This window comes from Acinetobacter sp. WA-87 (genome assembly GCF_039938935.1).
GTDB lineage: Bacteria > Pseudomonadota > Gammaproteobacteria > Pseudomonadales > Moraxellaceae > Acinetobacter > Acinetobacter seifertii.
Genome location: NZ_JBDUVF010000006.1, coordinates 115,343 through 203,711, shown reverse-complemented (window position 1 = coordinate 203,711; position 88,369 = coordinate 115,343). Strand labels below are relative to the sequence as shown.

Here is an 88,369-nt window from a genome sequence, read left to right as displayed (position 1 = left end):
GCCGTAAGTTTTTGCACAAATAGTTGCAATCGCAGCAGTTAAAGTTGTTTTACCATGGTCAACGTGACCGATTGTGCCCACGTTTACGTGTGGCTTATTACGTTCAAACTTGGCTTTAGCCATGATGATCTTCCTTTATTAACTACTCATGGAGGGTCACCCCATGAGCACTTGGTTTTCAACTAAGAATTAGTTAGGGCTTATAGTAATCGAAAGATTACTCGTCGTCACCTTTTTTACCGCCAGCTTGGAATTTAGCAATGATGCCTTCAGCCACGTTACGTGGAGTTTCAGCATACTTAGCAAATTCCATTGAGTAAGTCGCACGACCTTGAGACATAGAACGCATTTGAGTCGCGTAACCAAACATCTCAGCAAGAGGAACTTCTGCTTTAATTGCTTTTGTTCCACCAGGAAGATCGTCCATACCTTGAACCATACCACGACGACGGTTTAAGTCACCCATGATATCGCCCATGTAGTCTTCTGGAGTTTCTACTTCAACTTTCATGATAGGTTCAAGAAGGATAGGATCCGCTTTCATGAAACCATCACGGAAGGCATAAGAACCTGCCATTTTGAACGATAATTCGTCAGAGTCGACATCATGGTAAGAACCGTCGAATAATGTCGCTTTAATACCAACAACAGGGTAACCAGCTAATACACCATTCTTCATACGTTCTTGAATACCTTTGTCAACCGCGCCAAAGAATTCTTTAGGTACTACACCACCAACAACTTCTTCAACGAATTGGTATTCTTTACCAGACTCATCAACATCAAGCGGTTCAAGACGTACATATACGTGACCAAACTTACCTTTACCACCAGTTTGACGTACGAATTTACCTTCTTGTTCAACAGACTTTTTGATCGTTTCACGGTAAGCAACCATTGGTTTACCAATGTTAGCTTCAACACCGAATTCACGCTTCATACGGTCAACAATGATGTCAAGGTGAAGTTCACCCATACCAGCAATAATTGTTTGACCAGATTCTTCGTCTGTACGAACACGGAACGATGGATCTTCTTTAGCCAAACGACCTAAAGCGATAGACATTTTTTCTTGGTCTGCTTTAGTTTTTGGTTCAACAGCCAATGAAATTACTGGCTCTGGGAATTCCATACGCTCAAGAGTAATGATGTTTTTCTCATCACATAATGTATCACCAGTTGTAACGTCTTTAAGACCTACACACGCTGCGATATCACCTGCACGGATTTCATCAAGATCTTGACGTTCGTTCGCATGCATTTGCACGATACGACCGATACGTTCACGCTTAGCTTTAACTGGGTTATAAACCGGATCACCTTGTTTAAGAACACCAGAGTAAACACGTACGAATGTTAAGTTACCTACGAATTTGTCGTTCATGATTTTGAACGCAAGCGCAGAGAACGGAGCTTCGTCAGATGCTTCACGAGACGCTTTAGTTTCGTCTTTGTCGTCAAGGATACCTTCGATCGCTTTAACTTCTGTAGGTGATGGTAAGAATTCAATTACAGCATCCAACATACGTTGAACACCTTTGTTCTTGAACGCAGAACCACAAAGCATTACTTGAATTTCAGAAGCTAATGTACGAGCACGTAAACCTGCAATGATCTCTTCTTTAGAAAGATCACCTTCTTCAAGGTACTTGTCCATTAATTCTTCAGAAGCTTCAGCCGCAGCTTCAACCATTTTTGTACGCCATTCGTTAGACGTATCAACTAGGTCAGCTGGGATATCAGCATATTCAAACTTCATACCTTGAGATGCTTCATCCCAGATAATCGCTTTCATTTCGATAAGGTCAACAACACCCTGGAATGTATCTTCAGCACCAATTGGCACAACGATAGGAACAGGATTACCACCTAAACGAGTTTTAACTTGCTCAACAGCACGGAAGAAGTTTGCACCAGTACGGTCCATCTTGTTCACGAATGCTAAACGAGGCACTTTATATTTGTTCGCTTGACGCCATACAGTTTCAGACTGAGGTTGTACACCACCTACAGCACAGTAAACCATGCACGCACCGTCAAGAACACGCATAGAACGTTCAACTTCGATTGTGAAGTCTACGTGTCCCGGGGTGTCAATTACGTTGATACGGTGTTGTTCAAATTGGTTACCCATACCAGACCAGAAACAAGTCGTAGCAGCAGAGGTAATTGTAATACCACGCTCTTGTTCTTGTTCCATCCAGTCCATTGTTGCTGCACCGTCGTGTACTTCACCAATTTTGTGAGATACACCTGTGTAGAACAAAATACGTTCAGTTGTAGTTGTTTTACCTGCGTCAATGTGCGCAGAAATACCGATGTTACGGTAACGAGTAATTGGGGTTTGGCGAGCCATGATGTCTACATTCCTAAATGTTATATTTAAAACAGGACGCACCAATTAAATTGATGCGCGCGAATATCCAAACAGGCAACTTAAATACCTGCAAAGCCCCCACTTTGATAGAGAGCAATGTTGAATCGAGCTGCTGTACGCATGAATATTCTCCTGAATAAGGCCTGTTTTATCCGCTTAGAAACGGTAGTGAGAGAAGGCTTTGTTAGCTTCAGCCATACGGTGCACATCTTCACGTTTTTTGATTGCTGCACCTTTACCTTCAGCTGCATCAAGCAACTCACCAGCAAGACGTAAAGCCATCGTTTTTTCAGAACGCTTAGCAGCAGCATCTACTAACCAACGCATAGCTAAGGCAGTACGACGGGATGGGCGTACTTCCATAGGTACTTGATAAGTAGCACCACCAACACGGCGTGCTTTTACTTCGACCATAGGACGAACTTTCTCAAGAGTAGTCTCGAAAAATTCAACTGGGTCTACTTTGTTTTTTTCTTGAACGCGTTCTAAAGCACCGTAAACGATACTTTCAGCAATAGATTTTTTACCATCTTGCATTACGTGGTTCATGAATTTAGCGATTGTTTGGCTGCTAAATTTTGGATCTGGAAGGATCTCACGAGCAGCGACTACGCGACGTCTTGGCATTTTAATACACCTAATAATATGACACTTCAGGATAATCCAGCAGTTTGTACAAGTGTCATGTACACGACGCTGGCCTTACTATACGTCGCTTGAATTACAAATCTATGAAGAATTCAAACAAGCGAAACGCTAAAGGGCTTTTGGACTAGTTTCCTAGAATTACTTCTTAGGACGCTTAGTACCGTATTTAGAACGTGATTGATTACGATCTTTAACGCCGGCACAGTCTAAAGAACCACGAACGGTATGGTAACGTACACCTGGTAAGTCTTTAACACGACCACCACGGATAAGAACAACACTGTGCTCTTGTAAGTTATGACCTTCACCACCGATGTAGCTAGATACTTCAAAACCTGAAGTTAAGCGAACACGGCAAACCTTACGCATAGCTGAGTTAGGTTTTTTAGGTGTAGTTGTATAAACACGTGTACAAACACCACGACGTTGTGGACAAGCCTTCAACGCAGGAACTTTGGATTTTTCAACCAAAGTCGTACGACCCTTACGGATCAACTGATTCGTTGTTGCCATATGGCAATTCTCCCGTTATTAAAAAACCTCAAAAAGAAAATACCTCTTTTTAAGGGCACATAATTGTAAGCTAAGATGCAAAAATGGTCAACACGGCAATAATTACCAAATGTTGACCATATCAATGTTTGACAGGATGACTTACAAAATTAAATAGGGGCGAAATTTCGTTTTGAAACCCTATCTTTGTAATTGTATTGTTAAGAGTACTTTTGATCTTCTATAACATCATCATTTTCAATTTCTAATGCTGGTTTCTGTTCACTATGCTCGTGCTCGACCACATGTTTTTCTGCAAGCTGCTCAATACCTTGATGAACATTTTCTTGCACTTTTTCTTCACTTTTTTCAGAAGTATTCGATTTAACCACAACTGCCACTTTTGAAATTACATCATGATTTTCTATTTTATGATGTTGTGCCGCGTGAATACTGCCGTTTTCTCCAACGTTCAAAAGACGAGGACTTGCCTTTTGAATAAGAGTCACGGCAGCATAATAAGCTTGAAGTGGTGATAAATGCTCATTCGGATGTTCATTTAAATAGTGTCGTGCAGCACCAAAAATGGCTTGTGCCTTGTGGCCTACATCTTCTTGTAACTTCCAACTGTAAACAGCACTGAGCACTGCACCTACTGCAGGAGTAAATTTACCAACAGAAGCAAGTTGCGGAACTTTATTTAACCAGTTCCATTTAAACTCGCCATTTTCATCAACCAACCATTTTTTTAAGGTTTCAATATCATTTGAAGACCCCAGTAATTGCTGAAACTGTTGAACATCTTGTGTCTCTAACATATTACGTAATGCTTTTAATGCCAAAAGTACCGTCTGCTTTTCAGCAATCAAACTGATATCGACTTCTTTAAAAATAAACTCAACAACATCTTGATCACTTCCATCATTTAAATCGAAACCATGTGATCTTCCAGTTTGATAAATTGTTCTTAAAACCAAAACTAAAGATACAGGAATATCTACAGCCGCTCCCACCATACCAGATACACCAGTAATCGTACCTTGTATTGTTGCAATCAATTTATTTTGTTCAATCAGTGCCTGACTTAAACGTTGAGAGCGTGAAGTATCCTTAGTTAACTCAAATAGGTCTTTTGCACCTGCCTCTTCTAATATTTTTTCAGTAAGTGTACTTTTTGAACTAAAGTCATTCAGCGCATCAAATAAATAACTTGATATTTTCTCATTCCAATCAGGCGAAATAAATGTAGCAATACCATTGACCTTTCTAAAATGACGACCAAAAACTTGGCGAGTAACTTTAGGTAAATGTTCACGTAACATTTGTTGTGGACTTTCATATTGTTCCACTTCAAATGGGCTTTTGTTTCTAGCATTACCTTCTACTGTTTTGCCATTCGCAAGTGGCTCGACCAACTTACTGACCTCACCTATTTGGCTTTGCTGCAAGATGTTTAAGCCAGTAGAACTGAGCTTTTTAGCCACTCCGAAGACCTGAGAAAACAAATTGTCAGATTGATTATTATTAAATTTTGTCATCCAGTACCTCGATTTTTTAATTTATCTAATTAGAGATAAATACTAGGTGGAATGTAGATTTATCTCAACTTGAATGTGTGTATTTTAGTTAACCCTAAATGAAACATACTATGTATTTGGTTATTTTTTTAAATGCAAAATTGACATAAAGATTTGCCATAAGAAATAAAAAACCTTTCTGCTATCATGGTAACAACGAAAACATATGTCTAATGTTCTTCCAGCTATCTTCTCCTATCATTTAATAGCTGCTGATGTTCATAGACTTTAAATATCACCATAAAGGGACCTGTAGATGAAACGTGTCGTAATCACTGGTATGGGTATTAACTCATGTATCGGTAACTCTTTAGAAGCAGTTACTCACTCACTTCAAAATGGAATCTCGGGGACACGTTTTAACCCAACTTACGCTGAACTTAATTTTAAAAGCCATGTCAGCGCTGCTGCAGAACAAGATTTTGATCATATCGACCGTAAATTAAAACGCTTTATGGGCGTTTGTGCGATGTATGCTTACAACGCTGCTGTAGCTGCAGTTGAACATGCAGGACTCACACCTGAACAAATTGGCGGCAACCCACGTTATGGTATTGCAGGTGGTTCAGGTGGTGGTTCAACTGCATCTGTTGTTGAAATGACTGAGTTATTAGAAACTAAAGGTGCACGTAAAGTAGGTCCTTTCTTTGTACCACGTAATATGTCAAATACCATTACGGCAAACGTAGGTGTTGCATTTAAACTACAAGGTATTGCTCATACTATTACAAGTGCTTGCGCAACTTCTGCAGATGCAATTGGTTATGCATATAACCTTATTCAACTTGGCAAACAAGATCTTATGCTTGCTGGTGGTGGTGAAGAAGATCATTGGTCTCAAAGTTTATTGTTTGATGCAATGGGCGCACTTTGCTCAAAATATAACGATACTCCTGAAACAGCATCTCGCCCTTATTCAGCAGACCGTGACGGTTTCGTAATTGCTGGCGGTGGTGGTTTCGTAGTGCTTGAATCGCTTGAGCATGCGCAAGCACGTGGTGCGAACATTTTAGCTGAAGTTGTCGGTTACGCAGCAAACAGTGATGGTGCAGATATGGTTGCTCCAAGTGGTGAAGGCGCTACACGCTGTATTTTAATGGCACTTGAAGAAGCTAAACAGCATGGCGTAGAAACAATTGACTATGTAAATACACATGGTACTTCTACTCCAGCGGGTGATGTTACTGAACTTAAAGCAATGGAACGTGCTTTTGGTGAAGGTAAAGTACCACCGTTAAGCTCGACTAAATCTATGACTGGTCATAGCTTAGGAGCAGCTGGCGTTCAAGAAGCCATCTACTCTGTTCTTATGATGCAAAATGACTTTATTGCACCAAACATCAACGTAACTGAACTTGATGAAGGCGCAAAACCTTTTGATATCGTACTTGAAAAACGTGATGCAAAATTGAATACTGTAATGAGTAACAGTTTTGGTTTTGGCGGTGTAAACGCTTGCCTAATTTTCAAGAAGTGGGATGCATAATCCCACCTAGGATTAACGATGGATGCACCTTCTGATGCTTTTTTGTGGGTAAAAGCATTACATATTATTGCCGTGGTTTGTTGGTTCGCTGCTTTGTTCTACTTACCACGTTTATATGTTTATCATGCTATGAGTGAAGATGCTGCAAGTCATCAACGCTTTGAGGTAATGGAACGTAAGTTGTATCGAGGAATTATGTGGCCTTCTATGATTGCCACATTAATTACTGCACACTTTCTCGTTGAGTGGGGTGATGCAACTCGACATTACCATGAAGCCACATGGTTTTACTTAAAAGTTGGACTAGTGGCTTTATTAGTGGTTTACCATTTAGTGTGTGGTTACTATCGCAAAAAGCTTATCGGAAATGCTCACTATAAATCACATAAGTTCTGGCGTTTCTTCAATGAAATGCCAACCTTAATTTTATTTGCGGTTGTGATTTTAGTTGTTGTAAAACCTCAGTTTTAACTGGGGTTTTTTATTATCTAAGACTTCTTATTTAATTTTTTAATTCATTTCAGTCAGTTAACTATTTTCAATTAAGCTTATTAATGGTCACGGCGCCTTTATAATCAATAATTAGAATAAGATTTTACAAGCCTCTGATCAGATTCAAAGTGGACATTTTGTCAATAAGGTACCCAAATCATCAAGTAAGAAATAAATATCATTCATTGTGTCTGTCTTTCCACATAGTTGATGTATGTTATGCTGCTAAACAAATAGATGAACTTATTTAATAGCAAAACTATGTTCACTCTCAGCGCTTTTAAATTCACCCTAGATCGACAATTTATTATTTTTACTCTTTTTATTCTTCGTCACTTAAAAAGCTATCCAATTCGATTTCTTGCACCTGAAGAAAAAGCTTTAGCGCAAAGGGTTTTTGGTGATCTGCTAGATTGTGAACGTCCTAAAATTATTGCTACTCGTTACTTACCTTGGCAAGCTCATGGAATTTTGATGGCTCCAAATGGAAATATCTATGTAAATTTTTCTGACTATAGTAGCAATTACGCTTTAGAGTCTAAGTTCATACAAGGTATTTTTATTCATGAACTCACCCATGTTATGCAATATCAGCGAGGTATTCATGTATTACTAAAAGGCGCATTTTTACAATCTGCCTATTACCTCACCTTTAAATATTACAATCCTTACAAATACACCTATCATCCGCAAAAAGCATTTAGTTCTTACAATATTGAACAGCAAGGAGAGATTGCGAGAGATATCTGTTCAGGGAAGCTACCCAATATTATTTGTTTACCTCAACTGGATTTGTAAGCAAATAATTGAGTTTGACTGCAACGTAACATTTTTACCAACTTACTCAACGCAAATTTTATAAACAAAAAAATATGAAAATAAAGTTGAGATTTGAGTTTATTACTGTCAAATTATTGAAAATAAGTATAAAAACTTATTCCAAATTTTGGAGTGTTAAGGCAGTATACAAACAATAAAAATAATGAAGCTTGTTTCTATTCTATACAGAAAATCTCGTTATTTTTACGCAGAAAATATGTGATTGGTATATATTATTGATCTTGACATTTTTGTTTACTATTTTACTTGTTTATTATCGTGTCATACACATCGTTGAAAAATTATATTCATAAAAATCAACACTATGTGTATTTATATTCGTTATGATCTAGGATTAGGTTTGAATGAAAAGTTTTAAAGTTGCCCTTGCTCAGTTTTCTCCGCATATTGGCAATATTGACTCAAACACCCAAAAGATGATTGAGCAAGCAAATCAGGCGAAAAAACAAGACGCTGACCTGATTATTTTTCCTGAGCTTTCTGTGATTGGTTATCCAGCTGAAGACTTATTGCTACGTCCAAATTTAAACAAACGTATGCAAAAGGCTTTTGCACAACTTAGCGAAGTTAAAGATATTGTGATGGTTTTCGGCTTCGTGAACCAGAGTGAAGATGGCCAACGTTATAACTCAGCTGCTGTCATGAAAGATGGTCAGGTTTTAGGTGTTTTCAATAAACACAACTTGCCAAACTATAGTGTTTTTGATGAAAAGCGCTATTTCGAAAAAGGTCATCAACATTTGGTATTTGAATACCTTGGTCATAAGTTTGGTGTCCTCATTTGCGAAGATATTTGGTCAATCAATACAGTTAAACAATTAAGCCAATTAAATGTTGATACTGTACTTGTACTTAATGCATCTCCATATGAAGTAGGTAAACCACAGCATCGCAAACAAACATTAAGCGAGCTTGCAAAACAACTTCACTTAAATATTGTTTATGTCAACCAAGTTGGTGGGCAAGATGATTTAATTTTTGATGGTTCAAGTTTTGTCAGCAATCAAAATGGTGAAATTGCTTTACAAGCACCAAGCTTTAAAGAAGATCTTTATATTGCTGAATTTGACCGTGATACCAAATTATATAAAGTCACTGAGTCTGCTCCGGCATTGGAAACTTTTGCAGAAATCTATCAAAGCTTAGTTATGGCAACGCGTGACTATGTAGAGCGTTCAGGTTTTCCTGGTGTAATCTTAGGTCTATCTGGTGGTATTGACTCTGCCCTTACACTTGCAATTGCTGTTGATGCAATTGGTGCAGAAAAAGTACAAGCTGTAATGATGCCATACACTTACACGTCTCAAATTAGTGTAGAAGATGCAGCAGAACAAGCTCGCCGTATGGGCGTGACTTTCGGTATTGCTGAAATACATTCAATCGTAAATAGCTTCATGCAAACGCTATATCCATTCTTTGGTAACTCACCAGCGGATGCAACTGAAGAAAATTTACAAGCGCGCGCTCGTGGCACATTGCTTATGGGCCTATCTAACAAGTTTGGTAATTTGGTGCTTTCTACAGGTAATAAATCTGAACTTTCAGTTGGCTACTGCACACTCTACGGCGACATGGTGGGTGGCTTTGCTGTTCTCAAAGATGTTTATAAAACAATCGTGTTTGAATTAGCAAAATACCGTAATAGCTTAAGTGAAACTCCGGTTATTCCTGAGCGTGTCATTACTCGTCCACCTTCTGCAGAACTCCGTCCAGATCAAAAAGACCAAGACTCTTTACCAGCGTATGATGTATTAGATGCCATTCTTTATGCGTATATTGAAGAAGATTTAGGTCAGGCTGATATTATTGCCAAAGGTTTTGATAAAGAAGTTGTTGAAAAAGTCATCCGTTTAGTTGATCGTAATGAATACAAACGTCGTCAAGGTGCGATTGGCCCGAGAATTACTTCTCGTGCATTTAGTCGCGAACGACGTTATCCGATTGTCAACGGTTGGACAGCGAATGACTGAGCAGAAAAACTCATCAAAAACCACAGCACTTGCTCAAGCACTTTTGCTTGAGCAGGTGGAATTTTTCAAAAAACAATTATCGATAGAAAACTCACCTATTTATTTCCAGCAGTTCATCCAACTATTTATGCAACATGCTGACGAAATTAAGCTTTGTGAAGTTGTAGATTTAGAACAATTACAAGCCGTTGTGAAACGCTATGCTTTTGAGATGCAGCTGGGTGCAGGCTTACTTGAGTTTATTGGGGAAATTGCACAGCGTATTTATTTATCTGCTATGAAATCTCCAATTCAGCTACAAGACTTGGTATCCGATCACCAGTTTGAAATGTGGCTTTCCAAATTTTTGGAAATGGAGCATATTCCTCATTATCTGAATGAGTTTTTAAGAACCAGCCCTTCTGTTCAACAGCTTTGCCAATATATTGCTACTTCAACCTTAGAACAAAAATTACCAAAATTTTTAACTGCCTCGACAGTAAATGACTACCATTTTGAATGGCAACATAAACTTAAAAAATTCTCGTTTTTACAGCAACAACGTCTCGAGCACAAACTTGAAACTTGGATTGCTAGTTTTATTCATGAACAGCTTACAGAATTAAGCCTTTTGTCGGCTGAAGATTTAGAAAGCTTAGTGCGTCATATCTGGGAAGATATTAGACATAAAAAAATGTATGAGTTTATGAAACAGCTCACTCCTCTCGATGTGGAAGAGTTCTTTGTTTTAATTTATGAATACTGGAAAGAGTTGCGCCAGTCGCAATTTATGCAAGATCTTATTTTGTATGGCGTCGAAGTTTTTTATGATTTTTATAAAGATCAAAGTTTATTTGAAGTGTTAAGTGAGATTGGTTTAACCGAAACTGACTTACAAACTGAAGCTTTACGCTTTTATCCGAAAGTTATGGATGCCTTTAATGAGCACGGTATTTTGGAACCGTTACTTCAAGCGCTCTTAGCTCCTTTTTATCAAAGCTCAAAAACACTCGATATGATTGAAAAACATTTTAATGAGTAAAAAATAGATAAAAAGAAACCACGCAGGAGCGTGGTTTTTAAAATGGTGGCTATGACGAGACTTGAACTTGTGACCCCCGCATTATGAGTGCGGTGCTCTAACCAACTGAGCTACATAGCCGTAAACTGTGTGCGCATTATCTATAGTTCTGTATAACAGGTCAATACTTCAAAACTCTTAATGTCCACCAAATGAACAAATAAGATTCAGATCACCATTATTTGTTCATTTTTTAACAAATTTACAATTTAAGCAATTGATCGGCCACAGAAATATATTAAAGATCTAATACGAGCTTTTTACCTTTTGCCCTTGATACACAAATCATCATGCTCTTTTGTGAAGCCTTTTCTGCATCACTTAAGTATTGATCGAAGTGCTCTGCCTCACCTTCTAAAATAGCAGTTTCACACGTACCACAAACGCCTTCTCGGCATAAACATTCCACATCGATATTTAATGTTTCGATAGCTTGTAAAATAGTCTGGTTACTTTGTACTTCAATTTCTTGATTAGACTTAGCAAGTACTACCGTAAAAGCTTCACCATCTTCAGGAACTGTTGAGGCAAATTGTTCCCAGTGAATGTACTCATCGCGGTAACGGTGTTTATTACAGCAATCAATCACTGCATCAATCATGGGTTTAGGACCACATACATAGACATGTGTGCCTTTTGGCTGCGATGAAATGAGTTGATCTAAATTTAATGCGCAACCTTCTGAATCAACATAACTAAACACATGCTCAGCATGTTTCTGCTTTAACTCATCTAACAAAGCCGCATGTTCAGGTGAACGATAAGCATAATGTAGCTCAAACTCAGCACCGCGTGCGGCTAGCTCATCCATTTGTGGCAAGAATGGTGTAATGCCAATACCACCTGCAATTAAAATATGTTTATTGCCTGTTTCAGCTAATGGAAATAAATTTTTTGGTTCTGAAATCTGAATTTCACAGCCTTCATTGCACTGATCATGCATGAAAACCGAACCACCCTTACCTTCAGCATCCTTACGAACACAGACTTGGTAAGTCGATAGATCTTGCGTACAACTCATCAATGAGTAAGCATTTGAAAGTTGCTCATTCATTTTGACAATAATATGGCTTCCCCCACTAAATCGAGGAAAGTTCTGCCCATCTTGACGTTTGAACGTAAACCGTTTGATTAAAGGGGTTAGCTGCTCCACATGAGTAACAACTGCCGGGAACATTTCATAATGACTAGCCATATTAGAATCCTTCTTTTACCGCATATTCTTGTTGTTAGGGCTTATCCTTAAAGCCCTAAACACATGTATTTAATGGTCATGAACTCTTCAAGACCATACTTTGAGCCTTCACGCCCAACACCTGACTGCTTCACACCGCCGAATGGTACAACTTCATTTGAAATTGCTGTGGCATTCATACCGACCATTCCATATTCAAGCTGTTCTGACACTCGCCATAAACATGAAATATTTTCGCTATAAACATACGCAGCCAAACCAAAGATAGTGTCATTTGCTTGAGCAACGACATCTGCTTCATCTGTAAAGCGAATGAGTGGTGCAACTGGACCAAAAATTTCTTCTTGGACAATTTCCATTGTACGGTCAACGTTCGTTAGAACCGATGGTTCATAAAAGGTTTGTCCTAAAGCATGCTGCTTACCACCACAGGCAATCTTAGCGCCTTTGCTTACTGCATCATCAATGAGTTGCTGTGCTTTTAACACTGCTTTTTCATTAATTAAGGGGCCAATTTGCACGCCATCTTCAAGTCCATTACCGACTTTAAACTTTTGTACTTCTTGAACAAATTTCTCGGCAAAAGCTTGATAAATATTATCGTGTACATAAATGCGGTTAGCACAAACACAGGTCTGGCCCGCATTACGGAACTTGGCAAAAATCGCCCCTTGTACAGCTTTATCTAAATCGGCATCATCAAACACAATCAGAGGTGCATTACCGCCTAACTCAAGCGCTAATTTTTTAATGGTGCTTGAACACTGCTGCATCAGTAGGCGTCCCACTGGAGTTGAGCCAGTGAAGGTCAATTTTTTCACTTTTTCATGTGAAGTAAATACCGAGCCAATTTCTTGAGACTTACCAGTAACAACATTAATCACGCCAGCCGGAACACCTGCTTTTTCGGCAAGCTTTGCAATCGCTAAAGCACAATAAGGCGTTTCATTCGCTGGCTTAATCACGACCGTACATCCAGCTGCTAAAGCTGGTGCTGCTTTACGAGTAATCATGGCAATTGGGAAATTCCACGGCGTAATCGCAGCCACGACACCCACAGGTTCTTTACTGATAATAAAACGCTGCTGATTATTTACGGTTGGAATCACATCACCATAGATACGCTTGCATTCTTCGGCAAACCATTGAATAAAGGATGCAGCATAACGCACCTCACCTTTCGCTTCTGCCAAAGGTTTTCCTTGTTCAATGGTCATGATTAAAGCAAGTTCATCGGTATGATCGAGAACCAGTTTATGCCAAGCCAATAAAATATCTGCACGGTTTTGAGCAGTTAAAGCTTTCCAACTCTGCAATGCAGTATAAGCAGCCTCAACCGCCTGTGTCGCCTCAGCCGCTCCCATATTTGGAATTGTGCCAATTTCTTCGCCTGTAGCTGGGTTAGTCACTGGAACTGTTGCATTTGACTGTGCAGCTAGCCATTGCCCGTTAATATAGGCTTGTTGCTGAAATAATTCAGTGCTTTGTAAACTCGACATATCATCTTCCTAACTGAAGAATCAGGTGTAAGTTATCTTTACACCTGAATAAATCCATTTGTTTTATTTGTGATGCTGCGCTACAAGATGTTGGAAGTAAGCAATACCATGCTCACTAATTCCTGAGCGTTGCTTGTCAGTCATAATACGACCTTGGCCACGATAACCACGTGATTTCAAACCACGTTGTACGCTTTCGACCAAGTTCAAATCTTCAGGACGGAATACATTGCGATACCACTCAATTAAGTCTTTCTGATCTTGAGTGAGTTCTTCGTTCGTGAAGTAAATATCGTAATGCTGCAAAGTCGTTTCTGCATCTACTGGAAACTCATAGATTACCGTCATGAAATTACTGCCCGGTGGTACGTTAAACATGGTACAAGGCCAAGTCCAGAACCCATGAAACTCAGGATCTGTTACTGATGGATCAAGTTTAAATGACTTCTCAGATGAACGCGCAAAGCCATATTGTAGTGTCCAGTTTTGATGTGTGGTGTGCCAATATTTATCGACTTGTACTGAGTCAGCAAAGCCCGGATGTGCAGGCCCACAGTGATAACATTCTAAGTAGTTATCGACAATAACTTTCCAGTTTGCTGGAGTTTCTGTCACAAAACGTGCCGCCAGTTTCAAATCTTTAATCACGCTACATGCTTGATTTAAACGTTCAGCAAATTCCGGAAGTTGGTCTTCTACACATGTCGCATTTTCATCCATATTAATGAAAACAAATCCTGCATATTCCTCAACTTTTAAAGGCACCATGCTTGAATTTTCTTTATCGAAAGATTCAACATGGTCACAGTTACGTGCCAAAGCTAAACTACCATCTAGCTTAAAAGTCCATGCATGGTATGGACAAGTAATTACATTTTTTGCTTTACCACTACCACTTAAAAGCTCATGACCACGGTGTGGGCATACATTATAAAACGCACGTAAAACGCTATCTTTACCGCGAATGATGACAATATTTTCACCAATTACTTTACGGGTAATATAGTCATTCGGTTGTGCCAATTCACTGCCATGTGCAACACAAATCCAGCTTTTAGCAAAGATTGCTTCTTTCTCATGCTCAAAAACTTGTGATGAAGTATAGAAAACTTTAGGGAAAGTCCATGCAACATCTGGGTTTGCGCAAAAATCTTCAGGTAATTTTTCAACTGCACTCATGTTTTTACTCCATTAAATTCTTTTCGTCCAAATGACTCGATATTAAATTGATGTCTTTTCGACAATGCCAAACATGCGACGTATAGCACTCAGCATGTTTTGATATAACTGTTGAACTTCTGGGCAGTCACGCATGAGACGCAAACTGCCATGTAATAAACCTTTGCCTAAATGAAACTCGCTCGGGATGCCTGCTTGTTCCAATTTTTGGGTAAGGAAATAACCGTCACCACTTAAAGGGTCATACTCTGCAACTGCCACAAAACTTGTAGGCATATCTGAAAAGTCCGTTGCCAATAAAGGCGCTAGACGTAAATCCTGCCAATCTTGTGAGTTAGGTGCATATTCCTTTAAATAAAAATGCATATCTTCGGTTGTTAATAACGGCGCATGTGCATACTTTTGTGCAGAGGATGTGTCAAATGCAGTACTCAAGCATGGATAAACCAAAGCCAGACCTTGAGCTTGCATACCACTATGCTGTAGATGCACTGCAAGGGCTGCTGCTAAATTACCGCCAGCACTATCCCCTGCTAGAACGATATTCTCGCTATCGATCTGCCAAGTTGAACCATGCTTTTTAAGCCATTGATAAACTGCTAAACAATCTTCATAAGCTGCTGGAAAGCGGTGCTCTGGTGCCATGCGGTAATCTACGCTAATGACAACTGCATTTAAGTCCTGACACAAATAACTAGTAATAAACTCATGTGAATCGAGCCCGCCAACCATCCAACCACCACCATGTAAATACAATACACATGGCCAACCTGACTCAGGTCGATCGGTTTTTGGTAAATACACACGAACAGGAACTTGATGCTCATCATTTGCAACAAAGCGATCTTCAACTTCAATCTTGCCATCACGTGGCAAAGTGTAGTGTCGGCACATCGCATCATAAGCCGCACGGACTGAGTCAATATCTGCATCTGCTGGTGAATAAATGCTGCTCCAATACACAAGGCTTTGCATTTCTTCACTTAAGGCATAAGTAGTCTGTTCATGTGTATCCATTACTGTTCCCTCTAGCTGGTTTTTCTGTCCAGTTTGATTGAGCTTGCAAGCTCAAGCTGCATCCGTTTTGCATGTTCATCTTGAGACTGGTTTAAACCAATTTCCGCTTCATCATAACCTTGTTGCTCAATTAAATGCGATGGGACTTTGGCATAATCCTGAATCAGCCATTTCACTAAGCCGTAGGTTTGAATCAGAATAATCACAATGAATGGTAAAGCCGTCACAATGGTCGCTGTTTTCATGGTGTCTAAAGGTGCTTTACTAAAGATCATGGCAATTGGAACTAAAGTCAGCATGACACACCAGAACAGACGAGCATTTGGCGATGGATCTTGTCCTTCACTTAAACCACGTGTACATGTTGCTGAAACCGCATACCCAACCGCATCCATATGTGCTGCTAAGAACACCACCATGATGCCGAGGAAAATCCACATCATGAGTTTTCCGGCAGGTAACAGACTGAGCAACTGACCTATTGCAACCTCACCACCTTGTTGGCTTAAGATTTGCGGTACGTTCACAGCTCCATGAATAAAGCTATAAACACTGTAGTTTTCAAACACACCAAAAATGAACCAAAGACCGACACTGCCACCAATTACCATGGCAAAGATCACTTCTTTAATGGTACGGCCCTTAGAAACACGCGTTACAAACAGTGCCACACCCGGTGCATATGAAATCCACCACAACCAGTAAAATACAGTCCATTCACGAGTAAACTTGCCATCGCCCATTGGGTCGGTAAACAAGCTCATATCAACAAAGTTGGTTGCCATTAACCCAAAACTCATTAGTGAATTATTCAAAATGAATTGCGTCGGACCAAAGCACAGTACATAAATCGCAAATAACACCACGCCCAAGCACACCATGTGACTTAAACGTTGCATGCCTTTATCCATACCCACATAAGAACTGAGTGCGAACAGAACCGAAACACCTAAAATAATGATGACCTTAGTCATAAAGGTGTTTGGGATACCTGTGAGCTGAGACAAAATATTGGTAAATGTCACGGCGGTGAGTACTAATGAAATCGTCAATGCACCAAACATGCAAAGCAAGAACATAAGGTCGACTAAACGCCCAACCACACCAGTTGATTTAAAACCTGTTACAGCCTCAATCACGGAAGCCAAACTTAATCCTTTGTTTTTTCGCACATGGTAGCTGTAGCACAAAGAAATTGATGCCAAAGCATAAATTGCCCACGCACTTAAACCAGAATGAAAAAACGAGTAAGCCACGCTATATTTCAATGCTTCTGCTGACTCAGGCGGTAAGCTCAAACCCGGCGTTTGATAATAGTAAGCCCAATCCAAGAAGCCCCAGTACAGTGTAGAAGACCCAATACCTGACAAGATGAACATAAAAATCCATGACATCGTGGTGTATTGAGGCTTTCCTTCACCTAGTTTGATTTTTCCGTATTTACTAAAAGCCAGACCAAAAGTAAAAATGATAGCTAAAAAAGCAAACAGTAATACTGGTGTTGTAAACATCGATGTTGTCCACTGCATCCATGTTGCAGCAATCTTGATCGACTCTTGCGAATAAATCGCCAAACCAGCAACTGAAATAAATACAAACAGTAAGCTGGTTACGGCAAGAACTTTATCCGTATAAATTTTTGTGTTTTGATTATCCATATCCATACATCCATTTTGGATGGCGTTATTCCATAGCGAACACGTCCATTTTAATTTGGGCTACACACGATGCAATTGCATCTCCTACCTCATAAGTTTTTGCCTGACCGCCGATATCGGCTGTCTTTGGTCCATTAATTAATACATGCTCAATCGCCTGCATAATGTCCTGACCTGCTTGGATGCAGCGCTCGTCTTCTTCACCAAAGAACTCGAACATCATGGCACCCGACCAAATCGCAGCAATTGGGTTAGCAATTTGTTTACCGTAAATATCTGGTGCCGAACCATGTACAGGTTCAAACAATGATGGAAATTTTCTTTCTGGGTTTAAATTTGCTGAAGCAGCCAAACCAATGGTTCCCGTACATGCAGGACCTAAATCGGAAAGAATGTCGCCAAATAAATTCGATGCTACAACCACATCAAAACGCTCAGGTTGCAATACAAAACGCGCCGCCAAAATATCAACATGCTGTTTATCAGCTTGAATTTGTGGATATTGTTTTGCCATCGCGTCAACGCGCTCATCCCAGTACGGCATGCTGACCGCAATACCATTTGATTTAGTCGCTGCAGTAATTTTTTTCGCATCACGCTGATTTGCAAACTCAAATGCATAACGCAAAATGCGATCTACACCATGGCGTGTAAATACTGCTTCTTGTAAAACAAACTCTCGGTCTGTCCCTTCAAAAGCTTTACCACCAATAGCTGAGTACTCACCTTCACTGTTTTCACGAACCACGTAAAAATCGATGTCGCCTGGTTTTTTACCCACTAATGGACATTTCACACCCGGCATTAAGCGCACTGGACGTAAATTCACATATTGGTCAAAGCGACGACGGAACTGAAGTAGCGAACCCCAAAGTGAAATATGGTCGGGCACTTTATCTGGCCAGCCTACAGCGCCAAAATAGATCGCATCGTAACCTTGCAAGGTTTCAAACCAGTCATCTGGCATCATTTTGCCGTGCTCAAGGTAATAATCGCAGCTTGCCCAATCAAAAGCATCGAGTTGAAGCTCAATACCATGCTTCTCTGCCGCTGCCTTTACAACCTTAATGCCTTCTGGTAGAACTTCTAAACCAATGCCATCGCCTGCAATCGTGGCAACTTTATATCTTTTTGCCATAAGCTTCCTTCGCACCTTCGACTAATATCCTTGTATGGCTTAAACATGATGTTTTAAGCAAAAATGATCAACAACGGAACTATCACTCCAATGGACACGGATCGTGAATAATCTACCTAACCTATCGGATTTAAAGGTTTTTTGCACAGTCGCCAAACTAAAAAGTTTTGTCGAATCTGCTGAAGAACTTGGGACATCGCCAGCTTTTATTAGCAAGCGAATTAATATTTTAGAAAACACATTAAGCTGCAAACTTTTTCATCGCAGTACACGTCACGTTAGCTTGACGGAAGATGGGAAACTTATTCTTGAGAGAGTTTCAAATATTCTTGAAGAATTTGATGAAGTTTGTGAACTGGTCAATAACCCGCTCAGTACACCTACGGGTCGTATGGATATTATTAGTAGCTTTGGTTTTGGTAGAAAACATATCGCCCCAATTCTGTCTAAATTAATGATGCTTTATCCAAAGCTTCAAATACATTTTGACACCATCGACAATACCAAAGACCTTATTCAGCACAGTATTGATTTAGACATCAGAATTGGTAATGAAATTGCGCCAAACATGATTGCGAAGAAGTTAGCTTCTAATTTTCGAATTTTATGTGCAGCGCCTAGTTATTTACTTAAACACGGCGTACCAGACAGTATTGAAGATTTGCAAACACATGATTGTTTAACGATTAGTGAGCGTGATCAATCATCTGTGCTATGGAAATTTAGGCATGCTTCTGAAGATGTCTCAGTGCATATCAAACCACGTTTTGTTTCGAATAACGGCGAAATTATTCATCAACTTGCTATAGAAGGTCACGGTATTATTTTCCGGTCAATTTGGGATGTTGCAGACGAATTGATTACTGGCCAACTTCAGCATATTTTGCCTGAATATTGGCAAGATGCAGACGTCTGGGCAGTCTATCCCTCTCGACTCAAAAGTTCTTCCAAACTGCAAACCTGTATTTTGTTTATTCAAAATGAATTACTTAATCGCTTGCAACATGTGCAAAACCTAAATCGTGGACAACTCATTTCACCAGCCGTCAAACGTGAACCTCCACCTGAAAAAGTCTTTCTATAAAAAAAGCCCTAAATGAACACCATTCACTTAGGGCAATAAATTACTCTTAAATTTTAGAAATAATATCCAATTGAAAGATAAAACAATTTATCCCAATCATTACTGCTACCTTGTGCAAGGCCATTTGCCCCACCTCCTACCATTGGATCATTTTTACTCATAATATATTCACCCTGAATACCAATGGCTTTGTAATTAAAATAAACGCCTGCTATTAAGCGTTCAGAGTCTTTATAGCCTTCCTCATCTTTGAAAAAGCGACTATGAGAAACATAAGGCTTAATATTGGTAAGTTGATGAAATGGCTGAGCGAAGGTGTAATTAATTTCATTAACCAAATACTTACCCTTATTCGCTACTTGATATGGATAGTCGAATGCACCAATAGTTGAACTATTTGGTAATAAATCATCCCCATTGGTCACATCTTGCTTACCTGCCAAGAACATCCATTGCCATGCTTGATATTGGGTTTGAGCAAAAACGTTCCAAGATTTACGGTGTCCATCTATATTTGTTCTTTTATTTTCTAAATCAGAATACCAAGCTGACCCACCTAGCTCAGTCGAAAAATTTTGAGTCTTATCAATTTCAAATTTTCTAGATGCTCGGCCAATCCACATATTTTTTTCTTCAATATTGGTGCCATTAGACAAATCATCTGCCTCAACAAAATTACCACTGTAACGGCTTGAGTTTTTTGACGTTCCCTTATAATTTCCTCCATCTGTTGGATAGAAACCTAAGGTCAAATTGTATTTGTCATCTGCAAATTTATATTTAATACCTAAATTATCAATATCTTCTAAACCAACGGTATTTAAAAGCGTCTCGTAATAACTACTTCCCCAAAATTCGCCAAAGCCAAAATCAACAGGCTGTAAACCTACCGTAATTCTTTGCTGGTCAGATAGCTTATAGCCTGCCCATGCTTTTTTTAGGAAAATTGCATCACACAAACGATTATATTGGTAACAACGGGCATCTAGACCTGCAATCCAATCTGGATTTTCATAACCCAAAACTAATTTAATATCTGTGAGTCGCCAGTCATCATTTTGAGAACCCTCATTCGCCCCAACCACATAGTCCTTATGTAAATAACGGGAACGTACCGCACCAGACACTTTAAACTGCCCCGAATCTAAAGTTGGATCACCCCAACTCAAATCAGCCGCAGAGACTTGTACTCCCGCAGATAAACTCAAAATTCCTAAAAATAATAATGACCTTTTCATGTCTTCAACATCCTTGTTAAGTGTTATAAGAACATGAAGAAATTGAGTTAGACAAACAATGCCAGAACTATAAAGTCGGTCTTTACAAACTGTGTTTAATCAAAAAATGAGCATAAAAAAAGACCACGCAGGAGCGTGGTCTGTAAAATGGTGGCTATGACGAGACTTGAACTTGTGACCCCCGCATTATGAGTGCGGTGCTCTAACCAACTGAGCTACATAGCCGTAAACTGTGCGCGCATTATCTTAGCTTCTTTACCGCGCGTCAAGAAAAATTTTAAATAAAATGAGGTGAAGTGAGCCTATAAGCCGGGTTCTGTCGAGGATGGTCATTCCTCTAGGCGTACAATCACTCATACGCTCAAGCGACCTACCCGAATCCAGTACGGGCCGCACCTAGGATTCCTATTTGGTCTTGCTTCTGGTGGGGTTTGCCATGCCGTGAACTGTTACCAGACACGCGGTGCGCTCTTACCGCACCCTTTCACCCTTACCTCACGAATGAGGCGGTCTACTCTCTGCTGCACTTTCCGTCGGCTTTCACCGCCCAGGCGTTACCTGGCACCCTGCCCTATGAAGCCCGGACTTTCCTCTCCTGCTTCAGTCACGAAGACCTCCACAGCAGCGACCATCCAGCTCACTTCAGGGGCGCATATTAACAAATTTATTCACTAATTGCTTGTGCTTTTTTGAGCAATTAATCTTTTATATTTGTCTAATAGCTGTTCTTCCGTCTCCTCATGCTGCGGATCTTTAGGAATACAGTCTACTGGACAAAATAATTGACACTGTGGTTGGTCATGGTGACCAACGCACTCTGTACATAAATCTGGATGAATTTCATAAATCACTTCACCCATAAAAATAGCTTCATTTGGGCAAACTGGTTCACAAACATCACAGTTTATGCACTCATCGGTGATATATAACGACACTTTACCAACCTTGTTGATGTTTCCGTTCAAAAGCTTCAACCACAGCTTGCGGAACAAACTTGGTTACATCACCTCTTAAGCGTGCAATTTCTCGAATCAACGTCGAAGAAATAAAAGAATACTGTTCAGAAGGTGTTAAGAACACTGCTTCGAAATGTGGGTCCAACTGGCGATTCATATTAGCCAATTGAAACTCATATTCAAAATCAGAAACTGCTCTTAAACCGCGAAGTACCGCTGTAGCCTTTTGTTCTTTGAAAAAATTAACCAGTAAGCCATCAAAACCTACAAACTCAACATTTGATAGATGACCTAATGATGATTGTGCCAGTGCAACTCTCTCTTCTAGACTGAACAAAGGGTTCTTATGATGTCCAATTGCAATAGCTACTACGACCTCATCAAACATTCTTGATGCTCTAGTAACTAAATCAACGTGCCCATTTGTGATAGGGTCAAATGTTCCAGGATAAATTACACGCGTTTTAGACATCCGCTAGTACTCTAATTGTATTGTGCGCCTATTTTAGCAAAAGTTATACATGAGGCGAAATATTGATATGTGGGAAAAAACTTCACCTTGGCATCAGTTTACGGCACAATAGAGGCAATTGTGGAAGTTTGAATTATGGCGAAAGCAACAGTAGTAAAGAAACATAATGGCGGAACCATCGCACAAAACAAACGTGCCCGTCATGATTATTTTATCGAAGAAAAATTTGAAGCAGGCATGTCACTTCAAGGTTGGGAAGTGAAATCCTTACGTGCTGGGCGTATGACTTTGACAGAAAGTTATGTCATTTTCAAAAATGGCGAAGCATTTTTACTTGGCTCACAAATTCAGCCTTTATTATCGGCTTCGACCCATGTTGTTCCTGAAGCAACACGTACTCGTAAGTTATTGCTCTCTCGACGTCAGCTTGAACACCTCATGGGTGCAGTTAACCAAAAAGGTTACTCATGCGTTCCTTTGGCGTGTTACTGGAAAGGTCATTTAGTTAAGCTGGAAATTGCGCTTGTGAAGGGTAAACAGCTTCACGACAAACGTGCGACTGAAAAAGACCGCGACTGGCAGCGTGATAAAGCCCGTATATTTCATAAATAATTTAGTAAAAAAGCCTCTTTTAGAGGCTTTTTTTATATCGCATGATTCACTTAATTTAATCTATATAAAAGACCAGCGATATATTCACCAAACCATTTAGCAGTATCTAAATCACCTTGTGGCGGGGTAATCTCAACAGGTGCGTTATCTGACTGTGTCATTAAGCCCAAACAACTTGATAAACGGTTTAAATCAGTTTCAGTATGACCAGTTGTCATTAAAGGCAAACCAGACCATAGCATGCCGTGCTGCATGGCAAAAATATTAAGCTGCTGCAAAACTGCAAGCTTATCACCACTCAAACCACCCGAATTTGCAAAACCAGCAGCCAACTTACCTTGCCATGACCGATTTTTCCAGCGTTTGGATGTGCTATCCATAAACTTTTTAAAATCAGCAGTTACACTGCCCATATAGGTTGGCGAGCCAAAAATAATTCCCTGTGAAGCGTCTAAAACATCCCAGTCAATGTGCTCAATATTCATCACATGTACTTTAATGCCCATCACTTCCGCTCCAGCACCAATAGCAGAAGCTACCTTTGCAGTGTGGCCATAAGGGCTGTGATAGACAATAGAGAGATGTTTTTCAGGCAAAGACATAAGTTTAATAATTTGAGCGATTTTTTGTATTTTAGCATTTTATTAAAACTTGCTAAACCACGATCTGTGAATATCAAAAATTAGCTTTTTAACGGCTTATTTGAGTCAATATTAAAATTCCAAAAATAAAAAAATCTCCTATATTATTTAAAAGTCTAAATAACATAAGAGATTGATATCACAACACAATCGCACTTTCTTAAAGTGAATTTTGATTTTTATAAACTACATAAATACAAAAGTTGCCATACGACCCGTTTTAGCATCACGGCGGTAAGAGAAATACTCATCTTGCTGTTGATACGAGCACTGGTCTCCACCTAAAACTTGTTTAACACCCAGTCTTTGCAAAATAAAGCTAGCAATCGCGTATAAATCTGCATGAAATTTATCTGGAGCTGCTCCATCAATAAATGCAGTTTCTAATTCAGGATATTTACTACAAAAAGCAGTTTTTACTTCGGCTCCAATTTCAAAACAAGGTTGACTAATCGCAGCTCCTAACCACGCCCAAGTTGGAGGGCTTTGCATTGCAGCAACTGTATTTTCAATAATGCCACCTGCCAAACCTCGCCATCCTGCATGTAAGTTAGCGACTTCAGTGCCCTCTGCATTGCCAAGTACCACAGGTAAACAATCTGCAGTCATCATCATTAATGCATGGCCTTTGGTTTGAGTAACCAAGCCATCACCTATTAATGCCGTAAAGGGAATTTGTTCATTTACCGTATGACAAATTGTGCTATGTGTTTGGGTCATCCATGTCATTTTCTTAACGCCAAACTGAGCAAACTCATCTAAAAGCATCATTCGATGCTGCTGAACGCGTCCAGCATCATCTTTAACATGCAAAGCAAGATTAAAACCCGTTAATTCAGTTTGGTTCGTTGGCAATGCCAAAGGATGTTGAATACGCGTCTGCCCTATAAAAACACCTTGTGGTAAACCTTGAACAAATTCCATAATTCAGTTCCTTAGTAGGCTGCGTTTTCTGAACGTAACACATTTACTAACTGAGTAAAATCTTCAGGCCACGGCGCTTCAAATTGCATCTCTTCACCAGTACGCGGATGTTTCAAACCTAATTTAGCTGCATGTAATGCTTGACGTTTAAAACCACGTAAAGTTTCAATGAGTAATTCAGATGCACCAGTAGGCACACGTACACGGTTCATATAAACCTGATCACCAATCAAGCCATAACCAATATAGCTAAAGTGCACACGAATCTGATGTGTTCGTCCTGTTTCTAGACGCGCTTGCACACGAGTGAAGTCTTTAAAACGTTCTTTTACATTGTAGTGAGTCACTGCATCGCGTCCGCCCGGTAAAATCGCCATTTTCACACGGTCTACCGGATGACGTTTAATCGGCTCATCAATCGTACCGCCAGCAATGATATTTCCATAAACAACTAAGTCATATAAACGGTAAACCGATTTATTTGCCAACTGCTTACTTAAAGAAAATTGGGCTTCTAACGTTTTTGCAACAACTAATAAACCACTCGTATCTTTATCAATACGATGTACTAAACCAGCACGTGAAAGCTCTGCCAGTTTTGGGAAATGGTAAAGTAATGCATTCACTAAAGTTCCTGAACTATTACCCGCTCCAGGATGTACCACCATACCGACTGGTTTATTAATAACTAAAATATCTTCATCTTCATAAACAATATCAAGTGGGATATTTTCAGGCTGACTGGTCGTCTGTGGTTCTAGCTCAACATTTAAAGTTAGGGTTTCAATACCCTCACAACGATATTTAGGTTTTACGATGTTACCATTTACCAACAGATGACCTTCCTTCATCCATTGTTTCAGTTTTTCGCGGGAGAACTCACTCCACACCATAGCTGCAACTTGGTCGATACGTTGCCCTAAGTAGCTTTCATCCAACTGAACTTGCAACGATAAACGTGTTGCAGTTGTATCAGAAGTATGGTTATCTGCATCCTCAGAATCTTCAAGTAAATTGAAGTCAGTTTCAGAGAAGTTTGTGTTTGAAGATTGTGCTGAAGTCATTTGATCATTGAGATAAAAGTGGTTTAATAGCGCAATTGTAGCTCATTGCCCAACATAACAGAGGAGTTTTTATGTCGCTACCACGTTATAAAATTACGATGCTTGCCCTATCTTTAGGTTTAGCGTCTGCATTTGTGGGCTGTAGCAGCAATCCAAGTAAAAAAGAAGTGGTCGATACTGGGCCTCAATCTAGTGAACAAGCGTATTTTGACAAAGCTCAAAAATCTCTTGATCGTGGGCAATATCTTGACGCTGCTAAATCTTTAGAAGCGATTGATACCTATTATCCAACTGGACAATACGCACAACAAGCACAACTTGAACTTCTCTATTCAAAATTTAAACAAAAAGATTATGAAGGCGCGATTGCTTTAGCTGAACGCTTTATTCGTTTAAATCCTCAACATCCAAATGTAGATTATGCTTACTACGTTCGTGGCGTATCTAACATGGAACTGAACTATGATAGCTTGTTGCGTTACACATCTTTGCAACAATCTCATCGTGACATCAGTTATTTAAAAGTTGCTTATCAAAACTTCGTTGACCTGATTCGCCGCTTCCCAAGCAGCCAATATTCTGTCGATGCAGCACAGCGTATGAAGTTTATTGGTCAAGAGCTTGCTGAAAGTGAAATGAATACTGCTCGCTTTAACGTTAAACGTAAAGCATGGGTTGCAGCGGCTGAGCGTTCGCAATGGGTAATTGAACACTACCCACAAACACCTCAAGTGCCAGAAGCCCTAGCAACTTTGGCATATAGCTATGACCAACTGGGTGATAAAGCAACTTCACAACAATACATCGAAGTGTTGAAGCTTAATTATCCTAGCCTTGTTAATAAAAATGGTACGGTAAATATGCGCGCTGCGCGTAAAGAAGGCAACTGGATTAACCGTGCTACCTTAGGTATTCTTGGTCGCGAATCTAAATCTGTAGCGGCTGAAACAGCTACTCCAGTTGAACCAAAACGCAGTCTACTTAACCGTGTAAGCTTTGGCTTAATGGGTAGTTCAGCTAAAGAAGAAACTCAAGAAACAACCCAAGCACCAGTTGAGACTCCAAAAACTGAACGCAGTTGGACTAACCGTTTAAGCTTCGGTTTACTTGATAAACCAGAAAAAGCAGCAGAAGGTGCAACAACTGCACCAGCAGAATCTTCGACTGAAGCTGGCGACGCTGCTCAATAAGCAATAACAGCTTAAAAATAACCAACAAACAGGCAAGTGATATGACTTGCCTGTTTGTTTTTATAAAATAGTAAAATATTTATCGGGCATATCTCGTTTCATCATGTCAGAATAATCTGACCTATCGCATCATTAGTTTAAACACGGTTATCTGAATTATGGCAATTCCACAGCATACGATTGATCAGATTCTAGATCGCACAGATATTGTCGATCTGATCGGTCAACGTGTGAAATTGAAAAAGACCGGACGAACATATTCTGGTTGTTGCCCTTTTCATCAAGAGAAAACTCCATCATTCCATGTTTATCGCGATAAACAGTACTATCACTGCTTCGGCTGCCAAGCAAACGGTAATGCCATTCGCTTCTTAATGGATATTGATAACCGAAACTTTATCGATGTGATGAAGGAATTATCGAGTAATGCGGGTATCGAATTACCCAAAGACAATACTGATAATAAAAAACTGTCTTATACACGCCAAGTTACCAAACCACCAGTTCCAGCAAAACCAGTTGTAGAACCAAATACTCAAGCCCCTATAGATGATCAGTACAATACGCTTGAACCAGTATATTTTGATGATCCTTTTGCACAGTTCGAACAGCCATTTAGTTTTGATGAACCTGTACAAGAGGGTAATTTATACGACCTTTTGGAAAATATTGCTCAATTTTACGAGCACCAACTACCTACAAGTCAAAAAGCTAAAAAGTACTTTAAACAACGCGGTCTAACCGACCAAACAATTCAATTCTGGCGTTTAGGTTATGCTCCAGAAGACTGGCAACATTTAGAAAAAGCTTTCCCTTACGACATTGAAGGCTTAAAGCAACTTGGACTCATTCGTTCCAGTGACAGTGGTCGTGATTTTGACCTTTTACGCGATCGTGTGATTTTCCCAATTCGAGACCCTAAAGGCCGTGTAGTTGGATTTGGTGGTCGTGCGCTCAATGACGAAATTAAACCCAAATACATTAACTCGCCAGACTCAGAAGTTTTCCATAAAAACCAATTACTTTATGGTTTATATGAAGGTAGAAAATTAAAGTCTAATGACTGGTTAATGGTTGAAGGATATATGGATGTCATTGCTTTACAGCAATATGGCATTACTGGTGCTGTCGCAACTTTAGGAACGGCGAGTAATACAGAACATCTTAATATTTTATTTAAACAAAATAATAGAATTACGATTGCCTTTGATGGTGATGCTGCTGGTCAAAAAGCAGCACGTCGAACTTTAGAAATTGCATTACCATTACTCAACGACGGTCGTGAGCTTAAATTCTTTGTATTACCAAATGACCACGATCCAGACTCCTTAATCCGACGTGAAGGGCTCGAAAACTTCCAAAAGCTATTAGACCAAGCTCCGTTACTATCGGACTTTGTTTTCGCTCATCTTACTGGTCAGCATAATATCAGTACGCCTGAAGGTAAGAGTCTTGTCATGGGTGAGTTAAGAGAACTCACAGAGTTATTACCAAAACAAGGTTCCTTCCGTTATCTATTAACCCAATCTTTCCGTGAAAAATTAGGTTTAGGCAAGCGCTCTACCCCACAAGTTAGTCACGATGCATCTTTGTCATTTAATATTCAAACGAAAGATGAAGACTTTGCTGTCGCAATTTTGATGCACCACCCTTTCCTTTATATTCATTTTGAAGGATTACGTGCCTATATTCCGCAAGATGAATTATTGGCTAAAATATTAGCAATTTTAAATAGTATATTTGATGAATTGCCTGATGACCAAGAGCTAGCGACTTATTATGTTTTAGGTGCATGTAGCAGTTATTGCCATGAAGTTGCAGATATTATGCAAAGAACCAATATTCAGGCATTAACTCAGGCACCTGAAGTAGCAGATAAACTTGCTAAAGAATATGCATTGGGTTTACAAGAAAGATATTTACGTCAAAAACTGAAATCTAAAATTTCATTAGTTGAGTCACGAAACTTAAGACAACAACTCAATGAGCTCACCAAACAAATTAGCTTAAGACTGCTCTCTTAGTTTTTAGGCTTTCGCTCATGGTCAAATACATCCTGTAAATGCTGTTGTAACCACTCAAAGTAATCAGGACTTTCTGCTTTAGCAGCTTCACGTAACAACATAGAGGTTGGATGCATTAACTTTTGTGTCAAACGGTGGGCAAATTCTTTGAGAACTTGCTCTGGATTGACACCATTGTGCAAAGTATTCAAGGCATGAGTAAGCTCTTGCTGACTAATTTCCTCACTATGTTGACGATAAGCATGGATTGTACCTCCCGCTTCTTTGACTTTTTGATGCGTAATCAATTGAGTTGCTAATTGATTCACCATGACTTCAGCTTCAACAGCCGCCTGACGACGTTGAGCCAAGTTTTCATCAATTACGCTTTGTAAGTCATCGACCCCGTATAAATAGACTCCATCAAGTGACTCAACTTTAGGGTCAATATCACGCGGTACTGCTAAATCCACCATCAACATTTGCTGATAACGACGTTTTTTCAATGCACTTTTGACATCCGCATAAGCAATCACTTGATGCAAACTGCCTGTACAACTTGAAACAACATCAGCACGATATAGATTTTCTGATAAAGCTGAAAAATCAATAATCTCAACTTCAACTTGATGTGTAATTTCTTGTGCTAACTGGTCAGCACGTTCCCGACTGCGATTACAAATAATAATCTTGGCAACACCCATTTCTGCTAAGTGCTTAGCCACCAGACTATTCATTTCGCCTGCCGCAACCACCATTACTGTGAGCTTTTCAGGTTTACTAAAGACTTGTAAAGCTAATTGTGCAACCGCATAACCCATTGAAACTGCATGACTACCTACAGCCGTTTCTGACCGAACACGTTTAGCTGCGTAGAAAGCATATTCAAACACGCTATTTAATTCAGGAGAAACCGTCTGCGCTTCTTTAGACAATGCTAGAGCACTTTTCACCTGCCCTAAAATTTGTGGCTCACCCAACATGAGGGAATCTAAACCACTTGCGACACGCATTAAATGTGTGATGGCTTGAGCATTTTCGTAACGATAAACATGATGAATTAAATGCTTTACATCAATATTATTGGCGTCGGCTAACCATTTCAGAAGGCTTTCGGCATCTTCCGCCATGGCGTAGACTTCTGTACGGTTACAGGTCGAGACAACCACTAAATCTTTTAAAGACTCGTGATAACGTTGCTCGGCAAGCAAAGTACTTAATCGCTCTGCATTGAAAGCAATTTGCTCGCGGAGTTCTACAGAAGCTGTTTGATGGTTGACACCCAATGCAAAGAAAGACATATCAGATCATCATTTCGCTAAATTTATGCTATTGTGCAACATCGGTGTCATAAAAAGCATTACTTTGGATCAATAAAAATTGCGTCAAATGAATAGCCGTATTAATTTTAACGGTGCTTCGATAAGACAGTATTCTACCACATTCTTATTGTTAGGTAGCATGTCCTCATATGTCTATGCACGTCCGTTGCAAGAGACCTATGCAGTGCATTCATTTGATCAGGCTCTACAACAGAGTATGGTCGCAGAGTTTGCTTTAGCTTACGACGATATTCCTACAGCACTGCACAACTACACTGTGCTTGCGATTAGAAGCAACTCAACAACTATTAAACAGCGTGCACTAGATGTCGCTCTTGAATATAACGATCTACAAGCCGCATTAAATGTTGCAACACATTGGGTGGTTCAAGAACCCAAAGATGTTCCTGCTTTATTTTATTTATCGCATATTGCATTAAAAACACATGAATACCAGCTTGCTGCCGAAACTTTAGATAAGATTTTAAAAATTGATCCAACTGCCGATCTTGAACAAATTCTGGCGAGTATTGCACCCGAAAATGCACAAGACCGAGATGTTTTATTAACGGCTTTACGTTCAAGTGCAGAAAAGGAAAATCCTTCTATTTTAGCGCTTATTGCTAATCTAGAGGCACAAAATGGTCAATTAGAACCTGCTCTAAATACCATTAACCGTGCGCTACGCCGTCGTCCAAAAGTAACCAGCTTTATCTTGATGAAAGCGAACCTATTAATTGCTCTAAATGATCAAGAAGGTGCTTTAAAATGGTATGCAAAATCAAGCCGTAAATATAAGAAAAATCTAGATATTCGCTTAGCTGAGGTCCGTTATCTCATTCAGATTAATCAGCCTCAACTTGCTCTTGAAAAATTAGAAAAAATTATTGAGAGTAATCCTCGTGCTGAAGAAGCATTATTTATTGCAGGTCTAACCAGTATTGACCTCAAGCAATATGATAAAGCTGAACAATATTTAGTTGATTTACGAAACTCTGCAAAATATCAAAACGAAGCATATTACTACTTAGCCATTAATGCTGAACGAAAACAGCACTATGAGACAGCTAAAGCTTATTACCGTTTAGTTGATGGTAGCCTCTACATTGTTTCAAGACGAAATCTAATTGCGATCTATGATAAACAAGAAAATTTACATGATGCATTACGGTTTTTAACTCAAGAACGAGTTAATTATCCACAGCATGCAAGCTTTCTCTATCAGGCACAAGCCGAAATTTTAAAGAAAATGGGCAATAAAAAAGCTGCATTAAATTTATTAGATGAAGCAATCAAAAACTTACCGGATGACCCGGAACTCATCTATGCAGAAGTTTTATTATTAGACCCTTATACCGACCGCGATAAACTTGATAAAACACTTAAGCAATTATTGCAGTTAGAACCAAATAGTCCGACCTATCTGAATGCCTATGCATATACGCTGGCTTTACAAAACCGTAGATTAAAAGAAGCACGACAATATGCTGAACAAGCATTGGAATATGCACCAGAACAAGCTTCGATTTTGGATACACTGGGCTATATCGCATTTTTACAAAATGATTATGAGGGCGCAGCGGAAGCTTTAGGCAAAGCTTACGAGCTTAGTCATAACATAAATATTGGGATTCGTTACGCTAAAGCACTGTATATGCAAGGATCATTAACTGAATTTAGTGCAGTGTTACAACAACTGAAACAAAAGCACGCGAATGATCCACAATTACACCAGCTTGATGCGTTAATTTTACCTACATCAGCAAAAAAGAGTTAAATATATGAGCAAATTTGCCCAACTGTGCACAGCGATCTGTGGATCAAGTGTGTTATTTTTAACCGGTTGTCAGCATTTTACTCAGCCTAAACCCGCAGTTACCCACCAAGTGCAAGATGAAAAACATTTCAACTTACAAGGTAAAATTGGGGTGCGTACCCCACAGCAAAGTGGTAGTGCATTCTTCACATGGGTTCAGCAACAAGATAATTTTGATATCGAATTAAGCGGTATTTTAGGTGTCGGAAAGACACAAATTCAGGGTAAACCAGGTGAGGTTACTTTAAACAGTGCTAAGACAGGGCTTATTACAGCCGCATCACCTGAAGAACTTTTAGAACGTGCTACTGGTTGGCAAGCACCAATTACCCATTTAACCAGTTGGATTTTAGCAAAGCCAGCAACTTTAAATGCCCAAATTAGCAAAGATAATGCAAATCGTGTGAGCCAACTCATCGAAGATGGCTGGACAGTCAATTTTAGTTATGATGGCGAACAAACTTTGCCTAATAAACTGGTTTTGAAGCAGGCACTTGCTGAAGATAAAGAAAACCGTATTACAATGGTCATCCAAAACCGTTAAATCTAATTATTTAAATCTATGATTCGAGTTCCTTCTCCAGCTAAGCTCAACCTGTTTTTACATATCACAGGACGTCGTGAAAATGGTTATCATGAACTGCAAACCATTTTCCAACTCATTGATTTATATGACTGGATGACTTTTTCTCTTATTGATAAAGATGAAATCCAGATTGAAGGTTTAGGAGAAGTTCAACTTGAACAAAATCTGATTTATAAAGCTGCTCAAATACTTAAACCACATGCAAAAAAACTCTCTGGTCTGCACATCAAAATTGAGAAGAATATTCCAATGGGCGCAGGTTTAGGCGGAGGTTCCTCTAATGCAGCTACAACCCTCATTGTTTTAAATCAATTATGGCAATGTGGACTAAGTCAGGATGAACTTGCTGACTATGGCGTAAAGCTCGGTGCCGATGTTCCTATTTTTATTTATGGTAAAAATGCATGGGCTGAAGGCATAGGTGAACATTTATCATTCATAGACTTAGATCAAAAACAGTTCATTATTTTAAAACCTGATTGTTTTATCAGCACTCAATTGCTTTTTTCACAAAAAACATTGACAAGAGACTCTAAGACCACTAAATTTTGCGCCTATCAGTTAGAACCTTCTAATTTTGGAAATAACTTTGAGCCTTTGGCTAGAAAGTTATACCCTGAAGTTGAAGAAGCAATGCAATATCTTGATCAGTTTGGTCAAGCAAAGCTTACAGGTACAGGTGCTTGTGTTTTTACTGAAGTAACGAATGAAATGAATATTGATGACATTCTTAAGCATTCACCATGTAAAGCTTATGTGGTAAATAGTTTAAAAGAATCTCCTCTTAATTATTTTAAGGTTACAAGTTAGGGGCGTCGCCAAGTGGTAAGGCACCGGGTTTTGATCTCGGCATCCGTTGGTTCGAATCCAGCCGCCCCTGCCAATTTCACCTGTAATGATGATTATATTAGGGGCGTCGCCAAGTGGTAAGGCACCGGGTTTTGATCTCGGCATCCGTTGGTTCGAATCCAGCCGCCCCTGCCATTATATATCATCAAATTTAGGGGCGTCGCCAAGTGGTAAGGCACCGGGTTTTGATCTCGGCATCCGTTGGTTCGAATCCAGCCGCCCCTGCCATTCTTCTTATTTTAAAGACAGACTTAATTGCCTTGCTTTTTGTTGATTATCCTTGACATTGCATTGCAAAAATATTAAAGTTCTGCCGCATTAGGGGCGTCGCCAAGTGGTAAGGCACCGGGTTTTGATCTCGGCATCCGTTGGTTCGAATCCAGCCGCCCCTGCCATCTACTTCATTACATACCAACCGCCAAGGGTGCTTCATGCCCAATCTTGTCGTTTTTAGTGGAAATGCTCATCCACAGTTCGCTCAAAAAGTCGTAAGTCACTTACATATCCCTCTAGGTGCTGCATCAGTCGGTCACTTTTCTGATGGAGAAATTTCAGTAGAAATTACTGAAAATGTTCGTGGTAAAGACGTATTTATCGTTCAGCCTACTTGTGCCCCTACCAATGATAACCTTATGGAAATCTTGGTTATGGCAGATGCTTTGCGTCGTGCAAGTGCTGGTCGTATTACCGCTGTTATCCCTTATTTTGGTTATGCTCGCCAAGACCGTCGCCCACGTTCTGCACGTGTGCCGATTACAGCTAAAGTTGTTGCAGACATGCTTACCACTGTTGGTATTGATCGTGTCGTAATGATTGATTTACATGCTGACCAAATCCAAGGTTTCTTCGATATTCCAGTTGACAACATCTATGGTACTCCTGCTTTGCTTGCTGACTTACGTCAACAACAGCATGATAACCTTATGGTGGTTTCTCCTGACGTTGGTGGTGTAGTACGTGCTCGTGCTGTTGCCAAACAGATGGGTGATATCGATTTAGCAATCATCGACAAACGTCGTCAAAAAGCCAATGAGTCGCAAGTTATGCACTTGATTGGTGACGTAAAAAATCGTGATTGCGTTATTGTAGATGACATGGTTGATACTGCTGGTACATTGTGTAAAGCAGCTGATGCGCTTAAACAATTTGGTGCACGTCGTGTAGTTGCTTATGCAACTCACCCTGTACTTTCAGGTAAAGCAATTGAGAACTTACGTAACTCAGTCATTGATGAGTTAGTTGTAACTGACACAATTCCTCTTTCTGAAGAAGCATTAAACTTAGGTAAAATTCGCCAAGTTTCTGTTGCTAGCATGGTTGCTGAAACGATTCGTCGTATTAATAACGAAGAATCTATCAGCGCGATGTTCGATAGTTTATAATATTGCAGCTTTTCTTAACCCTGGCTTTGGCTGGGGTTTTCTATCACTAAACTGGTCGCAAGTTTAGTTTATTTAATCTTTAATGAGGATTTATCTCATGGCAAACTTCGTATTCAACGCTCAAGCGCGTGCTGAAGACAAACAAGGGAAAGGTGCGAGCCGCCGCCTTCGTCGCGAATCTTTAGTTCCAGCTATCATCTACGGCGGTAGCGCTGAGCCTGTAAGTGTAACTTTAGAACTTCGTGAGCTTGTAAAAGCTTTAGAAAGCAATGCTTTCTTTGAAGAAGTTGTAGAAATCAAAGTGGGCGACAAAGTTGAAAACGTTAAAATCCAAGCGTTACAACGTCACCCATCTAAAAACACTCCTATGCACGCTGACTTCAAACGCGCATAAGTGTTTAAAGGCGTAAATTAGTGTCAAATATTTCGCTAATTGTTGGTTTGGGCAATCCTGGTTCAGAATATGCCCAAACCCGCCATAATGCAGGTTTTTGGTTCGTTGAACAGCTTGCAGATAAATATGGCATTACATTAAAAAATGATCCAAAATTTCACGGAATCAGTGGTCGTGGTAATATAGAGGGGCATGATGTTCGCTTACTTCTACCAACGACGTATATGAACCGTTCCGGTCAAAGTGTTGTTCCTTTCTCAAAATTCTATCAAATTGCTCCTGAAGCAATTCTGATTGCTCATGATGAACTTGATATGAATCCTGGTGTAATTCGTCTTAAAACAGGCGGTGGGCACGGTGGTCATAACGGTTTACGTGATATTGTCCCACATATTGGTCCAAACTTTCATCGTTTACGAATTGGTATTGGACATCCAGGTTCAAAAGAAAGAGTTTCTGGGCATGTACTTGGAAAAGCACCAAGCAGTGAACAAAGCTTAATGGACGGAGCAATTGGTCATGCTCTCTCTAAAGTGAAGTTACTTGTTCAAGGACAGGTATCACAAGCTATGAACCAAATTAATGCGTATAAACCAGCTTAAATTGTTGAACAATCAAGCTTGCTATCTTGCTTTTTTAGGAGCAAAATGCGCATCAGCCACCTTGCCAGAACGGCAAAGGCAAAAGATTTCACTATAAGATCTTCTTAGGTCTACTCAGGAGACGCTAGCCATGCTATCTCGTTTATTAAAATGCAAAATTCACCGTGCAGTTGTAACCCATGCTGAACTTCACTATGAAGGTTCTTGTGCAATTGATGGCGTATTGATGGATTTAGCTGGTATTCGTGAATACGAAGAAATCCACGTTTGGAACGTAACTAATGGCAAGCGCTTCACAACTTACGCGATCCGTGGTGAAGACAACTCTGGCATTATTTCAGTAAACGGTGGTGCTGCTCACCAAGCAGATGTTGGTGATTTAGTTATTATTGCTACGTTTGGTGATTTCACAGAAGCTGAAGCAAATGCTCACAAACCACGTTTGGTCTATGCAAACCCAAATAATACAGTCAACCACACAGCGAACTGCATTCCTGTACAAGTTGCCTAATTAAAGATTAAAAAAACAAGAAAGCCCGTAATACGGGCTTTTTTTATAGACACTATAAACTCTTAACTGCACCCTTCCACCAACTTTGCTGCTGCTTACAATTTAAAGATTGTAGCTCTTCTCCTCGCAAATCGAACAGAATCGCCTCACCCTTTATATTTACCTTAAATTCAGCGTATTTTGCTTTTTCATAGCAATGAGCTAGACCTTCGGCAAATAAGAAGCTTCTAGAAGCTGGGTACAAAGCCTGCAAACGATTTTCAGGATTTTTTAAAATTAAGCTTTGCCCAGCAGATGAATTATTAGTGTCTAAAATTGTACGAATTACTCGATTTTGTGAATCTAAAATAACTTTTGCTGGAATATTGGCATGATTAAAAATCACTTGATCTAAAGCATTACCTTCGCTTCCTGATGGTGATTTAAAAGATTGTAAATTTAATTCATACGCCAGCGCCATGTAGTCGCCTTGTAAAATAGAGCGAGGGTCAACTGGCTTAAGCTTAATAAAAATACTTTTACTCTGATGTAGATGCCATTCATTTTTCGCAACCAAACCTGTAAAAACTAATACAGTGACTATTGCAAGAATAAGAGAGAAATACTTTTTCATTAATTTTCTCCCTCAACAAAATTGCTCTTAGCTTCTTGTAGGAGCAACCTATATAAAACCAACAATATAATTCCTGACACCAAGATTGATGCACTTTTAGCTAGAAAACTTAATTGCAAACTGTAATAAAGTTGCCAAAGTACAGTAGCTAACACAAGAAGCGTAATACCGTAAACAATGCGATCTTTATTTTTTAAAGCCCATGTCAAAATTACAAATAGAATGAATACATCAAAATAGCCGAGTACAATAAGTACTATGCCAAAAATTAAAAAAGCAAAAAAAGTTATACTGTGAAGTTGCCTATAGAGATAAAAAAAACTAAAGCACAATAACCATAGACTTGGTAAGACATAGAGAAACCATAATGACTGATCAGCCGAATCAAGCAATGCTAACCCTATAAAATTATCAAAGAATGATTTCACCAAAATCACAGCAAGTACGCATAAAAAGATACTCCGCTCATACGATACAATTGCTTTATTCCCTATCAGCAGTACTAAGCTAAAGATCAAATAGTTAAGTAAAGTTAAATTAAAATAAGTTTGAACAGAGTTTACTGACCATATTGAATGGTCTAGTTGCAATAAATAGAAAAATGCTATTCCATAAGTTGCGAGCATTTGAATAAAAATAAAGAACCAATGAGGCTTAAGAAAATAACTAATACATAGAATAAAAATCTGGGCAATCAACACCCATAAAATTTGATTTGTTTCAGATCCAAGATGGAATAAAAAAGCAGTCTGCCCACTCACAAATAAACAATATGCAAATTGCCGAACGAAATAGCTTTGAGATTTTGTCAGTAATGTTATAGCTATAACAACAAAAATGATTCCAATAATTAAAGAAATAGTCTCCCAAAATACGAGTGTAAATGCTGCAAGTGCTAAACCAGCAAGCCAAGCACCAATTGCTAACGGAATGACATAAAAACGGCTTTGGCGAAAAATTCTTATTAAGAAGTAGCTAATAAGTGCAAACCAAATAAAAATAATGCCCGCAATCAATAAAAAAATGAACTCATTAGAATCTTTAAATAAATGATTAATACCATCTACAAGCCATATTGTTGCGGTCACACCGAGAACAGCAGCCATTAAACTGGCACATAGCTGATCATTCTTTTTAAAGAAATAGTAGAAAGCAATAACGCCTAGAAAGAAAGCGGAAATTAGATACGGTAAATTTTTATTCGATAAAAATTGGATCATCCCTATTATTGAAATAACAGCAAACCAAGCAATAAAAACAAAACGTAAGGCTGTATATTTCTTTTGACAGATCCAGAACTGGACAAGACTTAATAAATTTAGAGCAAAAAGATAAAGATAAGGAAACTTTTCTGCCCAGAAAGCCTGTTTAAAAAATAAAAATAGGGCGAGTTGGCTTGTAATACAAATTAAAGCAAAGATTCCAATATTTGGTCGATATAGCCACGGCAATAAAAGCAGAGTCCAAATCAAGAAAAGTAAATAACTGTCTGCACCAGTTTGATAAACTTGCCCAATTACAGCCAAACTCAAACCGATCATTAAGCCGCAAGTACCATGTAAAGTCTGCCGTATTCCCTCGCTTAAGGTATCGTTTATGCTAACCCAAGCTGTGACAAGCAATATAACAGGTGGAATAATGAGTTGAATGCTATCAGGAAGCATCAACCAATTAGCAGCAATTAAATACAGAATACTGAGCGCCATAAATACATAACTGAAAATATGGAGATGGTGAACAAATAAAGTATTCCTAAAGGGATAATCGTCTCTAATCTGCATGAAAAACCTGTTTTATTTATAATTTTCTATAAAAAACATAGCATTCACTTTTAAAACCAACAAGTAAGCTCTTGTTAAAAAACCTATTTCGATTTATGAAAATACTTATTCATAATGAGACTTAGCATTCTACAAAAGCATCTAGCCAATTTTGCCAAGCGCGCTATAATAAAACCCATCGCTTCAGGGCGGGGTGTAATTCCCCACCGGTGGTAAAGTTAATTTTATGAATAGATTAACAAGCCCACGAGCTTAAATTGTGTAATTTGAGCAGATTTGGTGAAACTCCAAAGCCGACGGTATAGTCCGGATGAAAGAAGACGACGAACTGGGATAAATCCGTTTTATTTCAGTACCAGCCTGTTTTTACATCAGTCCTGAAATGTTCAACCGTATTTTTACGAGAGCGTTTCATTATGTCTAGCTTAATTCAACCAGAACTTTTTTTCTCAGCCCTCTCTCCTGCTGAGCAGCGCATTCAACAAGCATTAGAAGATATCCGTCAAGGCAAACCTGTCTTGGTTATGGATGACTTTGACCGTGAAAATGAAGCAGATTTAATTGTTGCAGCAGAAACTCTAACTGTTGAGACCATGGCACGTATGATTCGTGATGGCTCAGGTATTGTATGTTTATGCCTGACAGAAGAGTTAGCCGATCACCTTGAACTCCCTCCAATGGTTTCTCAAAACTCAAGTCAGTTTCATACTGCTTTTACAGTGACCATTGAAGCTGCTCAAGGCGTTACCACTGGTGTTTCTGCAAAAGACCGTGTAACAACGATTAAAACTGCTATTAAAGATGGTGCTGTTGCAAGCGACTTAAATCGTCCTGGTCACGTTTTCCCATTACGTGCACGTCATGGTGGCGTGCTTACTCGACGTGGTCATACTGAGGGAACAATTGATTTAGCAAGATTAGCCGGCCTAAAACCTGCTGGTGTGTTATGTGAATTGACCAATCCGGATGGCACTATGGCATCTGGCATTCAAGTTTTAGCATATGCGCAAACTCATCACTTAACTGTGATTACGATTGAAGAACTTGTTCAATACCGTCAACAACACGGTATTTAAATAAAAAAGGTTTGGCTTTAGATCAAAGCCAAACCTATAAATTAAAACTTATTTATATTTAAGAAACTTTCTTTTGTGCTGCCAGTTCTTCAACATAGTCCAAAAGTTCAGAGAACTGATTAATCATTGCTTTTGGCTGTGTTTGAGCAAGTTCCTCTGGTGTTCCATAACCATAAGTCACAGCTACCGCCTCAATACCATTGTGGCGAGCACCTAAAACATCATATTGACGGTCACCTACCATTAAACACTCTTCTGGGTTTAATTGCTCATGCTCAAGAATATAATGAATAAGCTCAGCTTTATTGGTCCGCTCACCCGTTAATTCACTGCCATAAATATGTACAAAATATTGGCTTAATTCAAAATGATCTAAAATTCGTTTCGCATAAATCGTTGGTTTAGCAGTAGCAACAAATAAACGATATCCTTCTTTTTTTAAAGCGCTAAGCGTTTTTGCAACAGCTGGATATACTTCATTTTCAAATAAACCAATGACCGAGAAACGCTCACGATAAGCCAGCAGAGCTTGTTCAGCTAAATCATCATCTTGAGTAGCTAATAATTTTGCGAGTGATGGCTTTAATGGTGGACCAATTGTCCAGTCAATATCTAAATCGGCAGCCAATGGATAGCCTAGTTTTTCCATTGCATAGCGAATTGAAGTATGGATACCAACTTTTGGGTCTGTTAAGGTTCCATCTAAATCAATCAAAATATGTTTTATAGCCATTCAATCATTAGCCCAGTAAAGTATTTAATTCAATTGGTCGAGAGTTTAATCAAACTCTCTTATACTAACGTAAATTTAAATTGAAAAGGAAATAACCGTGCGTCCAACCGTACTTTGTTTCTCGGGTTTAGACCCTTCAGGTGGTGCAGGTTTACAAGCCGATATTGAAGCGATTGGACAAAGTGGCGCCCATGCAGCAATTGCATGTACCGCTCTTACCATTCAAAACTCACAACAAGTATTTGGCTTTGAAGCAACCTCAAAAGAACTATTACTAGCTCAAGCTAATGCAGTGGTAGGTGACTTACCCATTAAATGTGTTAAGTCAGGTATGCTTGGCACCACAGATAATATTGCTGCACTTGCTGAATTTTTACGTGTTCATCCTGACTATCAATATGTACTTGACCCCGTTTTAGTTGCAAACAGTGGTGGTTCGTTAGGAGACCAAGCAACTTTAGTTAAAGCATTTGTTGAACTGATTCCCCTAGCGACTCTTATTACACCAAATACAGTCGAATTACGTGCACTAACAGGTATTGATGACTTAGAACAAGCGACAGAAAAGCTGTTTCAAATGGGTGCTAAAGCTGTATTAGTAAAAGGCGGTCATGAGGATACCCCTGACTTCATTAAAAATAGTTTATATATTGATGGTGAACTTGCAGCGAGTAGTAGTTGCCCTCGCCTTGAAGGTGAATATCACGGCTCAGGTTGTTCATTAGCAAGCTTTATTGCAGGTCGTTTAGCTTTGGGTGATTCTTTAAAAATTGCAGTACAACATGCAGAAACATGGCTATTTGGTGTTTTGAAAAATGCTGAAACGCCTGTACCCAATGGACAAAAGATTCCAAAACGATTTTAACAACAAAATAAAAAGGCGCTTTAAGCGCCTTTTTATTTATTCCAATTACTGAGGAATACGTAAAACTTGTCCAGGGAAAATCTCATCTGGATCTTTTAGCATTGGTTTGTTTGCTTCAAAGATTTTTTGATATTGGTTGGCATCACCATAAAATTCTTTCGCAATTTTTGAAAGGTTATCACCAGATTTTATCGTATAAAATTTACTTTCTGGCTCAGGAGTAACAACCGTCATTTGATCATCTACTTGCGCAACGTGGTCTACGTTACCAACAATAAGAATAATTTTTTCTTTGTCTGCTTGGCTTTGTACTTGACCATGAAGCGTCGCAGTATCAGTTGAACCATTATATGTTACAGATAAGCCTTCCACCCCAAGGCCTAAACTTTTAATTAATCCTAATAATTTATTCGCCACTTCTTGTGCAGAAGGTTCTGCTGGCGTTGCTGGAGCTGGTTGTGGTTCTGCTGGTGCGGTATTTTTTTTACCAATACCTTTTACAAAATCAAAAAGACCCATCTTTTAGTCCTCATCTTATTGTTTATAGTAAAGTCATTAAACTGACCTTTATTGTTATACTTGAAAAAAGAGACACCTCTGCTATCAATTAAGGTTGATCTTGTAAAAATATGTATCCCTATCAATGATTTTGATTAAATAAAAAAAGCCACCTTACGGTGGCCTTCTTTTTAATCAGCAATATGCGAATTAACCAAGTTTTTTAGTTACATAGTCAATTGCAGATTGAACTGTAGTGATTTCGTTTGAATCTTCATCAGGGATAGTGATGTCGAAGTCATTTTCGAAAGACATAACAAGTTCAACTAAATCTAAAGAGTCTGCACCCAAGTCATCCATGAAAGATGCTTCGTTTTTAATCTCTTCAGCTTTAAGACCAAGTTGTTCTGCAACTGCTTGTTTAACGCGTTGTTCGATATCGCTCACAGGAATTCTCCTCATTGCTTGTGGCGTTTGATTTGCCACTAGTTTAATTGAATATAAAAATTTTTAAAAGTTTATACATCGGCGTTAGGCCATGTATAAACCACCATTTACATGTAATACCGTACCGGTAATGTAACCTGCTTTATCACTTGCAAGGAAACTCACCGCATTTGCGATATCTTGTGGCTCACCTAAACGATTTAAAGCCACTTGATCACTCATTTTTTTGCGAATGTCTTCACTAAGTGCATCTGTCATTTCTGTTGCAATAAAACCTGGTGCCACACTGTTTACAGTGATTTGGCGGCTACCCATCTCTTTTGCAAGACTACGGCTGAATGCTTCAATACCTGCTTTAGCAGCAGAGTAGTTTGCTTGGCCTGGGTTTGCAAAATGAGCAACAACAGAACTGATATTAATAATTCGACCAAAACGTGCTTTCGTCATGCCCTTAAGTACGCGTTTAGACAAACGATAAACGGCTTTAAGGTGGATATTGAGAATGTCATCCCAATCATCTTCCGACATACGAAGCAACAAATTGTCTTTCGTAATACCTGCATTGTTAACGAGAACAAGTACAGGACCATAATTCTGTTCAATATGAGACACGACTGCTTCAATCTCATCGAGATTACGCACGTCTAGCGCCAAACCTGCACCTTGTTCACCAAAGCTATCTGTTAGCTTTTGTGCACCAGATTCAGAAGTCGCAGTACCTACGACAAAATAACCGTCTTGAATAAGTTGCTGGGCAATTGCAGCGCCAATGCCCCGACTCGCGCCCGTTACTAATGCAACTTTGCGTTCTTGTGTCATGCAATTTTTCCTTCTGCCACTAAAACAGCATTTAGGGCATCTTCCATTTTGCTCTTACTATCAATAGAAAAAGCTTTTTCGATATTTGGTAAACGCTTTGCGAGATTACTCAATACTGTACCAGGACCACATTCAACAATGTACTGAATACCTTGGTCTTGAAGAGACTGCATGGTACGTGTCCATTGCACAGACTCGTACAATTGTGCTGTTAATGCCTGACGTAATTGAGCAACATCGGTAGCAATTCCCGCGTTGACATTTTGTATTACAGGAATGGTAGGTAGCTCAATGGCAGTTTGTTCCAAAGCTTCTGCAAATTTTTCTGCAGCAGGCTTCATCAATGAACAATGCGAAGGTACAGAAACTGGTAAAGCAATTGCTTTAGCAGATTGTTCTTTTGCTAATGCCATCACTTGCTGTACAGATGCAGTACTGCCCGCAATTACAACCTGACCTTGTGAATTATAATTTGCAGCTTCAACTGAACCTTGACCTGATGCAGTCACGCTCTGGCACAATTCAACTACTTTATCATCGGCCAAACCAAGAATTGCAGCCATCGCACCTTCCCCTTGAGGAACAGCACTTTGCATGAGTTTTCCACGCAAATTAACTAATTTAACTGCATCTGCCAAACTCATTGAACCCGCTGCAACTAAAGCGCTGTATTCACCTAAAGAGTGACCAGCAAGGTATTTAGGCGCTAAACCACCCAAATCTAACCAAAGACGCCATAAAGCGATGCTAGCAGTTAATAATACAGGTTGGGTGTTTTGTGTTTGGTCTAAACCTTCACCACTTTGCGCAATGTGCCAAAGATCAAATCCTAGCGCGTCTGAAGCTTCAGCAAAAGTTTGCCCAACTCCACTAAACTGTTCTGCGAGTTCAGCGAGCATACCAACTTTTTGTGAACCTTGACCTGGAAACACAAATGCAGTTTTTGTGGCTAAAGCTACTTGTTCAAGACGTTTAGCAGACATAAGAAATCCTTTTTGGGTTTTCACTCATTTCTCTGGAGCGGAAATTTAACATTTAATTTGTATATTTATAATTGCGAAAAACAACAAAAAAAGGGAGCTTTCGCTCCCATTTTTTCTATACTTAAGCATCACGCTTAATGCATATCATGCAATTATTCAGCATCAGCTGCTTTAGCGAATAATTGGCGACCACGGTAGAAACCGTCTTTAGTCACGTGGTGACGACGATGAGTTTCACCAGTTGCTTGGTCTACTGTTAATGCATTCTCGGTTAAAGCGTCATGTGAACGGCGCATGTCACGGCGAGAGCGACTTTTACGGTTTTGCTGAACGGCCATGATGGCTCCTTACAAAGATCGAAAAAATGGATCAGAACAAATTCAGTTGTCTTATCTCATAATCATAACACAAATTATGAGTTAAGTTTACCCTTCAAACCTGCCAAAACATCAAACGGGTTATCCCGTTTCTCTTCGACAACGTTCTGAATGGTAGGTTGATGTTTATGTTCACAAGCATCATGCTTGGGAGATAAAGGCATCAACAATAACAGTTCATCTTCTAGTAATGCGAGCAAGTTAATCGAAGCAGGTGTATCAAAATCACCTTTTGTCGAAGACTCACTTTCACCTAAAACGATGAAATCAGCATCCTCATCCAAGCGCTCTATCAGTGACTCATCATCTACAAGTGCAATATGAAAGTCAGAAACAATTGGCATTTCAACAGGTTCCAAACAACGTTGGCACTCCATTGGAACTTTTGTTTCCATATGACCTTCTAACCACACAATGCGATGATATGCATCCATTGATAGCTTACAGTCTATGTTGATCAATTGGTTATCAATTGATCCAACAGCTTCACGAGCAATACGAGTAAGGCGAGACAATGGCAGTTGACCTGACCATGTAAAGCCTTGCTCAGCCCATTTAAACGGCTCAATCTGTGCCGGAAAGGTATTTGCTGACATAATTAAGGCGGCAATTCTACAAATTCATCGGTACTCTGTCAAAGATTAAGATACAATTTTGTACTTCTTTAGACAGAACTCGGGGTAAATTAAGCAATGCACCTGTTGCAGCCGCAACCTGAAGTTAACACTTCATTACTCGTTTGCACCCATTCAACTCACCAAAACACTCTTTTACCTGACATGGTGCAACTCTCACCATGGCCAAGCTCAAAATTAGAGTCTGAGCAAGTTGATTGGCTTATTTTACACTTTAATCACTGGTTTTCCCACCATAATGTGACATTAGTTCGTGGAGAATTTGAACCAGAATATTTCCCAGCAAACGAACATGAGCCAGCCAAAATTCAATTTGCCCATGGTTTTTTCAATAGTGCCCTGCATGAAATTAGCCATTGGACAATTGCAGGCGCAAAACGTCGTCTGTTGCCTGATTTAGGGTATTGGTACGCCCCAGATGGTCGAACTAAAGAACAGCAAGATTTATTTGAACAGGTGGAAATTAAGCCGCAAGCGATTGAATGGTTATTTTCCCATTCTTTTGGCAGAAAATTTAGGGTCTCGCTCGACAACCTGACAGGTGATGGCGGAGATGGCAAAAAGTTTAAAGATAATGTTTATGCCCAAGTACAACGCTATTTTTCTGGAGAAGCTAAATTACCTGTTGATGCAGCGCGATTCATTGAATGTATTTGCCAATGTACGCGAGCAGGTGCAGCGTTACAATCAAGTGAATTTAAACGTGAACTCCTTGATTAAATGACAAAAAAACTACGTAAGTTACTTGCTTCCCAAGTTTGAAAAGTCTAATACTATTTTTAATACTGGCGTGATGGAGTCTCTAAAATATGCTGCATTTACATGTACATCCTGAAAATCCACAGCAACGCCTCATTGATCAAGCGGTTGAGCGTATTCGTGCAGGCGATGTTGTGGTCTACCCTACCGATGCTGCCTATGCAATCGGATGCCAGATTGGTAATAAAAATGCCATGGAACGTATTGCTCAGATTCGTGATTTAGGCCCTAAGCACCAATACGCGATTATGTGCTGTGATTTATCAGATATCGCCACTTATGCAAAAGTTGATAATGCGACTTATAGATTATTAAAGGCAAATACACCTGCTGTTACGACTTTTATATTACCTGCAACCAGTGAAGTTCCACGCAGGTTAATGCACCCCAAAAAGAAAACAATTGGTTTACGTATTCCAAGCAACCCAATTTGTCAGGCTTTATTAAAAGAACTTGGTGAACCTTTACTGACAAGTACATTAATTTTACCAGGACACGAAGACCCTCTTGATGATCCTTACGATATTGAAAATCAGTTAGCTAAACGGATTGATGTATTTATTGATGGTGGGTTTGGAACTTTGACAACCACCAGTATTGTTGATTTATCGGGTGAACATCCAGAAGTTATCCGTCATGGTGCAGGAGACGTAAGTGCTTTCGAATAAGCACTTATTCCCCTTTTTACCAACAGTTAAAAAAAAAGTATTATCAAGAAAAAAAATACTCTTTATTTAGTTTGGATTTTTTTTACACTTTAGTCGTTAAGCAATTTATTAAAAGTCACAATTCCTTTAGAATGTTTTGCACTATCTGCTGTTCTTCTGCTACAGCTCTTATTGACTTGAAAACAAGTCTCATGCTTTTGAAAATTCGCGTGGCTTATAATCGTAATGAACCAATCACTTCATCAATCCATGGAAGACGTTCCACACATCCGTGTTTTAGATGAGTGGCATGACACGATTCCTGAAGATCTTTATATTCCTCCAGCTGCCTTCGAGATTTTACTCGAACAGTTTGAAGGACCACTCGACTTTTTAATTTATCTAATTCAGAAAAACGGTTTTGATTTGGTTCAGCTCGATATCGCCCCTATTGCCACTCAATATTTAGCTTATATGGATAGCATGAAATCCCTAAATATTGAGCTGACTGCCGACTACATGGTCATGGCTGCTTTATTGGCCGATTTGAAATCTCGCTTACTTTTACCTAAGCCAACAGTTATTAGTATTGAAAAAGATCCTAAACAAGATCTGATTGATCGACTTGAGACTTATTTACGTATTAAGCAAGCTGCTGAGCGTTTAGGACAAATGCCGGTTCTTGACCGTGATACATTTAGTGCCAATGTAAGCTTAGGCCATATCGCACCTGTTTATGAAGGTTATGATGTTTCGGCGTTACATGATGCCTTGTTCTGCGTATTTAACCGCCCAGAACCTGTAACACATACAATTGCACAAGAGCCTGTACTGTTAGAAGAACGGATTGCATATATTGAAGAGAAATTAGAGTCAGGCGACGTGTTAAGTTTTAAAGAATTACTGAATCCGCAACAAGGCCGTATGGGCATGGTTGTAACTTTTATGGCTGTGTTAGAGTTAACCCGACAACAAAAGATTAAAATTATTGCGACAGGTGTTGAAGCTCCATTGGCTATTCAAGGGTCTGCGGCATGAGTTTTGAACAAAATAATACCGATTTGTCATTAGCCGACATTCATCACGAAGTTTTATTGCAACTTGAAGCGATTATTTTTGCCAGTGAAGCACCTGTTTCGATTGCTCGTTTAAAAGAAGCTTTTAATAATCAATATAACAAACAACAGCTTCGTCAGCTTTTACAACAGCTTGCCCTCTTACAACATGGCCGCTCTATTGAGTTGATAGAAACTGCGCAAGGCTTTCGTTTTCAGGTAAGATCCAAATATCGCAATATTATTGCGCAGATTTGGCCAGAGCGACCAACAAAACTGTCGCCTTCTTTACTAGAAACGTTGGCTGTCATTGCGTATCATCAACCAGTCACGCGTGCTGATATTGAACAAATTCGTGGTGTATCTAATAATAGTCAGATTCTCAGAACGCTATTTGACTGGAACTGGATTAAAGAAGCCGGTTTTAGAGATTTACCCGGAAGACCTGCGTTGCTAATTACAACGCCTCAATTTCTGAATGCTTTTGGTCTAGCCTCTTTAGGCCAATTGCCTCCCCTACAGAACGCCAAGGAAGCATTTATGGCTCTCGATGCAAATGCACCGAAATCATAAAGAGGTGGACTGTTGATCATTATGTCTAAGGTTGTGCTGTCATGAGTGAAAAATTGCAAAAAGTATTAGCGCGAATCGGATTAGGTTCCCGTCGATATATGGAAGAGGTTATTGCCGCAGGACGCGTGAGTGTAAACGGCAGCGTTGCCCAAGTGGGTGAACGCATTGAACCAGGCGATGAATTACGCATTGATGGTCGTAAAGTTCAGTTTCAAATCGAAGATGAAATTCGTCGTCGTGTACTGATTTATTATAAACCTGAAGGTGAAATCTGTTCACGTAATGATCCTGAAAAACGTCCAACTGTATTTGATCATTTACCACAAATTGCAAATGATCGTTGGGTAATGGTAGGTCGTCTGGATATTAACAGTACAGGTTTATTATTATTTACAAATGATGGTGAACTTGCTAACCGCTTAATGCACCCATCTAATGAAATTGAACGTGAATACGCTGTACGTGTAATGGGTGAAGTAACACCAAAACTACGTCAAAACATGGTGAATGGTGTAGAGCTTGAAGATGGCCCAGCCAAGTTCGAGTCTTTCTCTGAAATTGGTGGTGAAGGTATTAACCGCTGGTATCAAGTTGTAGTGAAAGAAGGTCGTAACCGTGAAGTACGCCGTATTTTTGAATCACAAGGCCTTAAAGTAAGCCGTTTATTACGTACTCGCTACGGTACTGTGATTTTACCACGTGAATTACGTACTGGCCGTTGGATGGAACTCGACAAAACTGATATCGACAACTTAGCAAAATCTGTTGAGTTAAAACCGCGTCAAGGTACAGGTTTATTTGGTATGGCGAAACGTCGTACTGACCGTATGACTGAAAAGCCAATGGCAGCGCGTCGTGGTGGCTATTTACGTCAACAACGTCGTGATGATGAAAAAGAAGCACCAACAAACACCGGTAATCAGCGTAAATCGACTGGCCTTAACCGTGGATTTAAAAAGTTCTAAGATCAACTTTTAAATCAAAAACCGCTCAAATTAGAGCGGTTTTTTTATAGTTTGTTGTCAAATTAACTCATTTTTGCCAATTCAATCCACTCTGCTTCTGGAAAGTGAATAGCTAAATAATCTTTCAAGTAATTTGAAGTATCTTTAGAAATTAATGGATCTTTTGATTCATCTTTTAGATTATAAACTAGAGCCTTTAATTTCAGCCCACGAGACTTAAGCGCCTCAAGACTAAGTAAAGTATGGTTAATACTTCCTAGACGACCAGAAGTTACTAAAATAACAGGGAACTGATGCTGAGCCACATAGTCAATGGTGAGTAGACTGGTGGTTAAGGGCACCATTAAGCCCCCTGCACCTTCTAACAATACAATTTCAAAACGCTCGGCCAATGTTTGAGTCGCATTTTCAATTTTTTGAAAATCAATTTCTCTATTATCCAAGCGTGTTGCTAAATGAGGTGAAGCTGGATAGCTGAAGATTTCAGGCATAGTCAGCTTATCGTGATCTTCCTGAAACCAACCTTGTCCCATAATTTCACGATGCTTCTCGATGTCTTCAGAAATATCAGCATTACCTGTTTGAATGAGTTTCTGGGTAATTACTTTTTTACCTTGCTCAGTCCATAATTTTGCTAAAAAACCTGTCGCGTAAGTTTTACCAATTTCAGTATCAATCCCACTGACAAAATAGATCTGACCACTCATTTACTTCACTCTCCAGGCAATACAATAAATCGGATGGTATGTTAGGGCATATCCCTCGGCCTGCTTAAACCGATCATAATCTTGATAAAACTGCTGTAAAGTTTGCTTGGTCCAACGATGCTGAGCGGTTGCCGTTACACCTGTTGCTTTCAAATGTTGTAATACAGTTTTAGGCGAATCAAAATAGAGCTGAGTTTCTGACTCAGATAAATGCAAAACTTCAAAACCAGCCTGAGTTAAGGCATTGTTCCAACTTTCAAGATTCCAATAACTTAAACCTTGTCCAGTTAGCTCTTTAATTTCAAATAGGTTCTTAGGGCCAAATGTTGAAAAGCATAGCCAACCACTGTCATTTAAAGCATCATTACAACGCTTAAGCAAACGTGGTAAATCTTGCATCCATTGCAAAGCCGAACCTGAAACAATCATATCGAGCTGTCGCGGCAAATCTAAAGTTTCAATATCCCCAATCAACCATTTCAAATTTTCTTGATGATTGAAGTGCGTCTGCACCTCTGAGTACAGATCATTCAAAATTAATTTTTCAATCTGAAAAGATGCAGTAATAAGACGAGTCAAATTGCCAGAACCACAACCGATTTCAAAAACACGTGACATCGTACTTGGGCAAAACTGCTTTAGTAAGCCCGCTAAATTTTGGCAAATTTGTTTTTGAACTATTGCATGCTCTGAATAGCTTTGGCCAGCTTTGGCAAAACGCTGGGCAACCAAGTTTTTATTCAAACTCACAGAAAACTCACCAATTCTTCAAGCTCATGTTGCTGCACCATTGACGTTAAAGAAATACGCAAACGTGCACTATTTTTAGGTACTGTTGGTGGGCGTACAGGCATGGCATAAAAGCCGCTTTCTTGAACGTGTTTTGCCTTATCGATCGCAGCCTGACTCTCTCCCACAATAATTGGAACAATATGACTGGTCGACGGGCTTACATAACCCTTTTGTACAACAGCTTGTTGAAGATATTGGCTAATATTTTTTAGGTGTTCACGCTGAGGTTGAGCAACTAATACTTTTTGGAATATAAAGTTTACCCAAGCTACAATAATAGGAGGTTGAGAGGTAGTAAAAATAAGCGGGCGCATTTTATTAATAAGATAGTCTTTAAGAATTGGATCGCAAATAATGTAACCACCAACTGCTGCTAATGCTTTACCGAAGGTACCAACTAGAAAATCAATTTCTTGAATGACATTATATTGTTCAGCACATCCTAAGCCTTGCTGACCACGAGCACCAATTGAGTGTGCTTCATCGACATATAGCATGGTTTTAGCAAAACGTTTTTTAAGCTGGACTAATGCAGCTAAATCCGTTTCATCACCATCCATACTAAAAATACTTTCTGTGACCACAATGATTCGTTCAATCTTGTCATCATCATGATACTTTTGCAGAAGTTGTTCTAAGTGCTGTAAATCATTATGTCGATAACGCACATACTGCGCACCAGATAAACGTATACCGTCAATCATGCTCGCATGGACTAACTTATCTGCCAAAATTAAAGTTTTGCTATCAGCAACAGCTGGCAAAATACCAATATTCATGTGATAGCCACTATTAAATAGCAGAGCTGACCGGCCACCAAATGCATTACTTAGGCTATTTTCCAACTGTTCATATTCATCAAAGTTACCCGTCAATAAACGGGCCGATGAAGAACTAAAATAGCTGCGCTCCAAAGGTAAGCTATCTAAAAACTCTTGACGAAGATTAGTATCAGCCGCCAGTCCAAGATAGTCATTTGAAGCTAAGTTAAGCATTGTTTTATTTTGAATAGTAATAAAACGGCCATGCTGCACATTTTGGGTAAATTGTCTAAAGTTACCTTGTTGTTTTAACTCATCTAACTCTGTAGCAAAATGATCAAGTAATGACATCTTAATGCGCTCCCTGCAATGTTTTAACAACTTCAACCAATTGTTCAAGTAAATCGCTTAGCTCTTGTTGAGTAATGACATAAGGTGGCATCACATAAACCAGTTTGCCAAAAGGGCGAATCCAGATTCCACGGTCTACAAATTGTTGCTGTAAAGTTTTCATATCAACATTAAAGGTGAGTTCTACTACACCAATTGCACCCAGCACTCGTACATCAGCAACATAATCCAGCTCATTTAAAGGCACTAAATGTTGGCTAAGCTGTTGCTCAATTCGCTTAATATTGGCTTGCCAATCTTGCTCAATTAAAAGTTGCGTACTTTTCAAGGCAACGGCACAAGCAAGTGGATTGGCCATAAAGGTTGGACCGTGCATAAATACCCCAGCCTCACCACGACTAATCGTTTCTGCGACATGCGTTGTAGTTAAAGTCGCAGATAACGTCATATAGCCGCCTGTTAATCCTTTACCTAGGCACATAATATCTGGTTCGACTTGAGCATGTTCCCACGCAAAAAGCTTACCGGTACGGCCAAAGCCAGTAGCGATTTCATCAAAAATTAATAACAGATGATATTTCTCACAAAGCACCTTAGCCTGACGTAAATATTCAGGATGATAAAAACGCATGCCCCCTGCACCTTGAACAATTGGTTCAATAATGAGTGCGGCAATATGTTCATGATTTTGCTGAATGGCTTGTTCTAGCTCGGCAATATCTTGAGGATTCCATTCTTCATGGAATTTAGTTTGTGGTGCAGCCACGAAAAGACGGTTCGGTAAGCTGGTACCAAAAATTTGATGCATGCCTGTAACTGGATCACATACAGACATCGCATTCCATGTATCACCGTGGTAACCAGAACGCGTAGTAATAAAATTTGTTTTTTGTGGTTGGCCTTGTGCTGTCCAGAACTGCACAGCCATTTTCAAAGCAACTTCAACGGCAACCGACCCTGAATCTGCATAGAAAATTTTATCGAGACTTGGCGGTGTAATTTTTAAAAGAATTTTACCAAGTTCAATCGCAGGATCATGAGTTAACCCGCCAAACATGATATGTGACATGTTCTGTAATTGATCTGTCACTGCCTGATTGAGTTCAGGATGGTTATAGCCGTGAATTGCACACCACCAAGAGGACATGCCATCAATTAAAGTTCTACCATCATCGAGTTCAATGGTCGCACCATAAGCACGCTTAACTTTAAATGTGGGTAACGGTTGGGTCATTGAAGTATATGGATGCCAAATATGTTCCAAATCAAAATTATCGGTCATCCTCTATACCCTTTTACAGCGTTCAAATCTCTCATTGAACACATGTTAAACCTGTTAATAATGAAAGAAAATTGCGATATCAATCAAAGCTTATTAACTTTGCTGATGAATTGTTAAAAATTGGCAGATTTCTTCAATTGTTCTTTCTACCTGTAAGTACGGAAAAGCGTGTGTAGCGTCTTTTAGTAACTTATAAGTCATGTTTTCTGTAGCGAAATCCTTAAAATTCTCGATAATTTTGCAAGGAATGACATTATCTTGCTCAGCAAACAGATGAAGCTGTAGACCTGAATAGTTTTTCAAGTTATCTACCAAGTTTAACTGTTCTAGCATTTTTAAACCGTCTACCAGTATTTCCTGTGCGGGTGGATTTGCGATGTTTTGCACACTCATCCAATCTTGTTTCGCTTGAGATGAGCCAAGTGTAATCAAATAATAAAAACGCTTTAAAGTGGCTTGCGGGTTTTGTAAAAAAGACGCTTTAAATTGACTAAATACATCCGCAGGCATTGCGGTTTGCCAATTATCATGAGCAACGAAACAAGGATTCGACGCAAGCGTAATTAAAGTTTTTGTTTGCCCTGTTTGCTTGTAAAAAATATCAACCAGTTGAGTTGCTAACTGCCCACCTAGAGACCAGCCTATTACCACATCAACTTCAGCCACTAAATCAAGCTGTGCTTGAAAGCTACTATCTAAAACATTAAAAATATTAATCAGTTGTGTTTCAAAACCAGCTTTTTCCAAGTGCAATTTAAGTGATTGCAAAGGTTCTATGCCTACTCCCCAACCTGTAATCAATAAAATTTTATTTTGTAACTTCATATGCCTATCCACAGCCAACTTTTGCAAGATTATATATTAATATCAATTTTAAATATCTTTTAAAATCAACATAAAAATTAAATTTCACAAAGTAAAATCAGACATTTAGAGGCGTTTAATATTTTGAAATATATTGATAACCAAGGCCTAAATTATTCATATGAAACATACAAAACTTTAATTATCTAAACATTGAAGCAAATCAAAAAACAACATAATCCACACTTCACCCATAAATCCATTGTGCAATGTAATTAATGTTAATACTTATGTTTTTTTATTAAAAAAAGTGACTCATTAATTCATTTTAATGATAGAAGATTAATTAATGATCAAAATATTGGGCAGGTTAATATGAATAGTCAAAGTATAATATCTGATGGGAGAGAAAAAGATACATATTTTGTTACACCCAATGATATTATAAATACCTTACCTTCAGATAAAAATTATTGTTTATTTCTAGATATTGATGGAACATTAGCTCCATTTCAAATTCACCCTGAACATAGTTTTATTCCTAATACTACATTAGAAGTTATAAAAAAAATTATTGAATTAAATATACCAGTGGTTGCTGTAACAGGTCGCGATGTTGAAACGGCTAGTAAGCTGCTTCAGTCTATTGAGGTTCCTATAGCTGGACTACATGGTTTAGATATTTATTTTGATTCTAACACTTATATTCGCCCAGACTTAAGTGATATTAATTTTAATAAATTAAAAGAAGATATTATAAAATCTTGTGAAAAATATCCCAATTTATTAATTGAGGATAAAGGGTATTCTATTGCTTTGCATTATCGAAAAAATCCAGAATTAGAAAATAATGCAATTTATATTATGCAACAGATTAAATATTTTTATCCTCAACTAAAATTAAATAGAGGAAAATTTGTAGTTGAATTAGTACCTAAACAGGCAGATAAAGGTAAAGCAATTCAAACTATATTAAATCATCTTAATTTACCGTTAATTCATCCGATATTTATAGGAGATGATTTAACAGATGAATCGGGTTTCATTTTTATTAATCAACAATTTGGCACTTCAATTAAAGTAGGTTCTGGTGAAACAGAAGCTCAATATAGATTAAAAGATATTAACAGCGTTTCTAATTTTCTTTTTTTCTTTCTCGAAAAAATAAAAAAGTTATACGTCAAAAATAGTCAAGATCAGAATGGAGAACAAATATGTCTAAATTAATCGTGTTATCGAATCGAATAAGTATGCCATCAGGTAAGGCTTCAGCAGGTGGCCTTGCAGTAGCTGTACAAGACGCATTAAATGACAGTAACGGCATTTGGTTGGGCTGGAATGGTCAACAAATTACCGATACCGAAGCGCCTGAATTCGATCAGGCATATTCTCATGGAATTGACTACATTACCTGCCCTCTTACACATCAGCAATATGCACAGTATTACTGCGGTTTTGCTAATAAGGTCTTATGGCCTGCTATGCATCATAGAGACGATCTGATTGAATATGATGCTGAAGAATATAAGACTTACCAACGGGTCAATCGTTTATTTGCTGAAAAATTAAAACAAATTGCTCAGCCGGATGATGTTATTTGGGTACATGATTACCACTTTTTTAGTGTAGCCCGTCATTGCCGCGAATTAGGAATGCAGAATAAATTTGGTTTCTTTTTGCATATTCCTTTTGCAAGCTTAAACATTTGGCGCAAAATTCCAGTTGCGTTACATCTAGTACAAGACCTTTGCCAATATGATGTAGTTGGTCTACAAACTCAAGCTGATCAAAATACCTGTATGCAAACGTGCATGGGCTTACTTGAAGCTCAAAAAATATTAAGTGACCGAATCAGTTATAAAAAGCGTCAGGTATTGATTAAGTCCTACCCTATTGGTGTGCAACCTGAACTTATTCAGCGCCAAGCACAACAGGCATTTCAAACAGCAAATGTATTTAACTTTGAAGATATTCCACGTCAAAAAACTATTATCGGGGTTGACCGTATTGATTATTCAAAAGGTCTACTTGAGCGTTTCAATGCATTTGCAACCTTCTTGGAAACCAATCCTGAATATCATAGACTAGTACGTCATCTACAAGTTGCAACACCTTCACGTACAGATATTCCTGCTTATCAACGTTTATATCAACGCTTTAAAACCAAGCTAGAGCTGATTAATCAAGAGTTTGCACAGGAAGACTGGCGTCCGATTGATTGCTGCTATGACACCGTTAAACATGACAGCCTAATGCATATTTATCGTCGTTCTGACATTTGCTGGATTAGCTCACTACGTGATGGTATGAATTTGGTCGCAAAAGAATATATTGCGGCTCAAGATCCAGAAAACCCAGGTGTACTAATTTTATCTAAATATGCTGGTGCAGCTGAACAAATGACTCAGGCCTTAATTGTTGACCCAATAGATCGAGCGGCAATGATGGATACTCTAAAAACCGCTCTAGAGATGTCTAAAGCAGAACGTATTAATCGTTATGAACAGTTAATAGAGGGTTTAGCAACCACCGACTTGAGTGATTGGCGTAATAGTTTCTTGAAAGATTTAGAAAATGCTCCGACTTTCACGAAATCTAAATTCTCATTACAAGATAAGTATCTACCCACTTATCATGTCTTATAATAATTTACACTTATAGAACATCGAGAAGTTTTTCTCGATGTTCTTTTCGGCTGGTGAGTTAGCTTAAGTTATTTTGCCTTCACAAGTGTAAAGCGATTTAGTACAGCAATCATGATTAATAAAACAGCTACCCCAGATAGGACTGTGGTTAGACTAGTCCACTGACCAATTAAACCGATTAAAGCTGGACCACTTAATGACCCTGTGTATGCAATAGTTGAAACCATAGAAAGCGCTGCTGCTTTAGGCATATCATTCTGGCGGCCGACACGAGAAAACATAACAGGCACAATGTTAGAACAGCCTAAACCTAAAAGTGCATAACCCAATACTACAACTTGCCAAACAGGTGCCATCACAATAGTGACCGTAGCAAGCGCGGCAACAATTGCACTATAGGTCACAATGGTTTTCTCACCCCATTGTTTTAACAAGAGATGTCCTGCAAAACGACCACTTGTCATACTCAGTGCAAAGAATGTATAAGCCAGCCCCGCAAAGGCAGGATTCAGCTGATATTTACTAGTCAAATAAATACCACCCCAGTCCATTGCTGCACCTTCTGACAAGAAGGCAATAAAACACATCATTCCAATCAAGAGAATAGTACCATTTGGGCGCGAAGTTTTTTTAGGTGCATCAGTTATTTCAGCTGCACCTTGTTCATCCTGCTCAAATGTTGTTAAAGCAGATGGAATAGCAACAAAGCTAACGACCAGTAAAATCATGACCACAGACACCGTACTCATGAGTGGTGAAAGGCCAATTGCTAGTAGCGTGGTGACAAGCATGGCGCCTATTAAACCACCAAGGCTGCACATACCGTGGAAACTAGACATGAGCGCACGTAAGCTGTGTTTTTCCACCACAACTGCCTGCAAATTGATAGCAACGCCAAGGCTGCCTGCTGCTGTACCAAAAATAAATAACGCTACAGCCATCGATACAAGACTATGCCAGATCGTTAAACTTGGTAATAACACCATTAAAAGTATAGTTGCCACTGCAATTAATGGACGGCATCCCCAACGCTTAACTAAAGCCCCTGTCGCAGGCATAGCGATCATTGAACCGATTCCCATGCAAAGCAGCAATAGACCAAAATTTGCATGATTTAGGTTTAAACGTTGCTGTGCATAAGGAATGAGTGGTGCCCAAGCAGATATCGCAAAGCCCAAGCTAAAAAAGCTGAGACGAGTTGCTAATCGTTGTGTGCTTAAGAGAGAAGCTGTATCTAAAACAGCAGACTTGGAAAATAACATATACGCGAAGCTCACCATAAAACCATTGGCGATCCATACCAACCGATTCCCCATAGAAAAACCCTTGCCATATTAAGTTTCAGGCAAGGGTTTTTATTGGCGAAATTATATCCAATTCCATAAAAAAAACATGGGGTCTGACACAATTTTTCTGACTTTTTTGTAACTGCCAAAGCCTTATATAGTAAGGCTTTGAATATATTCAATTTGATAATATTAACGTCTAGCAGTGACTTTATTTTATTAAAACGATTGAATAAAAAACCCAGCTTAAGCTGGGTTCTTCAAATCATTAAATTTGAGATTGAATATAATTTTGTAGGCCAATCAGTTCAATTAAACGCAACTGTTTTTCTAGCCAGTAAGTATGGTCTTCTTCGGTATCTGATAATTGTTGACGTAACATGTCACGACTAATGTAGTCGCCTTTTTCTTCACACAGTTTAATACCTGTCGCTAATTTTTCACGCACGTGATATTCAAGTGCTAAATCAGCTTTTAAGCAAGATACAACATCTGTACCGACATTGATATCTTCACGGTGCATGTTTGGTTTAGCACCTAAAAACAATACACGACGAATAATTGCATCAGCATGAGAAGCTTCTTCTTGCATCTCATGGTCAATACGCTCATAAATCTTGTTTAGACCCCAGTCTTCATACATACGAGAATGGATTAGATATTGATCACGGGCAGCCAACTCTCCGCCAATGAGCATATTTAAATAGTCTATGACTTCTGGATTGCCACGCATAATAAATCTCCTATCGTATGAGTCTATTATGGGCAAACTTAAAAATGATTGCAAAACAAATAATAGTTAAGTTTATGATTTTTATCAAATTAAAATGAGAAACATACGCATTTGCAGTTTAAGTTATTTAAATTTCCTCTGCAAAAAGAAACGCTTGTCCGATTTATAAGCTCAAACAAGCGTTCAAATATGGCATAAACCATCAATTTATAAATTTGTAACTAAAATCAATGGTTCTTATTTCGCTAAGTCTTTTAGCTCAAAGTTTGCCCATAACCCGCCATGAGTGATAAGAAGTCTGTTTCGTTCATGACAGGAATACCTAATTTCGCTGCTTTTTCTAGTTTTGAACCAGCCTTTTCACCAGCAACCACACATTTAGTTTTACTCGATACACTACCACTTACACGCGCACCTAATGCTTGTAGCATTTGAGTCGCCTGATCACGTGTCATTTGCTCTAATGTACCTGTAAGTACCCAGCTTTCACCGTTTAATGGTTGTCGTGTTGGTGCTGTTGGTGCATCCCAATGAATACCAGCAGCAATTAAACGATCAAGTACTTCAATGTTATGCGGTGCCAAGAAGAAATCAGCAATCCATTCAGCGGTAATATCGCCTACATCTGGAGTTTTCTTCAAAGCTTCAATATCAGCAGCTTTAAGAGCCTCTAATGTCTGGAATGTATTGGCTAACATTCTAGCAGTTGTCTCACCTACCCCACGAATACCTAAGGCATAAATAAAACGCGCTAGAGTCGTCTTCTTACTAGCTTCAATTGCATCCATGAGGTTCTGTACCGACTTTTCACCCATTTTTTCAATGCCCAACAGCGTTTCTCTGTGTTCATGCAAATGGTAAATATCAGCAACATCTTTGAGTAAATCGAGGTGTAATAAAGACTCGACCCAACGATCTCCCAAACCTTCAATATCCAGAGCTTTACGCGATACAAAGTGACGAATAGCCTCAATACGCTGTGCAGCACAATATAATCCACCAGAACAGCGTGCCAGAGCCTCACCTTCGGGCATAACTACAGGAGATGCACATACTGGACAGTTTTCAGGTAAATGAACAACTTCTGCATCAGCGGGACGGAACTCTGGCCAAACTTTTTCTACTTTAGGAATAACGTCACCCGTACGATAAACACTTACCGTATCTCCAACGCGTACATCTAGACGATGAATTTCACCAATATTATGCAAAGTTACATTAGAAACAGTCACCCCACCCACAAAAACAGGGTTTAAGCGTGCTACAGGTGTTAAAGTCCCAGTACGTCCTACTTGCCAATCAATCTGCTCAACAGTGGTCAGTGCCGCTTGTGCAGGGAATTTATAAGCAGTTGCCCAGCGTGGTTCACGGCTTAAGAAACCAAGTTGCTGTTGCTGTTTAAGGTCATCGACTTTAACCACCATGCCATCAATTTCAACTTTGAGACTTGGACGCTCTTGCTGAATTTGTTCATAGCGCTGCTGTACTTCTTGAATTGAGTTACACAAGTATTGACGCTCAGCAATTTGGAATCCAAGCTCTGTTAGCCATTGCAAACTATCATGCATGGTCGTTAAGTTATGATTTGGCTCACACTGCGCAATACCATATGCGTAAAATGCTAAAGGTCGACTAGCAGCAATATTTGGATCTAGCTGTCTTAAACTTCCTGCTGCTGCATTTCGAGGGTTAGCAAAGGTTTTCTCGCCTTTTGCTTCTTGGTCAGCATTGAGTTTTTCAAAACCAGACTTCGGCATGAGTACTTCGCCACGAACTTCGAGCAAACGTGGAATTTCGTACTTTTCAGAGTGCAGAACTTTAGGCAAGTTACGAATAGTTTTTACATTTTGTGTAATGTCTTCGCCCGTTTCACCATCGCCACGCGTTACACCACGAACTAGGACTCCATTTTCATACCATAGAGAAATCGCAAGACCATCAAGTTTTAACTCAACTTCGTATTGTACTTTTTGGTTTGGTAGTCGCTCTTCTACACGGCGTGCAAATGCAAATAAATCCTCTTGGTTAAATACGTTGCCCAGTGAAAGCATTGGAACCACATGCGTCACACTCTCAAATTTTGAAAGTGCTTGTCCACCTACTTTCGTTGTTGGTGAATCAGCTTGGATAAGTTCAGGATTTTGCTCTTCTAAAGCTTTTAGCTGATGAAATAAATGATCGTATTCACTGTCCGAGATTGTCGGCTGATCCATGACATAGTAGGCATGGTTATGCTTTGCAATCAGTTGAATAAGCTGACGCATCTGTTCGATCACGGAAGTTATTGCCATTATATTATTCACCATAAAAAAGGGTGGAAATTTCTCCACCCTGAGCTGCGACTAGATATGTTGCAATTATCGCAACCTATACAAAAAATTTAAACTAGGCTGTTGCCTGTGCAGGACGATAATCAATCACATGATGACGCCAGTGTTCTTTTAACTGCGGCGTAAACTCGAGGTTATTTTCATCATAAACCTTACCATCAATTTCACGAGCAATTAGGCCTGCAATACTGGTCATCATGTCAAAACCAGTAACTGCTTTACTGTTTGGAAGTGCAAGGAAAAATGCCAAGCCTTGAACTTGTTCAGCAGATAAAGTTTCCAAATCGAAACCAGCAGGACCGTTATCTGTCATACGAAGTACAGAGAACATCAGTGCACTTGGTTCATCTGTATTTTCATAACGATGGAAACAAGACATTTCACCGTAACGTAGGCCATATTTTAAAAGCACTTTCAGCGCTTTATCACCCGATAACGCACGGCGCGGATTCGGATAAACATTTAATGCAATAATTTGCTCTGCTACTGCTAATGCACTTTCATCGTCATAACGTTGTTGCTCATGTAAATGAACATCCAAAATATTACTTTCACCTTCAAATTCAGCAATTTCAGCAGTTTCAATATTTGGATTTAAACTTAATTCTGGTTCAGTTTTTGGCTGATCTTCTGCAACTTTTTGTTCAGATGAGCTTATAGCTTCTGGTTCAGCAGAAACAGTATCAGTTAACTCAACTGAACTATTTTCACTTGCAGTTGGACTTACAGTAGTTTCTTCAGCTTTGACTTCTTCTACTGGCGTATTTACAACGGGTGCCGGTGTCTGATCTATTTGAACTTGTTCTACTTCTTTTGTTTCCTTTTCTTCTAGTTGTACTAGCTCGCTTAAAGTTGGTTCCACTCGTTCAGCCACATTTGCTGATGCTGCGACCGCTTCAGGCTGTTCAAGTTGATCTCGTACATGACGAGGAATAACCGGTTGATTACTTTCAGGATTAATATGCAAATCACTGTCTAGCGAGGGTTCAGCGTGGTTCGGCTTTTTTAAAATCATTCTTAAGCCAACTAGCATGATAATAATGGCAACAACGATGCCAATAATCGTATTGATTTCCATTCTATGACTCCGAAACTAACCCGTATTCTTTTGCCTGTTCTAAATTGACAGTGACTAATTTTGATGTGCCCGGTTCAGGCATAGTAACACCCAACAAGTCAGTTGCCATGGTCATCGCCAGCTTATTATGAGTAATGTAAATGAATTGTACATGTTCAGAAAGCTCTTTTACCAAATTACAATATCTCTGTACATTCGCATCATCAAGTGGTGCATCTACTTCATCGAGTACACAAAACGGTGCCGGGTTTAACCTGAAAATAGCAAATACTAATGCTAACGCCGTTAAAGCTTTTTCTCCACCAGAAAGTAAGGCCAGAGAACTATTTTTCTTTCCTGGTGGTCTTGCCATGAGCTTAACCCCAGATTGCCAGTCATCTTCCAGACTCAGACTTGCCTCACCACCATTAAAAACCTTCGGAAACAGGTTTTGCAACTCATGATTAATCTGATCAAAAGTCGTCATAAAGAGTTTACGGGTTTCTTGGTCAATGCTTTTCATCGCATCTTTTAACTGAGTTACCGTATTTTCCAAATCTTGAATTTGGTGGCTCAACTCATCAAAACGCTGAGAAACTTCTTCAAACTCTTGTGAGGCTGCCAAATTAACTGCACCGATTTTTTCAAACTGCTTTTGTACCTTTTCCAGTTTTTGCTGGTGCTCAGTTAAATCTATTTTCAAGCCCGTTTGAAGTTCGGCATTTAACTCTTTTAACTGCTCTTGATAGTGCTCACGGTCTGATTTAGCTGCTTGCCATGCTAAACGTTTGGTTTCAAGCTGCTCTCTGAGTTTTTCATCTTGCTGTTGGTACTGATGGCGTTGGTCTGTGAGTGTTTGTTGCTTCTCTTGCACACTATTGAGTTCAAGCTGCCATTCATTCCAGTTTTTTTGCAACTTTTCAGTCTGAGCAAACTGTTGTTGAAATTCCGACTCAAGGTTTGGTAACTCTAACTGAATAGGGTCAACAAACTTTTTCGCCTGTTCCATTTGAGCTGCAATTTGTTGATATTGACTCTGCAAGAACGAAATATCTTTTTCAAGCAACTCGATTTGTTGAGTCGTCTGCGTGCTGTTACGACGTAAAATTTCGCGCTCTTGTTGTTGCTGTTGTAAGACTTGTTGCTGTTCTTCAAGCTGCTCTGTTAATTCTTCTACCTGAAATTGCAAAGTTTTATAGTCAGGTAAAATGGTTTCTAGCTTTATCGCAAGCGCATGCAAATCAATTTCAAGATCATCTTTTTGCATTGCATCTTCTTCAAGCTGCATGTCTAACTGAGCTAACTGATCTTTCAATTGCTGTTTTTGCAGTAAAAATGCTTGTGTTGCAGTTTGCTGTTTAGCAATTTGCACATCTAGCTGCTGCAAGTCTTTTTGTTTTTGTTTAATAACTTGTTGTTTCTGCTGTAAGTCTGCTTGTAGCTGTACGAGTTTTTCTTTTTCCTGAACAGTAACTTGATCTAATGCTTGTAGTTCGGGTTGCTGCTTTTGAATAACTTGTTCAATTTCATCTAGACGAATACGATGACTGAGCATACCTTGCGCACTTTGACTTTCGTCATCATACATAAGAGCAATTACCCAATCCTGCCCAACATGATAACCATCTAAAGTCAAAATAGACTGCCCATGTTGTAGTTGCTTTTGCTCATTTAAAGCATCAGATAAATTTTGCGCAATTGCTACATTGGAAAATATTGAAAGCTGCGGTGACGCAATCCAGTCATTTAAACAGGCCAAATTTACTTTAAATTTGGTTGTTTGTTCTGAAGGCTTTAACTGGCGAGCAATTCCTTCCTGAAAGACTTGTTCGGTTTCAACAATATGCGCCTGCAACCATTTTGCTAAAAACTTTTCAATAATCTGCGCGTGTGGCTTACCCTGCTCCGTTAATTCTAGAGCCTGCATTAAACGTAGCGTATCTTGGTTTTGCTTTGGACTTTGTTTAGCAACAAGCTGGCTTAAGTTTTTCTGTTCAGATAATAAAACCTGTATTTCTGTTTTCAGTGTTTGTTGCTGATTTTTATTTGCCTGATACGATTGTTGAGCTTGTTCAATATGCTGCACATACTGCTCAATATCAGCTTCTAGCGTTGAGATTTCACGACAAAGCTGCTGCTGTAGTTGCTCAAGCTCGCCTTGTTCATCTTCGTGTACTTGTGATTGAATCTGACTTGCCTGATGTTGCAGCGTTTCTTTTTGCTGCTCAATGCGCTGAACATTTTTGCCTAGCTGTTCAATTTGCGCAGACATTTGCATTTTTTGCTGCTGTTGTTTTTCAACCTGAGCTTTTACTTGTTCAAACTGTTGCTGTGCTTGTTTTTGGTGAGATTGTAAGCCAGCAAAGTTCTGTTCTGCTTCGGCTGCAGTATGTTCAACCGTTGTTAAAGCTTCAGTTTGTTCTTCTAGCTGATTATTCAGTGTTTCAAACTGTAGTTCAGAAAGTTGTAAACGCTCTTTCGTCTGAGCTTTTTGCTGTTCTAATTGAACCAGTGTCGTACTATTTTGCTGAAATAAACTCTGTTTTTGTTCTAGAGTCATTTTAAGTTCAGACAGTTTCTTTTCAGCTTGCTGCCACTCTTGTTGTAACGGTGAAGACTGCTGAATAAGTCGCTGAAATAAAGCACTGGTCGATTCTAAATCATGTTCAATTGTACTTAGCTCAGAGCGAACTAACTTAAAAGTTTCGCCCAGTTCATTCATTTGAACTGTATATTCTTCTTGTAGGCGTACACTTTTATCTGCCTGAAAAGACAAAATTTCAATTTTTAGGGTACGAATCTGACTTTCTAAGGTTTTATATTGAACCGCTGCTTCTGACTGGCGTTTTAGCGTTTTAAGCTGAGATTTTAACTCAAGCGCAATATCTTCTAAACGTGAAAGGTTTTGCTCAGTATGTTCAAGATGTTGCAAAGTCTCCCGTCGACGAGCTTGATAGCGTGAAACACCCGCTGCTTCTTCAATAAAAATACGCATTTCTTCAGGCTTGGCATCAACCAAACGGTTAATCATGCCCTGTTCAATCACAGCATAAGAGCGTGGCCCTAAACCCGTTCCCAAGAAAATGTCGGTAATATCACGTCGGCGGCAACGTGTACCATTTAAGAAATATTCAGATTTACCTTCACGGGTCACCTGACGACGGACAGCGAGCTCATTATAAGCGTTATAGGCTCCACCCAATTTGCCATAGGTATTGTCAAAACGCAGTTCTACACTGGCAACACCCACTGGCTTACGCTTGGATGTTCCGGTAAAAATAACATCTTGCATGCTACCACCACGAAGCTGACGAGCGTTTGACTCACCCATCACCCAGCGGATCGCATCAATAACATTGGATTTGCCACAACCATTTGGACCAACCACTGCTGTGCGGTTCGCCTTGAAATTTAAAGTTGTACTATCTGCAAAAGATTTAAAGCCGGAAAGTTTTAAACTGCTTAAACGCATAATGCCCTAACTAACGGCGTGAGCGTCTCGCCCAAGCCAATTCAATCTGTTTCATTCGTGTCAGCGATTCCAACACAAGGTTACGTAAGTGTCGACAAAAATCTTCCATAAATAAAGCGGCTTGTTGTGATTTTCGGATCAAAATTGCATCAGTCACGAGTTTAAATAATGCAAACGCTTCTTGTAGTTCCCGCTTAGAGGTATTTAAGGTCAAAAAATAACTACGACGTAGAGAAGGTAATAATTCTTTATAGAATTTCATTAAATAAGGATTACTGACCATATCTTGTTGTTCAGCCAGATATTGGAAAATGGCATCGTAGAATTTTTCGATATCGCCTGCTTTTACATGCTCAAATAATTGTTCTTGTAACAGCTGTAATTGATCAGCTTCGTGTGCACGCCATGTTTCACTGATGCGTTGCACAATGTGTCCTAGTAGCATTACGTTTGTATCAAACAGTGCTTTCACTTGTTGTGCAGACATTTCTGAAACAATTGCCCCGCGGCGTGGAAATATCTCAATTAAATGAGTACGTTCAAGTAATAATAATGCTTCACGAACCGACCCCCTGCTTACATCAAGCTCTTTCGCAATACGAAGCTCTTGTATGCGTTCGCCTTCGACCAATTCGCCGCTAATAATCTGTTCGCTAATATATTTTACAATTTGCTCAGAAAGACTTTCTGTCTCTTCGAGATTCATAAATCACCCGCTACTTTTTATATGCATTAATCCATGCTTTTCTTTCGCATCCTTGTTTTTAACTGATCCCATCCATTAAAAACTATGTCATTGTCTGACAATTTTATTGCATTTTAAGCCAACCCGCCCAAAATCCATACAGAAATCGGATGAAAAAACTTATCTTTAGTCTGTTTAAATGTTCAAATAAAAAAAGCTTAAACCATGTGAGTCTAAGCTTCTTTTTCTATATTTTTCTAACCAAATGTGCTTTTTAATTCATAAAACCTTTATAAATAAAATAACTGCCTACCACCACCAATAAACAAGCAAAGCATTTTTTCAACATTTGTGGTGATAAAGCATGTGCAACCTTAGCACCAAGTTTAGCCGTCACAAAACTCATGACACTAATACCAATAAACGCATAGATGTGCACATAACCAATCGTGTTAGGTACAGAGATGTGCTCTTTAGCACCAAACCACATAAAGCCAATTGCACCAGCTACAGCAATAGGTAAACCACAAGCGGCAGAAGTCGCAACTGCTTTTTGCATGACTACGCCATGACGGTTTAAATACGGAACAGTTAAGCTACCGCCTCCAATACCAAAAATTGCAGAGGCAATACCAATGCCACCACCTGCCATAAATTGCATAGGTGTTGAAGGAAGTTGGCGTGATGGGTCAACAACCACATTTGCGCCTTTAAACATACGATAGGCCATTACAACAGCAAAAACACCAATAAGAAGCTGTAAATGCTGACCAGACATCAGATCGGCAATACCCGCCCCTAAGAATGAACCAATCACTAGCCCAGGTGCCAAATTACGAAAAACAGGCCAAAGTACTGCACCTTTTTTATGATGGGCAGAAACTGAACTAAATGACGTCACAATAATGGTGGCAAGCGATGTTCCGACTGCAATATGCATGATTACCGCAGGGTCATAGTGCAACTGGGTAAAAACGACATAGAGGATTGGTACAATAATTAGTCCACCACCAACCCCAAACAGTCCGGCAGTAAAACCAGCAATTGCGCCAATGAGTAAATATATGATTAACTCCATAAATGTTTTACCACTCTGCTCATATTCAACATGGATTTAGAGACTCGCCAACTACAACAACTTTTAAGCGCAAAAAACCAGCTTCCAGAAGTGGTTTTATTAAAAGCAACCACAACTTCGACCAATGATGATATTCGTGAAATTGCCCAAAAAGGCATTACAACAGGCTTGGTTTGCAGTGCTCAACAAACTCAAGGGCGAGGTCAACATCAACGGCAGTGGATTTCACCTGAAGGAAACATTTATTTAAGCACATTGGTGCAAACTCGAACACCCTTAGATGGTCGCTTAGCACTTGAAGTTGCTTTAAATATTTTGCAAATCCCGCAGTTACAAGCTTTAAGCTTACAAGTGAAATGGCCAAATGATTTGTATAGTGCGCATGGGAAATGGGGTGGAATTTTGGTCGAACCACTTTCCCAACATCAGGCTATTGTTGGCGTAGGGATTAATTTAAAAACCCCGCCAGTGACTGATAGTGATCAGCCAATCACCTCTTTAGAAGATTTAGGCTTAGAGCAAATGAGTCGGCTTGAACTCATTTCAGAACTCTATGTTGCAATTCAAAATGCAGCTCGCTGGTTTGATCATGGTTGTTATAACTTAGCAGGTCGTTTTAACCATCATGCAGCTTGGTTGAATCAGTTAGTTCAATTCGAACATAGTCAAGGATTGGTACACGGCCGTTTTGTTGGAATTTCTAATGAAGGTGCAGTAATTCTTGAAACTCCAGAGCCACAGCAGTTTTATCAAGGTCGTTTAAGACCACAAACCACTCAATAATTAGGTGTTTTCTCCATGAAAAGTTTATGGCTTGATATCGGAAACACCCGTTTAAAATACTGGATTACTGAAAATCAGCAAATTATTGAACATGCAGCCGAGCTACATTTGCAGTCTCCTGCCGATTTATTACTTGGGTTAATCCAACACTTTAAACACCAAGGTCTGCATCGTATTGGGATTTCTTCGGTTCTCGATACCGAAAACAACCAGCGTATTCAGCAGATTTTAAAATGGCTTGAAATTCCAGTGGTTTTTGCCAAAGTTCACTCAGAATATGCAGGCCTACAATGTGGCTATGAAGTTCCTAGTCAGCTCGGGATTGATCGCTGGTTACAAGTACTTGCTGTTGCAGAGGAACAAGAAAACTATTGCATTATTGGATGTGGAACAGCGCTTACGATTGATTTAACGCAGGGCAAACAACATTTAGGTGGTTACATCCTCCCTAATTTATATTTGCAGCGCGATGCACTCATTCAAAATACCAAAGGTATTAAAATTCCAGATTCAGCTTTTGATAATCTGAACCCGGGTAATAACACAGTCGATGCAGTACACCACGGTATTTTATTAGGTCTGATTAGTACCATCGAAAATATTATGCAGCAATCTCCTAAAAAGCTGCTGCTGACTGGTGGTGATGCCTCTCTTTTTGCTAAATTTCTACAGAAGTACCAACCTACTGTTGAAACAGATCTTTTACTTAAAGGGTTGCAACAATATATTGCTCATTATCCTAAAGACTAAAACACAGAACAAAATAAAAGGCGCTCTAGGCGCCTTTTATTTTATGAATTTATTTCTTTTGGTCGTTGTTACCAAACAGTGGTCCCATTCCGCCACCGCCGCCGCCAAACTGCTTTTGCATATTGCCTAAAGAACGCATCATTTTGCTCATACCAGATGGATTCGCAAACTTCTTCATCATTTTAGCCATTTGCGCTTGTTGCTTAATGAGTTTATTCACTTCCGCAACATCCATACCACAACCTGCCGCAATACGCTTTTTACGACTTGGGTTCATCAGGTCAGGGTTACGACGCTCTTTAACAGTCATTGATTGGATAATAGCTTCCATCTTTTTGACTTGTTTTTCAGGGTTCGCTTGCTCAATTGCTTGCTGAATTCCTGCACCGCTCATGCCAGGCAACTTGTCTAAGAAGCCCATCATGCCACCCATTTTTTTCATTTGCTCAAATTGCATTAGCATATCTTCAAAGTTAAAGCTTCCGCCTTTTTGCAATTTTTTCGCCATCTTTTCGGCTTTTTCTTTGTCGATTTTACGTTCAACTTCTTCGACTAAAGAAAGTACGTCACCCATACCTAAAATACGTTGGGCCACACGATCCGGATGAAATGGCTCTAAGGCATCAAGCTTTTCGCCCATACCCAAGAACTTGATTGGCTTACCAGTAATCGCACGTACAGAAAGTGCTGCACCACCACGCGCATCACCATCAGTTTTAGTAAGAATCACACCAGTAAGTGCCAAAGCATCGTTAAATGCTTTAGCAGTATTTGCAGCATCCTGACCTGTCATGGCATCAACCACGAACAGAGTTTCAGTCGGCTTAACTGCTGCATGTAATTCTTTAATTTCGTCCATCATGTCTTCATCGACATGTAAACGACCCGCTGTATCGACAATCAGCACATCAGCAAACTGGATTTTTGCCTGTTCAATTGCACGGTTAACGATGTCAATTGGCTTTTCAGAAGGATCTGATGGAATAAAGCCTGCACCAACTTCTGCCGAGACAGTTTCTAACTGTTTGATCGCTGCCGGACGGTAAACGTCGGCAGAAACCGTCATTACTTTTTTCTTTTGACGTTCTTTTAAGAAACGTGCCAGCTTGGCAGCAGTTGTCGTTTTACCTGCACCTTGTAAACCGGCAAGTAATACAACAACTGGAGGCTTAGCACTTAAATCCAGTGTTTCATTTGCCTCACCCATCATCTTGGTGAGTTCGTCATAAACAATTTTTACAAATGCCTGGCCTGGAGATAACTGAGTCATCACTTCTTGGCCCAATGCCTCTTCCTTAACTTTCGCGATAAATTCACGAGTTACAGGTAACGCGACATCGGCTTCAAGAAGAGCCATACGTACTTCACGTAAGGTATCTTTAATATTGTCTTCGGTCAGCTGCCCTGAGCCAGTAACATTTCTTAAACTCTGTGTGAGTCGTTCTGTTAAGGTATCAAACATTGCAAAATCCGCTTAAAATGGCTAGTTGCAAAAAAATCTTTCTCGAAATAGAAAATTTATGCATAGAATGCTATAGGATACTTTAGTTCGCAGCGAATTTATATCTTATCTAGATGAATTAATCCTGAAAAAGGTTTGACATGATTAGCCTCCCCTTGGTTTACACAATTTTGGCACTCATCGCATATACCACTTCTTTCTGGTATCTGTTCATACGTTTAATGTCAAAACGTGAACCAAATCCATGGTTATTTGCTTTTGTTACAACCTTGGCACTGCTATTACACGGTACAGTTTTATGCAATGCCATGCTGACACCATTAGGAATTAACTATGATGTTTTTAATTTAGTCTCTTTTACATCATGGCTTATGTTGTTGTTAAGTTTAATTTTTAGTACTTTTCGTCCAATTGTACCTTTAAACTTACTCGGCATTCCTGTAGCAGCGATTGGACTTATTTTAGGTTTTGGCTTTAGTAAACCTGATCAATTTATTGAACAGCATTCGTTAGGCCTAGATACGCATATTATTCTTTCACTTTCCGCCTATGCAGTTTTACTGATGGCAACCATACACGCAATCTTGATATGGTTCCAAAATCGTGAACTCAAAAAGAAACAAAAAAAACGCTTTTGGGTCAATTTACTCCCTCCAATTCAGGCCATGGAATCGTTGTTATTTGACTTAATTATTACTGGTTTTATTTTATTAACCATTGCTCTCGCATTTGGCTTTTTAACTGTTGATAGTTTCTTTGCTCAGCATCTCGCTCATAAAACTGTATTTAGTATTATTTCATGGATTATTTATGGCTCATTACTGATTGGCCATTACAAACTTGGATGGCGAGGACAAAAAGCGATTCGTTTTACCTTAATTGGTTTTGCCCTTTTAGCAATTGGTTTTATTGGCAGTAAATTTGTACTTGAAATGATATTAGGCCGATAAAACAATTAAAATTTCAGCACTACTAGACAGCGTTATACATATCCCGTATAACGCTGTTTTTGTTTTAATCAGGTGGCACAGACTGTGAAACTCATACTCGCTCCAATGGAAGGTTTAACTGACCCGATCATGCGGGATACTCTCACATCTGTTGGTGATTTCGACTGGTGTGTAACCGAGTTTATTCGAGTTACAGACAGTATTTTACCAGACCATATCTATTATAGTTTTTGCCCTGAGTTAAAGAACGACGGTAAAACAGCAGCAGGTACACCTGTTCATGTGCAGTTCTTAGGAAATAATCCAGATATGCTGGCAGCAAATGCAGCAAAAGTGGTTGAACTAGGTGCTCCTGCGATAGATCTTAATTTTGGTTGTCCTGCCAAAACCGTAAATCGACACCGAGGTGGTTCCGTACTTCTTGATGAACCAGACGTGGTACATATGCTGATTAAAGCTGTCCGTGATGCTGTACCTGCACATATTCCTGTTTCAGCAAAAATGCGTTTAGGTTATCTCGATGAAAACCACACCATGGAAAATGCGCACGCGGTTGAAGATGCCGGCGCAAGCTGGTTAACAGTACATGCGCGGACGAAAGCAGATGGTTATACACCACCAGCTTATTGGGAAAAAATTCTACCAATCAAAGAAGCTTTAAAAATTAATGTCATTGCTAACGGCGAAATCTGGAACAATGCAGATGCAAAGGCCTGCCAACAGCAATCTGGTTGTGAAGATTTAATGATTGGTCGCGGTGCTGTAACGACTCCTGATTTAACACAATGCATTCGTAAAAATATGGATGAGGCTTTATTTAGTTGGGAGCAACTGGTTGACTTACAAATCCGTTTTTTAAATGGTCAGGCAAAAACAGAAATTGGGATGGTTGGTCGTTATAAACAATGGTTAGGCATGATGACCAAAGCCTACCCTCAAGCCAAAGAACTGTGGGACCAAGTTAAACGAATTAAAGCTTTAGAGGAAATTGTTCAACAGTTAGAACGAACCAGCTCATCACATAGCTAATTACTTTAAATTTATAAAAGAGGGTGACTGTTGATACAGCCACCCTCTTTTGGTATTTCAGGTTAAGTAATTATTTTTTAAAAACCGCTTACTTTCATTTTAAAGTCAGTCACTGAAGCACCTGTAACTCCAAAACTCCCCATAGACCCGTTAGGTAAATTATTAAAAGTTGTTGTACTTTGTGTTGCTAAATTTCCTAAAGTGACATTGTTAAGCGATGCATCAAATTTACTAGATGCACCTGTATTACCAAAAGTTAATCCTGTTGGATCGACCCCAGCATAAAACCCATCAAGAAGAAAACCTGTAGCTGCATTTGTTCCTGCAAATTTAAATCCAAATGAAGCACCTGTAGTATCGGACACTAACGTAATTGGACAACCCGCAGCGGCAGAACAAATCGATTGAAGTGCTCCACCAAATTTAACCATAACAGACTGAGCAGCATGCCCCAACTGAATGTTTAAACGAGGTTTATTGGTTTGCACAAAGTTAATATCAAGATTACCTGTAGAGCGAACAAGCTCCTTTACTCCTGTATTTACCGTGGTTCCCGAACTAAAAATGGATTTTGGAGCATAACTACTCACCGCATAATCAGCAGGGCTAGATACTGAAGTGTTAGGTGCCAAATAAACTGAAAACGGTGTAAGTCGAATCCCATTTACGTCACTACCCATCGTGACAGCTAAATTTACAAAAGGCTTACCCGCACCTGCATCGGTATCAATAGCAATATTGAAAGAAGGATTGGTCGATACAGCTGCTTTAATAAACTCTATGCTTGGAACAGGATTCGAAGAGTTCCCTGCAATGACAACACCAGCTTTACTATTGTAAGACGTAGAGGCGATGCCATTGGTATCAATCAATGCAACCTGATTAAATTTAACTTTATCGGCCTGAATGCCTAACGTTAAACCATTTTGACCTGTCGCCGCTGAAAGACTTTGGTCATCTAAAGGCTGCATGGCAAACACACTTGAACTACTGGTAAGTAATAACCAGCACACTATATTTTTATTTTTCATGTCGCTCTAATCCTTAAGAGACAAACGTTTATTATTTGTTCAGATTATCAGAATAATAGATGGGTACAAAACAATTATCGATATAACCCGACGAATGCAAATCCAATCACATTCAAAATAAATTTTTATAAAAAGTGGCGATATCGCCACTTTATTCTAGTTAGTTAAAAGCACCATTTCTCGGTACGATACTAAAGTTACTATTTAAACGCCCACCCGTAATAGCAAGCTCACCTAAACGTGCACCTGCACCTGTTGAAGGTGGATAGAAATTAATATCTTTAACACGTAAAGCACCGTCAATACTTTTATCAGGGTTAAAGTACACTGCTGTATTTACCCCCACTTTACCTAAACCACTTGTTGTATCTTTGCCCACCACTAAAGCGGTATTAAACGCTAGCTTACCGGTAATATTATCAAAACCAATTGCCGAACCATCAATTGGGTCACTAATTTGAACTGTATTTCCAGTTGCTGTGGCTGGCATTGTGAAATCACCGAGTACAGTTAAAGCACTACCATCAGCGATTGAACTGTTAGGTACTATCGATAAATTTAAATCACCGCCTAAGCGTAGTTTTAAGCCAAATAAAACGTCATTATTTCTGGCAAAGTTATCAATCGGTGAGGTACAAGACCCTGTTGCCGGACAAGTTTTATATTTAGCTCCTGGTAAATAACCCGCTGCAATTTCAGTTGATAAAGCAATGAGCATCTCTCTTAAACTAATATTGAGACTGCCATTTTCTAAACCAATACTGCCATTACCTTTTAAGAACATATCGATATTACGTAAGCCCATGTAATAGTCGGTAGGGTTGCCTGCATTATTAGCATTTGGAGAACCATCAATTAATAAAATTGAAGTTGTTTTTGTACCGCCTGTATCTCGACCTGTTGTTCCAACAGCAACACCAAATCCTAAACGCGAAGTTGTTCCAGAAGTACCTACAACATTTTGAATGGGTTTACCGTTAGCATCTTTTGTATAGTAAAAAGCGCTATTTGCAGGCGCATCTAAACCGTAAACTGCAGCATTGGCATTTAAATTATAAAAAGGTAAAGCCAAGCCCCATTGGTTAGTTAAACCGTTATCTGCAAATTGATTGGCAGCAGTAACATTTGCGCTTGTGGTAAAACGTCCTCGTCTTGAAAATGCTTGAAACTCTGCTCCACGCATTGCAAGAATTAAACTAAATGGATTAGTCACTGTATCACGGTGAATATTATGTTGATAATCGGCGGCGGTTGTTAAAGTACCCGACCCTAAACGAATACTGTTTAAGGTCGCATTATTTGGCATTAACAATGTTTTTGTATCAGCAAGATTTAAATAAATATTTCCGCTATCAAAATAACCGCGTGTAGCTGAGTTAAGACCTGTTAAATTGCCGAACTCGAAACCGTAAGCATTTAAACCTGCCCCACCAATTTCTAAAGTCGTGGCTTTACCATCTGAACCCAGCATTGAATCATTATCTTTAGTGAATTCACCTTTCATTCGGAAGGCAATTCCTGTATTACCCAAAATACTATTACTTGAACTCGTACCCGAAGCAGTATTTGCAGTACCTAAAGTTGTAGTGTCTGAAGAACCATCCATACCACGGACTTGTAAATAACTATTTACCATACGTCCACTGGCACCTAGCCGAATTAAACCTTTTGAATTTTGCGGTGTATTGGTCGCATCTAGTCCATAAGGATTAGTTTTATCAACATTAGAGCTCAGCATTACTTCAATGTTAAGACCCGAATTAGTCGCTTTACCGTTGCTATCTACATACGTACCAGCTGTTAAGCCCGAAGCTGAGTCTGCTACCCGATTAAAGTCTACATAACCATAAATCGTACTTGGTGTTTGCCCAACAGCAGCTACATTTGATCCAGTATTAGTTTGTAAAACAATGCCCCTAACGGGATCGATGAACATGACACCTTTACCAACAAAATTAAAGTTAAAATTCTTTAATATCAGTTGATTGAGCTGACTGCGTGCATCTAACTGGCCTAAATAAATATTTGCGTTGTTTATTCCTAATGCCATATTTGACTGGCTATTTGGACTAAATAGACCATCTTGAGTAGTCAGTGCTAAATTTAAAGGAGAAGTTGTTTGTATAGCCAACTGCCCTAGCGTAGGTGAGCATGTAGCAGAGCTATTACAAACTTTAACGCTATTTACTGTAATGAGGGATGGGCTACTTTGCATAGAAAAATCAATGCCAGCTTTACCTGTAGCTGTATTACTTCCCACATCTAAACGGTAGTTTGTTCCTAAAGTTTGGGTAGACGCATTACTTTTTTGTATTTTTACGCCACTGGCTTGCGCTCTTAAAACCTGATCGGCGCTTGTTGGTGTGCCCGCATGGTCATCCCAATAAGCATTATCAATATTAATTTCATTAAAAGTCGTTTGAATCGAGATTCCATCTTGACCGTTTACCGCACTCAAATCAGCATCTGTTAAAGCTTCTAAAGCAAACACTTGCCCACTCACTAACAACATGCTGGTTGCTAATGTATTTAAAATAAACTTTGAGCTGTGACTTTCTTTATTTTTGTTCATCACTTCAGTTCCTTTGAAATCTACATTAAGCGTTAACAACGGGGATGGCTACCATCACAGCTAAATACCATGACTTTTCCTTGAATTGCTAAATTTCCGTTCATCATTAAGCCCATAAAGCCTGTTTCACGTCCATAGTCATAGGCTGAAGGTGTAGCCGTTGCAACTTGCTGATTTGCACTATTTGCAGTTGCCGCATACGTTGGCTTTTTGAAATATGCATAATCATACATATTGGTACTTGAACCTTGGGTCGTGGTTGAGCTTGTAAAGTTATCTTGCTCAATCGATAACGCGTTAAAACCAAAGTTACGGATTAAAATCGGCTGTGCTGCACTAAAACTAAGTTGAATCGCAGGTTTTATAATTTCGGTATTGGTTTTATCAAGATACTTTAAATCAGCACCATCCAAACCCATTTTTTGAATATTTAAAGTTCCTTGTACGCCTTTAAACACTAACCAAAGTTTATTACCACTATCACTATTTTCGGCCCAACCACTTGGTTTAGTCGCATCTGCTTGCACAAAACGCTTATTAATTGCTAATCCAATGTGGCAGAACTCAAGGTTTTCACAAACACCACCGCTACCATTATCAAATATACCGTTACTGGTTTGGTTTAAATTGAGCATTAAAGACAAGTCAGCACCTGCCTGACCATTAATCGCCTGTAAAGCGTCGTTGTCCAAAGTTTGTAATTCTGCATGAGTCGCAGTTGCACAAAGAGTAAGGAGTAAAGCAGTTATTTTTTTCATCGCGTTATCCTCCTCTTATAGACCTTTTGTGGTGAGTTTCAAATGCTGAATGAGTAAACCATCTACCACAGCAGAACCTAAATTGTTCAAAGGAGTAATATTGTTTAATGCAGGCGCCTGATTGGCAGTTGGAATTACATAACCTGTAGTGCCATTACTACTTCCAATTAAGTCATTGACTACAGCATTTCGTGACGTCAGCCAAGGAATAGAAGCATTACTCCAGTCACGGTTTGAAACCGTACCATACATTGGGGTAGATCCTGATGTACTCGTACATCCTAATGCACCAGAACAAGTTGCTGCATCAGCAGGTTTTGCTGTTGGATTTGTAATCACCCAAGTTCCTGTACCTTGGTTATATTCCCACTGATATAAATATCCTAATGTTTTATAACCACAGTTGGAATTAAACAAACCACAACTATAGGTTTGATTCCATATTTGAGTATTTTGTTGTCTTTGTTTAAAACGGACTTCTGTCATAGATGCTGAGGTCGTTCCAGATACAGAGTTGGTCAGCGAAACTAGACTACCAGCGGAAGTTCCAGAAACTTGTGTACCTGTTGAAATTAAGCGACCAAAGGAAACCCCAATTGCGCCTTCACTTGTATTTGCTAACAAAGTTTTTCCATTATCAGGGCTGTAAACTGTCCCAATTGCGATACTACTGTGTGTTGGGTTAGCACATGAATAAACGTTACAGGTAGATCCTTTGTAAGTCGTGTCGACCCCCGTATAATCAGTATAAATTTGCTTATATATTTCTGGTTTATTCGCAATTCGTGCGATTTCTATACTAAAGTTTTTACCATCAGAACCCAAAATAAGTGGTTGATATAAATTACCTAACACTAAATTAATATTTGGGTTATATAGATATAAACCTTCAGTATCTGCGAACTTCGGCGCTATAGCACCTGTAGCATCTAATGCGGGCGTATATAAATTGTTTGATGCATTCGGTGAGTCAGAAGTTTCACGAGTACTCAATCGTAAAACTTTACTCGTATCGTTAAAGGCGCTTCGAGTCTTACTTGATGTTTTTGTATCTGTTCTAGTACGATTTTCTACATAATAGCGACAGCCACGTGATGTACTGAAACTTCCTGTACTGCTATTACCACAGTCGCCACTACTGCTTGTACTTAATGTTGAATTTGCACCGGCATGTACTGTTTGCCAACCATTATTGGTGCTCGACGCATAGGTTTGGGTTTGGCTCGTAACATTCTCAGTCACAATACTTGTATCTTTACTATCACCCGTATTTAAACGTACTAAACCTGACATCCCCAAAGTATTGTTATAAAAAGGACTCATTCCACCAGCAGAGGTTGCCCCACCTAGTGTTTGAAACATACTAATCTGGCTACCATTGAGACTAAAGCCATTTAGAATACCTTGTAATCGCAAACGGTTAGCACGACTTGTATCAATACTGGTACCAATTAATCCATTACTATCGCCATATTGGAATTGTGCTAAAGAGCCATTTGTCGTTGCCACAATATTAGGATTCCGTACAAATGCATCCGCCCATAAACCTAATTTTAAATTATATGCGTCTGCACCCTCTGCACCATCAATCGTAGGTTGATATAGAGGAGCCTCTAAAGATAAATACGTAACAGGATAACCACCGCTATCTGTAGTACCAAAGTTAGGAACATTGTTCGCAGTTTTTACTTTGAATACCCATGGGTTCGCACCTGTTCCCCAGCTTGAAATCGCTGCTGCTGTTGCAGTATTGGCAATACGCGAGTTTGCATCACCATCTGACTTAGAAAGAGCTAAGCCATAAAGAAAGATATCTGCTTTTCCAACTGCCTTATCTTCAGGTCCAACAGAGCCATTACCACTGGTATCAGCAGTTGCCACACTCAAAGGCCCAACAGGTACATAGTTAATGTAGCCTGTATCTTTACTACGGTCGGTAATAATTTGATTTAAAGATTCATTGGGGCCAGCACCACGGAATACCATAAATGCGTTTTGGGGTAATATTGCAATACCTTCGCCTGTAGTTTCACTTAAACCGGCATCAGAAAGCTCTTCAAGAGCAAAACTTGATTGACTTAAACAGAGGCCAATTAAACTTGCTAAAACGGTTTTTCGAAAACCGACCGTATAATTAAGTGTAGTCATCGTGACCTTCCTGTTTTATACGATGCCGCGCACCATATTTCTTTTTCTTTAACAGTCCTTGATGTGAGATAAAATCATTTCCTTTTCCATCTCACAAGGGGCAAACTTCAAAATTGCCAACCTTTCCACATTTCCATTATGCTGAATATTTATTCAAATGCAAAATTAAATCAGCAAAAATACATTTTTCCGATGAATGAAAAATGATTCAAATAATGATCTTAATCAGCAGAATTTTAGAGAACCATAACAGTTAGCTGAGAAATTTTGTTTTTGTAAAACCACATTAGTTAAGCTCATAGAAGCTGGTGTTTTACCTGCTAAATCAACATTTCCAATAGGAAGATTACCCGCTAAGCAACTTAACGCCAGTGGCCCACATGGCACAGGATTACTATTAAGATACGAGCTGACTTGCCCTAAGGCATCATTAATAGTAGCTAAAGCAATATCGACACTCCCTGTAGGAGTAATTTGACCAATATCAATCGGGTTTGTAAGTTCTAACCACCATCCTGTTTGGGCAGTTGATGCTGCCTCTGGCCATAGAATATTCACACCCTGCACCGATAAGTAACCAGCAGATCCATTTAATTGGGCAGCGTGGAAATAGCCCAAGCTTTGTTTAATTGCTACATTTACATCTAAATTATTTACCGTTCCAGTTACATTGCCCGAAATCGGAACAGGGATACCGAGTAATGAAGCAGTTGCATCTAAAGTGCCCGTAACTGCAATTCCTCCAACCCTTGCTGTCGCATTTAAATTGGCTGTATTTATACGTTTACCCGTAATAATTTGCTGTCCCATAGATAGAGTTCCACTACCTGCTCCTAAGTTCAGATTATAGTCAGTAGATGTAAATGGAAGAGTTGCTACATTACCTATAAATTGTGCTCGTCCCGTAATTGCTGTTCCTGTCTCATCTTGAGTAATACCATAGTAAGGATTGGTAGTTACCGTGCCCCCTGTTGGTTTAGTCACTAAGTATCCACTCAATGAGTTAATACCACTCGCAGCATCACCATTTTGTAAACCAAAAGTAAGCAAACCAGAAAGTGATTTGGCACTTAAACGAAAACCCTGTATTTCACGTGTAGAAGCTGAATTTGGGTTTTTAACCGCGAACTCTAAAAATGGGTTGGTAATAACAGCAGATGACGCAGCTCGCTCTGCACTAGTACTATCGACAGTACCACCACTTAAGCTCAAATAATCGATATCAATATCACATGCCCCTGCTCCATTGACACCACCACAGCCTAATTGCAATTTTTTAATGTTGGCATTCAGTTCTAATTGACCATCTAAAGCAAGTCGATAAAATCCCATGTTTCCGTTAGTACTTGAATTACTTGCAGCATCGGTAGGCGCAATATAAGACATACTCATCAAGGCTTGGCCACGAGTAGCTGACAACTCAGCATCTGACATTGGAACTAAGGTAGAACCAGCATAAGCAGAAGAAAAGCATAAACTTCCAAGTGCTAGAATAGCTACATGAAGGGACTTAAACTGTCGCATGACCGACCTCCGTATCCTTGGGGGCATAATCTAATTTGATTTCTTTTTATTTGGCTTCTCTTGCTTTAACCTTAAATTAAATACATAAAGAAAACGCCGATATTTACGATCTAGTTTCTTTTGATTTGTGTGATACAACTCAAAGAAGCAAATCAATTATTGATCATTTTATATCATTTTTTACAAAAGAAAACGTTCATTTATTAATATTCCGATGAACGCCACTTTCTTTACTTTTCAACAAAAATAGGCCACTTAAAGTGACCCATTTTTAGAATTTAATCTAAATTAAAAACAACTTAGGTTTTCGGAAGTGTCACGCCAGTTTGACCTTGGTACTTACCACCACGGTCTTTATAAGACGTTTCACAAACTTCATCACTTTCAAAGAACAACATTTGTGCTACACCTTCACCTGCATAAATACGTGCAGGTAAATTCGTAGTATTTGAAAATTCTAAAGTCACGTGACCTTCCCATTCTGGTTCTAAAGGCGTCACGTTGACAATAATACCGCAGCGTGCATAAGTCGATTTACCAAGACATACAGTCAAAACATTACGCGGAATACGGAAATATTCAATTGTACGTGCTAAAGCAAATGAGTTTGGTGGAATAATACAAACATCAGACTCAATGTCGATAAAACTTTTATCATCAAAATTTTTCGGATCAACAATTGCAGAATGTACGTTAGTGAAAACTTTAAATTCACGGGCACAGCGTACGTCATAACCATAGCTAGAGACCCCGTAAGAAATCAATTTTTCGCCATTCTTATCAAAACGGACTTGATTCTCTGCATAAGGTTCAATCATGCCGTGTTTTTCGCTCATTTCGCGAATCCAACGATCAGACTTAATAGCCATGTATTTTCTATCCAAAAGGTAATTTCATTGATTGCGACGTACTTTAACGTAAAAAAGCAATTATGAAAACAATGCTTGAGCTACTCTTCTCGATAAGAATAGCTCAGTAAGACTTTTAAAGGTTTAATAAAGCAGAATAGCTAATCGGAATTGAGAAACTGACTAAGATCAGCGAGGCTGTTTTTTGTAAATTCGATTGATTTAACCAACGTACTTTATTACCTGCCAAAATTGACCCCAAGAAAATCCAGAACAATGCAATCGGTGTAATTAACGCTAAATAAGCCAGCATATGGATGAAATAAATATGAAAATCAGTCCATGCGGTAACAGGGAAAATCGCTGAAGCAAAAAGTAATGCTTTAGGATTCAGTAAAGTTGCACAGAACAATTCACGTGGTCGAATTGTGGGCTGATCTAACTCAAGTTGCTGATTGGCTGTATGCCATAACTTAATTGCTAAAAAAATAATGTAACAAGCGCTTAGCAATTTAAGCATAGGAGGTAAGAAAGGAAGCGTTGCAGAAACTTTCCCGATTAACATGCCCCAAGCTGAAATAGAAATTACATATCCAAGAACTTCTGCCGGAATTAATTTCGCAGACTTCTTAAGACCTACCTGTACTCCTGACGATGCGAGTAAAGTATTGGTTGGGCCTGGGGTAAGTAAAATTGTGGCAACTAAGCCAATAAATAGCCATGAAATCATTGAATGACCTCACAATGTAGTCATTTCAGATTAATAGATATTTTTTGCTAAGGCAAAATCTAATTGTAAGACAATTTTTTAAAAAGTTAACATTCAATATTTAAAAATAAATATTAAACAACAAGATAGGTGGTTTTTAAAAATTTTAATCTAAAAAACTTAGCAGTCAGTTGTTGAACTTTGCGTACCAAATTGTATTAAGTAATATAAGTATTTTTATTTAAAATCTATTTTTACCTAGAAAAGATCTATAATGAATTATTACTGCAGTAAGTTTAATTTTTAAGCTTTCAATAAGTTTCAATTAATATATTGTTTTTTTGTGTTTATATGAGTCACCAGACTCTACTATCCTATGATTATGGCAAAGCAATTTTTTCAGTCTTGGCTTCCTTCTCCAGAGAAAGTTTCAAATATGAAATTTTTAAGGATTTTTGGGAAAAAAACCCTTAATCCTGTGCTTTGGTATGTCAACCGTAAATCAATTACAAGAGCCGTTTTTGTAGGAACATTTTTCGGTTTACTGCCTATTCCATTTCATAGCGTCTTTATTGTGATGGCAGTATTGCTATTTGAAGTGAATTTGCCTATTAGCCTAATGCTTGCTTGGCTCAGTAATCCTCTCACTTTAGTTCCCATTTTATATACTGGGTTCTGGTTTGGTTCACATATTTATCATGTACATATGATTAATAAAAAGATGCTTTTAGGTGTACTGCATCAAATTTCTAGGTGGATTACTCACTTTGGTCATGGGCATATAGATTTCAGTCTCGCCAAAATTTTAATGTCAGGGCTTGTAGTTGAAGCATTTGTATTTGCAATCATACTTTATATAGTGACTGAAGTTTTTTGGCGTTGGATGGTCATTCGAAATTGGAAAAGTCGAGCTGGTTATAAAAAACAAGAAGATACCCCTTAAGAACTCATCTTCTTGCATAGAGTTAAATTGTTATTTTGCTAGTTTAGATTTCATATATTCTTCTGCCACATTAAGCACATAGTCTTGGCAAGCCTCTCCAGTACCTGGGTCATATGCGCCATTATTGGTAATATTATTAGATAAAATTCGAATTCCTAAGAAAGGAACATTAAACTGGCTTGCAATTTGTGCAACTGATGCTGCTTCCATTTCCTCAACAGAGGTACCATAACGTTGATGGAAAAATTGAATACGATCCAATTCATTATTCCAAACATCTGCTGATCCAATCGTTCCTTCAACTACTTGACCTTTGTCATAACGAACTTTATGGGCCGCCATTAATAACTCTTTATCGCCTTCAAATTTGCGAATTGCAATCGGTTCGGGATCAGACTCATCGGTTGGTAAAACATCAAATGCTTCAACCCAAGTGAGTGAATTTGATCCAGCTCCTAAGGGTTGTTTAGGTGTTCTAAATGCACCAATATTAGTTGCGTACTTTCCTAAAACAATATCGTAGACATGTAGATCTGGGTCATGTCCCCCTGATGTCCCCTGATTAATAATTGCAATCGGCTTATAACGCTCAATGGCTAAAGCTGTTGCAGCAGCAGAGTTACTCATACCCATACGTGTTTTGGATATAATCATTGGATAACCATTGTGTGTTCCTTTCCAAAAGGTCCATCCACCAACATTTTCAACAGTCACATTCTGTAATTTAGCTGCCATCTGTTGCGATTCTACAGGTAGAGCACCTTGAATAATAATCGGCTGCAGTTTCTGTTTCTGTTCTTCAACTGTCGATGTTTGTGAGACAGTTGAGTTATCATCATTACATCCCATTAAAAATACCGCACTACATAAACTGATGACGCCCAAAGTATATTTAAATTGCATTTTTCACCTATTTCTTTTTAAAAGCGTAAACTAGCAATCTACATGCCAATTTCAAGATTAGCTTTGTTATTTAGATTCAGTAATTTAAATTTTACTTTTAACCAACCAATAAAAACCCGACTTAAAGTCGGGTCGGATGAATCAAAAGATTCGCTTATCATCACGTGTGCGTTGAGGGATTTTTTCAATCTGTTGCCACAATACTTTAGCAATATCGATGTAGCTATCCGCTGCGTCATCCATTGCTACAACACTCGGTTTACCCTGATCTGCATGTTCACGGATTTGAGCATTTAAAGGCAAACGTCCTAATAATGGAATATGGTATTGCTCGGAAAGCTTAACACCGCCACCGATACCAAAAATTTGTTCTTCATGCCCACAGTTAGAACAAATATGAGTCGACATATTTTCAACAACACCCAATACTGGTATGCCAACTTTATTAAACAACTCAATTCCTTTGGTGGCATCCAATAAAGCAACATTTTGCGGAGTCGTCACAATAATTGAGCCAGTCACAGGAATACGCTGTGCAAGTGTGAGTTGGATATCACCTGTACCCGGCGGCATATCAATCATCAATACATCTAAATCTGGCCAAAGTGTTTGATTAAACAATTGCATTAGAGCACCTGTTGCCTTCGGTCCACGCCATGCGACAGGTGTATTGTTATCACCAGTGAGATGTCCAATAGAAAGTACAGCCATACCGTATGCATCTAAAGGTACAAAATTTTCACTTTCAATAAGAGGTGTTTTGCCAGCATTACCTAACATGGTTGGAATACTTGGGCCATAGATATCGGCATCTAATACCCCAACCTTGAGACCCATTTTTTGTAAGGCAAGCGCTAAATTGACCGTAGTGGTCGATTTACCAACACCACCTTTACCAGATGAAACCAAAATAACGTTCTTAATTCGAGGATGAGCTGGAACATCTCTTTGTTGAGGAGCAGCTTTTTGAATCGGTGGATTGTTTGGATCAGGTGCAGATTTAGTTGAAGCATCAACTACTGGTGGTAAGTTCGAATTTTCTTTCGATACTTTAGATGAACAACCTTGACCTGCGCTTTCTTGTGCTGGGCGCTTTTGCTGAACTACGTGCAAATTAAGTTCTTCAATACCACATTTTTCTAAGGCATCGGCTAATTCATCATGAATTTGCTGCAGATGCTCTTTTTCATCAGGAAATGTATTAATGGTGAGTTGTAGAACTCGACCTTGCACCTGAAGCTGACTAATGCGCTCTTTTAAGGCATCTTTGGAATGGGGTAGCAAATAATTTTGGAGTACGGTTTGGATTTCATCTTCTTTCACTTCTTGTGCCGGTGAAAAAACAGACTTTAATGAAGAAAGCCAAGACATATTGTTTACTCCAAAAACAGATCATTACAGCTTATTGGAGCTAGTGTAACAGTATTGGTCCGTACTCGCTCAACTCGAAATGAATAATTGCTAATTTAAAAGCCTCAACATTTGAGTGAGCAGCACGGATTTTAGTTTAAATCAGCTTATTCAGCAGAATCGTGATTTTTTAACTTATTCAGTTTATCGGTTGCTGTTTTCTTCAATTCATCAAACTTTGCAGTTGCCTGCGTTTTCAATTCATCAAGTTTTGATGCAGCTTCTTCCTTCAATTCTGCGGCTTTGGCTTTAGCATCATCAAGCTTATGGGCCGCTTCAGTACGTAAGTGATCAAACTTATCTTGCAGACTATGCTGAGCATCATCAAGTTTGCCTTTCAAATCAGTGGCTTTATCTTCAACAGCATCTTTTGCAGAAGCCTGTTTTTCTTTTACATTGTCCTTCAAATCATCCAAGGCTTTTTCACCTTGTGCTTTTGCTTCTGCTGCCTTTGACTTTAATTCATCTACTTTATCTTCAACAGCATCTTTTGCAGCGGCCTGTTTCTCTTTAACATTTTCCTTTAGGTCGTCCAAAGCTTTCTCACCCTTTACTTTTGCATCTGCCGCTTTTGCCTTTAATTCATCTAATTTATTTTCAGTAGTCATCGTTGTTATCCTCATCGTTAATTAAAAAAATTACCTGAATAAGTTATTAGTTATACATCGTTATGGTTTATTTTCTGACCGTAACTGCAATTTGAAACAAAGACAATACAGGAAGATTCAAATATTTTTTGATTTGTTTATCTGTTCTAAAGAGAAACAGCTTTTGACTTCACATCCATTTTTATAGATGCCTCTTATGCTTAGCTAAAGATTATTAATCTTTGCTTATCTCCCTGCATCAGTTAAAATCTTCCACCTTATAAATACGAATGAGAGAATGAGATCCGTGCGTAAAATTTTAGTCACCAATGCCCTCCCTTATGCGAATGGTCCAATTCATATGGGTCATTTACTCGGTTACATCCAGGCAGATATCTGGGTTCGTGCCATGCGAGCAATGGGTCATGATGTGACTTATGTATGTGCGGACGATGCTCATGGTACAGCAATTATGCTACGTGCCGAAGCGAATGGTATTAGCCCAGAAGAGCAAATTGCGAATGTTCAAAAAGAACACATTCGTGATTTTGATGGTTTTGGCGTACATTTCGATCATTACGATTCAACTCATAGCGATGCAAACAAAGCACGCTCAACAGATATCTACATTAAAAATCGTGAAGCTGGAAATATTGCAGTTCGCCCTGTAACTCAATTATTTGACCCAGAAAAAGGGATGTTCTTATCTGACCGTTTCATTAAAGGTACCTGCCCGAAATGTAAATCAGAAGATCAATACGGCGACTCATGTGAAGTATGTGGTACAACTTATAATGCAACAGAGTTACTTAATCCGCGTTCAACTTTAAGTGGTGCAACACCAGTTGAAAAATCATCAGACCATTATTTCTTCAAACTTCCAAACTTCTCTGAATATTTACAAAAATGGACGCGTGATGAAGGTCGCTTACCACTTTCAATTGCGAACAAGTTAGATGAATGGTTTGAAGCTGGTTTAGCAGACTGGGATATTTCTCGTGATGCACCATATTTTGGCTTTGAAATTCCAGATGCACCAAATAAATATTTCTACGTGTGGGTAGATGCACCAATTGGTTATATGTCTAGTTTTGAAAACTACATCAAAACTAAACGCCCAGATTTAAACTTTGATGATTTCTGGAAAAAAGACAGCCAAAACGATGTTTATCATTTTATTGGTAAAGATATTGTTTATTTCCATGCTTTGTTCTGGCCTGCAATGCTTGAAGGTGCGAACTATCGTACTCCAACAGGCTTGTTCGTAAATGGTTTCTTGACTGTAAATGGACAAAAAATGTCTAAGTCACGTGGTACTTTCATTAAGGCCGAGACTTATTTACAGCATTTAAACCCAGAGTATTTACGTTACTACTTTGCCTCTAAACTTTCAGATAAAGTTGAAGACTCTGACTTGAACCTTGATGACTTTGTTCAAAAAGTAAATTCAGACTTAGTCGGTAAAGTCGTCAATATTGCTAGCCGTTGTGCAAAGTTCGTCAATAGTAGCTTTAACAATACGCTATCTGCTAAATGTGCAGAATCTGAGTTAGTACAAAGCTTTATTGATGCAGGCGATTCAATTGCTAAAGCATATGAAGCACGTGAATTCTCAACGGCGATCCGTGAAATTATGGCGCTTGCTGACCGTGCAAACCAATATATTGATGAGAAGAAACCTTGGGCTCTTGCTAAACAAGAAGGTCAAGAGCAACAAGTTCTTGATGTATGTTCTGTGGGTATCAACTTATTCCGTCAATTAGCGGTGTACTTGGCTCCAGTTCTGCCAACTTTAGCTCAACAAGTTCAAGATTTCTTAAAACTTGAAAGCTTCGATTTCGAGTCACGCAAACAAATTCTTGTAAGCCATGAGATTGCGCAGTTCCAGCCACTTATGCAACGTGTTGATCCAAAAGCTGTTGCAGCTATGGTTGATGCTTCTAAAGAGTCTTTAGGTGCTCCTGCTCCAGAAGCAACAAAAGCGGCAGCGAAAAAAGACAAAGCAGCTGAGAAAAAAGCAGTGCCTACTCCGGCAGTGGGTGAAGCTGAAATTATCGGTATTGAAGATTTCTTAAAAGTTGACTTACGTGTTGCTCAAGTACTTGAAGCTGGTACAGTTGAAGGTTCAGATAAATTACTTCAATTGACGTTAGATGTTGGTGAAGCTGAACCACGTAATGTATTTAGTGGTATTCGTAGTCAATATGCACCAGAAGACCTAAAAGGTAAATTGGTTGTTATGGTTGCTAACCTTGCACCACGTAAAATGCGTTTTGGTATTTCAAACGGTATGGTACTTGCTGCTGGAAATGGTGAAGGTATTTTCATTATTTCACCAGATAGCGGTGCAAAACCTGGCGATAAAGTTTCTTAATCTGCCTGCATGTAAAAAAGCTCCCTAAATTGGGAGCTTTTTTTTAACTATAAATTTTCAAGGAACATCTAGAAGATTTAAATTATGACCACGGCCGCCCTTCACAAGGGTTACTAAGTAAAACGTGTATATTCCCCAACTCCTCATTTGTTAAATAGCCATTCTTATTTTTATCTAAATAATGAAATAGCTCTGTTTGCTTATTCTCTCCCTGAAAACGCTTATCCGTAGGCCAACGATAAGGATAGAAATCTTGTACCTGTTGAAACTCTTTTAAGCTGTACAAACCATCATGATTTACATCATATTTTTCCTGAAAAAGCTTCCAATCCAAAGATGCAGGCTCACATGCACTCACTACATTTAAAATGCAGTAAGTGATGCAAGCTGTAAGTAACTTAATAGTTGGATTGCTCATGATTATTGGCTTGTAAATCAGAAATTTTGTAATCTTTTTCATGAACAGGTGTGCCAACAATGCTCATAGTTCGCTCATTTGCTGGCT

83 protein-coding genes, 6 tRNA genes, 1 other RNA gene and 1 riboswitch (1 of these 91 only partly in view) are annotated in these 88,369 nt (G+C 39.1%); of the genes, 35 read left to right on the top strand and 55 right to left on the bottom strand.

The window, feature by feature from the left end; translation table 11 throughout:
- The 5 genes from ABFY81_RS16490 to ABFY81_RS16470 form a co-directional block, all read right to left on the bottom strand.
- A partial coding sequence (locus tag ABFY81_RS16490; protein WP_016660498.1) for a GTP-binding protein occupies positions 1–123 on the bottom strand: 123 nt, incomplete at its 3' end.
- 94 nt (positions 124–217) lie between these two features.
- Positions 218–2,356, bottom strand: coding sequence for an elongation factor G (gene fusA, locus ABFY81_RS16485; RefSeq protein ID WP_039255563.1), 2,139 nt, complete (start codon positions 2,354–2,356; stop codon positions 218–220).
- 177 nt (positions 2,357–2,533) lie between these two features.
- Complete coding sequence (rpsG, locus tag ABFY81_RS16480) at positions 2,534–3,004, bottom strand: 30S ribosomal protein S7 (protein WP_001138055.1); 471 nt, start codon at positions 3,002–3,004, stop codon at positions 2,534–2,536.
- A 159-nt stretch (positions 3,005–3,163) separates the two neighbouring features.
- Positions 3,164–3,538: a 30S ribosomal protein S12 gene (gene rpsL / locus ABFY81_RS16475; RefSeq protein ID WP_002050319.1), complete on the bottom strand. Its 375-nt coding sequence runs from the start codon at positions 3,536–3,538 to the stop codon at positions 3,164–3,166.
- Positions 3,539–3,738: 200 nt separating this feature from the next.
- A complete protein-coding gene (locus tag ABFY81_RS16470; RefSeq protein WP_347914188.1) occupies positions 3,739–5,055 on the bottom strand; it encodes an EcsC family protein in 1,317 nt (438 codons plus the stop codon).
- 295 nt (positions 5,056–5,350) lie between these two features.
- Here ABFY81_RS16470 and ABFY81_RS16465 point away from each other — a divergent pair, with 295 nt between their 5' ends.
- From ABFY81_RS16465 to ABFY81_RS16445, 5 genes are all read left to right on the top strand, one after another.
- Positions 5,351–6,580 (top strand): beta-ketoacyl synthase N-terminal-like domain-containing protein, encoded by a 1,230-nt coding sequence (locus ABFY81_RS16465; RefSeq protein WP_004703335.1) that lies wholly within the window; start codon positions 5,351–5,353, stop codon positions 6,578–6,580.
- Positions 6,581–6,598: 18 nt separating this feature from the next.
- Positions 6,599–7,051: a protoporphyrinogen oxidase HemJ gene (gene hemJ / locus ABFY81_RS16460; protein ID WP_004703336.1), complete on the top strand. Its 453-nt coding sequence runs from the start codon at positions 6,599–6,601 to the stop codon at positions 7,049–7,051.
- Between the two features lie 258 nt (positions 7,052–7,309).
- A complete protein-coding gene (locus tag ABFY81_RS16455) occupies positions 7,310–7,870 on the top strand; it encodes a hypothetical protein (RefSeq protein WP_347914187.1) in 561 nt (186 codons plus the stop codon).
- A 386-nt stretch (positions 7,871–8,256) separates the two neighbouring features.
- Entirely contained in the window at positions 8,257–9,882 is a 1,626-nt protein-coding gene (locus tag ABFY81_RS16450) for an NAD+ synthase (protein WP_134262147.1), read from the top strand.
- Positions 9,875–10,903, top strand: coding sequence for a hypothetical protein (locus tag ABFY81_RS16445; protein WP_068936063.1), 1,029 nt, complete (start codon positions 9,875–9,877; stop codon positions 10,901–10,903). The genes ABFY81_RS16450 and ABFY81_RS16445 overlap by 8 nt, the downstream gene beginning before the upstream one ends.
- Positions 10,904–10,946: 43 nt before the next feature.
- Here the strand turns inward: ABFY81_RS16445 and ABFY81_RS16440 are convergent.
- The 7 genes from ABFY81_RS16440 to ABFY81_RS16410 form a co-directional block, all read right to left on the bottom strand.
- Positions 10,947–11,023: transfer RNA gene (locus ABFY81_RS16440), tRNA-Met, on the bottom strand.
- A 157-nt stretch (positions 11,024–11,180) separates the two neighbouring features.
- Positions 11,181–12,137: a carnitine monooxygenase, reductase subunit CntB gene (gene cntB / locus ABFY81_RS16435; RefSeq protein ID WP_004703350.1), complete on the bottom strand. Its 957-nt coding sequence runs from the start codon at positions 12,135–12,137 to the stop codon at positions 11,181–11,183.
- A 47-nt stretch (positions 12,138–12,184) separates the two neighbouring features.
- Entirely contained in the window at positions 12,185–13,636 is a 1,452-nt protein-coding gene (locus ABFY81_RS16430) for an NAD-dependent succinate-semialdehyde dehydrogenase (RefSeq protein WP_347914186.1), read from the bottom strand.
- A 63-nt stretch (positions 13,637–13,699) separates the two neighbouring features.
- Positions 13,700–14,815, bottom strand: a complete 1,116-nt coding sequence (cntA, locus tag ABFY81_RS16425) for a carnitine monooxygenase subunit alpha (protein ID WP_002120432.1) — start codon at positions 14,813–14,815, stop codon at positions 13,700–13,702.
- Between the two features lie 42 nt (positions 14,816–14,857).
- A complete protein-coding gene (locus tag ABFY81_RS16420; protein ID WP_347914185.1) occupies positions 14,858–15,832 on the bottom strand; it encodes an alpha/beta hydrolase in 975 nt (324 codons plus the stop codon).
- 11 nt (positions 15,833–15,843) lie between these two features.
- Positions 15,844–17,496 carry a BCCT family carnitine transporter gene (locus ABFY81_RS16415; RefSeq protein WP_151683553.1) on the bottom strand — a complete coding sequence of 551 codons (1,653 nt, stop codon included), beginning with the start codon at positions 17,494–17,496 and terminating at the stop codon, positions 15,844–15,846.
- Between the two features lie 19 nt (positions 17,497–17,515).
- Positions 17,516–18,628: a tartrate dehydrogenase gene (locus ABFY81_RS16410; protein ID WP_191015591.1), complete on the bottom strand. Its 1,113-nt coding sequence runs from the start codon at positions 18,626–18,628 to the stop codon at positions 17,516–17,518.
- A gap of 103 nt (positions 18,629–18,731) precedes the next feature.
- Here ABFY81_RS16410 and ABFY81_RS16405 point away from each other — a divergent pair, with 103 nt between their 5' ends.
- Positions 18,732–19,712, top strand: a complete 981-nt coding sequence (locus tag ABFY81_RS16405; protein WP_004710275.1) for a LysR family transcriptional regulator — start codon at positions 18,732–18,734, stop codon at positions 19,710–19,712.
- Between the two features lie 53 nt (positions 19,713–19,765).
- On the opposite strand, the gene ABFY81_RS16400 is transcribed toward ABFY81_RS16405, so the two are convergent.
- From ABFY81_RS16400 to coaD, 5 genes are all read right to left on the bottom strand, one after another.
- Positions 19,766–20,950, bottom strand: coding sequence for a porin (locus ABFY81_RS16400; RefSeq protein WP_019456633.1), 1,185 nt, complete (start codon positions 20,948–20,950; stop codon positions 19,766–19,768).
- 148 nt (positions 20,951–21,098) lie between these two features.
- A tRNA-Met gene (locus ABFY81_RS16395) sits at positions 21,099–21,175 on the bottom strand.
- A gap of 64 nt (positions 21,176–21,239) precedes the next feature.
- Positions 21,240–21,594: RNase P RNA component class A (gene rnpB, locus ABFY81_RS16390), an RNA gene on the bottom strand.
- A 27-nt stretch (positions 21,595–21,621) separates the two neighbouring features.
- A complete protein-coding gene (locus tag ABFY81_RS16385) occupies positions 21,622–21,885 on the bottom strand; it encodes a YfhL family 4Fe-4S dicluster ferredoxin (RefSeq protein ID WP_004703368.1) in 264 nt (87 codons plus the stop codon).
- Between the two features lies 1 nt (position 21,886).
- Positions 21,887–22,378, bottom strand: a complete 492-nt coding sequence (gene coaD, locus ABFY81_RS16380) for a pantetheine-phosphate adenylyltransferase (protein WP_004703369.1) — start codon at positions 22,376–22,378, stop codon at positions 21,887–21,889.
- Positions 22,379–22,513: 135 nt separating this feature from the next.
- Here coaD and smpB point away from each other — a divergent pair, with 135 nt between their 5' ends.
- On the top strand, positions 22,514–22,990 hold the full coding sequence (smpB, locus tag ABFY81_RS16375; RefSeq protein ID WP_004641603.1) for an SsrA-binding protein SmpB: 477 nt from the start codon (positions 22,514–22,516) through the stop codon (positions 22,988–22,990).
- Between the two features lie 50 nt (positions 22,991–23,040).
- On the opposite strand, the gene ABFY81_RS16370 is transcribed toward smpB, so the two are convergent.
- The 3 genes from ABFY81_RS16370 to rluD form a co-directional block, all read right to left on the bottom strand.
- Positions 23,041–23,592 (bottom strand): flavodoxin family protein, encoded by a 552-nt coding sequence (locus ABFY81_RS16370; protein ID WP_347914184.1) that lies wholly within the window; start codon positions 23,590–23,592, stop codon positions 23,041–23,043.
- Between the two features lie 225 nt (positions 23,593–23,817).
- Positions 23,818–24,555 (bottom strand): peptidoglycan editing factor PgeF, encoded by a 738-nt coding sequence (gene pgeF, locus ABFY81_RS16365; protein WP_347914183.1) that lies wholly within the window; start codon positions 24,553–24,555, stop codon positions 23,818–23,820.
- An 11-nt stretch (positions 24,556–24,566) separates the two neighbouring features.
- Positions 24,567–25,619, bottom strand: a complete 1,053-nt coding sequence (rluD, locus tag ABFY81_RS16360) for a 23S rRNA pseudouridine(1911/1915/1917) synthase RluD (RefSeq protein ID WP_347914182.1) — start codon at positions 25,617–25,619, stop codon at positions 24,567–24,569.
- A 71-nt stretch (positions 25,620–25,690) separates the two neighbouring features.
- Here rluD and ABFY81_RS16355 point away from each other — a divergent pair, with 71 nt between their 5' ends.
- Both ABFY81_RS16355 and ABFY81_RS16350 read left to right on the top strand, forming a co-directional pair.
- The gene (locus ABFY81_RS16355) at positions 25,691–26,809 is read left to right on the top strand and encodes an outer membrane protein assembly factor BamD (protein ID WP_347914181.1); all 1,119 of its coding nucleotides are present in this window, start codon (positions 25,691–25,693) and stop codon (positions 26,807–26,809) included.
- Positions 26,810–26,967: 158 nt separating this feature from the next.
- Positions 26,968–28,833 (top strand): DNA primase, encoded by a 1,866-nt coding sequence (locus ABFY81_RS16350; RefSeq protein ID WP_347914180.1) that lies wholly within the window; start codon positions 26,968–26,970, stop codon positions 28,831–28,833.
- Here the strand turns inward: ABFY81_RS16350 and hemA are convergent.
- Complete coding sequence (gene hemA / locus ABFY81_RS16345; protein WP_077164615.1) at positions 28,830–30,113, bottom strand: glutamyl-tRNA reductase; 1,284 nt, start codon at positions 30,111–30,113, stop codon at positions 28,830–28,832. The genes ABFY81_RS16350 and hemA overlap by 4 nt on opposite strands.
- Before the next feature lie 88 nt (positions 30,114–30,201).
- Between hemA and ABFY81_RS16340 the strand changes: the two genes are divergently transcribed.
- The 11 genes from ABFY81_RS16340 (at position 30,202) to panD (ending at position 36,274) form a co-directional block, all read left to right on the top strand.
- Entirely contained in the window at positions 30,202–31,911 is a 1,710-nt protein-coding gene (locus ABFY81_RS16340) for a tetratricopeptide repeat protein (RefSeq protein ID WP_174744443.1), read from the top strand.
- A gap of 4 nt (positions 31,912–31,915) precedes the next feature.
- Positions 31,916–32,494: a lipoprotein insertase outer membrane protein LolB gene (gene lolB / locus ABFY81_RS16335; protein ID WP_347914179.1), complete on the top strand. Its 579-nt coding sequence runs from the start codon at positions 31,916–31,918 to the stop codon at positions 32,492–32,494.
- 18 nt (positions 32,495–32,512) lie between these two features.
- Positions 32,513–33,346: a 4-(cytidine 5'-diphospho)-2-C-methyl-D-erythritol kinase gene (gene ispE / locus ABFY81_RS16330; protein WP_039251580.1), complete on the top strand. Its 834-nt coding sequence runs from the start codon at positions 32,513–32,515 to the stop codon at positions 33,344–33,346.
- Positions 33,345–33,419, top strand: a tRNA-Gln gene (locus tag ABFY81_RS16325). Before ispE ends, ABFY81_RS16325 begins: the two co-directional genes overlap by 2 nt.
- 26 nt (positions 33,420–33,445) lie before the next feature.
- Positions 33,446–33,520 (top strand) — tRNA-Gln (locus tag ABFY81_RS16320).
- An 18-nt stretch (positions 33,521–33,538) separates the two neighbouring features.
- A tRNA-Gln gene (locus ABFY81_RS16315) sits at positions 33,539–33,613 on the top strand.
- A 92-nt stretch (positions 33,614–33,705) separates the two neighbouring features.
- Positions 33,706–33,780 (top strand) — tRNA-Gln (locus tag ABFY81_RS16310).
- A gap of 36 nt (positions 33,781–33,816) precedes the next feature.
- On the top strand, positions 33,817–34,767 hold the full coding sequence (locus ABFY81_RS16305; RefSeq protein ID WP_004703381.1) for a ribose-phosphate pyrophosphokinase: 951 nt from the start codon (positions 33,817–33,819) through the stop codon (positions 34,765–34,767).
- A gap of 97 nt (positions 34,768–34,864) precedes the next feature.
- Positions 34,865–35,161 carry a 50S ribosomal protein L25 gene (gene rplY, locus ABFY81_RS16300; RefSeq protein WP_086496500.1) on the top strand — a complete coding sequence of 99 codons (297 nt, stop codon included), beginning with the start codon at positions 34,865–34,867 and terminating at the stop codon, positions 35,159–35,161.
- Positions 35,162–35,181: 20 nt separating this feature from the next.
- Positions 35,182–35,763: an aminoacyl-tRNA hydrolase gene (pth, locus tag ABFY81_RS16295; protein WP_347914177.1), complete on the top strand. Its 582-nt coding sequence runs from the start codon at positions 35,182–35,184 to the stop codon at positions 35,761–35,763.
- A gap of 130 nt (positions 35,764–35,893) precedes the next feature.
- Complete coding sequence (gene panD / locus ABFY81_RS16290; protein WP_004703382.1) at positions 35,894–36,274, top strand: aspartate 1-decarboxylase; 381 nt, start codon at positions 35,894–35,896, stop codon at positions 36,272–36,274.
- 52 nt (positions 36,275–36,326) lie between these two features.
- Here panD and ABFY81_RS16285 read toward each other — a convergent pair whose 3' ends face one another.
- Positions 36,327–36,887, bottom strand: a complete 561-nt coding sequence (locus ABFY81_RS16285; RefSeq protein WP_347914176.1) for a GDYXXLXY domain-containing protein — start codon at positions 36,885–36,887, stop codon at positions 36,327–36,329.
- Positions 36,887–38,668: a DUF2157 domain-containing protein gene (locus ABFY81_RS16280; protein WP_347914175.1), complete on the bottom strand. Its 1,782-nt coding sequence runs from the start codon at positions 38,666–38,668 to the stop codon at positions 36,887–36,889. The genes ABFY81_RS16285 and ABFY81_RS16280 overlap by 1 nt, the downstream gene beginning before the upstream one ends.
- 176 nt (positions 38,669–38,844) lie before the next feature.
- A riboswitch (FMN riboswitch) is annotated at positions 38,845–38,994 on the top strand.
- Between the two features lie 90 nt (positions 38,995–39,084).
- On the opposite strand from ABFY81_RS16280, the gene ribB reads away from it, so the two are divergent.
- A complete protein-coding gene (gene ribB / locus ABFY81_RS16275; RefSeq protein WP_000096535.1) occupies positions 39,085–39,744 on the top strand; it encodes a 3,4-dihydroxy-2-butanone-4-phosphate synthase in 660 nt (219 codons plus the stop codon).
- A 58-nt stretch (positions 39,745–39,802) separates the two neighbouring features.
- Here the strand turns inward: ribB and ABFY81_RS16270 are convergent, their stop codons facing one another.
- Positions 39,803–40,477 carry an HAD-IA family hydrolase gene (locus tag ABFY81_RS16270; RefSeq protein ID WP_346791221.1) on the bottom strand — a complete coding sequence of 225 codons (675 nt, stop codon included), beginning with the start codon at positions 40,475–40,477 and terminating at the stop codon, positions 39,803–39,805.
- A gap of 97 nt (positions 40,478–40,574) precedes the next feature.
- On the opposite strand from ABFY81_RS16270, the gene ABFY81_RS16265 reads away from it, so the two are divergent.
- Positions 40,575–41,342, top strand: a complete 768-nt coding sequence (locus ABFY81_RS16265) for a hydroxymethylpyrimidine/phosphomethylpyrimidine kinase (protein WP_151683573.1) — start codon at positions 40,575–40,577, stop codon at positions 41,340–41,342.
- Positions 41,343–41,387: 45 nt separating this feature from the next.
- Here ABFY81_RS16265 and lysM read toward each other — a convergent pair whose 3' ends face one another.
- From lysM to ABFY81_RS16235, 6 genes are all read right to left on the bottom strand, one after another.
- Entirely contained in the window at positions 41,388–41,861 is a 474-nt protein-coding gene (lysM, locus tag ABFY81_RS16260; protein WP_191000631.1) for a peptidoglycan-binding protein LysM, read from the bottom strand.
- A gap of 189 nt (positions 41,862–42,050) precedes the next feature.
- On the bottom strand, positions 42,051–42,287 hold the full coding sequence (acpP, locus tag ABFY81_RS16255) for an acyl carrier protein (protein ID WP_001279871.1): 237 nt from the start codon (positions 42,285–42,287) through the stop codon (positions 42,051–42,053).
- 84 nt (positions 42,288–42,371) lie between these two features.
- Positions 42,372–43,106, bottom strand: coding sequence for a 3-oxoacyl-ACP reductase FabG (gene fabG / locus ABFY81_RS16250; protein WP_000191300.1), 735 nt, complete (start codon positions 43,104–43,106; stop codon positions 42,372–42,374).
- Positions 43,103–44,089 carry an ACP S-malonyltransferase gene (gene fabD, locus ABFY81_RS16245; protein ID WP_004703394.1) on the bottom strand — a complete coding sequence of 329 codons (987 nt, stop codon included), beginning with the start codon at positions 44,087–44,089 and terminating at the stop codon, positions 43,103–43,105. Before fabD ends, fabG begins: the two co-directional genes overlap by 4 nt.
- Positions 44,090–44,241: 152 nt before the next feature.
- Positions 44,242–44,427, bottom strand: coding sequence for a 50S ribosomal protein L32 (rpmF, locus tag ABFY81_RS16240; RefSeq protein WP_000290730.1), 186 nt, complete (start codon positions 44,425–44,427; stop codon positions 44,242–44,244).
- Between the two features lie 74 nt (positions 44,428–44,501).
- Positions 44,502–45,062, bottom strand: coding sequence for a YceD family protein (locus ABFY81_RS16235; protein ID WP_019457037.1), 561 nt, complete (start codon positions 45,060–45,062; stop codon positions 44,502–44,504).
- A gap of 96 nt (positions 45,063–45,158) precedes the next feature.
- On the opposite strand from ABFY81_RS16235, the gene ABFY81_RS16230 reads away from it, so the two are divergent.
- From ABFY81_RS16230 to rluB, 5 genes are all read left to right on the top strand, one after another.
- A complete protein-coding gene (locus tag ABFY81_RS16230) occupies positions 45,159–45,821 on the top strand; it encodes an elongation factor P hydroxylase (protein WP_107973010.1) in 663 nt (220 codons plus the stop codon).
- 89 nt (positions 45,822–45,910) lie between these two features.
- The gene (locus ABFY81_RS16225; protein WP_004703401.1) at positions 45,911–46,528 is read left to right on the top strand and encodes an L-threonylcarbamoyladenylate synthase; all 618 of its coding nucleotides are present in this window, start codon (positions 45,911–45,913) and stop codon (positions 46,526–46,528) included.
- Positions 46,529–46,753: 225 nt separating this feature from the next.
- Complete coding sequence (locus tag ABFY81_RS16220; protein ID WP_031944538.1) at positions 46,754–47,545, top strand: segregation/condensation protein A; 792 nt, start codon at positions 46,754–46,756, stop codon at positions 47,543–47,545.
- On the top strand, positions 47,542–48,135 hold the full coding sequence (scpB, locus tag ABFY81_RS16215) for an SMC-Scp complex subunit ScpB (protein WP_004703403.1): 594 nt from the start codon (positions 47,542–47,544) through the stop codon (positions 48,133–48,135). Before ABFY81_RS16220 ends, scpB begins: the two co-directional genes overlap by 4 nt.
- Before the next feature lie 41 nt (positions 48,136–48,176).
- Positions 48,177–49,100: a 23S rRNA pseudouridine(2605) synthase RluB gene (rluB, locus tag ABFY81_RS16210; RefSeq protein ID WP_100192093.1), complete on the top strand. Its 924-nt coding sequence runs from the start codon at positions 48,177–48,179 to the stop codon at positions 49,098–49,100.
- A gap of 62 nt (positions 49,101–49,162) precedes the next feature.
- Here the strand turns inward: rluB and bioD are convergent, their stop codons facing one another.
- The 5 genes from bioD to ABFY81_RS16185 all read right to left on the bottom strand — a co-directional run bounded on the left by bioD (position 49,163) and on the right by ABFY81_RS16185 (position 53,818).
- Complete coding sequence (gene bioD / locus ABFY81_RS16205) at positions 49,163–49,807, bottom strand: dethiobiotin synthase (RefSeq protein WP_019457041.1); 645 nt, start codon at positions 49,805–49,807, stop codon at positions 49,163–49,165.
- A complete protein-coding gene (gene bioC / locus ABFY81_RS16200; protein ID WP_347914174.1) occupies positions 49,808–50,557 on the bottom strand; it encodes a malonyl-ACP O-methyltransferase BioC in 750 nt (249 codons plus the stop codon).
- Complete coding sequence (locus ABFY81_RS16195) at positions 50,554–51,711, bottom strand: 8-amino-7-oxononanoate synthase (protein WP_347914173.1); 1,158 nt, start codon at positions 51,709–51,711, stop codon at positions 50,554–50,556. The genes bioC and ABFY81_RS16195 overlap by 4 nt, the downstream gene beginning before the upstream one ends.
- Position 51,712: 1 nt before the next feature.
- A complete protein-coding gene (bioA, locus tag ABFY81_RS16190) occupies positions 51,713–52,993 on the bottom strand; it encodes an adenosylmethionine--8-amino-7-oxononanoate transaminase (RefSeq protein ID WP_347914172.1) in 1,281 nt (426 codons plus the stop codon).
- Positions 52,994–53,086: 93 nt separating this feature from the next.
- Positions 53,087–53,818, bottom strand: coding sequence for a hydrolase (locus ABFY81_RS16185; protein WP_347914171.1), 732 nt, complete (start codon positions 53,816–53,818; stop codon positions 53,087–53,089).
- A gap of 354 nt (positions 53,819–54,172) precedes the next feature.
- Here ABFY81_RS16185 and otsB point away from each other — a divergent pair, with 354 nt between their 5' ends.
- Both otsB and ABFY81_RS16175 read left to right on the top strand, forming a co-directional pair.
- The gene (gene otsB / locus ABFY81_RS16180) at positions 54,173–55,024 is read left to right on the top strand and encodes a trehalose-phosphatase (protein WP_347914170.1); all 852 of its coding nucleotides are present in this window, start codon (positions 54,173–54,175) and stop codon (positions 55,022–55,024) included.
- Positions 55,012–56,442 carry a trehalose-6-phosphate synthase gene (locus ABFY81_RS16175; RefSeq protein WP_347914169.1) on the top strand — a complete coding sequence of 477 codons (1,431 nt, stop codon included), beginning with the start codon at positions 55,012–55,014 and terminating at the stop codon, positions 56,440–56,442. Before otsB ends, ABFY81_RS16175 begins: the two co-directional genes overlap by 13 nt.
- Before the next feature lie 68 nt (positions 56,443–56,510).
- On the opposite strand, the gene ABFY81_RS16170 is transcribed toward ABFY81_RS16175, so the two are convergent.
- The 7 genes from ABFY81_RS16170 to ABFY81_RS16140 form a co-directional block, all read right to left on the bottom strand.
- Positions 56,511–57,704, bottom strand: a complete 1,194-nt coding sequence (locus ABFY81_RS16170; protein ID WP_347914190.1) for an MFS transporter — start codon at positions 57,702–57,704, stop codon at positions 56,511–56,513.
- A 292-nt stretch (positions 57,705–57,996) separates the two neighbouring features.
- A complete protein-coding gene (gene bfr, locus ABFY81_RS16165) occupies positions 57,997–58,461 on the bottom strand; it encodes a bacterioferritin (RefSeq protein ID WP_001214863.1) in 465 nt (154 codons plus the stop codon).
- A gap of 254 nt (positions 58,462–58,715) precedes the next feature.
- The gene (gene ligA / locus ABFY81_RS16160) at positions 58,716–60,752 is read right to left on the bottom strand and encodes an NAD-dependent DNA ligase LigA (protein WP_347914168.1); all 2,037 of its coding nucleotides are present in this window, start codon (positions 60,750–60,752) and stop codon (positions 58,716–58,718) included.
- A 94-nt stretch (positions 60,753–60,846) separates the two neighbouring features.
- The gene (locus tag ABFY81_RS16155) at positions 60,847–61,869 is read right to left on the bottom strand and encodes a cell division protein ZipA C-terminal FtsZ-binding domain-containing protein (RefSeq protein WP_191010891.1); all 1,023 of its coding nucleotides are present in this window, start codon (positions 61,867–61,869) and stop codon (positions 60,847–60,849) included.
- A 1-nt stretch (position 61,870) separates the two neighbouring features.
- Complete coding sequence (gene smc / locus ABFY81_RS16150) at positions 61,871–65,320, bottom strand: chromosome segregation protein SMC (protein ID WP_347914167.1); 3,450 nt, start codon at positions 65,318–65,320, stop codon at positions 61,871–61,873.
- Between the two features lie 10 nt (positions 65,321–65,330).
- Positions 65,331–66,026: a GntR family transcriptional regulator gene (locus ABFY81_RS16145; protein WP_107973002.1), complete on the bottom strand. Its 696-nt coding sequence runs from the start codon at positions 66,024–66,026 to the stop codon at positions 65,331–65,333.
- A gap of 253 nt (positions 66,027–66,279) precedes the next feature.
- Complete coding sequence (locus ABFY81_RS16140; RefSeq protein ID WP_347914166.1) at positions 66,280–67,083, bottom strand: sulfite exporter TauE/SafE family protein; 804 nt, start codon at positions 67,081–67,083, stop codon at positions 66,280–66,282.
- 30 nt (positions 67,084–67,113) lie between these two features.
- Between ABFY81_RS16140 and ABFY81_RS16135 the strand changes: the two genes are divergently transcribed.
- Positions 67,114–67,866, top strand: a complete 753-nt coding sequence (locus ABFY81_RS16135) for a biotin--[acetyl-CoA-carboxylase] ligase (protein ID WP_347914165.1) — start codon at positions 67,114–67,116, stop codon at positions 67,864–67,866.
- A gap of 15 nt (positions 67,867–67,881) precedes the next feature.
- Positions 67,882–68,616 (top strand): pantothenate kinase, encoded by a 735-nt coding sequence (locus tag ABFY81_RS16130; RefSeq protein ID WP_019457055.1) that lies wholly within the window; start codon positions 67,882–67,884, stop codon positions 68,614–68,616.
- A gap of 49 nt (positions 68,617–68,665) precedes the next feature.
- Here ABFY81_RS16130 and ffh read toward each other — a convergent pair whose 3' ends face one another.
- A complete protein-coding gene (gene ffh / locus ABFY81_RS16125; protein WP_004703430.1) occupies positions 68,666–70,078 on the bottom strand; it encodes a signal recognition particle protein in 1,413 nt (470 codons plus the stop codon).
- Between the two features lie 140 nt (positions 70,079–70,218).
- Here ffh and ccsA point away from each other — a divergent pair, with 140 nt between their 5' ends.
- Positions 70,219–71,028: a cytochrome c biogenesis protein CcsA gene (ccsA, locus tag ABFY81_RS16120; protein ID WP_004703432.1), complete on the top strand. Its 810-nt coding sequence runs from the start codon at positions 70,219–70,221 to the stop codon at positions 71,026–71,028.
- Positions 71,029–71,112: 84 nt separating this feature from the next.
- Positions 71,113–72,057, top strand: a complete 945-nt coding sequence (locus tag ABFY81_RS16115) for a tRNA-dihydrouridine synthase (RefSeq protein WP_347914164.1) — start codon at positions 71,113–71,115, stop codon at positions 72,055–72,057.
- Positions 72,058–72,134: 77 nt separating this feature from the next.
- Here the strand turns inward: ABFY81_RS16115 and ABFY81_RS16110 are convergent, their stop codons facing one another.
- The 7 genes from ABFY81_RS16110 to ABFY81_RS16080 all read right to left on the bottom strand — a co-directional run bounded on the left by ABFY81_RS16110 (position 72,135) and on the right by ABFY81_RS16080 (position 81,668).
- On the bottom strand, positions 72,135–73,088 hold the full coding sequence (locus ABFY81_RS16110) for a DUF6160 family protein (RefSeq protein WP_347914163.1): 954 nt from the start codon (positions 73,086–73,088) through the stop codon (positions 72,135–72,137).
- Between the two features lie 160 nt (positions 73,089–73,248).
- Positions 73,249–75,660, bottom strand: coding sequence for a DUF6160 family protein (locus tag ABFY81_RS16105; RefSeq protein WP_347914162.1), 2,412 nt, complete (start codon positions 75,658–75,660; stop codon positions 73,249–73,251).
- A gap of 32 nt (positions 75,661–75,692) precedes the next feature.
- On the bottom strand, positions 75,693–76,418 hold the full coding sequence (locus ABFY81_RS16100; protein ID WP_039251621.1) for a DUF6160 family protein: 726 nt from the start codon (positions 76,416–76,418) through the stop codon (positions 75,693–75,695).
- Positions 76,419–76,433: 15 nt separating this feature from the next.
- Positions 76,434–78,566: a hypothetical protein gene (locus ABFY81_RS16095; RefSeq protein ID WP_347914161.1), complete on the bottom strand. Its 2,133-nt coding sequence runs from the start codon at positions 78,564–78,566 to the stop codon at positions 76,434–76,436.
- A 225-nt stretch (positions 78,567–78,791) separates the two neighbouring features.
- Positions 78,792–80,090 carry a hypothetical protein gene (locus tag ABFY81_RS16090; protein ID WP_347914160.1) on the bottom strand — a complete coding sequence of 433 codons (1,299 nt, stop codon included), beginning with the start codon at positions 80,088–80,090 and terminating at the stop codon, positions 78,792–78,794.
- Between the two features lie 299 nt (positions 80,091–80,389).
- A complete protein-coding gene (dcd, locus tag ABFY81_RS16085) occupies positions 80,390–80,959 on the bottom strand; it encodes a dCTP deaminase (protein ID WP_002120290.1) in 570 nt (189 codons plus the stop codon).
- Positions 80,960–81,074: 115 nt separating this feature from the next.
- A complete protein-coding gene (locus ABFY81_RS16080) occupies positions 81,075–81,668 on the bottom strand; it encodes a LysE family transporter (protein WP_346791231.1) in 594 nt (197 codons plus the stop codon).
- Positions 81,669–82,023: 355 nt separating this feature from the next.
- On the opposite strand from ABFY81_RS16080, the gene ABFY81_RS16075 reads away from it, so the two are divergent.
- Complete coding sequence (locus ABFY81_RS16075) at positions 82,024–82,590, top strand: DUF2062 domain-containing protein (RefSeq protein WP_347914159.1); 567 nt, start codon at positions 82,024–82,026, stop codon at positions 82,588–82,590.
- Positions 82,591–82,620: 30 nt separating this feature from the next.
- On the opposite strand, the gene ABFY81_RS16070 is transcribed toward ABFY81_RS16075, so the two are convergent.
- The 3 genes from ABFY81_RS16070 to ABFY81_RS16060 form a co-directional block, all read right to left on the bottom strand.
- Positions 82,621–83,493, bottom strand: a complete 873-nt coding sequence (locus tag ABFY81_RS16070) for a 5'-methylthioadenosine/S-adenosylhomocysteine nucleosidase (protein ID WP_174741166.1) — start codon at positions 83,491–83,493, stop codon at positions 82,621–82,623.
- 141 nt (positions 83,494–83,634) lie between these two features.
- Positions 83,635–84,864 (bottom strand): iron-sulfur cluster carrier protein ApbC, encoded by a 1,230-nt coding sequence (apbC, locus tag ABFY81_RS16065; protein WP_347914158.1) that lies wholly within the window; start codon positions 84,862–84,864, stop codon positions 83,635–83,637.
- Positions 84,865–85,010: 146 nt separating this feature from the next.
- The gene (locus ABFY81_RS16060; RefSeq protein ID WP_347914157.1) at positions 85,011–85,511 is read right to left on the bottom strand and encodes a hypothetical protein; all 501 of its coding nucleotides are present in this window, start codon (positions 85,509–85,511) and stop codon (positions 85,011–85,013) included.
- 286 nt (positions 85,512–85,797) lie between these two features.
- Here ABFY81_RS16060 and metG point away from each other — a divergent pair, with 286 nt between their 5' ends.
- Positions 85,798–87,864 (top strand): methionine--tRNA ligase, encoded by a 2,067-nt coding sequence (gene metG / locus ABFY81_RS16055; protein ID WP_347914156.1) that lies wholly within the window; start codon positions 85,798–85,800, stop codon positions 87,862–87,864.
- Between the two features lie 82 nt (positions 87,865–87,946).
- Here metG and ABFY81_RS16050 read toward each other — a convergent pair whose 3' ends face one another.
- Both ABFY81_RS16050 and ABFY81_RS16045 read right to left on the bottom strand, forming a co-directional pair.
- On the bottom strand, positions 87,947–88,282 hold the full coding sequence (locus ABFY81_RS16050) for a calcium-binding protein (protein WP_202733360.1): 336 nt from the start codon (positions 88,280–88,282) through the stop codon (positions 87,947–87,949).
- Positions 88,263–88,369, bottom strand: the 3' portion of a protein-coding gene (locus ABFY81_RS16045; RefSeq protein ID WP_068936152.1) for an NF038215 family lipoprotein. Its footprint extends 82 nt past the window's final position; only the last 107 of its 189 coding nucleotides appear in the window; its start codon lies beyond the right edge, outside the window — the gene reads right to left on this strand; it ends in the stop codon at positions 88,263–88,265. Before ABFY81_RS16045 ends, ABFY81_RS16050 begins: the two co-directional genes overlap by 20 nt.

Excerpts from the sequence above, each read along its gene's own strand:
- fusA (WP_039255563.1), bottom strand. The coding sequence starts at position 2,356 with ATGGCTCGCCAAACCCCAATTACTCGTTACCGTAACATCGGTATTTCT.
- ABFY81_RS16075 (WP_347914159.1), top strand. The coding sequence starts at position 82,024 with ATGATTATGGCAAAGCAATTTTTTCAGTCTTGGCTTCCTTCTCCAGAG.
- ABFY81_RS16095 (WP_347914161.1), bottom strand. The coding sequence starts at position 78,566 with ATGACTACACTTAATTATACGGTCGGTTTTCGAAAAACCGTTTTAGCA.
- ABFY81_RS16110 (WP_347914163.1), bottom strand. The coding sequence starts at position 73,088 with ATGAAAAATAAAAATATAGTGTGCTGGTTATTACTTACCAGTAGTTCA.
- ABFY81_RS16410 (WP_191015591.1), bottom strand. The coding sequence starts at position 18,628 with ATGGCAAAAAGATATAAAGTTGCCACGATTGCAGGCGATGGCATTGGT.
- ABFY81_RS16355 (WP_347914181.1), top strand. The coding sequence starts at position 25,691 with ATGTCGCTACCACGTTATAAAATTACGATGCTTGCCCTATCTTTAGGT.
- ABFY81_RS16070 (WP_174741166.1), bottom strand. The coding sequence starts at position 83,493 with ATGCAATTTAAATATACTTTGGGCGTCATCAGTTTATGTAGTGCGGTA.
- ABFY81_RS16270 (WP_346791221.1), bottom strand. The coding sequence starts at position 40,477 with ATGGCTATAAAACATATTTTGATTGATTTAGATGGAACCTTAACAGAC.
- ABFY81_RS16195 (WP_347914173.1), bottom strand. The coding sequence starts at position 51,711 with ATGTCATTACTTGATCATTTTGCTACAGAGTTAGATGAGTTAAAACAA.
- hemJ (WP_004703336.1), top strand. The coding sequence starts at position 6,599 with ATGGATGCACCTTCTGATGCTTTTTTGTGGGTAAAAGCATTACATATT.
- ligA (WP_347914168.1), bottom strand. The coding sequence starts at position 60,752 with ATGGCAATAACTTCCGTGATCGAACAGATGCGTCAGCTTATTCAACTG.
- ABFY81_RS16090 (WP_347914160.1), bottom strand. The coding sequence starts at position 80,090 with ATGCGACAGTTTAAGTCCCTTCATGTAGCTATTCTAGCACTTGGAAGT.
- ABFY81_RS16455 (WP_347914187.1), top strand. The coding sequence starts at position 7,310 with ATGAACTTATTTAATAGCAAAACTATGTTCACTCTCAGCGCTTTTAAA.
- ABFY81_RS16340 (WP_174744443.1), top strand. The coding sequence starts at position 30,202 with ATGAATAGCCGTATTAATTTTAACGGTGCTTCGATAAGACAGTATTCT.
- ABFY81_RS16225 (WP_004703401.1), top strand. The coding sequence starts at position 45,911 with ATGCTGCATTTACATGTACATCCTGAAAATCCACAGCAACGCCTCATT.
- bfr (WP_001214863.1), bottom strand. The coding sequence starts at position 58,461 with ATGCGTGGCAATCCAGAAGTCATAGACTATTTAAATATGCTCATTGGC.
- pgeF (WP_347914183.1), bottom strand. The coding sequence starts at position 24,555 with ATGGAATTTGTTCAAGGTTTACCACAAGGTGTTTTTATAGGGCAGACG.
- ABFY81_RS16185 (WP_347914171.1), bottom strand. The coding sequence starts at position 53,818 with ATGAAGTTACAAAATAAAATTTTATTGATTACAGGTTGGGGAGTAGGC.
- ABFY81_RS16420 (WP_347914185.1), bottom strand. The coding sequence starts at position 15,832 with ATGGATACACATGAACAGACTACTTATGCCTTAAGTGAAGAAATGCAA.
- lolB (WP_347914179.1), top strand. The coding sequence starts at position 31,916 with ATGAGCAAATTTGCCCAACTGTGCACAGCGATCTGTGGATCAAGTGTG.
- ispE (WP_039251580.1), top strand. The coding sequence starts at position 32,513 with ATGATTCGAGTTCCTTCTCCAGCTAAGCTCAACCTGTTTTTACATATC.
- rpsL (WP_002050319.1), bottom strand. The coding sequence starts at position 3,538 with ATGGCAACAACGAATCAGTTGATCCGTAAGGGTCGTACGACTTTGGTT.
- scpB (WP_004703403.1), top strand. The coding sequence starts at position 47,542 with ATGAGTTTTGAACAAAATAATACCGATTTGTCATTAGCCGACATTCAT.
- ABFY81_RS16230 (WP_107973010.1), top strand. The coding sequence starts at position 45,159 with ATGCACCTGTTGCAGCCGCAACCTGAAGTTAACACTTCATTACTCGTT.
- ABFY81_RS16465 (WP_004703335.1), top strand. The coding sequence starts at position 5,351 with ATGAAACGTGTCGTAATCACTGGTATGGGTATTAACTCATGTATCGGT.
- rpsG (WP_001138055.1), bottom strand. The coding sequence starts at position 3,004 with ATGCCAAGACGTCGCGTAGTCGCTGCTCGTGAGATCCTTCCAGATCCA.
- otsB (WP_347914170.1), top strand. The coding sequence starts at position 54,173 with ATGAATAGTCAAAGTATAATATCTGATGGGAGAGAAAAAGATACATAT.
- ABFY81_RS16175 (WP_347914169.1), top strand. The coding sequence starts at position 55,012 with ATGTCTAAATTAATCGTGTTATCGAATCGAATAAGTATGCCATCAGGT.
- ABFY81_RS16155 (WP_191010891.1), bottom strand. The coding sequence starts at position 61,869 with ATGGAAATCAATACGATTATTGGCATCGTTGTTGCCATTATTATCATG.
- ABFY81_RS16470 (WP_347914188.1), bottom strand. The coding sequence starts at position 5,055 with ATGACAAAATTTAATAATAATCAATCTGACAATTTGTTTTCTCAGGTC.
- ABFY81_RS16430 (WP_347914186.1), bottom strand. The coding sequence starts at position 13,636 with ATGTCGAGTTTACAAAGCACTGAATTATTTCAGCAACAAGCCTATATT.
- ABFY81_RS16220 (WP_031944538.1), top strand. The coding sequence starts at position 46,754 with ATGAACCAATCACTTCATCAATCCATGGAAGACGTTCCACACATCCGT.
- ABFY81_RS16305 (WP_004703381.1), top strand. The coding sequence starts at position 33,817 with ATGCCCAATCTTGTCGTTTTTAGTGGAAATGCTCATCCACAGTTCGCT.
- ABFY81_RS16135 (WP_347914165.1), top strand. The coding sequence starts at position 67,114 with ATGGATTTAGAGACTCGCCAACTACAACAACTTTTAAGCGCAAAAAAC.
- ABFY81_RS16170 (WP_347914190.1), bottom strand. The coding sequence starts at position 57,704 with ATGTTATTTTCCAAGTCTGCTGTTTTAGATACAGCTTCTCTCTTAAGC.
- bioA (WP_347914172.1), bottom strand. The coding sequence starts at position 52,993 with ATGACCGATAATTTTGATTTGGAACATATTTGGCATCCATATACTTCA.
- hemA (WP_077164615.1), bottom strand. The coding sequence starts at position 30,113 with ATGTCTTTCTTTGCATTGGGTGTCAACCATCAAACAGCTTCTGTAGAA.
- smpB (WP_004641603.1), top strand. The coding sequence starts at position 22,514 with ATGGCGAAAGCAACAGTAGTAAAGAAACATAATGGCGGAACCATCGCA.
- bioD (WP_019457041.1), bottom strand. The coding sequence starts at position 49,807 with ATGAGTGGTCAGATCTATTTTGTCAGTGGGATTGATACTGAAATTGGT.
- rluD (WP_347914182.1), bottom strand. The coding sequence starts at position 25,619 with ATGACTTCAGCACAATCTTCAAACACAAACTTCTCTGAAACTGACTTC.
- lysM (WP_191000631.1), bottom strand. The coding sequence starts at position 41,861 with ATGGGTCTTTTTGATTTTGTAAAAGGTATTGGTAAAAAAAATACCGCA.
- ffh (WP_004703430.1), bottom strand. The coding sequence starts at position 70,078 with ATGTTTGATACCTTAACAGAACGACTCACACAGAGTTTAAGAAATGTT.
- ABFY81_RS16130 (WP_019457055.1), top strand. The coding sequence starts at position 67,882 with ATGAAAAGTTTATGGCTTGATATCGGAAACACCCGTTTAAAATACTGG.
- cntA (WP_002120432.1), bottom strand. The coding sequence starts at position 14,815 with ATGAGTGCAGTTGAAAAATTACCTGAAGATTTTTGCGCAAACCCAGAT.
- ABFY81_RS16050 (WP_202733360.1), bottom strand. The coding sequence starts at position 88,282 with ATGAGCAATCCAACTATTAAGTTACTTACAGCTTGCATCACTTACTGC.
- rplY (WP_086496500.1), top strand. The coding sequence starts at position 34,865 with ATGGCAAACTTCGTATTCAACGCTCAAGCGCGTGCTGAAGACAAACAA.
- ABFY81_RS16400 (WP_019456633.1), bottom strand. The coding sequence starts at position 20,950 with ATGAAAAGGTCATTATTATTTTTAGGAATTTTGAGTTTATCTGCGGGA.
- ABFY81_RS16080 (WP_346791231.1), bottom strand. The coding sequence starts at position 81,668 with ATGATTTCATGGCTATTTATTGGCTTAGTTGCCACAATTTTACTTACC.
- ccsA (WP_004703432.1), top strand. The coding sequence starts at position 70,219 with ATGATTAGCCTCCCCTTGGTTTACACAATTTTGGCACTCATCGCATAT.
- ABFY81_RS16140 (WP_347914166.1), bottom strand. The coding sequence starts at position 67,083 with ATGGAGTTAATCATATATTTACTCATTGGCGCAATTGCTGGTTTTACT.
- smc (WP_347914167.1), bottom strand. The coding sequence starts at position 65,320 with ATGCGTTTAAGCAGTTTAAAACTTTCCGGCTTTAAATCTTTTGCAGAT.
- ABFY81_RS16235 (WP_019457037.1), bottom strand. The coding sequence starts at position 45,062 with ATGTCAGCAAATACCTTTCCGGCACAGATTGAGCCGTTTAAATGGGCT.
- apbC (WP_347914158.1), bottom strand. The coding sequence starts at position 84,864 with ATGTCTTGGCTTTCTTCATTAAAGTCTGTTTTTTCACCGGCACAAGAA.
- ABFY81_RS16145 (WP_107973002.1), bottom strand. The coding sequence starts at position 66,026 with ATGAATCTCGAAGAGACAGAAAGTCTTTCTGAGCAAATTGTAAAATAT.
- rluB (WP_100192093.1), top strand. The coding sequence starts at position 48,177 with ATGAGTGAAAAATTGCAAAAAGTATTAGCGCGAATCGGATTAGGTTCC.
- fabD (WP_004703394.1), bottom strand. The coding sequence starts at position 44,089 with ATGTCTGCTAAACGTCTTGAACAAGTAGCTTTAGCCACAAAAACTGCA.
- coaD (WP_004703369.1), bottom strand. The coding sequence starts at position 22,378 with ATGTCTAAAACGCGTGTAATTTATCCTGGAACATTTGACCCTATCACA.
- rpmF (WP_000290730.1), bottom strand. The coding sequence starts at position 44,427 with ATGGCCGTTCAGCAAAACCGTAAAAGTCGCTCTCGCCGTGACATGCGC.
- fabG (WP_000191300.1), bottom strand. The coding sequence starts at position 43,106 with ATGACACAAGAACGCAAAGTTGCATTAGTAACGGGCGCGAGTCGGGGC.
- cntB (WP_004703350.1), bottom strand. The coding sequence starts at position 12,137 with ATGGCTAGTCATTATGAAATGTTCCCGGCAGTTGTTACTCATGTGGAG.
- ribB (WP_000096535.1), top strand. The coding sequence starts at position 39,085 with ATGTCTAGCTTAATTCAACCAGAACTTTTTTTCTCAGCCCTCTCTCCT.
- dcd (WP_002120290.1), bottom strand. The coding sequence starts at position 80,959 with ATGGCTATTAAGTCTGATCGTTGGATTCGCGAAATGAGCGAAAAACAC.
- ABFY81_RS16100 (WP_039251621.1), bottom strand. The coding sequence starts at position 76,418 with ATGAAAAAAATAACTGCTTTACTCCTTACTCTTTGTGCAACTGCGACT.
- ABFY81_RS16105 (WP_347914162.1), bottom strand. The coding sequence starts at position 75,660 with ATGAACAAAAATAAAGAAAGTCACAGCTCAAAGTTTATTTTAAATACA.
- ABFY81_RS16280 (WP_347914175.1), bottom strand. The coding sequence starts at position 38,668 with ATGCAGATTAGAGACGATTATCCCTTTAGGAATACTTTATTTGTTCAC.
- ABFY81_RS16445 (WP_068936063.1), top strand. The coding sequence starts at position 9,875 with ATGACTGAGCAGAAAAACTCATCAAAAACCACAGCACTTGCTCAAGCA.
- panD (WP_004703382.1), top strand. The coding sequence starts at position 35,894 with ATGCTATCTCGTTTATTAAAATGCAAAATTCACCGTGCAGTTGTAACC.
- ABFY81_RS16415 (WP_151683553.1), bottom strand. The coding sequence starts at position 17,496 with ATGGATATGGATAATCAAAACACAAAAATTTATACGGATAAAGTTCTT.
- ABFY81_RS16285 (WP_347914176.1), bottom strand. The coding sequence starts at position 36,887 with ATGAAAAAGTATTTCTCTCTTATTCTTGCAATAGTCACTGTATTAGTT.
- ABFY81_RS16450 (WP_134262147.1), top strand. The coding sequence starts at position 8,257 with ATGAAAAGTTTTAAAGTTGCCCTTGCTCAGTTTTCTCCGCATATTGGC.
- ABFY81_RS16060 (WP_347914157.1), bottom strand. The coding sequence starts at position 85,511 with ATGACTACTGAAAATAAATTAGATGAATTAAAGGCAAAAGCGGCAGAT.
- ABFY81_RS16370 (WP_347914184.1), bottom strand. The coding sequence starts at position 23,592 with ATGTCTTTGCCTGAAAAACATCTCTCTATTGTCTATCACAGCCCTTAT.
- ABFY81_RS16350 (WP_347914180.1), top strand. The coding sequence starts at position 26,968 with ATGGCAATTCCACAGCATACGATTGATCAGATTCTAGATCGCACAGAT.